Annotated in this window: 105 protein-coding genes, 2 tRNA genes and 2 pseudogenes (1 of these 109 running past the window's edge); 56 read left to right on the forward strand and 53 right to left on the reverse strand. The window is 60.4% G+C overall.

Going from position 1 to position 114,473, the window contains the following annotated elements; all coding sequences use genetic code 11:
- The 3 genes from hutU to hutC all read right to left on the reverse strand — a co-directional run.
- Window positions 1-917, reverse strand: a 917-nt coding sequence (gene hutU, locus U862_RS0113645) for a urocanate hydratase (protein WP_025110906.1), incomplete at its 3' end; no start/stop codon positions are given.
- 411 nt (window positions 918-1,328) lie between these two features.
- Window positions 1,329-1,898 carry a HutD family protein gene (locus tag U862_RS0113650; protein ID WP_025110907.1) on the reverse strand — a complete coding sequence of 190 codons (570 nt, stop codon included), beginning with the start codon at window positions 1,896-1,898 and terminating at the stop codon, window positions 1,329-1,331.
- Window positions 1,895-2,605, reverse strand: a complete 711-nt coding sequence (gene hutC, locus U862_RS0113655; protein WP_163013658.1) for a histidine utilization repressor — start codon at window positions 2,603-2,605, stop codon at window positions 1,895-1,897. Before hutC ends, U862_RS0113650 begins: the two co-directional genes overlap by 4 nt.
- A gap of 146 nt (window positions 2,606-2,751) precedes the next feature.
- Between hutC and U862_RS0113660 the strand changes: the two genes are divergently transcribed.
- On the forward strand, window positions 2,752-4,116 hold the full coding sequence (locus tag U862_RS0113660; protein WP_025110909.1) for a formimidoylglutamate deiminase: 1,365 nt from the start codon (window positions 2,752-2,754) through the stop codon (window positions 4,114-4,116).
- A gap of 120 nt (window positions 4,117-4,236) precedes the next feature.
- Here U862_RS0113660 and U862_RS0113665 read toward each other — a convergent pair whose 3' ends face one another.
- A complete protein-coding gene (locus U862_RS0113665; RefSeq protein ID WP_025110910.1) occupies window positions 4,237-4,806 on the reverse strand; it encodes a lipocalin family protein in 570 nt (189 codons plus the stop codon).
- A 31-nt stretch (window positions 4,807-4,837) separates the two neighbouring features.
- Window positions 4,838-5,092, reverse strand: a complete 255-nt coding sequence (locus U862_RS0113670) for a hypothetical protein (protein WP_025110911.1) — start codon at window positions 5,090-5,092, stop codon at window positions 4,838-4,840.
- A 294-nt stretch (window positions 5,093-5,386) separates the two neighbouring features.
- Here U862_RS0113670 and U862_RS31480 point away from each other — a divergent pair.
- Together U862_RS31480 and U862_RS31485 are read left to right on the forward strand one after the other, a co-directional pair.
- Window positions 5,387-6,409, forward strand: a pseudogene (locus tag U862_RS31480) (sensor histidine kinase); the annotation flags it as partial.
- Between the two features lie 93 nt (window positions 6,410-6,502).
- Entirely contained in the window at window positions 6,503-7,267 is a 765-nt protein-coding gene (locus U862_RS31485; RefSeq protein WP_371260421.1) for a methyl-accepting chemotaxis protein, read from the forward strand.
- Window positions 7,268-7,369: 102 nt separating this feature from the next.
- Here U862_RS31485 and U862_RS0113680 read toward each other — a convergent pair whose 3' ends face one another.
- The 5 genes from U862_RS0113680 to U862_RS0113700 all read right to left on the reverse strand — a co-directional run bounded on the left by U862_RS0113680 (window position 7,370) and on the right by U862_RS0113700 (window position 16,888).
- Complete coding sequence (locus tag U862_RS0113680; protein ID WP_025110913.1) at window positions 7,370-7,972, reverse strand: DUF924 family protein; 603 nt, start codon at window positions 7,970-7,972, stop codon at window positions 7,370-7,372.
- 3 nt (window positions 7,973-7,975) lie between these two features.
- Entirely contained in the window at window positions 7,976-8,986 is a 1,011-nt protein-coding gene (locus U862_RS0113685) for a class 1 fructose-bisphosphatase (RefSeq protein ID WP_025110914.1), read from the reverse strand.
- Window positions 8,987-9,327: 341 nt separating this feature from the next.
- Complete coding sequence (locus U862_RS0113690; RefSeq protein WP_025110915.1) at window positions 9,328-10,692, reverse strand: DUF3999 domain-containing protein; 1,365 nt, start codon at window positions 10,690-10,692, stop codon at window positions 9,328-9,330.
- Window positions 10,689-14,270: a DUF2339 domain-containing protein gene (locus U862_RS0113695; RefSeq protein WP_025110916.1), complete on the reverse strand. Its 3,582-nt coding sequence runs from the start codon at window positions 14,268-14,270 to the stop codon at window positions 10,689-10,691. The genes U862_RS0113690 and U862_RS0113695 overlap by 4 nt, the downstream gene beginning before the upstream one ends.
- A 167-nt stretch (window positions 14,271-14,437) precedes the next feature.
- Window positions 14,438-16,888 carry a glycogen/starch/alpha-glucan phosphorylase gene (locus U862_RS0113700; RefSeq protein ID WP_025110917.1) on the reverse strand — a complete coding sequence of 817 codons (2,451 nt, stop codon included), beginning with the start codon at window positions 16,886-16,888 and terminating at the stop codon, window positions 14,438-14,440.
- Window positions 16,889-17,145: 257 nt separating this feature from the next.
- Between U862_RS0113700 and U862_RS0113705 the strand changes: the two genes are divergently transcribed.
- Entirely contained in the window at window positions 17,146-17,583 is a 438-nt protein-coding gene (locus U862_RS0113705) for a YkgJ family cysteine cluster protein (RefSeq protein ID WP_025110918.1), read from the forward strand.
- Between the two features lie 228 nt (window positions 17,584-17,811).
- Here the strand turns inward: U862_RS0113705 and typA are convergent, their stop codons facing one another.
- Together typA and thiI are read right to left on the reverse strand one after the other, a co-directional pair.
- On the reverse strand, window positions 17,812-19,632 hold the full coding sequence (typA, locus tag U862_RS0113710) for a translational GTPase TypA (protein WP_003220792.1): 1,821 nt from the start codon (window positions 19,630-19,632) through the stop codon (window positions 17,812-17,814).
- A 139-nt stretch (window positions 19,633-19,771) separates the two neighbouring features.
- The gene (thiI, locus tag U862_RS0113715; RefSeq protein WP_025110919.1) at window positions 19,772-21,226 is read right to left on the reverse strand and encodes a tRNA uracil 4-sulfurtransferase ThiI; all 1,455 of its coding nucleotides are present in this window, start codon (window positions 21,224-21,226) and stop codon (window positions 19,772-19,774) included.
- A gap of 328 nt (window positions 21,227-21,554) precedes the next feature.
- On the opposite strand from thiI, the gene glnA reads away from it, so the two are divergent.
- The 6 genes from glnA (at window position 21,555) to ntrC (ending at window position 28,411) form a co-directional block, all read left to right on the forward strand.
- Entirely contained in the window at window positions 21,555-22,961 is a 1,407-nt protein-coding gene (gene glnA, locus U862_RS0113720) for a glutamate--ammonia ligase (protein ID WP_003220788.1), read from the forward strand.
- 127 nt (window positions 22,962-23,088) lie between these two features.
- Window positions 23,089-24,432: a toxin-antitoxin system YwqK family antitoxin gene (locus U862_RS0113725; protein WP_025110920.1), complete on the forward strand. Its 1,344-nt coding sequence runs from the start codon at window positions 23,089-23,091 to the stop codon at window positions 24,430-24,432.
- 103 nt (window positions 24,433-24,535) lie between these two features.
- Window positions 24,536-25,048: a DUF4124 domain-containing protein gene (locus tag U862_RS0113730; protein WP_025110921.1), complete on the forward strand. Its 513-nt coding sequence runs from the start codon at window positions 24,536-24,538 to the stop codon at window positions 25,046-25,048.
- The gene (locus tag U862_RS0113735; protein ID WP_025110922.1) at window positions 25,045-25,662 is read left to right on the forward strand and encodes a DUF4124 domain-containing protein; all 618 of its coding nucleotides are present in this window, start codon (window positions 25,045-25,047) and stop codon (window positions 25,660-25,662) included. Before U862_RS0113730 ends, U862_RS0113735 begins: the two co-directional genes overlap by 4 nt.
- A gap of 230 nt (window positions 25,663-25,892) precedes the next feature.
- The gene (glnL, locus tag U862_RS0113740; protein ID WP_007961730.1) at window positions 25,893-26,978 is read left to right on the forward strand and encodes a nitrogen regulation protein NR(II); all 1,086 of its coding nucleotides are present in this window, start codon (window positions 25,893-25,895) and stop codon (window positions 26,976-26,978) included.
- On the forward strand, window positions 26,975-28,411 hold the full coding sequence (gene ntrC / locus U862_RS0113745; protein ID WP_007961729.1) for a nitrogen regulation protein NR(I): 1,437 nt from the start codon (window positions 26,975-26,977) through the stop codon (window positions 28,409-28,411). Before glnL ends, ntrC begins: the two co-directional genes overlap by 4 nt.
- Window positions 28,412-28,972: 561 nt before the next feature.
- Here the strand turns inward: ntrC and U862_RS0113755 are convergent.
- Window positions 28,973-29,413: a hypothetical protein gene (locus U862_RS0113755; RefSeq protein WP_025110923.1), complete on the reverse strand. Its 441-nt coding sequence runs from the start codon at window positions 29,411-29,413 to the stop codon at window positions 28,973-28,975.
- On the opposite strand from U862_RS0113755, the gene U862_RS0113760 reads away from it, so the two are divergent.
- On the forward strand, window positions 29,412-29,867 hold the full coding sequence (locus tag U862_RS0113760; protein ID WP_003220777.1) for a tRNA (cytidine(34)-2'-O)-methyltransferase: 456 nt from the start codon (window positions 29,412-29,414) through the stop codon (window positions 29,865-29,867). The genes U862_RS0113755 and U862_RS0113760 overlap by 2 nt on opposite strands.
- Before the next feature lie 131 nt (window positions 29,868-29,998).
- Here U862_RS0113760 and secB read toward each other — a convergent pair whose 3' ends face one another.
- Genes secB through U862_RS0113775 form a run of 3 tightly spaced genes read right to left on the reverse strand, consistent with a single transcriptional unit; the run spans window position 29,999 to window position 31,211 of the window.
- Window positions 29,999-30,484 carry a protein-export chaperone SecB gene (gene secB / locus U862_RS0113765; protein ID WP_025110924.1) on the reverse strand — a complete coding sequence of 162 codons (486 nt, stop codon included), beginning with the start codon at window positions 30,482-30,484 and terminating at the stop codon, window positions 29,999-30,001.
- Window positions 30,485-30,541: 57 nt separating this feature from the next.
- On the reverse strand, window positions 30,542-30,796 hold the full coding sequence (grxC, locus tag U862_RS0113770; RefSeq protein WP_025110925.1) for a glutaredoxin 3: 255 nt from the start codon (window positions 30,794-30,796) through the stop codon (window positions 30,542-30,544).
- A 1-nt stretch (window position 30,797) separates the two neighbouring features.
- Window positions 30,798-31,211 carry a rhodanese-like domain-containing protein gene (locus U862_RS0113775; RefSeq protein ID WP_025110926.1) on the reverse strand — a complete coding sequence of 138 codons (414 nt, stop codon included), beginning with the start codon at window positions 31,209-31,211 and terminating at the stop codon, window positions 30,798-30,800.
- A 153-nt stretch (window positions 31,212-31,364) separates the two neighbouring features.
- Between U862_RS0113775 and gpmI the strand changes: the two genes are divergently transcribed.
- The 5 genes from gpmI (at window position 31,365) to U862_RS0113800 (ending at window position 38,043) form a co-directional block, all read left to right on the forward strand.
- A complete protein-coding gene (gene gpmI, locus U862_RS0113780) occupies window positions 31,365-32,894 on the forward strand; it encodes a 2,3-bisphosphoglycerate-independent phosphoglycerate mutase (RefSeq protein WP_025110927.1) in 1,530 nt (509 codons plus the stop codon).
- Window positions 32,895-33,138: 244 nt separating this feature from the next.
- Window positions 33,139-34,425 (forward strand): murein hydrolase activator EnvC, encoded by a 1,287-nt coding sequence (locus tag U862_RS0113785; protein ID WP_025110928.1) that lies wholly within the window; start codon window positions 33,139-33,141, stop codon window positions 34,423-34,425.
- A gap of 31 nt (window positions 34,426-34,456) precedes the next feature.
- Complete coding sequence (locus U862_RS0113790) at window positions 34,457-35,776, forward strand: S41 family peptidase (protein ID WP_025110929.1); 1,320 nt, start codon at window positions 34,457-34,459, stop codon at window positions 35,774-35,776.
- 2 nt (window positions 35,777-35,778) lie between these two features.
- Entirely contained in the window at window positions 35,779-36,555 is a 777-nt protein-coding gene (locus U862_RS0113795) for a divergent polysaccharide deacetylase family protein (RefSeq protein WP_025110930.1), read from the forward strand.
- A 117-nt stretch (window positions 36,556-36,672) separates the two neighbouring features.
- Window positions 36,673-38,043: a Vps62-related protein gene (locus U862_RS0113800; protein WP_025110931.1), complete on the forward strand. Its 1,371-nt coding sequence runs from the start codon at window positions 36,673-36,675 to the stop codon at window positions 38,041-38,043.
- Here U862_RS0113800 and U862_RS0113805 read toward each other — a convergent pair.
- The 7 genes from U862_RS0113805 to U862_RS0113835 form a co-directional block, all read right to left on the reverse strand.
- On the reverse strand, window positions 38,024-38,779 hold the full coding sequence (locus U862_RS0113805; protein ID WP_025110932.1) for an ABC transporter substrate-binding protein: 756 nt from the start codon (window positions 38,777-38,779) through the stop codon (window positions 38,024-38,026). The genes U862_RS0113800 and U862_RS0113805 overlap by 20 nt on opposite strands.
- Window positions 38,780-38,852: 73 nt before the next feature.
- Entirely contained in the window at window positions 38,853-39,623 is a 771-nt protein-coding gene (gene hisF, locus U862_RS0113810) for an imidazole glycerol phosphate synthase subunit HisF (RefSeq protein WP_007909211.1), read from the reverse strand.
- A gap of 9 nt (window positions 39,624-39,632) precedes the next feature.
- Window positions 39,633-40,370, reverse strand: a complete 738-nt coding sequence (gene hisA / locus U862_RS0113815) for a 1-(5-phosphoribosyl)-5-[(5-phosphoribosylamino)methylideneamino]imidazole-4-carboxamide isomerase (RefSeq protein WP_003220753.1) — start codon at window positions 40,368-40,370, stop codon at window positions 39,633-39,635.
- A 42-nt stretch (window positions 40,371-40,412) separates the two neighbouring features.
- Window positions 40,413-40,673, reverse strand: a complete 261-nt coding sequence (locus U862_RS0113820; RefSeq protein ID WP_025110933.1) for a DUF2164 domain-containing protein — start codon at window positions 40,671-40,673, stop codon at window positions 40,413-40,415.
- Entirely contained in the window at window positions 40,674-41,312 is a 639-nt protein-coding gene (gene hisH, locus U862_RS0113825; protein ID WP_025110934.1) for an imidazole glycerol phosphate synthase subunit HisH, read from the reverse strand.
- On the reverse strand, window positions 41,312-41,905 hold the full coding sequence (hisB, locus tag U862_RS0113830) for an imidazoleglycerol-phosphate dehydratase HisB (protein ID WP_007909204.1): 594 nt from the start codon (window positions 41,903-41,905) through the stop codon (window positions 41,312-41,314). Before hisB ends, hisH begins: the two co-directional genes overlap by 1 nt.
- 271 nt (window positions 41,906-42,176) lie before the next feature.
- Window positions 42,177-43,841, reverse strand: coding sequence for an OFA family MFS transporter (locus U862_RS0113835; protein WP_025110935.1), 1,665 nt, complete (start codon window positions 43,839-43,841; stop codon window positions 42,177-42,179).
- 223 nt (window positions 43,842-44,064) lie between these two features.
- Here U862_RS0113835 and U862_RS0113840 point away from each other — a divergent pair, with 223 nt between their 5' ends.
- The 6 genes from U862_RS0113840 (at window position 44,065) to U862_RS0113865 (ending at window position 48,905) form a co-directional block, all read left to right on the forward strand.
- A complete protein-coding gene (locus U862_RS0113840) occupies window positions 44,065-44,469 on the forward strand; it encodes an acetyl-CoA sensor PanZ family protein (protein ID WP_025110936.1) in 405 nt (134 codons plus the stop codon).
- Between the two features lie 79 nt (window positions 44,470-44,548).
- Window positions 44,549-46,774 carry an AsmA family protein gene (locus tag U862_RS0113845; protein WP_025110937.1) on the forward strand — a complete coding sequence of 742 codons (2,226 nt, stop codon included), beginning with the start codon at window positions 44,549-44,551 and terminating at the stop codon, window positions 46,772-46,774.
- Window positions 46,771-47,838: an A/G-specific adenine glycosylase gene (gene mutY / locus U862_RS0113850; RefSeq protein WP_025110938.1), complete on the forward strand. Its 1,068-nt coding sequence runs from the start codon at window positions 46,771-46,773 to the stop codon at window positions 47,836-47,838. The genes U862_RS0113845 and mutY overlap by 4 nt, the downstream gene beginning before the upstream one ends.
- Window positions 47,835-48,107 (forward strand): oxidative damage protection protein, encoded by a 273-nt coding sequence (locus U862_RS0113855; protein WP_025110939.1) that lies wholly within the window; start codon window positions 47,835-47,837, stop codon window positions 48,105-48,107. The genes mutY and U862_RS0113855 overlap by 4 nt, the downstream gene beginning before the upstream one ends.
- A gap of 103 nt (window positions 48,108-48,210) precedes the next feature.
- Window positions 48,211-48,286 (forward strand) — tRNA-Phe (locus tag U862_RS0113860).
- A 124-nt stretch (window positions 48,287-48,410) separates the two neighbouring features.
- The gene (locus U862_RS0113865; protein ID WP_256214681.1) at window positions 48,411-48,905 is read left to right on the forward strand and encodes a hypothetical protein; all 495 of its coding nucleotides are present in this window, start codon (window positions 48,411-48,413) and stop codon (window positions 48,903-48,905) included.
- 13 nt (window positions 48,906-48,918) lie between these two features.
- Here the strand turns inward: U862_RS0113865 and U862_RS0113870 are convergent, their stop codons facing one another.
- Both U862_RS0113870 and U862_RS0113875 read right to left on the reverse strand, forming a co-directional pair.
- Window positions 48,919-49,200 carry a YceK/YidQ family lipoprotein gene (locus U862_RS0113870; protein ID WP_025110941.1) on the reverse strand — a complete coding sequence of 94 codons (282 nt, stop codon included), beginning with the start codon at window positions 49,198-49,200 and terminating at the stop codon, window positions 48,919-48,921.
- An 84-nt stretch (window positions 49,201-49,284) separates the two neighbouring features.
- Complete coding sequence (locus U862_RS0113875; RefSeq protein ID WP_029977657.1) at window positions 49,285-49,725, reverse strand: hypothetical protein; 441 nt, start codon at window positions 49,723-49,725, stop codon at window positions 49,285-49,287.
- Between the two features lie 257 nt (window positions 49,726-49,982).
- Here U862_RS0113875 and U862_RS0113880 point away from each other — a divergent pair, with 257 nt between their 5' ends.
- From U862_RS0113880 to vapC, 6 genes are all read left to right on the forward strand, one after another.
- Entirely contained in the window at window positions 49,983-51,041 is a 1,059-nt protein-coding gene (locus U862_RS0113880) for a YhcG family protein (RefSeq protein ID WP_025110942.1), read from the forward strand.
- A 67-nt stretch (window positions 51,042-51,108) separates the two neighbouring features.
- Window positions 51,109-52,083, forward strand: coding sequence for an alpha/beta fold hydrolase (locus U862_RS0113885; RefSeq protein ID WP_025110943.1), 975 nt, complete (start codon window positions 51,109-51,111; stop codon window positions 52,081-52,083).
- Window positions 52,084-52,111: 28 nt separating this feature from the next.
- Window positions 52,112-52,525 (forward strand): hypothetical protein, encoded by a 414-nt coding sequence (locus U862_RS0113890; protein ID WP_025110944.1) that lies wholly within the window; start codon window positions 52,112-52,114, stop codon window positions 52,523-52,525.
- 6 nt (window positions 52,526-52,531) lie between these two features.
- Window positions 52,532-52,984 (forward strand): hypothetical protein, encoded by a 453-nt coding sequence (locus tag U862_RS0113895; protein WP_025110945.1) that lies wholly within the window; start codon window positions 52,532-52,534, stop codon window positions 52,982-52,984.
- A gap of 166 nt (window positions 52,985-53,150) precedes the next feature.
- Window positions 53,151-53,381: a type II toxin-antitoxin system VapB family antitoxin gene (gene vapB / locus U862_RS0113900; RefSeq protein WP_025110946.1), complete on the forward strand. Its 231-nt coding sequence runs from the start codon at window positions 53,151-53,153 to the stop codon at window positions 53,379-53,381.
- Window positions 53,381-53,788, forward strand: coding sequence for a tRNA(fMet)-specific endonuclease VapC (gene vapC / locus U862_RS0113905; RefSeq protein ID WP_025110947.1), 408 nt, complete (start codon window positions 53,381-53,383; stop codon window positions 53,786-53,788). The genes vapB and vapC overlap by 1 nt, the downstream gene beginning before the upstream one ends.
- A 71-nt stretch (window positions 53,789-53,859) precedes the next feature.
- Here vapC and gabP read toward each other — a convergent pair whose 3' ends face one another.
- Window positions 53,860-55,251 carry a GABA permease gene (gene gabP, locus U862_RS0113910; RefSeq protein ID WP_025110948.1) on the reverse strand — a complete coding sequence of 464 codons (1,392 nt, stop codon included), beginning with the start codon at window positions 55,249-55,251 and terminating at the stop codon, window positions 53,860-53,862.
- A gap of 552 nt (window positions 55,252-55,803) precedes the next feature.
- Here gabP and U862_RS0113915 point away from each other — a divergent pair.
- The 6 genes from U862_RS0113915 (at window position 55,804) to U862_RS0113940 (ending at window position 60,512) form a co-directional block, all read left to right on the forward strand.
- On the forward strand, window positions 55,804-56,577 hold the full coding sequence (locus U862_RS0113915) for an ABC transporter ATP-binding protein (protein WP_025110949.1): 774 nt from the start codon (window positions 55,804-55,806) through the stop codon (window positions 56,575-56,577).
- Window positions 56,578-56,590: 13 nt separating this feature from the next.
- Complete coding sequence (locus U862_RS0113920) at window positions 56,591-57,340, forward strand: ABC transporter substrate-binding protein (RefSeq protein ID WP_025110950.1); 750 nt, start codon at window positions 56,591-56,593, stop codon at window positions 57,338-57,340.
- 78 nt (window positions 57,341-57,418) lie between these two features.
- Window positions 57,419-58,114, forward strand: a complete 696-nt coding sequence (locus tag U862_RS0113925) for an ABC transporter permease (protein ID WP_025110951.1) — start codon at window positions 57,419-57,421, stop codon at window positions 58,112-58,114.
- A complete protein-coding gene (locus tag U862_RS0113930) occupies window positions 58,111-58,800 on the forward strand; it encodes an ABC transporter permease (protein ID WP_025110952.1) in 690 nt (229 codons plus the stop codon). Before U862_RS0113925 ends, U862_RS0113930 begins: the two co-directional genes overlap by 4 nt.
- Entirely contained in the window at window positions 58,781-60,016 is a 1,236-nt protein-coding gene (locus U862_RS0113935; protein WP_025110953.1) for a methyltransferase, read from the forward strand. Before U862_RS0113930 ends, U862_RS0113935 begins: the two co-directional genes overlap by 20 nt.
- A gap of 420 nt (window positions 60,017-60,436) precedes the next feature.
- Window positions 60,437-60,512: transfer RNA gene (locus tag U862_RS0113940), tRNA-Thr, on the forward strand.
- A gap of 131 nt (window positions 60,513-60,643) precedes the next feature.
- Here U862_RS0113940 and U862_RS31155 read toward each other — a convergent pair.
- From U862_RS31155 to U862_RS0113955, 3 genes and pseudogenes are all read right to left on the reverse strand, one after another.
- Window positions 60,644-60,769: pseudogene (locus U862_RS31155) on the reverse strand (transcriptional regulator); the annotation flags it as partial.
- Between the two features lie 77 nt (window positions 60,770-60,846).
- Window positions 60,847-61,527, reverse strand: a complete 681-nt coding sequence (locus tag U862_RS0113950; RefSeq protein WP_025110954.1) for an RES family NAD+ phosphorylase — start codon at window positions 61,525-61,527, stop codon at window positions 60,847-60,849.
- Entirely contained in the window at window positions 61,524-61,934 is a 411-nt protein-coding gene (locus U862_RS0113955) for an MbcA/ParS/Xre antitoxin family protein (RefSeq protein WP_007961687.1), read from the reverse strand. Before U862_RS0113955 ends, U862_RS0113950 begins: the two co-directional genes overlap by 4 nt.
- A 332-nt stretch (window positions 61,935-62,266) precedes the next feature.
- Here U862_RS0113955 and U862_RS0113960 point away from each other — a divergent pair, with 332 nt between their 5' ends.
- Window positions 62,267-63,193 (forward strand): LysR family transcriptional regulator, encoded by a 927-nt coding sequence (locus U862_RS0113960; protein WP_007961685.1) that lies wholly within the window; start codon window positions 62,267-62,269, stop codon window positions 63,191-63,193.
- Here U862_RS0113960 and U862_RS0113965 read toward each other — a convergent pair.
- From U862_RS0113965 to U862_RS0113990, 6 genes are all read right to left on the reverse strand, one after another.
- The gene (locus U862_RS0113965; protein WP_007952614.1) at window positions 63,110-63,427 is read right to left on the reverse strand and encodes an AzlD domain-containing protein; all 318 of its coding nucleotides are present in this window, start codon (window positions 63,425-63,427) and stop codon (window positions 63,110-63,112) included. The genes U862_RS0113960 and U862_RS0113965 overlap by 84 nt on opposite strands.
- The gene (locus U862_RS0113970; RefSeq protein WP_003220701.1) at window positions 63,406-64,122 is read right to left on the reverse strand and encodes an AzlC family ABC transporter permease; all 717 of its coding nucleotides are present in this window, start codon (window positions 64,120-64,122) and stop codon (window positions 63,406-63,408) included. Before U862_RS0113970 ends, U862_RS0113965 begins: the two co-directional genes overlap by 22 nt.
- Window positions 64,119-64,496 carry a GNAT family N-acetyltransferase gene (locus tag U862_RS0113975; RefSeq protein WP_003220700.1) on the reverse strand — a complete coding sequence of 126 codons (378 nt, stop codon included), beginning with the start codon at window positions 64,494-64,496 and terminating at the stop codon, window positions 64,119-64,121. Before U862_RS0113975 ends, U862_RS0113970 begins: the two co-directional genes overlap by 4 nt.
- Window positions 64,497-64,575: 79 nt before the next feature.
- On the reverse strand, window positions 64,576-65,322 hold the full coding sequence (locus U862_RS0113980) for a 2OG-Fe dioxygenase family protein (protein ID WP_003220699.1): 747 nt from the start codon (window positions 65,320-65,322) through the stop codon (window positions 64,576-64,578).
- A 230-nt stretch (window positions 65,323-65,552) separates the two neighbouring features.
- The gene (locus U862_RS0113985; protein WP_025110955.1) at window positions 65,553-66,839 is read right to left on the reverse strand and encodes an OprD family porin; all 1,287 of its coding nucleotides are present in this window, start codon (window positions 66,837-66,839) and stop codon (window positions 65,553-65,555) included.
- Between the two features lie 296 nt (window positions 66,840-67,135).
- Window positions 67,136-67,804 carry a DsbA family protein gene (locus U862_RS0113990; protein ID WP_025110956.1) on the reverse strand — a complete coding sequence of 223 codons (669 nt, stop codon included), beginning with the start codon at window positions 67,802-67,804 and terminating at the stop codon, window positions 67,136-67,138.
- A 256-nt stretch (window positions 67,805-68,060) separates the two neighbouring features.
- On the opposite strand from U862_RS0113990, the gene U862_RS0113995 reads away from it, so the two are divergent.
- Window positions 68,061-70,154 (forward strand): TonB-dependent siderophore receptor, encoded by a 2,094-nt coding sequence (locus tag U862_RS0113995; RefSeq protein ID WP_025110957.1) that lies wholly within the window; start codon window positions 68,061-68,063, stop codon window positions 70,152-70,154.
- Window positions 70,155-70,341: 187 nt separating this feature from the next.
- On the opposite strand, the gene U862_RS0114000 is transcribed toward U862_RS0113995, so the two are convergent.
- From U862_RS0114000 to U862_RS0114010, 3 genes are all read right to left on the reverse strand, one after another.
- Window positions 70,342-70,554: a hypothetical protein gene (locus U862_RS0114000; protein ID WP_025110958.1), complete on the reverse strand. Its 213-nt coding sequence runs from the start codon at window positions 70,552-70,554 to the stop codon at window positions 70,342-70,344.
- Window positions 70,555-70,799: 245 nt separating this feature from the next.
- Window positions 70,800-71,906, reverse strand: a complete 1,107-nt coding sequence (gene aguA, locus U862_RS0114005; protein ID WP_025110959.1) for an agmatine deiminase — start codon at window positions 71,904-71,906, stop codon at window positions 70,800-70,802.
- 250 nt (window positions 71,907-72,156) lie between these two features.
- Window positions 72,157-75,069, reverse strand: coding sequence for an aminotransferase (locus U862_RS0114010; protein ID WP_025110960.1), 2,913 nt, complete (start codon window positions 75,067-75,069; stop codon window positions 72,157-72,159).
- A 146-nt stretch (window positions 75,070-75,215) separates the two neighbouring features.
- Here U862_RS0114010 and rfbC point away from each other — a divergent pair, with 146 nt between their 5' ends.
- The 4 genes from rfbC to U862_RS0114030 are packed head-to-tail and all read left to right on the forward strand — an operon-like array spanning window position 75,216 to window position 79,446.
- Window positions 75,216-75,761: a dTDP-4-dehydrorhamnose 3,5-epimerase gene (gene rfbC, locus U862_RS0114015; protein ID WP_025110961.1), complete on the forward strand. Its 546-nt coding sequence runs from the start codon at window positions 75,216-75,218 to the stop codon at window positions 75,759-75,761.
- Window positions 75,762-75,803: 42 nt separating this feature from the next.
- A complete protein-coding gene (locus tag U862_RS0114020; RefSeq protein ID WP_025110962.1) occupies window positions 75,804-77,612 on the forward strand; it encodes an ATP-binding protein in 1,809 nt (602 codons plus the stop codon).
- The gene (locus tag U862_RS0114025; RefSeq protein WP_025110963.1) at window positions 77,609-78,994 is read left to right on the forward strand and encodes a sigma-54 dependent transcriptional regulator; all 1,386 of its coding nucleotides are present in this window, start codon (window positions 77,609-77,611) and stop codon (window positions 78,992-78,994) included. The genes U862_RS0114020 and U862_RS0114025 overlap by 4 nt, the downstream gene beginning before the upstream one ends.
- Complete coding sequence (locus U862_RS0114030; protein ID WP_025110964.1) at window positions 78,991-79,446, forward strand: YiiD C-terminal domain-containing protein; 456 nt, start codon at window positions 78,991-78,993, stop codon at window positions 79,444-79,446. Before U862_RS0114025 ends, U862_RS0114030 begins: the two co-directional genes overlap by 4 nt.
- Window positions 79,447-79,513: 67 nt before the next feature.
- Here the strand turns inward: U862_RS0114030 and cysQ are convergent, their stop codons facing one another.
- The gene (cysQ, locus tag U862_RS0114035; protein ID WP_025110965.1) at window positions 79,514-80,341 is read right to left on the reverse strand and encodes a 3'(2'),5'-bisphosphate nucleotidase CysQ; all 828 of its coding nucleotides are present in this window, start codon (window positions 80,339-80,341) and stop codon (window positions 79,514-79,516) included.
- An 11-nt stretch (window positions 80,342-80,352) separates the two neighbouring features.
- A complete protein-coding gene (nudE, locus tag U862_RS0114040; protein ID WP_025110966.1) occupies window positions 80,353-80,919 on the reverse strand; it encodes an ADP compounds hydrolase NudE in 567 nt (188 codons plus the stop codon).
- An 88-nt stretch (window positions 80,920-81,007) separates the two neighbouring features.
- Here nudE and yrfG point away from each other — a divergent pair, with 88 nt between their 5' ends.
- On the forward strand, window positions 81,008-81,670 hold the full coding sequence (gene yrfG / locus U862_RS0114045) for a GMP/IMP nucleotidase (protein ID WP_025110967.1): 663 nt from the start codon (window positions 81,008-81,010) through the stop codon (window positions 81,668-81,670).
- 93 nt (window positions 81,671-81,763) lie between these two features.
- On the opposite strand, the gene lysM is transcribed toward yrfG, so the two are convergent.
- Complete coding sequence (gene lysM / locus U862_RS0114050; protein WP_025110968.1) at window positions 81,764-82,204, reverse strand: peptidoglycan-binding protein LysM; 441 nt, start codon at window positions 82,202-82,204, stop codon at window positions 81,764-81,766.
- A gap of 377 nt (window positions 82,205-82,581) precedes the next feature.
- Here lysM and fdhD point away from each other — a divergent pair, with 377 nt between their 5' ends.
- From fdhD to U862_RS0114065, 3 genes are all read left to right on the forward strand, one after another.
- Complete coding sequence (fdhD, locus tag U862_RS0114055) at window positions 82,582-83,421, forward strand: formate dehydrogenase accessory sulfurtransferase FdhD (protein WP_025110969.1); 840 nt, start codon at window positions 82,582-82,584, stop codon at window positions 83,419-83,421.
- Entirely contained in the window at window positions 83,418-85,766 is a 2,349-nt protein-coding gene (locus U862_RS0114060; RefSeq protein WP_025110970.1) for an FdhF/YdeP family oxidoreductase, read from the forward strand. Before fdhD ends, U862_RS0114060 begins: the two co-directional genes overlap by 4 nt.
- A 328-nt stretch (window positions 85,767-86,094) precedes the next feature.
- A complete protein-coding gene (locus tag U862_RS0114065; RefSeq protein ID WP_025110971.1) occupies window positions 86,095-86,574 on the forward strand; it encodes a glycine zipper domain-containing protein in 480 nt (159 codons plus the stop codon).
- Between the two features lie 64 nt (window positions 86,575-86,638).
- Here U862_RS0114065 and U862_RS0114070 read toward each other — a convergent pair whose 3' ends face one another.
- From U862_RS0114070 to U862_RS0114085, 4 genes are all read right to left on the reverse strand, one after another.
- Window positions 86,639-87,070: a thioesterase family protein gene (locus tag U862_RS0114070; protein WP_025110972.1), complete on the reverse strand. Its 432-nt coding sequence runs from the start codon at window positions 87,068-87,070 to the stop codon at window positions 86,639-86,641.
- Between the two features lie 146 nt (window positions 87,071-87,216).
- Window positions 87,217-88,443, reverse strand: a complete 1,227-nt coding sequence (locus tag U862_RS0114075; RefSeq protein WP_025110973.1) for a 3-hydroxyacyl-CoA dehydrogenase — start codon at window positions 88,441-88,443, stop codon at window positions 87,217-87,219.
- Between the two features lie 214 nt (window positions 88,444-88,657).
- Window positions 88,658-90,592, reverse strand: coding sequence for an ATP-dependent DNA helicase RecQ (locus U862_RS0114080; RefSeq protein ID WP_025110974.1), 1,935 nt, complete (start codon window positions 90,590-90,592; stop codon window positions 88,658-88,660).
- Between the two features lie 181 nt (window positions 90,593-90,773).
- Entirely contained in the window at window positions 90,774-91,277 is a 504-nt protein-coding gene (locus U862_RS0114085; RefSeq protein ID WP_025110975.1) for a hypothetical protein, read from the reverse strand.
- A gap of 290 nt (window positions 91,278-91,567) precedes the next feature.
- On the opposite strand from U862_RS0114085, the gene U862_RS0114090 reads away from it, so the two are divergent.
- Together U862_RS0114090 and U862_RS0114095 are read left to right on the forward strand one after the other, a co-directional pair.
- On the forward strand, window positions 91,568-91,855 hold the full coding sequence (locus U862_RS0114090) for a hypothetical protein (RefSeq protein WP_025110976.1): 288 nt from the start codon (window positions 91,568-91,570) through the stop codon (window positions 91,853-91,855).
- A gap of 95 nt (window positions 91,856-91,950) precedes the next feature.
- Window positions 91,951-93,078, forward strand: coding sequence for a hypothetical protein (locus tag U862_RS0114095; protein WP_025110977.1), 1,128 nt, complete (start codon window positions 91,951-91,953; stop codon window positions 93,076-93,078).
- Between the two features lie 279 nt (window positions 93,079-93,357).
- Here the strand turns inward: U862_RS0114095 and U862_RS0114100 are convergent, their stop codons facing one another.
- Both U862_RS0114100 and hslO read right to left on the reverse strand, forming a co-directional pair.
- On the reverse strand, window positions 93,358-94,899 hold the full coding sequence (locus tag U862_RS0114100) for a phosphoenolpyruvate carboxykinase (protein ID WP_025110978.1): 1,542 nt from the start codon (window positions 94,897-94,899) through the stop codon (window positions 93,358-93,360).
- Between the two features lie 181 nt (window positions 94,900-95,080).
- Window positions 95,081-95,983, reverse strand: coding sequence for an Hsp33 family molecular chaperone HslO (hslO, locus tag U862_RS0114105; RefSeq protein WP_025110979.1), 903 nt, complete (start codon window positions 95,981-95,983; stop codon window positions 95,081-95,083).
- Window positions 95,984-96,087: 104 nt separating this feature from the next.
- Between hslO and U862_RS0114110 the strand changes: the two genes are divergently transcribed.
- Entirely contained in the window at window positions 96,088-96,888 is an 801-nt protein-coding gene (locus U862_RS0114110; RefSeq protein ID WP_025110980.1) for a phosphatase PAP2 family protein, read from the forward strand.
- Window positions 96,889-97,187: 299 nt separating this feature from the next.
- Here the strand turns inward: U862_RS0114110 and U862_RS0114115 are convergent, their stop codons facing one another.
- Complete coding sequence (locus U862_RS0114115; RefSeq protein WP_025110981.1) at window positions 97,188-97,595, reverse strand: RNA-binding S4 domain-containing protein; 408 nt, start codon at window positions 97,593-97,595, stop codon at window positions 97,188-97,190.
- Window positions 97,596-97,830: 235 nt separating this feature from the next.
- Here U862_RS0114115 and U862_RS0114120 point away from each other — a divergent pair, with 235 nt between their 5' ends.
- Together U862_RS0114120 and rimK are read left to right on the forward strand one after the other, a co-directional pair.
- Window positions 97,831-98,292 (forward strand): ATP-dependent zinc protease, encoded by a 462-nt coding sequence (locus U862_RS0114120; RefSeq protein ID WP_007964698.1) that lies wholly within the window; start codon window positions 97,831-97,833, stop codon window positions 98,290-98,292.
- Entirely contained in the window at window positions 98,289-99,194 is a 906-nt protein-coding gene (gene rimK, locus U862_RS0114125) for a 30S ribosomal protein S6--L-glutamate ligase (protein ID WP_007949201.1), read from the forward strand. The genes U862_RS0114120 and rimK overlap by 4 nt, the downstream gene beginning before the upstream one ends.
- Before the next feature lie 129 nt (window positions 99,195-99,323).
- Here rimK and U862_RS0114130 read toward each other — a convergent pair whose 3' ends face one another.
- Both U862_RS0114130 and ompR read right to left on the reverse strand, forming a co-directional pair.
- Window positions 99,324-100,637 (reverse strand): ATP-binding protein, encoded by a 1,314-nt coding sequence (locus tag U862_RS0114130; RefSeq protein WP_025110982.1) that lies wholly within the window; start codon window positions 100,635-100,637, stop codon window positions 99,324-99,326.
- A 114-nt stretch (window positions 100,638-100,751) separates the two neighbouring features.
- A complete protein-coding gene (ompR, locus tag U862_RS0114135) occupies window positions 100,752-101,492 on the reverse strand; it encodes a two-component system response regulator OmpR (RefSeq protein WP_007964700.1) in 741 nt (246 codons plus the stop codon).
- Window positions 101,493-101,850: 358 nt separating this feature from the next.
- Between ompR and U862_RS0114140 the strand changes: the two genes are divergently transcribed.
- The 7 genes from U862_RS0114140 (at window position 101,851) to tauD (ending at window position 110,285) form a co-directional block, all read left to right on the forward strand.
- Entirely contained in the window at window positions 101,851-104,175 is a 2,325-nt protein-coding gene (locus U862_RS0114140) for a Tex family protein (RefSeq protein WP_025110983.1), read from the forward strand.
- Window positions 104,175-104,558: a PaaI family thioesterase gene (locus U862_RS0114145; RefSeq protein WP_007917925.1), complete on the forward strand. Its 384-nt coding sequence runs from the start codon at window positions 104,175-104,177 to the stop codon at window positions 104,556-104,558. Before U862_RS0114140 ends, U862_RS0114145 begins: the two co-directional genes overlap by 1 nt.
- Window positions 104,559-104,876: 318 nt before the next feature.
- Window positions 104,877-106,460 carry a glutamate--cysteine ligase gene (gene gshA, locus U862_RS0114155; RefSeq protein ID WP_025110984.1) on the forward strand — a complete coding sequence of 528 codons (1,584 nt, stop codon included), beginning with the start codon at window positions 104,877-104,879 and terminating at the stop codon, window positions 106,458-106,460.
- 220 nt (window positions 106,461-106,680) lie between these two features.
- Window positions 106,681-107,658, forward strand: a complete 978-nt coding sequence (gene tauA, locus U862_RS0114160) for a taurine ABC transporter substrate-binding protein (RefSeq protein WP_025110985.1) — start codon at window positions 106,681-106,683, stop codon at window positions 107,656-107,658.
- Between the two features lie 16 nt (window positions 107,659-107,674).
- Window positions 107,675-108,469, forward strand: a complete 795-nt coding sequence (gene tauB, locus U862_RS0114165) for a taurine ABC transporter ATP-binding subunit (RefSeq protein WP_025110986.1) — start codon at window positions 107,675-107,677, stop codon at window positions 108,467-108,469.
- Entirely contained in the window at window positions 108,466-109,299 is an 834-nt protein-coding gene (gene tauC, locus U862_RS0114170) for a taurine ABC transporter permease TauC (RefSeq protein WP_025110987.1), read from the forward strand. Before tauB ends, tauC begins: the two co-directional genes overlap by 4 nt.
- 143 nt (window positions 109,300-109,442) lie before the next feature.
- On the forward strand, window positions 109,443-110,285 hold the full coding sequence (gene tauD, locus U862_RS0114175) for a taurine dioxygenase (protein ID WP_025110988.1): 843 nt from the start codon (window positions 109,443-109,445) through the stop codon (window positions 110,283-110,285).
- A gap of 116 nt (window positions 110,286-110,401) precedes the next feature.
- Here tauD and mgrA read toward each other — a convergent pair whose 3' ends face one another.
- The 3 genes from mgrA to U862_RS0114190 all read right to left on the reverse strand — a co-directional run.
- Window positions 110,402-111,439, reverse strand: a complete 1,038-nt coding sequence (mgrA, locus tag U862_RS0114180) for an L-glyceraldehyde 3-phosphate reductase (protein WP_025110989.1) — start codon at window positions 111,437-111,439, stop codon at window positions 110,402-110,404.
- Between the two features lie 109 nt (window positions 111,440-111,548).
- Window positions 111,549-112,868 (reverse strand): LLM class flavin-dependent oxidoreductase, encoded by a 1,320-nt coding sequence (locus U862_RS0114185; protein ID WP_025110990.1) that lies wholly within the window; start codon window positions 112,866-112,868, stop codon window positions 111,549-111,551.
- Between the two features lies 1 nt (window position 112,869).
- Window positions 112,870-114,473, reverse strand: partial view of a TonB-dependent receptor gene (locus tag U862_RS0114190; RefSeq protein WP_025110991.1) — the 3' portion only. 622 nt of this gene lie beyond the right edge of the window; the window shows 1,604 of its 2,226 coding nt (coding positions 623-2,226); its start codon lies beyond the right edge, outside the window; its stop codon occupies window positions 112,870-112,872.

Below are 114,473 nucleotides of genomic sequence, written 5' to 3' on the forward strand. Positions count from 1 at the left end.
GACTGCTTGGCGGCTTTGATTACAGCGGCGGGTTCGGTCTTGGCGCGGGCGCGGTACTCGTCCCAGGTCCAGCCCGCCGGCAGGTAACCGTTGAGTGGGTCGTGGGCGCTGGTCTGGTCGGTGACCATGTCCGGACGCACGCCGCGCTTGACCAGTTCCGGCAGAATTTCTGCGGCGTTACCCAGCAGCGCGATGGAGATCGCCTTGCCTTCTTGGGTGTATTTGGCGATGCGCGCCAGGGCGTCGTCGAGGTCTTTGGCCTGCTCGTCGACGTAGCGGCTTTTCAGGCGGAAATCGATGCTCACCTGCTGGCATTCGATGTTCAGCGAGCAGGCACCGGCCAATGTTGCAGCCAGTGGCTGGGCGCCGCCCATGCCGCCGAGGCCGGCAGTCAGCACCCACTTGCCGGTGAGGTTGTCGTTGTAGTGCTGGCGACCGGCTTCGACGAAGGTTTCATAGGTGCCCTGGACGATGCCCTGGCTGCCGATGTAGATCCAGCTGCCAGCGGTCATCTGGCCGTACATGGCCAGGCCTTTGGCGTCGAGTTCGTTGAAGTGTTCCCAACTCGCCCAGTGCGGCACCAGGTTGGAGTTGGCGATCAGCACGCGTGGGGCGTTGGCGTGGGTCTTGAACACGCCGACCGGCTTGCCGGATTGCACCAGCAGGGTCTCGTCGTCGTTCAGATGGGTCAGGCTCTCGACGATCTTGTCGTAGCACTCCCAGTTACGTGCGGCGCGACCGATACCACCGTAAACCACCAGCTCTTTCGGGTTCTCGGCCACTTCTGGGTCGAGGTTGTTCATCAGCATGCGCAGCGGCGCTTCGGTCAGCCAGCTCTTGGCGGTCAGCGTGTTGCCGCGCGATGCACGAATTTCGACGTCACGATACTTCGTAGGTTTCTGGGTATTGTCAGTCACGAAAAAGACTCCTCAGCGATCAATTCAAACCAACCCTGGCGGTGGGCAAGCGGCTTGTGCACTTCAATGCGCGACAAGCGAATCAGGGACGCTGCGGAGAACCTCTGACGACTCATACGCATACGTCTTTACTTGTACATACAAGCATATGCAATCGCGCGGCCAACTTGTTGAAGAGCGCCCCGGGATAAATTGCGGGCAGGGCTGAAGACCGCCTGACACAAGGGTTGTGGCGCTGATGAAAATTTTTGCGGGGGTGCATGAAGGATGTGAACAGCGGCTACGAAAGCGTGGTTTTGCGCCACGCTGGGGCGTTCGGTAACAAGTTGGTGCGAGAAGGGAAACAGTCAGTGTGAATGCCATTGTGGCGAGGGCGCTTGCTCCCTCGCCACAGGGTTTTGCGCATAAAAATCAGCGTGCAGTCAACTCGATCACGCAGCATGCGGCATTGGTGGAGACTTCAACCAATCCGGCATTACCGTCCAGTTGCACACAATCATGCCGACCGAGCTGTGCAGTGCTGTCGTCGACCTGCACATGCAGCAGCTCACCGACACTGAACACCAGCAGCGTCCCCGCCGAGCTGAAAAACCGTTGCTCACCCTCCAGCCACTGCAACCGTGCGCTGTAACGCTGCGGCGCATAGATCAGGTTGAAATCGCGGATCGCCCCGCCGAGCAAGGTGCAGGACACCTGGCTCTCGCCGCTGAACGCAAACGGGTCCAGAGGTAACAGCGGGCGCGTGTCATCACCGTCGACGCACAGGGTCATGCCATCGCCCTGCAACACGGTGATCACTCGCTGATACCCGGCAAAAGTCGAAAAGCCGCCGGACTCGGCGATGTCGGCAATCGACAGGCGCCAACCGAAACCATCAAGGCCGGCGCCCGCGTCACGGGTGATTTCTTCGGTGCTGCCGCCGCCGTTTTTCCACGGCATGCGTGGGTAGCCTTCGGCGCGTAAAACCTTCAACTCTTTCATTTGTGGAACCGACCTTCCAGACGATGACGGGAACCGGGATGGATCAGACGCGCAGCGGTCACCGGCTGACGCCCCGACCAGGTACGACGGCGGATCAACAGGCACGGCTCGCCTTTTTCAATCTGCAGCAACTTGCACTCGGACGGCTCGGCGAGGATCGCTTCGACCACATGCTCGCCTTCGGTCAGCGGCGCCACCTGGTTCAGATAGGCGTATGGAGTCTGCAGGGTGAAGTCCTGCTTGAGGTATTCCGGGGCGACCAGCGCGTTGACGAAACGGTCTTCGATTTGCACCGGAATGTCGTTCTCGTAATGCACGATCAGCGAGTGGAACACCTTCTGCCCTTCGCGCATGTCCAGCGCCAGTGCGCGCTCGGAACCGGCAGCCTCTTCTTCGAGGGTGATCACCTGACAGGTGTGGCGATGACCACGGGAGGCGATTTCGTCGGCGATGTTGTGCACCTCGAACAGCGCAGACTGGCTTTTTGGTTCGGCGACGAACGTACCGACGCCCTGCATGCGCACCAGCAGGCCGTCGGCGGTCATCTCGCGCAAGGCCCGGTTGATGGTCATGCGACTGAAACCGAGTTGATTGACCAGCTCGCTTTCCGACGGCACGCGATAGTGCGGCGGCCAGTTACCACTGTCGATCTGCTGGGTGATCATCTGCTTGACGCGAGCGTACAAGGGCGCCGGACTGTCGCCCATGTTCGCGGCCAACGGGGAGACTGGAGGCGGAGTCGGCACGGTTGATCCCTGTTTTCTGGATGAAGGTTGCTAGCTTGCCGGAGTTTACCGGGCAGGCAAACGTCTGTATATGTATATACAAATAACACACGATGGGGTGCTGAACCATGTCCGCCTTCTTTGCCGAACGCGCGCTGCTGCCTAACGGATGGGCCAACAATGTACGTCTTGAGGTCAGCGCCGATGGCGTGTTGACCCACATCCAGGCCGATTCCACCGCAGACGGCGCCGAACGGCTGAGCGGTCCGCTGCTGCCGGGCATGCCCAATCTGCACTCTCACGCCTTCCAGCGTGCGATGGCGGGCCTGGCGGAAGTGGCCGGCAACCCCAATGACAGTTTCTGGACCTGGCGTGACCTGATGTATCGGCTCGTCGGAAAAATCAGCCCGGAGCAGCTCGGCGTGATCGCCCGTCAGCTGTACATCGAGATGCTCAAGGCTGGATACACCTCGGTTGCCGAATTCCATTACGTGCATCACGACCACAACGGCCAGCCCTACGCTGACCCGGCTGAACTGGCGCTGCGCATCAGCCAGGCCGCGAGTGACAGCGGCATCGGTCTGACCCTGCTGCCGGTGCTCTACAGCCACTCGGGTTTTGGCGGCCAGACGCCGAATGAAGGACAGCGCCGCTTCATCAACAGCACCGAAAACTACCTGAAGCTGCAATCGCGCCTGCAACCTTTGCTGGCGCAGCAAAAGGCGCAATCGCTGGGACTGTGCTTCCACTCGTTGCGCGCGGTCACCCCGCAGCAGATCAGCGAAGTGCTCGCGGCCAGCGACAAACAGTGCCCGGTGCACATTCACATCGCCGAACAGCAGAAGGAAGTCGATGACTGCCTGAGCTGGAGCGGTCGCCGTCCGTTGCAATGGCTCTACGAAAACACCGAGGTCGATCAGCGCTGGTGCCTGGTTCACGCCACGCACGCCAACCCGGAAGAAGTCACGCTGATGGCCAGGAGTCGCGCCATCGCCGGCCTGTGCCTGACCACCGAAGCCAACCTTGGCGACGGGATTTTCCCGGCGGTGGATTTCCTCGCGCAGGGCGGGCGCATGGGTATCGGTTCCGACAGTCATGTGTCGCTCAGCGTGGTCGAGGAATTGCGCTGGCTGGAATACGGTCAGCGTCTGCGTGATCAGCGGCGCAATCGCTTGTATGGCGCGGATCAGCCGATGGTCGGGCGCACGCTGTATGACGCGGCGCTGGAGGGCGGCGCCCAGGCACTGGGGCAGCCGATTGGCGCGCTGGAAGTAGGCAAGCGCGCGGACTGGATCGTGCTCGATGGCAATGATCCGTATCTGGCGACAGCCAATGGTGACGGGATTTTGAATCGCTGGTTGTTTGCCGGTGGTGATCGCCAGGTGCGCGATGTGCTGGTCAACGGCCAGTGGGTGGTGCGCGATGGCCGGCATGCTGGCGAAGAGGACAGCGCCCGCGCCTTCACCCAGGTTCTGCGCGAACTTCTGGGCTGACCCAAAACAAAATGTGGGAGCGGGCTTGCTCGCGAAAGCGGTGTATCAGTCAACATTTTCGTTAACTGAAACACCCTTCGCGAGCAAACCTGCTCCCACATTTTTGATTTGTGGCGATGCTTAGTTCGAGGTCTTGGCCATCTGCCGATCCGACGCCCGCCAGATCAGTCGCGTGGTGTCGTAACCTTGCTGCCGGGCCTTGCTCAGCAGCTCTTCACGCACCACACCGTTGACGGTCGGCGTGCGCGACAGCAGCCACATGTACTTGCGGCTCGGGTCGCCGACGATGGCGGTCTTGTAGTCATCGCTGACGTACAACACCCAGTATTCGCCTTTCGCCACACCCGGAATCAGCCGCGAGAACCAGGTATCGAACTCGACCCACAACTTGTCGGTCTTGCCCGGCACTTGTGGATAAGCCGTGCCCTTGACCTCTTCCCATTGCCAGTCCGCAGTCAGGCAGCGATTGAGCACATCGACGTTGCCATCCGGCTTGAGCGAGTAATGCGCTTCGGATTGCGCGCAATCGCGCTGGAAGTACATCGGCAGGCGCGCCAGTTCGTACCAGGTGCCCTGGTAACGCTTGAGGTTGACGCTGTGAGCTGTCTTGGGCGCCAGCGGATCTTCACCGTGTGTGGCGCAGCCGGCCAGTACCAGGCCGGCAAAAAAGACAAACAATAACCGCTTCATTATTTTTCTCCCGTGGGCGCGTAGCCCCGGTTTACTTCAGGCCTTGGCCGGAAAACATCAACACTTTGTCACCGGCGTACTGCACGCTGATAAAGCTTTTCTGGTCGCCCCAGGTACAACTGGACATGCCGAGCGCACCCGAACAGTCGGTGGGTTTGCCGAGCAGCGTCTCAACTTCGGCCTTGGCCATGCCGGCCGAAAGCCTGGAATAGTTTTCCTGGTTGACCTTGCTGCACGCGGCCAACAGCACGCAAAAGGTCAGAAGGGCGATAGATCGCAGCGACATGAAGTAACTCCTGGAGCGGAAGGGGGATGGCATGGCGCCAACCAGAAGCTTAGAAGAGAAAACCCTTGTCTGGTTCCCCACGCGGGTGGCTATTTATTGCTCCGCTCGTCTGGCATTTACCGGCAAATCAGCGACTTTTTGCCGCTATTGAGCATTTCGTCGCATTTCACAAAAACCGCCTAATCTTTGGCGCGCCGCGGTCGAAATAAGAGCAGCGCAAAGCCCCCGAGTGTGGCAAATTGCCGCCCTTTCTCGACCAGCCCCTTCGCGGTAGTTCATTCGATGACCAGAAACATGAAATTCAGCCACAAGATCTTGTTGGCTGCCGCCCTCGTGGTGGCCGTTGCGTTCGCCTGTTTCATTTTCTTCAACGACTATCGACAACGCGAAGCCCTGAGCAGCAGCACTGAAGCTTCGATGCAGGAACTGGGCAGCCTGACCACCAGCAACATCCAGACCTGGCTGGAGAGCCGCATCCAGTTGCTGCAGTCGCTGTCACAGCAAGTCGCCGCCGACGGCAGCGCACCCGCCAGCCTGAAACGCATCATCGACCTGCCCGCCTACACCGGCAATTTCCAGCTCAGCTACTTCGGTGGAGCCGACGGCGTGATGTTCTCGGTGCCTGCCGGCAACCGCGCGCCGGACTATGACCCGCGTGCGCGCGGCTGGTACAAGGCGGCCAACAGCGCCCAGCAGACCATCGTCACCGAACCCTACATCGCCGCCTCGTCGGGCAAACTGGTGATCACCGTCGCCACCCCGGTACAGCGCCAGGGCCAGATGATTGGTGTGGCCGGTGCGGACATCGACCTGACCAGTGTCAGCGCGATTATCAACTCGCTGAACTTCGGCGGCCACGGCCACGCGTTCATTGTCAGCAGCGAGGGCAAGATCCTGATCCACCCGGACAGCAAACTGGTGCTCAAGACCCTCGCCGAGGCCTACCCGAACGGCGCGCCGAAAGTCAGCCCCGGTTTGAAAGAAGTCGAGTTCGACGGCAAGACCCAACTGGTCTCGTTCACCCGCGTCAACGGCGTGCCATCGGCTGACTGGTATGTGGCGCTGGTGCTGGATAAAGACACCGCATTCTCGATGCTCAGCGAATTCCGCACCTCGGCGCTGATCGCCATGGTGATTGCCGTAGTGATCATCATCGCCCTGCTCGGCATGCTGATCCGCGTGCTGATGCAACCGCTGCTCACCATGGGTCGCGCCATGCACGACATCGCTGAAGGTGAAGGCGATCTGACCAAACGTCTGGTGATTCACGGCCACGACGAGTTCGGCGCGCTGGGCCTGTCGTTCAACCGCTTCGTCGAGCGCATTCACACCTCGATCCGCGAGGTGTCCTCGGCCACCGGCCAGGTCAACGAAGTGGCCCTGCGCGTGGTCGCGGCCTCGAACTCGTCGATGTACAACTCCGACCAGCAGGCCAGCCGCACCAATAGCGTGGCCGCGGCGATCAACCAGCTCGGCGCCGCCGCCCAGGAAATCGCCCAGAACGCCGCCCTTGCCTCGCAACACTCAAGCGATGCGCGCAGCCTGGCAGTCGACGGTCAGCAGGTTGTGGATAAAACCATCCACGCCATGCAGCAGTTGTCGGCAAAAATCAGCGACTCCTGCGGCAACATCGAAACCCTCAACAGCAACACGGTGAACATCGGCCAGATTCTGGAAGTGATCACCAGCATCTCGCAACAGACCAACCTGCTGGCACTCAACGCCGCGATTGAAGCAGCACGTGCCGGTGAAGCCGGACGTGGTTTCGCCGTGGTCGCTGACGAAGTGCGCAACCTCGCACACCGTACCCAGGACTCGGCCCAGCAAGTGCAGAAGATGATCGAAGAACTGCAGGTCGGCGCACGACAGGCGGTAAGCATCATGACCGAGAGCCAACGCGAGAGCGAAAGCAGCGTCGGCATCGCCAACCAGGCCGGCGAGCGCCTGGGCAGCGTGACCCAGCGCATTGGCGAGATCGACGGGATGAACCAGTCGGTGGCCACCGCAACTGAAGAGCAGACTGCCGTGGTCGAGTCGATCAACGTCGATATCAACGAGATCAACACGCTGAATCAGGAAGGCGTGGAGAACCTGCAGGCGACCTTGCGCGCATGCTCGGATCTGGAGCAGCAGGCGGCGCGGTTGAAGCAGTTGGTGGGCAGTTTCAGGATTTAAGGCGCAGCCACTGACCCCTTCGCGAGCAGGCTCGCTCCCACAAGTGAAATGCATTTCAAAGTGGGAGCGAGCCTGCTCGAAGAGGGATGCCGCAATGAAAATTTAGAACCTGGAACCCGGTTCGGAAAGAAACACCAACTCCTCAGCCGTAGACTCCCGCCCCAACACCGCATTGCGATGCGGAAACCTGCCAAATCGCGCAATCACTCTCTGATGCCGCTCGGCATACTCCAGATTGTCGGCAAACACCGCCCTCTCCCCTTCCGGTTGTTCAGCCACCAGCTCGATATATCTGGACACCGCCTCGTTCTGCACCGCGAGGTTTTCGCAGTGTTCGAACACCAGATAAATGAATACGCGCTGGATCGGCTTCAATTGCCGGTCGAAGTCCGCCGCAATGCCTTGCGCGACGAGCTTCTGCGCGCGCAGATCACCGGAAAACGCTTTGGGGGAGTCGCGAAAGATCATTCGCGGCAGTTGATCGAGCAGCAGCACCACGGCCAGCCAACCTTCGGGACGTTGCGTCCACTCGGTCAATTCGCCGGCCAGGGCCTGATCGACAAAGACCCCGAAACGCTCACGCGCTTCGAGGTCTTGGCTGTCTCGCTTACCGAACCACAACTTGCCCTTGTCAGCCGATATCTCGTCGGGTGATTCGGCGTGTCCGAACCACCAGTCGAGCAACGGCTGCCAGGGCGCGTTCATGGTTTATTCCTTGTGGTAGGCCGTAGCGCGAGCGACTTCTTCTTTCGAACCAAGGAACACCGCTACGCGCTGGTGCAGGCCTTCAGGCTGAATGTCGAGGATGCGCTGGTGACCGTCGGTGGACGCGCCGCCCGCTTGTTCCACCAGGAACGACATCGGGTTGGCTTCGTACATCAGACGCAGTTTGCCCGGCTTGGAGGGCTCGCGGCTGTCACGTGGGTACATGAACAGACCGCCACGGGTCAGGATGCGGTGCACGTCGGCCACCATCGCGGCAACCCAACGCATGTTGTAGTTCTTTTTCAGCGGACCCTCTTCGCCGGCCAGCAGTTCGCTGACGTAGCGTTGTACCGGGGCTTCCCAGTGGCGCTGGTTGGACATGTTGATCGCAAATTCCTGAGTCGATTCAGGAATGGTGATGTCTTCGTGGGTCAGGACGAAGCTGCCCATTTCGCGGTCCAGGGTGAAGCCTTTGACGCCGTCACCGAGGGTCAGCACCAGCATGGTCTGTGGGCCGTAGATCGCGTAACCGGCAGCCACTTGCTGGGTGCCTGGCTGCAGGAAGGCTTTTTCGTTCAGCGGCTCGTTCTGGCTCAGGTATTCGTTCGGGCAACGCAGTACCGAGAAAATGGTGCCGACCGGGGCGTTGATGTCGATGTTCGACGAGCCGTCCAGTGGGTCGAAAACCAGCAGGTACGCGCCTTTCGGGTATTTGCCCGGGATCTGGTAGGCATTGTCCATTTCTTCGGACGCCATGCCGGCCAGGTGACCGCCCCATTCGTTGGCTTCGAGCAGGATTTCGTTCGACAGGACGTCGAGCTTCTTCTGCACTTCGCCTTGGACGTTTTCAGTGCCCATGCTGCCCAGAACACCACCCAGGGCGCCTTTGGACACGGCGTGGCTGATCTCTTTGCAGGCACGCGCCACCACTTCGATCAGGAAGCGCAGATCGGCAGGAGTGTTATTGCTGCGGGTCTGCTCAATCAAATAGCGACTCAGGGTAACGCGGGACATGGACGGCTCCGGTGGAATGGGGGGCTAAAAACCCGCGCAGTTTACAGGGAGTCTGAAAACGTAGCGAGCGATGACGCCCGGTAACGTGCATTGGGGCGCAATTGCTTCTATCAGACGTGATCAGGCCTGGAGAGTTCAGGCACCGGATTCAGCGTAGTTCGAATCGGGACGGGTGGTGCATGGCGCACTGCGTCCGGTCAGAAATTTTGTTGCCTGACCGGACACCTTCGCGAGCAAGCCCGCTCCCACAGGGGATCTCGATTGAACACAAACCTTATGCCCACTGAAGATCTCCTGTGGGAGCGGGCTTGCTCGCGAATGGCGCGCAGCGCCAGCCATTCTCAGGAGTTGGTCGGTGGCTTGCGCAACAGGCTCGCCGCCATCGCCCCGAGGAACACCACGCTCACCAACAACACCGCCCACAACCCGATTTTCTTCCAGTTGGTCTCGGCCACCGCCGTCGTGGTTGCCGGCGCAGCCTGCGTGGCAACCACTTCACCCTGCACTGTCGCCTTGCCCAGCGTTGCGAGTTTCTCCGGTTTGAAATCCGGAATCAGCGTGGTCAGCGGCAGGTTAGCCGTTTTCACACTCGGGTTGCCCAACGCCAGGCTGTAAGGCCCTTCGCCGCGCGCGAGGAAAATCACCTGCGTCGCCCGCACCGCGTATTTCAGGCCAGGTGCCTGCTCGCCCAGGCCACCGCCGCGCTCATCCACGCTCAGTTTCAGCTGCTGCACGGTTTGCCCGTACAACTGCAATTCGTTCTGCACCACGTCCTGACCATTCTGGGTCAGGCGATACAGCAAACCGTTGCTCAGGGTCTGCCACGGCAGGCTGCTCTCGCGCCGGCCTGCGAGAGTAACCGGGGCCAGGCTGTTCGGTTGCGTGAGTTCAACCTGCACCCGCTCGACGTTCAGCCCCATCGGCAACTGCCAGGTGTATTCGCCGGCCTTGGTGCTGCTGCCGGCCAGCGCTTGCGACCAGACCAACGGCAGCGGCACGTTGCGCGGATCACTGCTTTTCAGTTGTGCCGACGTCAGGGTCGGCGCCGACGTCGGCGCATCCCACAGCAGACGCAGATACCGCGCCGGTTGCCCCGGCAGCGCCACTTCGTGCTGTTCGATACGCTCATCGGAAAAGGTCAGCCGCGCAACCTGCCCTTCGCCCCACGCCTGCCAGTGCTGCAAGTCATCACTGGCCTCGATGCTGAAGCGCTGGAAGCCATCGCGCTCGCTGGTCCAGTCGAGGATCAACTGCTGCAACGGCGCCTTGATTGCACTGGCGTCGAGCAGCCAGCCACGCAGCACTTCTTCACCAGCCTCCAGTTGGCTGGACGGCTGCACTTCCACCAGCGTGCCGGTGGTGGTCGATTGCACGCGTACGTTCGGCGCGCGCTCGCTGGCGTCGGCGGCGTTGTACAGCGGGAACCACTTCACCTCATGCAACTGACCGTCGTCGCGGGTCTGCGCCGATTCGCGGGCCAGGGCGTAGGCTTGCGGTTCGCCGGCGGCGTTGAACACCCGCAGGTCGCTCAGATCGGTCTGGCGTGCCTGCAATTGCGCGCTCAATGGCAGTTCGAGGCGATACCAGGGGCCATTGCCACTCACCGCCAACGGCACCTGCGTGGCAAAGTCCGTCGGTTTTTCCTGGGCGCCGGCAGCCATCACCACGCCCAGCGCCAACCACCCCAGATTCAGCATGCGACTCAAGATGAAACTCCTTCGGTGTCCGGGACGGGCTTGTCCGCCGCCGGTCCGGCTTCGACGCGTTTGGGCGGCAGCGGCGCAAAGTAGCCCACCACCAGCAGCAACACGCCGACGCCGATAAACGAGACGATCCGGGCGAGGCCGCCACGGTTGCTCAATTCGACAAAAACCAGTTTCGCCACCACCAGCGCAATCAGCGCCGCGCCGATCAGCCACACCTCGCGCCGATGACGCAAATGCCCGCCGATCATCAGGCCCAGCGCCATCAGCGTCCAGACGATGGATAACCCGGCCTGCACCAGCATCGATTCGAGCAGCAGATCCAGCTCGAACGGAATCCCCGCCCAATGGTGCGCGGCGCGGGTCACCAGCGCGGTGCACAAGGCGAACAGCGAAACCCCGGCAACCAACTGCGTGGCGTACTCGGCGTAATCCTTGCGCAGCGCAAACTGCGTCACGGCATGGCGTGACCACACATATACCCCGAACAGGGCGAACAGCAGGCCCAATTCCAGCGGGTTGATCAACGGCACGTACGGCAGCGGTTCGGCGTTGCCGTCGCTGACGCCGTTGGCCAGCCAGAACCACGCCAGCATCAGCACCGCCAAGGGCGCTGCGGCGTACAAGCGATATTCGCGAGGGAACGCTGCCACCGGCCACGGCCAGTTGCGTGGAGCCGCCGCCAACAACAGATACAGGCTCGGCAGGATCGCCCAGCCCAGCCAGCGCCAGGCGTTGTATTGCTCGGACAACAGCAGCAGGCCGTAGCGCAACTCCAGCGCCAGCACGCCGATCAGCAGCCAGCAGCCGAGCACATGCGCCGCGCTCAAGGCCCGTGCCGGCAGCATCGGCGCCAGTCGCCGCAAGCTGAAGAAGTGCACGACAAACACCAGTGCCCACGCCAGCCAGCCGACATTCGCCGCCGGGTGATAACGCGGATGCCACGCCGCCAGCAGCACCAGGCCCGCTGCCGGAATCAGCAAGGTGCACAGCAGACCCAGCGCCGGCCATTTCAGGCGCAGCGACAGCAGTGTCCACAACGCCACGCTCAATGCGGCGACCAGCAGCAACAGCGTCGCCTGCAAGTTCAGTGGCGCAAATCGCAGCACTTCGCTGACCCACGCCAGCGCCCACCATCCGCCTCCCCACACCAGCAGCACTTCAGACAGGCGCTGCAAACCCAGCACATCGAAGGCCGAGGCATGATTGCCCCGTTGCAGGCGCCAGGCGCCGATCATGGCGGCCAGCCCCAGCACCAGCGGCGTCCAGAAGCCGCCATGGGCCAGCGGTCGCAAACCTTCGCTGGACAGCGGCCCGAGCAACTCGGGACCGGCGAGCAAAAACGCCGCGCCGCCGATCAACTGCAACAACAAGCCGAAGACAAAACTCACGCGCTGCTTGAGGTACAGGCTCAGCCAGATGATCAACAACCCGCTGGCCGCCCACACCGCGCTCGCGGTTTGCCACGGCAACACGAACAGCACCGCCAGATTGATCAGCACCAAGCCTGCCAACAGCACCACCGACAAACCACGCAGCAGACGCACATCGCCGCGCACCATTTCGTCACGCGCCGCCAGCAGCATGCCGGCGATCAGCGCCAGGCCAATCAACGACGCGCTGAGCAAGCCGCTCCAGCCGGCGCTGAACACTGCTGCCGAATCCTCGCCCGCACCCTGCAGACGCAACAGGAACAACGCACCACCGAGCAACTGCACGGCAAATGCCGTGAACAGGAACGTGCGTGATTGCAGGCGCAGGCCGGCAAACAACGTCACCAGCCCGGCCAGCGCCCAACTGATCGCCGTGGCCTGAACAAAGAAGAACAGCGGCGCCAGCAGGTACAGGAAGGTCAGGCCCAAAGCCGCCAGCACCGGAAGGCCTTGGCGCTCCCACGGCGAAGCTTGCTCCGGCGCGGCCTTGCGCAGTTGATAGAAACTGAACAGCAACGCGATGCCGAGCATCAATGCGCCCAACGGTGCGCCATCGAACAGACTGCTTTCGCCGACGCGCAACTGACTGAGAAACGCCAGTGCCGAACCCAGTTGCAGCAGCAAGGCAAACGCCCGGGCGAACGGCCGCTGCTGACGCAGGCCGAGCCAGAAAATCCCCGCGCCTTCCACCGCCCAGGCCGCTGACGTCCAGCGCGCATCGAGGCCGAGCGGGATCGCCAGGCTGGCGAAAATCACTCCCAGCGCCAGACAGGTTTCGCCCAGCAACAAGGCACGACCGCCCATCAGTAAACGGGCCAGGCCCATGTAGATCACGCCCAGCGCCAGTGCGCTGAATGCGGCGGCGAACTCCAGATGCTGCACCAGCGCAAACTGCAGACCGAAACCCACGATCGGCGGCCCGAACAGCATCGTGCCGTCGACGTAATCGCCCTTGCGTGCTGACCAGTGCAGCAGCGCCTCGCGGTCGCCGTCCGCCGGCGCGTCGGGCATGTCGAGCAACTTGCGCCGGGCGAACAGCAGGCCGATGGCCAGGTACATCAGGAAGAACAGAATCAGGAACGGCTCGGTGCTCCACAACAGCTCAGGCGCATACGAACGCAGCCCCCAGGCGAAACCGATACCGAAAGTGCCGACGAAGCCGATCAGGTTGAGCAGGCGCCAGGCCTTGAACCAGGCAATGGCGAGAATGCCGGCGTTGAGCAGCGCGAAATAGCTGAACAGCGCGACATGGTTGCCCTCCCCCGTCGAGGTCAGGATCGGCGCGGCGAAACCGCCCAATGCCGCAGCAGCGGCCAGCCCCAGCGCATCCTGAGTGATGGCAAGGATCGCCGAAAACACCGTCACGGCCACCAACAGTCCCAGCGCGGCGGATGGGTCGAGCAACGGGTGCAGGCGCATCGCCGCAAACACCGTCAGGTACAGCACCGCGATCCCGGTGCCCTGCAAAATCAGCGCATAACTGCTGTTGCGTCGACGCAGCCACCAGCCCAGCGCCAGCAGGGCCAATGCAGCGGCCGCGACACCGGCATACCGCAATTCGATCGGCACCACCATGCCTTCAGTGGCGTAGCGCAACAGGAAGGCCAGACCGAAGAACAACAGCACCACGCCGACCCGCAACACAGTATTGCCGCCGAACAGCCAGTTGCGCGCGGCGCGGATACCACGCTCGATGAGGTTCGGGCCACGGGGTTCGGCGGGTTGCGCAGGTTTTGCAGGCTCGTCGGTGATTGCGTCCAGATGCCAGACATCGGCCGGTAGCGGCTGGCTGGTTTCGCTGGCGACGGTGGAGATCGGTTCGAATTCGGGTGGCAGTTCCCAGACCAATTCCGGCGCTGCGGCAGCTTCGGCGATGTCGACGGGCTCGCTGAGCGGTTCCGCATCTGCCGGTGGCACCGCGTGAGAGGGGGAGCCTTCCAGCAGATACAGGCGCTGCGCGACGCCTTGCAAGGCCACCTTCGTCTGCTCAAGTTGGCGCTGTTGCTCCGCCGCCTGCGAGCCTAGCCGGGCGATGCGCAGCGTTTGCCCGATCGCCAGTCCGAGCAATGCACCCAGCAGCGCGGCGCTGAACGACTCATCGAGCAGCCAGCCGAGCAGCAGCCCGATCAACATGAACATCCATTGCATGGTCGATATCCCTGAGCAGCCCCGAGGCGGGGCAATCCCGGCAATTGCTTCAGTCTAGGCTCACTCCTACATTGGATTGGCGGTGATTGAGGCTGCCGGTAACCGGCGCTCAGTATATCGATCCGGCCCAACAAACGTTGGGCCTTGCGCATATTTGTTGCAGAAAATTACTCCAGTGCCTTCCAGATGTCGGTGGCGTACTCGCGAATGGTCCGGTCGGAGGAGAACCAGCCCATCCGCGCCGTGTTGAGCACTGCCGAGCGCCACCAATTGTTGGAGTCGTGCCAGTGCGCGTCGACGCGTTTTTGCGCTTCCCAGTAGGAGTCAAAGTCGGCGCAGACCAGGAAGCGGTCGTAGTCCACCAACGAATCGATCAGCCCGGTATAACGCGACGTATCGTCCGGCGAGAACACGCCGCTGCGAATCGCTTGCAGCACATCGTTCAGACGATGAGACGCGGCGATATCCGGCGCGGCGCTGAATTCGTAGTTCTGCTTGCGCGCTTCAACCTGCTGCGCGCTGAGACCGAAAATGAACATGTGTTCCGCACCGATGCGCTCACACATTTCCACGTTGGCGCCATCGAGGGTGCCAATAGTCAGCGCGCCGTTGAGGCCGAACTTCATGTTGCTGGTGCCCGAGGCTTCGAACCCGGCAGTGGAAATCTGCTCGGACAAGTCCGCCGCCGGAATGATGCTCTCGGCCAGGCTGACGTTGTAGTTGGGCAAAAACACCACTTTGAGCAGGCCGCGCACGGTCGGGTCGTTATTCACCACCCGAGCAATGTCGTTCGTCAGTTTGATGATCAGTTTGGCCTGGTGATAACTGGCAGCCGCCTTGCCGGCGAAGATCTTCACCCGGGGCACCCAGTCGACCTCAGGCTCGGCGCGAATCGCCTGATACAGCGCCACGGTGTGCATCAGGTTGAGCAACTGACGTTTGTATTCGTGGATCCGTTTGACCTGCACATCAAACATCGCAGCCGGATTGACCGCGATCCCCAGCCGCTCGTGAATCAGATAGGCCAGAGCCTTTTTGCTGTGCAGGCGCTGCTCGGCGAAGGCTTTGCGGAACGCGGGTTTCTCGGCGAACGGCTGTAGATCGAGCAAGCGCTCTTCGGGGTTGTCCAGCAGGTCCGGCCCCAGCGCATCGACCAGCATCGAGGTCAACTCAGAGTTCGCCTGATACAGCCAGCGCCGGAAGGTGATGCCGTTGGTTTTGTTGTTGATCCGCTCCGGGTAGAGCTTGTGCAGTTCGGCAAATACAGTCTTGCGCATCAGCTGCGTGTGCAGCCCGGACACGCCGTTGACGCTGTGCGAACCGAGAAACGCGAGGTTGCCCATGCGTACCCGACGACCGTTGTCCTCTTCGATCAGCGACACCGCGCGCAATACGTCGAAGTCATGAATACCCTTGGCCCGCAGCGAATCGATGTGCTGGGCGTTGATCAGATAGATGATCTGCATGTGCCGCGGCAGCATGCGCTCCATCAAGCCGACCGGCCAGGTTTCCAGCGCTTCGGGCAGCAGCGTGTGGTTGGTGTACGACAGTGTGTCGACGGTGACTTGCCACGCCGCATCCCAGGCCACGTCGTAGACATCGACCAGTTGCCGCATCAGTTCGGCGACGGCGATCGAGGGGTGGGTGTCGTTGAGCTGAATCGCCGCGTGATCGCCCAGGGTCAGCACCGAGGTGTGCATGTTGCGATGGCGGCGCAGCAAATCCTGCAGGGAGGCGGCGACGAAGAAGTATTCCTGACGCAGGCGCAGCTCCTGCCCGGCTTCGGTACTGTCGGCCGGGTAAAGCACGCGGGAAATACTTTCGGCCCGGGCCACTTCGGCGACGGCACCCAAGTGGTCACCGGCGTTGAAGCGTTCCAGGTGCAGGTCTTCCATGGCCCGCGCCCGCCAGAGGCGCAAGGTGTTCACGCTGGCCCCGCGCCAACCGACGACTGGCGTGTCGTAGGCAATTGCCCGCACGGTTTCTGCCGGCGACCAGACTTGTTTGGACTTGCCGGAAACGTCGGTGACGGTTTCGACACTGCCGCCGAAACCGATGGTGTAAACGACTTCCGGCCGCTCGAATTCCCAAGGGTTGCCGAAATCCAGCCAGTGTTCGGTTTGTTCCTGCTGCCAGCCATCGACGATGGCCTGGCGGAACAGCCCGTGTTCATAACGAATGCCGTAGCCGTGACCGGCGATGCCGAGGGTCGACATGCTTTCCATGAAGCACGCCGCCAGACGCCCGAGGCCACCGTTGCCCAGTGCCGCATCCGGCTCCAATAAGCGGATGCGCTCAAGATCGACACCCAGCTCGGTCAGCGCTTCACGGGCGACGTCGAGCAGGCCGAGGTTGCTCAGGCTGTCGTAGAGCAAGCGGCCAATGAGAAATTCCAGCGAGAGGTAATACACCCGCTTCTGGCCTTTGCGGTAGATCTGCCGGGTGTGGTCCATCCAGTGTTCGACCATGTGATCACGCGCCGCCAGGGCGATGGCCTCGAACCAGTCATGGTCGAAGGCGTGATCCGGGTCTTTGCCCACCGCGTAGGTGAGTTTGGTCAGGACGGCGTCGCGGAATGCGGCCACCTCTGCTTCGCGAACTAGTGGTTCTTGAGTCATCGATAGGACCTCGAGCGAGCGGGGAATTGTCTGAGCCTAGACGGTCTGACCGACGGTAGAGGCGCAGGTTCGGCAGTTTTTCCTGAGACGGTGAGATCGCCCGGCATTACCTTGGCGAGTGGGCTAATGAATGCAGGGGCCGTGCCGTACTGCCGGCCAGTTGAGCGACATTTGCAAAAATCTGGCGAAAGGTTGTTCAAAAATCCACCAGTCCCGGTATGATCGCGCGCCCTGATGCACACGCCTGGTAATTCCCGATGATGAAGCCCAACCTGATTGCCGCTGCCGAGATCGACCGTCTCGATACGTGGGCCAAATATTCGGCCCCGATGTGCGGTTCCTGCATGTCGAGCTGCTGCACGCTGCCGGTCGAGGTCAAGATCAAGGACCTGGTGCGCATCGGTGTGGTCGACGAGTTCGAGCTGGGCGACCCGCCGAAGAACATCGCCAAGCGCCTGCAAAAGGAAGGGCTGGTCGAGCGCTTCAACCAGAAGTCGGGGATCTTCACCTTGCAGCGCATGAGCAACAACGATTGCTACTACCTGGATCGTAAGAGCCGCCTGTGCACCATTTATGACAAGCGCCCCGACACCTGCCGCAATCACCCGAAGATCGGGCCGCGCCCGGGGTATTGCGCGTACAAGCCGAAAGAAGTCGAGCGTGTGCAGAATTTCCGGGCAATCGAGAAGTTTTGATCTGCCTTGAGATTTTCGGCGGCTGATCGGCCGCCTTCGCGAGCAGGCTCGCTCCCACAGTAGATTCTCGGTGAACACAAATCTTGTGTATGCCATCGAACTCTTGTGGGAGCGGGCTTGCTCGCGAAGAGGCCAGCACAAACACCGCACAAACCTCAGTTAAACCCCAGACAAACAAAAACGCCCCCGGTCTCGCGACCGGGGGCGTTTTTTCAAGCTCGGGCTAAATTACGCCTTGGCTTTCTTGGCAGCGCGGGTACGCTCGCTTTCGTCCAGGATCTTCTTGCGAAGACGGATGGACTTAGGCGTAACTTCGCACAGCTCGTCTTCCTGGATGTATTCCAGAGCCTGTTCCAGGGTGAAGCGAACAGGTGGGACCAGAGCGATGGTTTCGTCTTTACCCGAAGCACGCATGTTGTCGAGCTTCTTGCCTTTGGTCGGGTTTACACCCAGGTCGTTGTCGCGGCTGTTCTGACCAACGATCTGACCGTTGTAGATCTCCTGGCCGTGTTCTACGAACAGCTTGCCACGAGCCTGCAGGGTTTCCAGGGAGTAGGTCAGTGCCTTGCCGGTTTCAACCGAAACCAGAACGCCGTTCTGACGGCCGGACATGTGGCCCGACTTCACTGGAGCGTAACGATCGAAGATCGAGGTCAGGATGCCAGCACCGTTGGTCAGGGTCAGGAACTGGTTACGGAAACCGATCAGACCGCGAGCAGGGATGTTGTATTCCAGACGAACACGGCCCTTGCCATCCGGCACCATGTTGCTCAGGTCGCCTTTACGCAGACCCATCTCTTCCATGACCTTGCCCTGCGATTCTTCAGGGATGTCGATGGTCACGTTTTCGAACGGTTCCTGCTTCACGCCGTCAACTTCACGGATGATCACTTCAGGACGGCCCAGGGCCAGCTCGAAGCCTTCGCGACGCATGGTTTCGATCAGTACCGAGAGGTGCAGCTCACCGCGGCCGGAGACCTTGAACTTGTCAGCCGAGTCGCCTTCTTCAACGCGCAGTGCAACGTTGTACAGCAGCTCTTTGTCCAGACGATCCTTGATGTTACGGGAGGTCACGAACTTGCCTTCTTTACCGCAGAATGGCGAGTCGTTTACCTGGAAGGTCATGGAAACGGTTGGCTCGTCAACGGTCAGAGGCTTCATCGCCTCGACGGTGTTGATGTCGCACAGGGTGTCGGAGATGAACAGCTCGTCGAAACCGCTGATGCAGACGATGTCGCCGGCCGCTGCCTCTTCAACGTCGATGCGGTGCAGACCGTGGTGACCCATCAGCTTCAGGATACGACCGTTGCGGCGCTTGCCGTCGGCGCTGATAGCGACAACCGGGGTGTTCGGCTTGACGCGACCACGAGCGATACGGCCAACACCGATAACACCCAGGAAGCTGTTGTAGTCCAGTGCGGAGATCTGCATCTGGAACGGACCGTCACGGTCAACGGCCGGAGGCGGAACGTGGTCGACTACCGCTTGGTACAGCGGGGTCATGTCTTCAGCCATGGCGGTGTGATCCAGACCGGCAATGCCGTTCAGGGCCGAGGCGTAAACAACCTGGAAGTCCAGTTGTTCTTCGGTTGCACCGAGGTTGTCGAACAGGTCGAAGATCTGGTCCAGAACCCAGTCCGGACGCGCGCCTGGACGGTCAACCTTGTTGATGACCACGATTGGACGCAGGCCGGCTTCGAAAGCCTTCTTGGTCACGAAACGGGTTTGCGGCATAGGGCCGTCTTGAGCGTCAACCAGCAGCAGAACGGAGTCAACCATCGACATTACGCGTTCAACTTCGCCGCCGAAGTCGGCGTGGCCCGGGGTGTCCACGATGTTGATGTGGTAGCCGTTCCAGTTGATGGCGGTGTTTTTCGCCAGAATGGTAATACCGCGCTCTTTTTCCTGGTCGTTGGAGTCCATCACGCGCTCGTCGTTGAGCTCGTTGCGCTCCAGAGTGCCGGATTGACGCAGGAGTTTGTCTACCAGGGTGGTCTTACCATGGTCAACGTGGGCAATGATGGCGATGTTACGTAGATTTTCGATCACTTGTGTATCTCGATCAGAGGATTCGGTTTGCTGACAAGTCTTGGCAGCGATTAACAGTAGTGTCCGGCATGGCCGTTACAGCTTGACGGCGGTGTCGGGGGGCCGGTGACGCAGGCCACAGGCAAACAGCCCCGGGCACTTAGCTCGGTCGATAAACGCGCACATTGGCATGCCCCTCACTGAGCAAATGGTGAGCATGCAGGCGACTCATCACGCCTTTGTCGCAATACAGCAGGTACTGGCGAGTCGGATCCAGCTCCTTGAAACGAGCGTTCACTGCGTAGAACGGCATCGTCTGTACTTCTATGCCGGCAAGCTCCAGCGGGTCATCCTCGGCCGCATCCGGGTGACGGATGTCGATGACGATCTGACCGGCCAGTGCTTCGCCGACTTCTTCGATCTGCAAATCCTGGCCCAATTCGTCGATCACCCGATCGATCGGCACCAGTTTGGCGTTTTCGAGCGCACGCTCGAGGACCGCCATGTCGAATTCTTTCTCTTCGTGCTCAACGCGGTAGCGTTTGGCGGCAGTCTTCGGATTGACCGAAATGACCCCGCAGTATTCCGGCATGTGCCGGGCGAAATCGGCGGTGCCGATCTCGTTGGCCGTGTCGATGATGTCCTGCTTGTGCGCGACGATCAGCGGGCGCAGGACCAGCTTGTCGGTCACGCAGTCGATCACCGACAGGTTCGGCAAGGTCTGGCTCGACACCTGGGAGATCGCCTCGCCGGTCACCAGTGCATCGATGTGCAGGCGGTCGGCAATGGCGGAGGACGCGCGCAACATCATACGCTTCAATACGACGCCCATATGACTGTTATCGACTTTGCCGAGAATTTCGCCCAACACTTCTTCGAACGGAACACTGACAAATAGCACGCGTTGCGAGCTGCCGTACTTCTTCCAGATGAAATGCGCGACTTCCATCACGCCCAATTCATGGGCACGACCGCCCAGATTGAAGAAGCAGAAATGCGCCATCAGGCCACGGCGCATGATCTGGTAGGCCGCAACCGTCGAGTCAAAGCCGCCGGACATCAGTACCAGCGTCTGCTCCAGGGCGCCGAGCGGGTAACCGCCGATGCCGTTGTGCTGGCTGTGGATGACAAACAACCGTTGGTCGCGAACTTCAATGCGAACTTCGATTTCCGGTGCCTTGAGGTCGATTCCGGCCGCCCCGCACTCACGACGCAGCTTGCTGCCGACGTATTTTTCAACGTCCATCGAGCTGAACGGGTGTTTGCCTGCACGCTTGCAGCGCACCGAGAAAATCTTCCCGGCCAGCTCATCGCCGTAGTGCTGTTTGCACTTCTCGGTGATGTCGTCGAAGTCACCCAGCGGGTACTCGTCGATCTGCAGAAAATGCGCAACGCCCGGGGTGCAGACCAGGCGCTCGCCCATCTCTTTCAAGGCTTTGGGGTCGGTAACGCGGGTTTCCAGCTCGAGATTGTCCCACACACCGTTCACCACCACGGCCGGGTCCAGATCGCGGAGCACGGCGCGGATGTTCTTGGCCAACTGGCGGATGAAACGCATCCGGACAGGGCGGCTTTTGATGGTGATCTCGGGGAAGACTTTTACGATTAGTTTCATGAAAACAGCGCGCGCAGGGCCAGCCGAAAAAGGGGGGCGCGGATTATAGCGGAAATTGCTCAAGGTTTAACCAGTTAATATGCAGAAGGTTTGTCATGCACCAAAACGGGTCATTTTCAGATTTGCACGCTACATTAAGGGGCGAGATTTTCCCCTTTATTGCGCTTTGCCCCGCTGCAAGCGTGAATTTGGGGCAAAAAACCCATGGTGGGGCACTGGCATGCAATTTGCTCCCTTGTGAGGCAGGTTGCCTTGGCAGAGTATCTGCGCCGGCATCACCCATATTAAGGGCATCCACTACCAAGCCCTAAGCCACCCGGAGGACACTATGTCGAAGTCGGTTCAACTCATCAAAGATCATGACGTCAAGTGGATTGATCTGCGCTTCACGGACACCAAAGGCACTCAGCACCACGTGACCATGCCGGCTCGCGATGCGCTGGAAGACGACTTCTTCGAAGTCGGCAAGATGTTCGACGGTTCCTCCATCGCTGGCTGGAAGGGCATCGAAGCCTCCGACATGATCCTGCTGCCGGACGACGATACCGCCGTGCTCGATCCGTTCACCGAAGACGCGACCCTGATCCTGGTCTGCGACATCATCGAACCGTCGACCATGCAAGGTTACGATCGCGACCCGCGCGCCATCGCTCACCGCGCCGAGGAATACCTGAAGACCACCGGTATCGGTGACACCGTCTTCGCCGGTCCAGAACCAGAATTCTTCATCTTCGACGAAGTGAAGTTCAAGTCGGACATCTCCGGCTCGATGTTCAAGATCTACTCCGAACAAGGCTCGTGGATGTCCGACCAGGACATCGAAGGCGGCAACAAAGGCCACCGTCCTGGTATCAAAGGCGGCTACTTCCCGGTTCCGCCGTTCGACCACGATCACGAAATCCGTACTGCCATGTGCAACGCACTGGAAGAGATGGGCCAGACCGTTGAAGTTCACCACCACGAAGTGGCGACTGCCGGTCAGAACGAAATTGGTGTCAAGTTCAACACCCTGGTGAAGAAAGCTGACGAAGTTCAGACTCTGAAATACGTTGTACACAACGTTGCCGACGCTTACGGCCGCACTGCGACCTTCATGCCGAAGCCACTGTACGGCGACAACGGCTCGGGCATGCACGTGCACATGTCCATCGCCAAAGACGGCAAGAACACCTTCGCGGGCGAAGGCTATGCCGGCCTGTCCGAAACCGCCCTGTACTTCATCGGCGGTATCATCAAGCACGGTAAGGCCCTGAACGGCTTCACCAACCCGGCCACCAACTCCTACAAGCGTCTGGTGCCAGGTTTCGAAGCGCCGGTAATGCTGGCCTACTCGGCTCGCAACCGTTCCGCCTCGATCCGTATTCCTTACGTCAACAGCCCACGCGGCCGTCGTATCGAAGCACGCTTCCCGGATCCGGCTGCCAACCCGTACCTGGCTTTCGCAGCACTGCTGATGGCCGGCCTGGACGGTATCCAGAACAAGATCCACCCAGGCGATGCCGCTGACAAAAACCTGTACGACCTGCCGCCTGAAGAGGCGAAAGAGATCCCACAAGTTTGCGGCAGCCTGAAAGAAGCCCTGGAAGAGCTGGACAAGGGCCGTGCGTTCCTGACCAAGGGCGGCGTATTCTCCGACGACTTCATCGACGCTTACATCGCGCTGAAATCCGAAGAAGAAATCAAGGTTCGTACTTTCGTACACCCACTGGAATATGAGCTGTACTACAGCTGCTGATCCGGTAGCGCTGCGGCACGCGGCGTGACAAAAAGAGGCCTCCTTCGGGAGGCCTTTTTTGTGCGCGCTCATCCATGGATAATCCGCCGCCTCAGCGCCCGTCCGGCGCCTTGACGAAGGGATTCGCATGAAGTGGTTATGGGCTCTGGCCCTGATGGCCGGCCTCGCCAGCCAGACTGTTAACGCAGCCGAGTTCTATGAAAACAAACCGCTGGCTCATCCGCTGATTCAGGGATTGCAGGAGAGTTCTGCCACTCTGGCATTTATCAAAGAAGCCAGCGGTGTGAAGGGTTACTACTGCGCTTGCAACACGCCCGAGGCAAACCCGCAACTGCTGGATGACTTCGGCCAGGCTTCGATCGAATCGGTATTTCTCATGTCACTCGACAGCGAGGATCCGACCCGCTTCGTGCTGTTCCGGCAAAACGATCGCTACAAGATCTACGCCTACAAATACGACGCCTACGATCACCTCTACAGCCGTGTCACGCGCCTGCAGCCGGCGCTCGATCGCATCACCGAAGGCCAGAAACGCCTTGATGCACTGACCATCAAGAAGGCCCTGAGCCAAATCACACCGCTCAACTACCGCCTTTACTATGAAGAGTCCGGCGTGTCGGAGTTCGACCAGCTCGATTTCAGCCAAGGCAATCTGGTGAGCTATTACGGCCAGTACTACGATCCACTGAGCAACCCAACGCCAGAGGACGAACCGTATTTTTTCAAGAAGACCTATCAGGAAAAAGACGGACGCTTTCTCACCGTTACCTTCTGGCGCTGGCTCGACGCCACGCTCGTCGAAGGTAACCGCACGCTGTACAACTATCGGGTCAGACGTATCGCCTGGGAAACCGAACCGGCGAAATTCACTGGCGGGGAAGATGGCCAGTCGGTGTCTTATGATGCTGAATCGATCTCAGCCCAAGGGGCCTACAAACAGGGCGTGCGTATCGGTCCGTGGTCTACTTCCAAAGACGAGAAATATTCTGAGTCCGGTCATTTCGCAGACGGTAAACGGGAGGGGCAATGGAGCCTTTACCAGGACGGGCAAACGCTGGACGGCGAATACCACAGTGATTTGCGCGAGGGCCGCTGGCAGCTTTCCAACTACGACGAGATGGAGTGGGTCGCCACGGGATTCCAGACCTATGCCCATGGACAACTCAACGGCCAGAGCGAACTGACCATCGCCGGCGTTACCGAGCGCGGCAGTTATGTCGACGACAAGCGCCAAGGCCTGTGGATAACCAAAACAGGTACCGGCAACTACACCGACGACCTGCAAAACGGCCCATGGACACTCAAGGCCGAGAACGGCCATACCCAGACCGTAAACTTCGTCGCAGGCAAGAAGGACGGCGAGCTGCGCGATACCGACGCCAATGGCATTTTGACCTACATCGAGCATTACAAGGCTGGCGTCCTGTCCGGCGTGCGTGAGAGCCTGCTTGAGTCGGGCGCTTCACGATAAAGATCCGGGGAGCGGTTTGTGTGAGCGGATGTTGTCCCGTTTGGGCTTACCGCCGCCCTTGGCCTATGCTGCAAGCCAATCTCATTGTTGATCGGTCGAGTCCATGGGTCGTGGTCTTCTATTTCTCCTGCTGGTGATTGCCCTGCCCGCCGCTGCGCAGATCTACAAGTACACCGACGCCAACGGCAACACGGTCTACAGCGATCATTCGCCGGACGGTGTGCAGGCGCAGCCAGTGGAGCTGCCGCCGCTCAACAGCGTCGAGCCACAGGCACCGAGCACTCCAGCGCCCTCTGGCACGGACAATCGCCAGCCTGCACGCAGTCCCTATGAGATTCTCGAGCTCACCGGCCTGCCCACCGAAGAAGCCCTGCGCGCCAACAACGGCACCTTCACCGTCACCGTGCTGATCAAACCGCGCCTGCAGGCGCCGCAGCAATTAAGGCTGGTATTGGACGACGCGCCTTACGGCCAGCCGAGCAATGTGCCGATCCTGCAACTGGTGAATGTCGATCGCGGCGAGCATCGACTGGCAGTACAGGTGATCGACGGCGAAGCGATCATTCAGCAGAGTCCGACGGTGGTGTTCACCGTGCAGCGGGTGCACAAACCATGAGGATCCTCTGGCTGATCCTGTGCCTGTTCGCCCTGCCCGTTTACGCCGAGGTCTTCACCTATGTCGACGCGCAGGGCAATCGCGTCTACACCGACCAGCCGCGCGGCAACGCCAAGCGCGTACCCATCGCGACCAGCAATCGCATGTCGGCCAACCCGACCGCCGCTGAGCCGATCCGCGCTGTAGAAAAAACCCAGGAACAACCGCTGTTTCACTACGACATGCTGCGCCTTTTGATCCCCGAACCCGACGCGACCATCCGCAGCAGCGCCGGTGAATTGATCGTCAGCGTCACCAGCGAACCAGGCCTGCAACACGGCCATCGCTATCGCCTGCTACTGGATGGACAGGCCACTGGCGAGCCGAGCCTGAGCCCGGTATTCCCGCTGAGCAACATCGACCGGGGCAGCCACAACCTGTCGGTGGAAATCGTTGATGAGCAGGGTCGCACCGTCGAACGCACCGCCAACCAGCCGTTCCACATGCTGCGCATCTCGCTGGCACAGAAGCGCCAGGTCAAACCCTGCGTCAGCGAGGACTACGGCGTGCGCCCGGAATGTCCGCTGAAAGACAAACCGCCAGAGCCGAAAAACCCCTTCCTGCGTTTCTTCTAACGCCGTTCAGCTTTGCGCACTATATTGGTGCAACAGACTGCACCGTACCCACATTCCAACCCATTTTGGTTCGAAAGTACCCGCCAGCCCTGGCAGGACGCCACGCAAACGAGCGTCAAACGCCTGTTTCAGGGGTTGAGCGCTTCTTTTCGGAGCCTTGGTTTGGTTTTTGCATTTTCCTCGCATCAGCGCTTAGTTCTCGCGCACGCCTTGCTCCAAAAGGGGTCCAGATGACCATAAGCGACGCAATCCACCGTTTGCTGCTCGACAACCTGACCACCGCCACCATCCTGCTCGACGCCGAACTGCGCCTTGAGTACATGAACCCGGCGGCCGAGATGCTGCTGGCCATCAGCGGTCAGCGCAGCCATGGGCAGTTCATCAGTGAGCTGTTCACCGAATCCACCGAGGCGCTCAACTCGCTGCGCCAGGCGGTCGAACAGGCGCACCCGTTCACCAAGCGCGAAGCGATGCTCACCGCCCTCACCGGCCAGACCCTGACCGTGGACTACGCGGTGACGCCGATCCTCAGCAACGGCGCGACCATGCTCCTGCTGGAGGTGCACCCGCGTGATCGCCTGCTGCGAATCACCAAGGAGGAGGCGCAGCTGTCCAAGCAGGAAACCAGCAAGATGCTGGTGCGCGGCCTCGCCCACGAGATCAAGAACCCTTTGGGCGGCATCCGTGGCGCCGCGCAATTACTGGCCCGCGAGCTGCCGGAAGACAGTCTGCGCGACTACACCAACGTGATCATTGAAGAGGCCGACCGCCTGCGCAATCTGGTCGACCGCATGCTCGGTTCGAACAAACTGCCTTCGCTGGCCCTGTGCAACGTCCACGAAGTGCTCGAACGTGTCTGCCAACTGGTCGAAGCGGAAAGTCAGGGCTGCATCACCTTGGTGCGCGATTACGACCCGAGCATTCCTGACGTATTGATCGACCGCGAACAAATGATTCAGGCCGTGCTGAACATCGTGCGTAACGCGATGCAGGCGATCAGCAGCCAGAACGAGCTGCGCCTGGGCCGCATCAGCCTGCGCACCCGGACCATGCGCCAGTTCACCATCGGCCACGTCCGCCATCGCCTGGTGACCAAGATCGAAATCATCGACAACGGCCCCGGGATCCCGGCGGAACTACAGGAAACCATCTTTTTTCCCATGGTCAGCGGCCGCCCGGACGGTACCGGGCTGGGCCTGGCCATCACCCAGAACATCATCAGCCAGCACCAGGGCCTGATCGAGTGTGACAGCCACCCCGGCCACACCACGTTCTCGATCTTTCTGCCACTGGAACAAGGAGCCACATCGACATGAGCCGTAGTGAAACCGTGTGGATCGTCGATGACGACCGTTCTATCCGTTGGGTTCTGGAAAAAGCCTTGCAGCAGGAAGGCATGACCACCCAGAGCTTCGACAGCGCCGATGGCGTGATGAGTCGTCTGGCCCGTCAGCAGCCTGATGTGATCATTTCCGATATCCGCATGCCAGGCGCCAGTGGCCTCGACCTGCTGGCGCGCATTCGCGAGCAGCACCCACGGTTGCCAGTGATCATCATGACCGCTCACTCCGACCTGGACAGCGCGGTGGCCTCGTATCAGGGCGGTGCCTTCGAATACCTGCCCAAGCCTTTCGACGTCGACGAGGCGGTATCGCTGGTCAAGCGCGCCAATCAGCACGCACAGGAACAGCAAGGCCTGGAAGTGGTGCCGGCACTGACCCGCACCCCGGAGATCATCGGCGAAGCGCCGGCGATGCAGGAAGTGTTTCGCGCTATCGGCCGCTTGAGCCACTCCAACATCACTGTGCTGATCAACGGCGAGTCCGGTACCGGTAAAGAGCTGGTGGCCCACGCCCTGCACCGCCACAGCCCGCGCGCGGCCTCGCCGTTCATTGCGCTGAACATGGCGGCGATTCCCAAGGACCTGATGGAATCCGAGCTGTTCGGCCACGAGAAAGGCGCGTTCACCGGCGCCGCCAACCTGCGGCGCGGACGTTTCGAACAGGCTGACGGCGGCACACTGTTCCTCGATGAAATCGGCGACATGCCGGCGGATACGCAAACCCGGTTGCTGCGGGTACTGGCCGACGGCGAGTTCTACCGGGTTGGCGGGCACGTGCCGGTCAAGGTCGACGTGCGAATCATCGCCGCGACCCACCAGAATCTGGAAACCCTGGTGCACGCCGGGAAATTCCGTGAGGACTTGTTCCACCGCCTCAACGTGATCCGCATCCACATCCCGCGCCTGTCGGACCGGCGTGAAGACATTCCGACCCTGGCCAAGCATTTCCTCAGCCGCGCCGCGCAAGAGCTGGCGGTGGAGCCGAAGCTGCTCAAGAGCGAGACCGAGGAATACCTGAAGAACCTGCCATGGCCGGGCAACGTGCGGCAGCTGGAGAACACTTGCCGCTGGATCACCGTAATGGCCTCCGGACGCGAGGTGCACATCAGTGACCTGCCACCGGAACTGCTGAGCCTGCCACAGGACTCGGCGCCAGTGACCAACTGGGAGCAGGCCCTGCGCCAGTGGGCTGACCAGGCCTTGGCGCGCGGTCAGTCGAGTTTGCTCGACAGCGCGGTGCCGGCGTTTGAGCGGATCATGATCGAGACGGCCCTGAAACATACGGCCGGACGCCGGCGTGATGCGGCGGTGTTGCTGGGTTGGGGGCGCAACACCCTGACGCGCAAGATCAAGGAACTGGGGATGAAGGTCGATGGCGGGGATGATGATGAGGGGGATGAGGGCTAAACAGCCTATAGGTCTGCGGTGAGACACAAATGACGTGAACACCAAAGATCCAGTGTGGGAGCGGGCTTGCTCGCGAAAGCGGCGTGTCATAGCACGGAATGATGACTGACACGACGCCTTCGCGAGCAAGCCCGCTCTCACAGTTAGCTCTCTGTGCACCACCTTAATGCACTTTGAACCGCAACCGAGCACAACCTACAGTTCTGATCACAAGAAAAAAACGCTGAAAAACCTCAGCATCAAAAACACGAAAGCCCCGGATAACGGGGCTTTCGTGTTTCTGATCAAATTTTTTGTTTCACCAGATAAAAACCTGGCACGCCCCCTGCAGTAGTTCTTACAGGTGATTCGATTCACCACCCGTTTCGGGGACCTTGGTACAGGCAGGCCGGGGATTCCCCTCTTTACACCGGGCGCTCGACACAACGCGATGCGCCCACCCTTTTGGGATCCTTGGTACAGGCAGGCCGGGGGTTCCCTCTTTACACCGGACCGACGCTGCAAAGCGAAGTCCACCCCGTTTTGGGAACCCTGGTACAGGCAGGCCGGGGATTCCCGCTTTTATTGCTCGCGGAGATGGATCTCCAGCCGCCAGCGGTCATCGACCTTGCTGGCGGCCCAGTCACCCTGCAGCGGCCGCGCCGCCAGCACCGTCAGCAACAACCCGCCATCACTCACTCGCGTCCGCCAGTTCACGTCCTTGCCGTTGAGCTTGAGCTGGCCCTTTTGCGCGCGGCCTTCAGCCTGGAACAGCAGCGCCACGGTGCCGTCGATGATCTCACCGTGCAGCTTCGGTTCGTTGTTGAACCAGACCACCAGGCCGTCTTGCGTCACTTCGACCTGCTGCAGCACGCTCGGATCCGGCGTGGTCAGGCGACCGATCATCAACCCGATCATCAAACCGACTATCGCCAGCGAACCGATCACCCGCGGGAATAGTTTCGAACGCGGGTCCGCTTGCGGCGTAGAATGCGCGTCATCTTTACCTTCGGAGCCGTGCATGTTTCACGTCATCCTTTTTCAACCAGAAATTCCGCCGAACACCGGCAACGTTATCAGGCTGTGCGCCAACAGTGGCTGCCACCTGCATTTGATCGAACCACTGGGTTTCGAGATGGACGACAAGCGCTTGCGCCGGGCCGGTCTCGACTACCACGAATATGCCACGCTGCAACGCCATGCCGATCTCGCCAGTTGCCTGGAAAGCCTGGGCAACCCACGCTTATTCGCCTTTACCACCAAGGGCTCGCGGCCGTTTCACGATGCCGCGTTCGTCCCTGGCGATGCGTTCATCTTCGGCCCGGAAAGCCGTGGCCTGCCGCCGGAGGTACTGGACGCCCTGCCGGCAGAACAGCGCCTGCGCTTGCCGATGCGTGAAGGCTGCCGCAGCCTGAACCTGTCCAACACCGTGGCGGTGGCCGTGTACGAAGCGTGGCGGCAGAACGACTTCAAATAACGCCGCATAACAAATGTGGGAGCGGGCTTGCTCGCGAAGGCGGCGTATCAGATGACATTGATGTCGCCTGACACACCGCCTTCGCGAGCAAGCCCGCTCCCACATTGGACTTGCGTCAACGCTCAGATCATTTATTGAACGGTCGGCGTCTCGCCAGCAGCCTGCATGCGCTGCAGCTCTTGCGCGTACAGGGCGTCGAAGTTCACCGGTGCCAGCATCAGGGCCGGGAACGAACCACGGGTCACCAGGCTGTCCAGGGTTTCGCGAGCGTACGGGAACAGGATGTTCGGGCAGAACGCCCCCAGAGTGTGGCTCATCGAAGCCGCGTCCAGGTTCTTGATCAGGAAGATACCGGCCTGTTGCACTTCAGCGATGAAGGCCACTTCGTCGCCGTTTTTCACGGTAACGGACAGGGTCAGCACGACTTCGTAGAAATCGCCTTCCAGTTCTTTCTGGCGTGTGTTCAGATCCAGACCGACGGTCGGGTCCCACTGCTGGCGGAAGATCGCCGGGCTTTTCGGGGCTTCGAAGGACAGGTCGCGAACGTAGATGCGCTGCAAGGAGAATTGCGGTGCGGTTTCTTCTTCGCTGGCTGCAGTGTTCTGTTGGTCAGTCATCTCAGATCCTTTCTGATCTTGGGTCTTTTAGGGATTGCTGTACGTGGGTGCAGCCGTTCAGGCCTTGAGCAGCGCGTCGAGCTTGCCGGCGCGCTCCAGGGCATACAAATCATCACAACCGCCAATGTGCTGGCTGCCGATCCAGATCTGCGGCACGGACGTGCGCCCGGCTTTCTGGGTCATTTCGGCGCGCACCTGCGGCTTGCCATCGACCTTGATCTCTTTGAAGGCCACGCCTTTGTTCTCGAGCAGGTATTTGGCTCGCGAGCAGTAAGGGCAGTAATCGCTGGAGTAGACGATAACTTCGCTCATATCACTTCACCAGTGGCAGGTTGTCGCCTTTCCAGCTGGAGATCCCGCCGGACAGCTTGGCGGCGGTGAAGCCGGATTTCATCAGTTCGCGGGCGTGGGTGCCGGCGGTCTGGCCCAGGGCATCGACCAGAATGATGGTCTTGGCCTTGTGCTTTTCCAGTTCGCCGATGCGCGCAGCCAGTTTGTCCTGGGGAATGTTCACCGCGCCAACGATGTGGCCGGCAGCGAAATCCTTCGTTGGACGGATGTCCACCACCACGCCTGCTTCTTTGTTGACCAGTGCGGTCAGCTCGCCGGTGCTCAGGCTTTTACCGCCGCCCTGCATCGTGTGGGCAAGCAACAGAGCCAGCAGTACGACGAAGATACCGACAAGAATGTAGTGGTTAGTGGCAAATTCAATCAGGTGAGCAACCATCGAAGGAGGTTCCAGGGCGTTAAAATGTCGGCCAGTATACACAGCAGCCATGGTGGGCCAAACCCCGTCCGGCGGTGACGCCGCAGGAACTTCGCATTAAACTGCCACTCCCTTTTCCATCGCCCTCTTCTTTATTAGCCACGAGTGGATTCCATGACTACCACGCCTAAACCTTTGGTCCTGATGATTCTCGACGGCTTCGGTCACAGTGACAGCCACGAATCCAATGCCGTGTATGCGGCGAACAAGCCCGTACTCGATCGCCTGTGGGCCAGCGTGCCGAACGGCTTGATCTCGGGCAGCGGCATGGACGTCGGCCTGCCGGACGGCCAGATGGGCAACTCCGAAGTCGGCCACATGAACCTTGGCGCCGGTCGCGTGGTGTATCAGGACTTCACTCGCGTGACCAAAGCGATCCGCGACGGCGAGTTCTTCGAGAACCCGACCATATGCGCCGCTGTGGATAAAGCCGTGGCTGCCGGCAAAGCGGTACATTTCATGGGCCTGCTGTCGGATGGCGGCGTGCACAGCCACCAGGATCACCTGATCGCCATGGCCGAACTGGCGTTCAAGCGCGGCGCCGAAAAAATCTACCTGCACGCCTTCCTTGACGGCCGCGACACCCCGCCGAAAAGCGCCACTTCGTCGATCGAACTGCTCGACGCGACCTTCCAGGCACTCGGCAAGGGCCGCATCGCCAGCATCGTCGGCCGCTACTACGCGATGGACCGTGACAACCGCTGGGACCGCGTATCCCAGGCCTACAACCTGATCGTCGACGGCAACGCCGAGTTCAACGCCGCGACTGCGCAGGAAGGCCTCGACGCCGCCTACGCCCGTGGCGAGAGCGACGAATTCGTCAAAGCCACCACCATCGGCGAGCCGGTCAAGGTTGAAGACGGCGACGCCGTGGTGTTCATGAACTTCCGCGCCGACCGCGCCCGCGAGCTGACCCGCGCGTTCGTCGAAGACGGTTTCAAGGAGTTCGAGCGTGCGCGCCAGCCAAAACTGGCCGGTTTCGTCATGCTGACCCAATACGCCGCCAGCATCCCGGCGCCATCGGCCTTCGCCGCCGGCAGCCTGGAAAACGTGCTCGGCGACTACCTGGCGAAGAACGGCAAGACTCAGCTGCGCATTGCTGAAACCGAGAAGTACGCCCACGTGACCTTCTTCTTCTCCGGCGGCCGTGAAGAACCGTTCCCGGGCGAAGAGCGCATCCTGATCCCATCGCCAAAAGTCGCCACCTACGACCTGCAACCGGAAATGAGCGCACCGCAAGTCACCGACCGCATCGTCGATGCCATCGAAAACCAGCGCTACGACGTGATCGTGGTCAACTACGCCAACGGCGACATGGTCGGCCACAGCGGCGTGTTCGACGCTGCGGTGAAGGCCGTGGAATGCCTGGACACCTGCGTCGGGCGCATCGTCGAGGCCCTGGAAAAGGTCGGCGGCGAAGCGCTCATCACCGCTGACCACGGCAACGTCGAGCAAATGTCCGACGCCTCCACCGGCCAGGCTCACACCGCGCACACCACCGAGCCGGTGCCGTTCATTTATGTCGGCAAGCGTGACCTCAAGGTCCGTGAAGGCGGCGTACTGGCGGACGTGGCTCCGACCATGCTGATGCTGCTGGGCCTGGAAAAACCGGCAGAAATGACTGGCACCTCGATTCTGGTGTAACCCCCGAATCGCCAAATCACCGCAAAACCCTGTGGGAGCGGGCGTGCTCGCGAAGGCGGAGTATCAGCAACGTTGATGTTGACTGACCCCCCGCATTCGCGAGCAAGCCCGCTCCCACATTGGTTTTGCGCTATTTTTATTACCGAATCTGCTCCAGTTATCACACAAGCCCAATTGGGCGTTTTTTTTGCAGCGTCGGGCGGGCATACTAGGCCCGTCCCTTACCCTGGTGCCGCCCGCCTCTATGCTCCGCGTCCTGATCGCCCTCGCTCTGACCTGCCTGCTCCAACCGGCCTTCGCTGACGAGCGCGCGCAAACCCAACAGCAGTTGGATGCCACGCGTCAGGACATTGCCGAGCTGAAAAAGCTGCTGGGCAAGCTGCAGGAAGAAAAGTCCGGCGTGCAGAAAGAGCTCAAGGGCACTGAAACCGAGATGGGCAAGCTCGAGAAGCAGGTCGATGCCCTGCAAAAAGAGCTGAAGAAAAGCGAATCCGAGCTACAGCGGCTCGATGCAGAGAAAAAAAAACTCCAGAGCGCGCGCACTGAACAACAGCGACTGATCGCCATCCAGGCCCGCGCGGCCTACCAGAACGGCCGTCAGGAATACCTCAAGCTGCTGCTCAACCAGCAGAATCCCGAGAAATTCGCCCGCACCCTCACCTATTACGATTACCTGAGCCAGGCCCGCCTGGAGCAGTTGAAGAACTTCAACGAGACCCTGCGCCAACTGGCCAATGTCGAAAAAGACATCGCCATGCAGCAAGCACAATTGCTGGTGCAGAAAAGCAGCCTCGACACCCAGCGCGACGAGTTGGAAAAAGTCCGCAAGGAGCGCCAGCAGGTCCTCGCCAAGCTCAACGATGACGTGAAAGCCCGCGACCAGAAACTGGCCGCCCGCGAGCAGGATCAGGCAGACCTGTCTAAAGTCCTTAAAACCATTGAAGAAACCCTGGCCCGCCAGGCCCGTGAGGCAGAAGAAGCGCGGCAGAAAGCGCTGATCGCCCAGCAGGAAGCGGAAAAAAAGCGCTTGCGTGAGGCGCAGGCTGATACCAGCGACGCCCCACGAAAACCGGTCAAGTCAACGCCAGGCGCGCTGGTGTCCAGCAGCGGCGAGACCTTTGGTGGCCCTTTTGCTGCAACCCGGGGAAAACTTCCGTGGCCGGTTGATGGTCGACTGCTGGCACGCTTCGGCGAAAGCCGTGGCGACGATGCCCGCACCAAGTGGGATGGCGTGATGATCAGCGCCGCCGCCGGCAGCCAGGTGCATGCCGTACACGGCGGGCGTGTGGTGTTCGCCGACTGGTTGCGCGGTGCCGGGCTGCTGGTGATCCTCGATCACGGCAATGGTTATCTGAGTCTTTACGGTCACAACCAGACGCTGCTCAAGTCGGCCGGTGACGTAGTAAAAGCCGGTGAGTCGATTTCCACTGTGGGTAACAGTGGCGGTCAGGACACACCAGCGCTGTATTTCGCAATTCGTCAGCAGGGTCACCCGAGTGATCCGGCGCAATGGTGTCACGCGCAAGGATAAGCGCGTCGCCTAATTCAGGAGTTCGTTCGACATGCTGCATTTGTCCCGCCTTACCTCGCTGGCCCTGACGATCGCCCTGGTGATCGGCGCGCCTCTGGCGTTCGCTGCTCAACCGGCCCCGGCTGTCGCTCCGGCAGGCACTGCCGCGACCGCCAAGGCACCGCTGCCGCTGGAAGAGTTGCGCACCTTTGCCGAGGTGATGGATCGGATCAAGGCCGCCTATGTCGAGCCGGTGGACGACAAGACCCTGCTGGAAAACGCAATCAAGGGCATGCTCAGCAACCTCGACCCGCACTCTGCGTACCTGGGCCCTGAAGACTTCACCGAGCTGCAGGAAAGCACCAGCGGCGAATTCGGCGGCCTGGGCATTGAAGTCGGTTCCGAAGACGGCTTCATCAAAGTCGTGTCGCCGATCGACGACACGCCTGCATCGAAGGCGGGCATCCAGGCCGGTGACTTCATCGTCAAGATCAACGGCCAACCGACTCGTGGCCAGACCATGACCGAAGCCGTGGACAAGATGCGCGGCAAGATCGGCCAGAAAATCACCCTGACCCTGGTCCGTGACGGCGGAACGCCGTTCGACGTGACCCTGGCTCGCGCCGTGATTCAAGTGAAGAGCGTCAAGGCACAGCTGCTGGAATCGGGCTATGGCTACATCCGCATCACCCAGTTCCAGGTCAAGACCGGCGAAGAAGTCTCCAAGGCCCTGGCCAAGCTGCGCAAGGACAACGGCAAGAAACTCAACGGCATCATTCTCGACCTGCGCAACAACCCGGGCGGGGTGCTGCAAGCGGCGGTGGAAGTGGTCGACCACTTCATCAAGAAAGGCCTGATCGTCTACACCAAAGGCCGGATCGCCAACTCCGAGCTGCGCTTCTCTGCCACCGGCAAGGACGAAAGCGAAGCGGTGCCGATGGTCGTGCTGATCAACGGTGGCAGCGCCTCGGCTTCGGAAATCGTCGCCGGCGCCCTGCAGGATCAGAAACGCGCCGTGGTCATGGGCACCACCAGTTTCGGCAAAGGCTCGGTGCAAACCGTGCTGCCGCTGAACAACGACCGCGCGCTGAAGATCACCACGGCGCTGTATTTCACGCCCAATGGCCGCTCGATCCAGGCCCAGGGCATCGTCCCGGACATCGAAGTGCGCAAGGCCAAGATCACCAACGAGGCGGACGGCGACTACTTCAAGGAAGCCGATCTGCAAGGTCACCTCGGCAACGGCAACGGCGGCGCGGACAAGCCGTCCGGTTCCGGCGCCAAGGCCAAGGCCATGCCGCAGGATGACGATTACCAACTGGCCCAGGCCCTGAGCCTGCTCAAAGGCCTGAGCATCACCTCCGGCCGTTGAGGATGCCTTTGCGTTGGCTCTTCGTCCTGCTGTGCTGTCTGGCGGGTGCTGCTCATGCAGAACCCGCCGGCTCAACGCCGCACAAAGCCTACCTGACACTGATCATCGATGACCTGGGGCAGAACCTGCCCCGGGATCGCCGCGTGCTGGCCCTGCCCGGCCCGGTGACGACGGCGATCATGCCCGACACCCCGCACGCCACCGAATTCGCCCGCGAGGCTCATCGTGCCGGCAAGATCGTAATCCTGCACATGCCCATGGACCCGGCCACTGGCCCGTACGCCTGGCACCCCGACCTGCCCCTCGATGAGCTGGAAAAACGCCTCGATGCGGCGTTCAAAAGAGTCCCCTACACCGCCGGCATCAATAACCACATGGGCAGCCGCATGACCGCGCAACCGGTGGCGATGGCCTGGCTGATGGGCGAGTTGCAGCGCCGTCACAAATTCTTCGTCGACAGCCGCACCAGCGCACAAACCGTCGCCGCGCAGCAGGCCCAGAAGATCGATCTGGCGAGCGTCTCGCGGGACGTCTTCCTCGATGACGAGCGCACTGAAGCGGCAATCTACACCCAGTTGCAGACGGCAATCAGCCTGGCGCGCAAGCAAGGTTCGGCAGTGATGATAGGCCACCCGTACCCGCAGACGCTGGCCGTGCTGGAGCGCGAACTGCCGAAGCTCAAGGCTCAGGGTATCGAGTGGATCGACATCAAGCAGATGATCAGCGTGCGCAGCAATCGCGCCATGGCTGGCCATGGAAAAGACGGTGTATATCGGTAATACCGTGTCACGACATTGATTACATAGTTACCGCCAGAAGCCTGACACACATCCGGATAGTAAGACCTGCAACGGGTCGCGACTCCCATGAGTCACCTTTCACTATCAGGACTGACGATGACTATTCACGACAACGCCGCTAGCCCGACCGGGCAAATGCAGGCCATCAAGCATGATAATTTGCTGATCAACTTCACCACGGAATTTCACCGGATCTGGGACAGCGCCGGCTCACGGGCGAAACCCGCTGCCTTCTGGCGCCCGACCCCAGCACCGGATGTGTTGCCGGGCTATTTTCCGTTGGGCGATGTGATCGCTGCCGGATTCGACAACATCAATCACGCCGGCGCTGTGGCTGTCGTGGTTTGCGAGGCGGAGATCGCCAGCTCGGATCCCGCCAAGGGCAAGGCATTGAGTCGACCCGACGACTTCGAGTTGATCTGGAAAGACACAGGCACAAAATCCAGAAAGGACGGGGCTATCTGGAGGCCCATTGCTCCGGAGGGCTACGTGGCTTTGGGTTCTGTCTGCTCCAATGATCACGAAAAACCTTCACTTAACGCCGTTCGCTGCGTCCGCGCCGACCTGGTCATTGCCTCGAACGTCAATGAGCTGATCTGGAACGACAGGGGCAGTGGCGCAAAACAAAGTGTCAGCGTTTGGAGCATCGCGCCTCCGGTGGCTGCGCCCGGTGAAATTCACCTTGCACCCGGTATCGCGATAAGTGAAAACGGCTACGCCAGGCCCGAGAATTCTCCAGCCTATTCATTACGCATGCCGATCCCGCTGGAGATGAACGCCCGCCCAGTGGCGCCAACATTGAGCGGCCCCATACCACCGAGCGAACCGGGCGCGTCCACCCATACCGCCAAACTGCCTTGGTTCACCATAAAAGACCCGTTGCTCACGCCTCTCGAACAACTGCGCTCATCGCCCTTTTATCTTCTGCAAAGAACTGACCGGTATCTGCTTGTCGGCCATCAACATAATCCAGCGTCAGCGAGCAGGACGTTCAGGTGGACGGCGCCACGCGTACAGGCTCCTGCCAGCCTCTTGATTTTCGCTAGAGCGACTTCGGTAGCGTTTGAAGGTCAATGGAAATCCAGCATGCCAACGGCGATGGCATTCTCGGCGCAGCTTGAAGTTGTTTTTACTCAGAGCAAATCCCACTCAAACGAGTGGTTCAATTCCACTCCCATGGAGATCATCGCGTTCGCGCCGAAAAACAGAACGGTGGCGGTCTACCTGATTCAATGTGATTACAGTCTGCTGCGTGCAGATGGCACAACAGTCACCAGCGGTCTCAGCTATACCGATGGCACCAGTCTGCATATCAGTGAGCACACGCCCGAGGAGCCTCAGGTCCTCGCCCCTTCGCTGCAGGCGATGGCAGCGCCACTCACCACGATCGCCAATGAAACGGATGAGCCAGTCACCGCTGCACAACCTGAGCTACAGATAGCAACCGTTACAGATAGCGCGACATGATGTCGTCGACAACGCCGTCCTTGCGCATCTGATCCAGCGCCGCCTGCAACTTGGCGACCACAGCGTCCGGCACGTCTTTGTTCAGTGCCAGAAACAGTTCGGCGCTGTTGAAGCGCAACACGGTCTTGAGACCGGTGACTCCATCCTGCCGCGCCAGATAACGCCCGGCAGGATCGCCAGTGGCCCACAGGTCGATCTGGCCGTTGACCAGTTTTTTCGCGTTGTCCTGATCACGCAGAACAACCAGCGGCTTCAAACCTTGCTTGGCCAGCGTCTCGGCAATCGCATCGCCCTTATAGGCGCCGATCTTGTATTTGCGTGCATCGTTGAGGGTTTCGAGAGTGATCTTGCTGTCGGCCCTGGCCAACATGATCCAGTCGTCGGGACCGATCGGGCCGACCCATTTGAATAGATTCTCGCGATCCGGCAGGCGCGCCATCACGAATGCGCCGTAGCCGGGGTTTTCCAGCGCCAGCTTGTAGACCCGCTCCCATGGGAAACGCAATGTCAGGCTGTAGGTGAGCCCCGCACGCTTGAACATCTCGCGCACGATGTCGGTGGCGATGCCATTGATGTTCTCACCCTTGGCGAAGTTCTTGCCGTCTTTCGCCATGTTGTAGGGCGGGAAGTTTTCGGTGAGGAGCACCAGATCGGTGTCGGGACTGTTTTCGGCCCGCGCTGTGTTGAGCAACAGCAAAGAAGCACTGGCGAGAACAAGAAGCAGGCGTTTGATCATGTCGGGCTACCGGAATCCATGGCGTGCCCAAGAGTGCCTTGGGTACGCCATGCTGTCCACTGGCCTGTACGGATTAGCGCATCACGATGCCGCGTTTGGCCATATACGCTTTCGCTTCCTGCACGGTGTATTCGCCGAAGTGAAAAATACTTGCGGCGAGCACTGCGCTGGCGTGACCTTCGAGGATGCCGTCAGCCAAGTGCTGCAGGTTGCCGACACCGCCAGAAGCGATTACCGGAATGCCCAGCGCATCGCTGATGGCGCGGGTCACACCTAGGTCGAAGCCGTTCTTCATGCCGTCCTGATCCATGCTGGTCAGCAGAATCTCACCGGCTCCCAGGCCTTCCATCTTCTTCGCCCACTCGACCGCATCAAGACCGGTCGGCTTGCGTCCGCCGTGGGTGAAGATTTCCCAACGCGGAGTTTCGCCCGGGCCGGAAACCTTCTTCGCGTCGATAGCGACGACGATGCACTGCGAGCCGAAATGCTGCGCGGCTTCGCCGACAAACTCAGGGTTGAACACTGCGGCGGTGTTGATCGACACCTTGTCCGCACCGGCATTGAGCAGGTTGCGGATGTCCTGCACGGTCCGCACGCCACCGCCGACGGTCAGCGGGATGAACACCTGGCTGGCCATGCGCTCGACGGTATGCAGCGTGGTGTCGCGGCCATCGACGCTGGCAGTGATGTCGAGAAAGGTAATCTCGTCGGCACCCTGCTCGTCATAACGACGGGCGATTTCCACCGGGTCACCGGCGTCGCGGATGTTCTCGAACTTCACACCTTTGACGACCCGGCCGTTGTCCACGTCCAGGCAAGGGATGATGCGTTTGGCCAGCGCCATGGTCAGTCCTCAGCCTTGGTACGAGTCGCAGAAAGCTTGCGCTTCGGCGACGTCGAGAGTGCCTTCGTAGATCGCCCGGCCGGTGATTGCGCCGATGATGCCCGGCGCCTTGGCGTCGAGCAGCGACTTGATGTCACCCAGGTTGTGAATGCCGCCGGACGCGATCACCGGGATCTTCGTGGCAGCGGCCAGGGCTGCGGTGAACGGTACGTTGCAGCCCTGCATCATGCCGTCTTTGGCGATGTCGGTATAAACGATCGAGGACACGCCGTCGGCCTCGAACTGCTTGGCCAGATCAATGACTTGCACGGTGCTGATTTCAGCCCAGCCATCGGTGGCGACAAAACCGTCCTTGGCATCCAGACCGACGATGATCTTGCCCGGGAACGCGCGGCAGGCTTCAGCGACGAAGGCCGGATCTTTAACGGCTTTGGTGCCGATGATCACGTAGCTGACGCCCGCCTTGACGTAGTGTTCGATGGTTTCCAGCGAGCGAATGCCGCCGCCGATCTGGATCGGCAGAGTCGGGTAGCGCTTGGCGATGGCGGTGACCACTTCGCCGTTGACCGGCTGACCTTCGAAAGCGCCGTTCAGATCGACCAGATGCAGACGGCGGCAACCGCCCTCCACCCACTTGGCAGCCATGCTCACCGGGTCATCGGAGAACACTGTGGAATCTTCCATGCGGCCCTGGCGCAGACGTACGCAGGCACCGTCTTTGAGATCGATAGCGGGAATAATCAGCATCTGGCAAACCTTCAAATTTGAATGTTCAGCTTGGCTCGGAAATCAGTTTTTCTCGAGCGCCCACAGGTCGCTTTCGATGCTTTCAAACCGCTCTTTGAGGTGGGTCTGCACATCGAAAATCGCCCTGTTGTAATAGTGCGGAGCAATTTCGCGGGTAAACAGCTCAAGAATTTCCGCCGCCTCGAACGAACCCAGGTCCAGTTCGAAACGGTCTTCCATGAACCGCTGAATCTTGCGATTGGCCTCGTTCTCCTGTTCGGGAGTGAGGGTCAGGATCGGCGGTTTGGACTTCTTGACAGCCATTTACCAGCGACCGTCCCACGCGGCGAAGTTCTGCAGCAATTGCAGGCCATGGGTATGGCTCTTCTCCGGGTGGAACTGCACGGCGAAACGCGAGCCATCGGCCAGCGCCGCAGCGAAGTCGACGCCGTAATGACCGCCACCCACCACCTGCCGCGCGTTGGCAGCCGCGATGTAGTAGCTGTGCACAAAGTAGAAACGCGCCATGTCCGGAATGTCATGCCACAGCGGGTGGCTGACCTTCTGCTTCACTTCGTTCCAACCCATGTGCGGGACTTTCAGGTGCTCGCCGTCTTCGTGCAGATCTTTGCCGAAGAACTTCACCGCCCCCGGGAACAGGCCGATGCAATCGACGCCATCGTTCTCTTCACTGGTGTCGAGCAAGGCTTGCATGCCGACACAGATGCCGAGGAACGGACGATCCTGACTGACTTCACGCACCAGCGAATCGAAACCGAGGCGACGGATCTCCGCCATGCAGTCGCGAATTGCGCCAACACCGGGGAATACCACGCGATCGGCTTCGCGGATCACGTCTGCATCGCTGGTGATCAGCACCTTGCCGGCACCGACGTGCTCCAGAGCCTTGGCCACCGAGTGCAGGTTGCCCATGCCGTAGTCGATAACTGCAACCGTCTGCATTACAGAACGCCTTTGGTCGATGGCATTTGCCCGGCCATGCGCTCATCCAGCTCGACGGCCATGCGCAGGGCGCGGCCGAAAGCCTTGAACACGGTTTCGATCTGGTGGTGCGTGTTGGTGCCACGCAGGTTGTCGATGTGCAGGCTGACCAGTGCGTGGTTGACGAAGCCCTGGAAGAATTCCTGGAACAGGTCAACGTCGAAGCCGCCAACGGTAGCGCGGGTGTAAGGCACGTGCATCTGCAGGCCTGGGCGGCCGGAGAAGTCGATGACCACGCGCGACAGCGCTTCATCGAGCGGCACGTAGGCATGGCCGTAGCGACGGATGCCTTTCTTGTCGCCGATGGCTTTGGCGAAGGCCTGGCCGAGGGTGATACCAACGTCTTCCACGGTATGGTGGTCGTCGATATGCAGATCGCCCTTGCATTCAATATCCAGGTCGATCAACCCGTGACGGGCGATCTGATCCAGCATGTGCTCAAGAAAAGGTACACCGATATCGAATCGGGCCTTTCCGGTGCCATCAAGGTTGATCGAGGCTTTGATCTGGGTTTCCAGAGTGTCGCGCTCGACAGACGCCTTACGTTCGGCCATCACCAGCTCCGCAAAATCATTGGGCGAAAAAGGCAGCCATTATAGGCACGCGGGGCCGAAACAGAAACACGAGACGCAATATGCCTGACGGACAGAAGCCCCGGCTGTCGCGGGTAGACATGTCCATACAAGCCATTACAGGCACCCCAAAAAAAAATGTGGGAGCGAGCCAGCTCGCGAAAACGGTGGGTCAGCCAACATTGATGTCGACTGACACTCCGTATTCGCGAGCAAGCCCGCTCCCACAGGGGTACTGCGTTTTACCGTTTACTTAGTGAAACAGTACCGCCGTCTTCTGCAGGGTCACCCACACACCCCACGCCAACGGAATCCCCACCACCAGCCACGCGGCGATCGCCAGCGGCTTGCTGCCCGGTGCGGCTTTCCACTCCAGAACCGTGCTGGCGTCGGCACCTTTGTCGTGGCCTAGCGCCTGCTCTGCAGCCAGTTCGGCGTCAGTCATGAAGTACTTGTCGTCCACCGGACGCACCAGCAGGTTGCACAGGAAACCCAGCACCAGCAGGCCGGCGAGGATGTACAGGGTGATGTCGTAAGCGGCCGCGCGCTCAACGCCGATGCTCAGTTGATACTCACGCAGGTAGTTCACCAGCACCGGACCGAGCACGCCGGCCGCCGCCCAGGCAGTCAGCAGGCGACCGTGGATCGCACCGACCATTTGCGTACCGAACAGGTCGGCCAGGTACGCCGGAACAGTCGCAAAACCACCGCCGTACATCGACAGGATGATGCAGAACGCCGCCACGAACAGCGCAACGTTGCCCAGATGGCCCATGTTCGGGATCAACGCGTACAGGGCAAAACCAAGGGCGAAGAACACGAAGTAAGTGTTTTTGCGACCCAGGTAGTCCGAGAACGAAGCCCAGAAGAACCGGCCACCAATGTTGAACAGGCTCAGCAGACCGGTGAAGCCGGCCGCGATGGCAGCAATCGAAGCCAGTTGCCCGGCGTCCAGTTGACCGAACGGCACGTCAACGCCCAGCAGCTTGCCGCCGAACACTTCCTGCAGCAGTGGCGAGGCCATGCCCAGAATGCCGATACCGGCGGACACGTTCAGGCACAGCACCAGCCACACCAGACGGAATTGCGGGGTTTTCCACGCCACATTCACGTGCACGTGACGGTGGGTGATCATCGAGTTCGAGGCTTTTTTCGCCGGCGCGGTCCAGCCTTCAGGCTTCCAGCCGGTTGGCGGAACGCGGTAGGACAACGCGCCACCGATCATGAACACGAAGTAAATCGCAGCCATCACCAGAAAGCTCTGCCACACGCCGACGCTGGTTGGCGAAGCGAAGTGGCCCATCAGCGCTGCAGCCAGTGGTGCACCGACCATCGCGCCGCCACCAAAGCCCATGATCGCCATGCCTGTGGCCATGCCGCGTTTGTCCGGGAACCACTTGATAAGGGTCGATACCGGCGAAATGTAGCCCAGACCCAGACCGATACCCCCGATCACCCCGGAGCCAATCCACATCAGCCAGATCTGGTGGGTATAGATGCCCAGCGCCGAGATCAGCAGACCGCCGCACCAGCACAGTGCCGACACAACGCCAGCCTTGCGCGGGCCTGCGTGTTCCAGCCAGCCACCCCAGATGGCTGCCGAGCAGCCGAGGAAGATGAAGAACAGGGTGTAGATCCAGCCGAGCATCGAGATCGGCCAGTCGCATTGCGACGAAAATACTTGTGCGATGAAGCTCATGTCCGGTGCGCAAGCCACTGGAGCAGTAACGCCCAGCGCCTTGGACAGCGGCAACCAGAACACCGAGAAGCCGTAGGCCATGCCGATGCATAGGTGAATGGCCAGCGCGGCCGGTGGAACCAGCCAGCGGTTGAAACCGGGCTTGGCGATAATGCGCTCCTTGGACAGGAACGCAGGCTGGTCGGCTTGCAGGCCGCCCGCCGTGATGCTCGTGCTCATTGTGTATCCCCCAATTATTAGTATGGTTCGCCAGCCACTGTTCACCCTCGGCCTTAATGCACGCAGGCATGACCGTTTTTTAAGGTGAAGCTCCTTGAGGCGCGACGTTACGTCGCAGAAGGACGGACGAACCGGCGAAGGTTACCATTTGCACGTGACAGAAAAACCAAACTGATATCACCTTTTTCGTGTCATCTGATCTCCTCCCTCTCAGGAAAAAGCCATGCCGATCGTTGTCCAAGCGCTGAACGATGCCAGCTATCAGGATCAACAGGACTTGCAGAAAATCTATCGTGACGCCCCGCAATGGCTGTTCGCACCGTATTGCGGGGACGCCCGGCTGATCGAAAGCAGCCTGGCTGACGGGTCTTTGATTGCAGGACGTTTCAATGATCGCCTGCTCGGTGCGGCGCGTCTGACAAGGCATGACACTGTTTGGTACTTGTCCCATTTATGTGTGAGAAAAGTTACCCGACGCCGTGGGGTGGCCGAGCGGCTGGTGAACCAAGCGCAAAAAATGGCGTCGCAAGCGGGTGCACAACTGCGCTTGCTAGCCCCTGCCGGACACCTTGAGGCGCAGGCGCTGGCCGCCAAACTGCAAGTGCCGCTAGAAGTAATCGCTACATGACTGCGCCCCGAATCGGGCGGATGCAGCGCTATACTCCCCGGCTAAATTACGAATTCGACTAAATTACAAGGACTCGCCCATGAAAGCGTTCGGCAAAATCCTGGGTCTGGTACTTCTCGGGCTGTTGCTGATCATTGTGGCGGCGGGCTTCGCCCTGACCCACCTCTTTGATCCCAACGACTACAAAGACGAGATCCGCCAGATAGCCCGCGACAAGGCCCACATCGAGCTGACGCTCAATGGCGATATCGGCTGGAGCCTGTTCCCGTGGCTCGGCCTGGAACTGCATGAGGCCAGCGTCGCCACCCTGATCAATCCGGCCGAACCGTATGCCGATCTGCAGATGCTCGGTCTGTCCGTGCGCGTGCTGCCGCTGTTGCGCCGCGAAGTGCAGATGAGCGACGTGCGTGTCGAAGGCTTGAACCTGCGCCTGAAACGCGACAAGAACGGCCACGGCAACTGGGAAGACATCGGCAAACTGCCACCTCCCGCCACGCCTGCCGGCAGCCCGGCGCCAGCCAGCGCTCCCGCTGCTGAGGCCGCCGCCCAGCCGGAAAAACCGCCGCAGCCAATCCGGCTCGACATCGACAGCCTGACCGTCAACAACGCCCGCGTTGAATACAACGACGAGCTGACCGGCAAGCAGTACAGCGCCGAAAGCATCCAGCTAAGCACCGGCGCGGTACACGATTCGACCAATATTCCGCTGAAAGCCACGGCGTTCCTCAGCACCAACCAGCCGGTGCTGCGGGTGCGTACCGAGCTCAACGGCGAGCTGCGCATCGAGCGCGCCCTGCAACGCTACAAGTTCGAAGACATGAAACTGTCCGGCGAACTGACTGGCGATCCGCTGCAAGGCAAGACCATGACCTTCTCTGCGCAAGGCCAGGTACTGCTGGACAAAGCCGCGAACGTCGCCGAATGGACCGGGATCAAGATTTCTGCCAACCAGTTGCGCGCCCTGGGCGAGCTGAAAGCCAACAATCTCGACAAGACCCCGCAGATCACTGGCGGCCTCTCGATCGCCCAGTTCGATCTGGCGAAATTCGTCGACAGCATCGGCCAGACGCTGCCGGCGATGGCGCCCGGCAGCCTGAGCAAGGTCGAACTGGTCAGCCGCGTGGCCGCCACGCCGACCAGCATCGCCCTCGACAACATCAACCTGAAACTCGACGACAGCAGCTTCAGCGGGCGCATTGCCGTTGAAGACTTCGCCAAACAGTCGCTGCGGGCGACCCTCAAGGCTGACACCTTCGACGTCGACCGTTACCTGCCGCCGAAATCGGACAAGGCCAAAAATGCCACACAGGTGCGTCAGGCCGAAGTCGCCAGTACCGAAGCCGATGCCATGGCCGGTGCCGGCTCCACACCGCTGCCGGACAAACCGAGCAAAAGCGCCTGGAGCACCGAGCGTCTATTGCCGGTCGAGCGCCTGGCCAAACTTGATGTCGACGCCGACCTGAGCTTCGGCCAACTGACCCTCGACAAGCTGCCGATCCAGAACGCCGCACTCAAGGCCAACGGCCAGGGCGGCCTGTTGACGCTGGAGAACCTGCGCGGCGGCCTGTACAACGGCGACTTCGAAGCCAAGGGCACCCTCGACGTGCGCCCGAGCGCGCCAGTGCTGAATCTGCAGACCCGGATCAACCGCGTGCCGGTCGAGAAAATCCTCGAAAGCCAGGGCAAGAACCCGCCGGCCAAAGGTCTGGTTACCCTGACCAGCAGCATCACCGGCAGCGGCAACAGCCAACAGGCGCTGATCGAAACCCTCAACGGCAACGCCAGTTTCGTGATCAACAACGGCGTGCTGCTCAACGCCAACCTTGAACAGCAACTGTGCAAAGGCATCGCCACCCTCAACCGCAAAACCCTCAGCGGCGAGCCGCGAGGCAAGGACACGCCATTTCAGGAGCTCAAGGGCAACCTGACCTTGCGCAACGGCGTCGCCAGCAACCCGGACCTGAAAGTGCGCATCCCGGGCATGACCGTAAACGGTGACGGCGACATCGACCTGCGGGTGCTGGGCATGGATTACCGCGTCGGCATCATCGTCGAAGGCGACACTAGCGCCATGCCGGACCCGGCCTGTCAGGTCGGCGAGAAATTCGTCGGCATCGAATGGCCGCTGCGCTGCCGTGGCCCACTGGAACTGGGCGCCAAGGCCTGCCGCGTGGACAACGAACGCCTGGGTCAGGTCGCGACCAAAATGGCCGGCGACAAGCTCAGTGAAAAGATCGACGAGAAATTGGGCGACAAAGTCAGCCCGGAACTGAAAAACGCATTGAAGGGGCTGTTCAAGCGATGAGAGCGGAGCAGTTTTCCACGGCGGTGCTGGAATGGTTCGACCGCCACGGCCGCCACGATTTGCCTTGGCAGCAAGACATCAATCCGTATCGGGTGTGGGTCTCGGAGATCATGTTGCAGCAGACCCAAGTCAGCACCGTGCTCAATTACTTCGACCGCTTCATGGCCGCGCTGCCGACGGTTCAAGCGCTGGCCGAGGCACCGGAGGACGAAGTGCTGCACCTGTGGACCGGGCTGGGCTACTACACCCGCGCGCGCAATCTGCAGAAGACCGCGAAGATCGTCGTCAGCCAGTACGGCGGCGAATTTCCGCGTGACGTCGAAAAGCTTACGGATCTGCCGGGTATCGGCCTGTCCACCGCCGGGGCTATCGCCAGCATCAGCATGGGCCTGCGCGCGCCGATCCTCGACGGCAACGTAAAACGCGTTCTGGCGCGATTCACTGCGCAAGAGGGGTATCCGGGCGAGCCTAAGGTCGCAAAGCAACTGTGGGCCAACGCAGAGCGTTTCACGCCGCACGATCGGGTCAACGCCTACACCCAGGCGATGATGGACCTCGGCGCCACGCTGTGCACCCGCAGCAAACCGAGCTGTCTGCTGTGCCCGTTGGAAAAGGGCTGCGAAGCACACATGCTCGGCCTGGAGACGCGCTACCCGATCCCCAAGCCGCGCAAAGCCATCCCGCAGAAACGCACACTGATGCCGATGCTGGCCAATGGCGAAGGCGCGATTCTGCTTTATCGCCGCCCTTCCAGCGGCCTGTGGGGCGGTTTGTGGAGCCTGCCGGAACTCGAAGACCTCGACGACCTGCAACACCTCGCCGATCAGCACTCGCTGACGATGGGCGAACAGCAGGCGCTGCCGAGCCTTGTCCACACGTTCAGCCATTTCCAGCTGTCCATCGAACCCTGGCTGGTTCAGGTACAGGAGGCCGTCCATCACGTGGCCGAGGCCGACTGGCTCTGGTATAACCTCGCCACCCCGCCGCGCCTGGGCCTTGCTGCCCCGGTCAAAACCTTGCTCGAACGCGCGGCCGCCGTCTTGAATGCAGGAGAGTCGTCATGACCCGCACCGTAATGTGCCGTAAGTACAAAGAACAATTGCCAGGACTGGAACGCCCTCCGTACCCGGGTGCCAAAGGTCAGGACATTTTCGACCACGTCTCCGCCAAGGCCTGGGCTGATTGGCAGAAACACCAGACCCTGCTGATCAACGAAAAGCGTCTGAACATGATGAACGCCGAAGATCGCAAATTTCTTCAGGGCGAAATGGACAAGTACTTCTCCGGCGAGGAATACGCTCAAGCCGAAGGCTACGTTCCGCCTGCAGAGTAAACCCCGCAAATCGGGGGTCGGATCGTAAGCGACGGAATTAATTTAAGAAATTTTAAAAAAGTCGTTGACGTAAATCCGAAAAACCCTTTTAATGCGCCCCGTTGCCCAGATAGCTCAGTCGGTAGAGCAGGGGATTGAAAATCCCCGTGTCGGCGGTTCGATTCCGTCTCTGGGCACCAAATACCGAAAACCCTGAATCGCAAGATTCAGGGTTTTTTTATGCCTGCGATTTGATGACGGCTCAATCAGTCCTTTTGCGCAGCCCGGAAAAAACCCGCGAGCCCTTCACAGGCGTCGCGGGTTTTGTCGTTTCAGGCGATCGGCAAGGCATCGACCCGCTCAACGCAAATCTGTCATTGCTCATTGAGTTTTCAACCTCGACGGGTTTCGGCGAATGGCGATCCGCGCTACTTTGGCCGCACCTTAAGGAAGAGGGTCATCCACTCGATGAACCAGAAAAGAACCCGCGTGCCCCTGCCCCATCCGCCGCCCTATCGCCAGAGCCGGGTAGCGTTCTGGCTGACGGTACTCGTCGGCGTGCTGATCGCCTTCGTCATCGGCGCATCGATCTATCTGATCATCCACAGTTTGATCAGCGGCTCCATCACCACATGGAACCGATCAGGCCCGCGCCATACCTACACCCTCGCGCTACAACCCCGAATGTATTGGTTCGAGATCGTGTCGCAGTGCATCGGCACCGTATTCCTGGTGGCCATCAGCTGGATCGGATTATGGATTTACCGAATGGCGCACGAGCCAACCGACAAGCCGAAGGCCAAACGCACACGGCAATAAGTGAAGACTCCCTTCAGAGGGTGTTGACGTAATCCACCGGCAGCAAGACCGTGTCGAGCGCAGCGTCTACCGGCAGGGAGACGACGGTAATCAGCGGACAAACGATCATCATGTAACAGATGACCGCGGACGGCATGCCGTCTCCCCCTCTCACGCCGAGCAAGTGCAAGTTGCCATCGACGCCTTTGTAATACGGCTCTTCAGAAGCACCGTTCATGCGCCCCATCATCGTTCCACAACCGGCCAACAACAAAGCCAGGCTCACCGCTGAGCCAACGCGCAAAATCCCTTTCAAACCCGCACTTCCTTCGCCACCAAACACAAGGCGCGGGATTGTACCCGCGCCCTTGCTTTACGACTGCATCAATCGCCAGTCACTTCAACTCCAGTGAAACACCAGATTGCGCGCCGTGCCGCTGCCGACGTCAGTCACATCGCGCCGCTCCTGACCATTGAGCGTGGCTCGCACGATGTACTTGCCTGGTGGCAATTGCACATACACCAGCGGCCCCGCCTGATTGAGCGTCAGCACAGGTTGCCCCGAGGCTTTTTCAATCGTCACGTCGACGTTGGCGGCGTACTCGTTTTGCATGCCGACCGAATAGGTCATGTGCAGGTTGTAGCCGGAGGTTTGCTGGATGGCTTTTGACTCGTCCAGGCCGATCCCGCCGGACAGGTAGTTGATGCCGTTTTGCTGTTGTTGCTGGACTTGCACGCCGGCACTGTCGACCGGTTCCAGGTTGGCGGCCTGCGACATGACAGGCAACAGCAGCCAACCGACAGCGGCGAACGGCAGCATGAATGAACGAATGTTTTTCATGATGGCGACTCCCGGGTTCAGAGAACCCAATCGTTACCCTTTTTTAGATTTGGCCCCGCGAGGCTTGTTTTAGATTGATTGGAACTTGGCGCGTGTACGAAATGGACTACAGATCATTGCTCGCAACCACGCCTTTTGTCGGCAACGTCCTGCAATACCCATCCCGTCTTCCTGCTGCCTTCACAGGCTCGCCCGACATCGCCGGCCGGCGACGCTTGGCATGCTTTGCATCTGTTTCCAATCATGCGGAAGACTCGATGAGCCAGGTAAAACCGACTGACGCGCAAGACCCGAACATCGATTCATTGCTGGGGGAATTGGGCGAACTGATTCGTCAGGCGCGGCAAAAAGTGCTGCGTGCGGTTGATACGATTCAAGTGCAGACCTGTTGGCAGATCGGCCGGCATATTGTCGAGTTCGAGCAGCAAGGCGCCCAGCGTGCGGGGTATGGCAAGCAGCTGCTGGCCTTGTTGGCGAAGGATTTGACGGCGCAGTTCGGGAAGGGGTTTGATGAAACCAATCTTCGGAAGATGCGCCTGTTTTATCAGTTGTTCCCAATTCGAGACGCACTGCGTCTCGAATTGAGCTGGACTCACTATCGCAGGCTGCTGCGGGTCGAAAGCGCAAAAGCGCGCCAGTGGTACGTGGAAGAAACCGCCAATCTGAACTGGTCCAGCCGCGCCCTTGATCGCCAGATCAATACGCTCTACTACGAGCGACTGCTGATGAGTCGAGACAAAGCCGATGTGATCGAAGAAGCCAGCACCCACATTGCAGCCATGAAACCCCATCCCCGGGAATTCATTCGCGACCCCGTCATACTCGAATTTCTTGGGCTACCGTCGGCCGGCAAGGTCAGGGAAAGCCGTCTTGAGCAGGCCCGCATCGACCATCTGCAGGGCTTTCTCCTGGAACTGGGTAAAGGCTTTTCCTTTGTCGCTCGGCAACAACGCATCAGTACCGATGGCGACGATCTTTACATCGATCTGGTGTTCTACAACTACTTGCTCAAATGCTTCGTGATCATTGATCTCAAACGCGGACGGCTCAGCGCCGGCGACGTCGGGCAAATGGACATGTACGTGCGCATGTACGACGAACTCAAGCGCAGTGAGGGCGACAAGCCGACCGTCGGGATCATTCTGTGTGCCGAGAGCAACGACTCGGTCGCGCGTTACTCGATGCTCAAGGGCAATGAGCAACTGTTTGCCAGCAGTTACAAGACGATACTGCCGAGTGAGGAAGAACTGCGCGCCGAACTCAATCGGGAACAGGCCTTGATCGAAGAACGCCTGCGCCTTCAATCCTCGGAATAGCAACTGCGGATTGTTCCCGGATGGCGCTAAGACTATTGTTGGCAGCTCCTCGAAAAGGTCGAAAGCGATGAGCTGTCAGGATGCGCCAGCAACGCAAGACACGCAGTCAAAGTCGCCGGCTTTGACTGATAAACACGGCGAGGCTTTCAAGGAAGTCGCCGCCGATAGCTTTGTGCTCGGCGGTTTCATCTGGCGGCACACCCTGCCCGATGCACAACGCCCGGTGGTCATCATCAACGCTGCCACCTCGGTACGCTGCCGACATTACTCGCGCTTCGCCGATTATCTGTTCACCAACGGTTTCGACGTGATCACCTATGACTACCGGGGTATCGGCGAATCCCGCCCGGCAACCCTGAAAGGCCTCGAGGCCTCATGGACCGATTGGGGTGCGCTGGATTTCGAGGCGATGCTAAAACGCGCACAACGGGAATTCCCCGGCCAGCCCATCGACGTGGTCGGTCACAGCTTCGGCGGCTGCGCAGCTGGGCTTGGCGAGTCGGGACAGGTCATTCGTCGGCTGGTGACGGTCGGCGCGCAGTTCGCTTACTGGCGCGACTATGCGTCGGAACAGCGCTGGCGCATGTTCGGCAAATGGCATTTGCTGATGCCGCTGCTGACGCGCTTCTGTGGCTATTTCCCCGGCAAGCGCCTCGGCTGGCTGGAGGACACGCCCGCCGGCGTCGTACGCGACTGGAGCACGCCTACAGCGCGATATGAGCAACGCCCGAGCGGCCGCAGACTGCTGAAGGCTTCCGGGCGACTGCCCTTCGCCAACGTCCGCGCCAAGACCCTGGCGATCAGCATCAGCGACGACCCCTACGGCACCGTCGCAGCCATCGAACGCCTGCTCGGCTACTTCAGCCATGCGCACAAAACCCACCTGCGCATCGAGCCGCAGGACATTGGCGAACAACAAGTCGGACATTTCGCCTTTTTTCGCAGCGCATACCAAGCCACACTATGGCCCATCGCTCTGACCTGGCTGCAAACCGGCGAGCTGGCCCCCGACTCACCCGGGCGGACAGTACCGCGCAGCTGAGCCCTTTCCACGCACGACGGAACACACCATGGCCTCCGCCAACAAGCAGCAAAAACGCGCCGCCCGGGCCAAGACCAAGGCCAAGCAGAACCGCACCAAACGCGCCGAGGCGCCGGTCGAACTGGATCCGAACGATGACCGCATCGATTTCGAGTCGGTGGACCTGACCGAATTGTTCAAGAAAATGATCGACGCCGAGAAGATCAGCCAGCAAGCGCTGTGCACCGCGTTCCTCGAAGACCCGTTGCTCGAGTTGGTCTACGAGCAAGAGGGCGAAGAAGGTGCGATGGACTTCATCCTCGCCGCACTGATCGAGTATCGCCAGTGGTCGAAAGAGACCGACGAAGCCGGCGCGCTGGCCTGGATCGAATCCCCGGCCTTCCAGGCCGACTATGTGGCGGCGTCCGACGCGATCGCCGCACAAACCCAACAGAAGAACTGAGTTCCCATGGCATCCCTGAACAAGCAACAGAAACGCGCCAAACGCGCCAAGGCCAAAGCCAAGCAGATCCGCATGGTCGGCCGTAAGCCGCTGGACCAGGACGATGATCTCGGGCATCTGGCCGAGCCGATCCCTGAATACACCCTGGCAATGTTCAGCAAAATGCGCGACGCCGAAGCCGTCAGCCGCAACGACATGCTGCTGACGTTGCTGCGTGAGCTGGCGTTCATCATCGTTGACCATCCTGAGCTGCTGGACATGGAAAACGCCGAAAACGAAGGCATGGCCGCCACCCACCTGGCCGCCGACATGCTGATCGACTACCGCATGTGGGCCGACGGCATGGACATCGAAACCGCACAGGCCTGGCTGAGCGAGCCGCAGTTCATCACCGACTTCGGGGTTGCGCTGGATACTTACGGCAAGTCGATGGATACGCAGGAAGAAAAGAGCGAATAAACCCCGCTCCGAAACAAAAACGGCCGCTCGTCATCACTGACAGCGGCCGTTTTTTTATTTGGGCGATTCGAAAGCCCTCCGTCCGAGAGCAATGTATATCCCATTGACATATCCCAACCGCAACCTATTCTTGCTTCATTGCAGACGCAGACATTGGAGGCCGAATATGGAACAAACCACAATTTTCATGAGCAATAGAAGCCAGGCCGTTCGACTGCCCAAGGCAGTCGCAATGCCCAGCGATGTCAAACGCGTTGAAGTGATCGCCATCGGCAGAACACGCGTCATCACACCTGCCGGAGAAAGCTGGGATAGCTGGTTCGATGGCGATAACGTTTCCGCTGATTTCATGGTTGACCGTGAGCAACCCAATGATCAGGAGCGTGAGTCGTTCTGATGATCAAATACATGCTGGATACCAACGTCTGTATTTTCACCATCAAGAACAAACCACAAATTGTCCGAGAAGCGTTCAACCGACATTCCGGACAATTGTGCATCAGCGCTATCACGCTCATGGAGCTTATCTACGGCGCTGAAAAGTCGGCGGCCCCCGAAAAGAATCTTTCGGTTGTCGAAGGATTCGTTGCTCGACTGGAAGTCTTGGCTTTTGACAATGACGCAGCAGCGCAGGCCGGAATGATTCGATCTGAGCTGGCTAGAGCAGGAACACCTATTGGCCCCTATGACCAAATGATCGCCGGTCACGCGCGCTCACAAGGCCTTATTGTGGTGACGAACAATGTACGGGAATTTGAACGTGTTTCCGGATTGCGCACAGAAGATTGGGTGCACCCTGAATAATCCACCGTTCCCAAACAAAAACGGCCGCTCGTCATCACTGACAGCGGCCGTTTTGCATTACGCGCTACGGGTCAGTTGAGCACCACCGCACCACGTTTTTCCAGCTTGCGACGGCGTGCTACCAGCAGGCCGGCAGCGACCACCAACAGGCTCAGCAGGCCGGTCGCGAGGATTTCCACGCGGTGGGCTTCCTGGAACAGCATGATGGTCAGGGCCGCGACGATGAAGATGATCACCGCGTAGGTCAGGCCCGGGAACAGCCACATGCTGAAGACGATTTTCTCGCCGCGGGCCATGCGCTGTTTGCGCATGCGCAGTTGCGAGAACGCGATCACCAGGTACACCAGCAGCGCGATGGCGCCGGAGCTGGCCAGCAGGAACTCGAACACCGCAGCCGGCGCCACGTAGTTGGCAAAGGTGCAGAGGAACGCCGCGCCAGTGGACAGCATCACCGCCCAGTAAGGCGTGCCGCTTTTGTTGGTGCGGGTCGACATGGCTGGCGCGTCACCGCGCTTGCCCAGGGAGAACAGCATACGCGACGAGGTGTACAGCGCCGAGTTCAGGCAGCTGGTCACCGCGACCAGTACCACGATGTCGACGATCATTTTCGCGTTCGGAATGCCCATGCGCTCAAGCACGGTCTGATAGGAACCGAGGTTGGCCAGGGTCGGATCGTTCCACGGCACCAAGGCCACGACGATGAAGATCGAGACGAGATAGAACAGGCCGATCCGCCAGATAACAGAGTTGGTGGCCTTGGAGATTTGCTTGCCCGGGTTCTTCGATTCCGCGGCTGCGATGGTCACGATTTCGGTGCCCATGAACGAGAACATGGTGGTCAGGATCGCGCCCAGTACTGCGCCCATGCCGTTTGGCAGGAAGCCGCCGGAGTCGAACAGGTGCGAAACGCCGCTGACCTGGCTGTTTGGCAGGAAGCCGAAGATGGCCGCCAGACCGAGGATGATGAAGCCGATGATCGCCAGCACTTTGATCAGGGCAAACCAGAATTCGAATTCACCGTAGTTTTTCACGCTGAACAGGTTGGTCACGGTGAGCAGCAGGGTAATGATCAACGCAAACGCCCAAATGCCTACACTCGGGAACCATGCGTGCAAGATGGTCGCGGCGGCGTTGGCCTCCAGCGGGATCACCAGGACCCAGAACCACCAGTAGAGCCAGCCGATGGTGAAACCGGCCCAATGCCCGATGGCACGGTCGGCGTAAGTCGAGAACGAGCCGGTGTCGGGCGAGGCCACAGCCATCTCACCGAGCATGCGCATCACCAGCACCACCAGGGTACCGGCGGCGGCGTAGGCCAACAGCACGGCAGGGCCGGCGGCAGCGATAGCGTGGCCGGAGCCAACGAACAGACCGGCGCCGATCACACCGGCGATCGACAACATGGTCACATGACGCGGTTTGAGCCCCTGTTCGAGGCCATTGGAGCTTGGGGTACTGCTCATCGAAACTACCTTTGCAAGGAAAGCGATTGCGTCCGTCCCGTCTGGCTTTCCTTCTCGTAAAAAGAAACCAACGGGGCGTTCCGGATTCTGCACGCAATAAATGCGCCAAAATGTTTCAAACTCTTCTGGCCCGCGGCTTTGAACGCGACCGGACAGTCATCGCAAGTCCTTAAAATTAATGGCAATTTGCCAGAGCGTTACCCTGCGACTCACTTTTCAAACGAACGAGCGCACCAGAAACACACTGAAAAAGTGTGGGATGCACAATAAAAGGGCAATTCAGGAACGTTCGGCCGGATAGCGCTTCCAACACCCCGCCAAAGCTGGCAACATCGCGCCTTTTTTTACGCGACGCCCACGGGTTTGCACGATCAAACACCCGTTCGGTTGTTGATGGGGCGACAGTCTGCTGTGCCGATGCGACAACCTGCCACACGCCATCCGCTTACCGCCCGTAGCGCTGTTGGCTGCCATTGAAACGCTATGCTAGCTTGGCCGCCTCGCCAGGAAGGCCAGCCAACAGCAGGAGCGCAACATATATGAGGAACGCACATGGCTGAGGCCACGCCCGCGCTTGAAATCCGCAACTTGCACAAACGCTACGGACAGCTTGAGGTGCTCAAAGGCATCTCGCTGACCGCCCGCGACGGCGATGTGATCTCGATCCTCGGTTCCTCCGGTTCCGGCAAGTCCACGTTCCTGCGTTGCATCAACCTGTTGGAAAATCCGCACCAGGGCCAGATCCTGGTGGCCGGTGAAGAGCTCAAGCTCAAGGCCGCCAAGAATGGCGAACTGGTTGCCGCCGACGGCAAACAGATCAACCGCCTGCGCTCCGAGATTGGTTTTGTGTTTCAAAACTTTAATCTGTGGCCGCACATGAGCGTGCTCGACAACATCATCGAAGCTCCGCGTCGGGTGCTAGGCCAGAGCAAGGCTGAAGCCATCGAAGTGGCCGAAGCGCTGCTGGCCAAGGTCGGCATCGCCGACAAACGCCACGCCTACCCGGCGCAATTGTCCGGTGGCCAGCAACAACGCGCGGCCATCGCCCGCACCCTGGCGATGCAACCGAAGGTGATTCTGTTCGACGAGCCCACCTCCGCCCTTGACCCGGAAATGGTTCAGGAAGTACTTAGTGTCATCCGCGCATTGGCCGAAGAAGGCCGCACCATGCTGTTGGTGACTCACGAAATGGGCTTTGCCCGTCAGGTCTCCAGCGAAGTGGTGTTCCTCCACCAGGGGTTGGTGGAAGAGCAAGGATCGCCTCAGCAGGTGTTCGAAAACCCGCTTTCGGCGCGCTGCAAACAATTCATGTCCAGCAACCGCTAACGGAGCAACATGCATGCAGAATTTCAAGAAGGTCTTCCTGGCTGCCGCCGTCACCCTCGCATTCAGCGCCGGTGCCATGGCCGAGACCCTGAAGATGGGCATCGAAGCGGCGTACCCGCCGTTCAATAACAAAGACGCGAGCGGCAACGTGGTCGGCTTCGACAAAGACATCGGCGACGCCCTGTGCGCCAAGATGAAAGTCGAGTGCACCGTCGTCACATCCGACTGGGACGGCATCATCCCTGCGCTGAACGCCAAGAAGTTCGACTTCCTGGTGTCTTCGCTGTCGATCACCGAAGAGCGCAAGGGCGCGGTGGACTTCACCGACCCGTACTACTCGAACAAGCTGCAGTTCATTGCGCCGAAAAACGTCGACTTCAAAACCGACAAGGATTCGCTCAAAGGCAAAACCATCGGTACGCAGCGTGCGACGCTGGCCGGTACCTGGCTGGAAGACACCTACGGTGATGACATCAAGGTCAGCCTCTACGACACCCAGGAAAACGCCTACCTGGACCTGACTTCCGGTCGTGTCGACGCCATCCTCGCCGACAAGTACGCCAACTATGACTGGCTGAAAAGCGACGCCGGCAAGAACTACGAGTTCAAAGGCGACCCGGTCGTGGAAAGCGACAAGATCGGCATCGCTGTACGTAAAGGCGATCCGCTGCGCGAGAAGCTGAACGCCGCACTGAAGGAAATCGTCGCCGACGGTACCTACAAGAAGATCAACGACAAGTACTTCCCGTTCAGCATCTATTGATCCTGACCTGTGGGACTGGCGCCGTGACTCAACGGCGTCGGCTCCCGACTTTGCCTGCCGCAATTTGAACAGAAATCCATGATTATCGACCTCTACGGATTCGGCCCGGCCCTCGCCGCCGGCGCGCTGATGACCGTCAAACTGGCTCTCACCGCCCTGTGTCTTGGACTGGTGCTCGGTCTGCTCGGCGCCTTGGCCAAGACTTCCCCGTACAAGCCGCTGCAATGGCTTGGCGGCACTTATTCGACCTTGGTGCGTGGCGTCCCGGAATTGCTCTGGGTGCTGTTGATCTACTTCGGTACAGTCAACCTGATGCGCAGCCTTGGTGAGTTTTTCGGCAATCCCGATCTGCAACTCAGTGCCTTCGCCGCCGGCGTCATTGCGCTGGGCCTGTGCTTTGGCGCCTATGCCACGGAAGTGTTCCGCGGCGCGATTCTCGCCATTCCCAAGGGCCACCGTGAAGCCGGCGTGGCGCTGGGCCTGTCGAAATGGCGGATCTTCACCAGGCTGATCATGCCGCAGATGTGGCGCATTGCCCTGCCGGGCCTGGGCAATCTGTTCATGATCCTGATGAAAGACACCGCGTTGGTGTCGGTGATCGGCCTGGAAGAAATCATGCGTCACGCGCAGATCGGCGTGACCGTCTCGAAGCAACCGTTCACCTTCTATCTGGTGGCCGCAGTCATGTACCTGGGCCTCACAGTGCTGGCGATGACCGGCATGCACTTCCTGGAAAAACGCGCCGCTCGCGGCTTTGCGAGGAGCGCTTCATGAATTGGGAAGTGATCATCAAGTGGCTGCCGAAACTGGCGCAGGGCGCGACCCTGACCCTGGAGCTGGTAGCCATTGCAGTGATTGCCGGCCTGCTGCTGGCAATTCCCCTGGGCATCGCCCGCTCTTCGAAGCTGTGGTACGTGCGCGCTTTGCCCTACGCCTACATCTTCTTTTTCCGTGGCACGCCGTTACTGGTGCAACTGTTCCTCGTCTACTACGGCCTGGCGCAGTTCGACGCGGTCCGTAACAGCGCGATGTGGCCGTACCTGCGCGATCCGTTCTGGTGTACTACTGCGACCATGACCCTGCACACCGCGGCTTACATCGCCGAGATCCTGCGCGGCGCGATCCAGGCGATTCCACCCGGGGAAATCGAAGCGGCGCGGGCCCTGGGCATGTCCAAACCCAAGGCGATGTTCTACATCATGCTGCCGCGTGCGGCGCGCATCGGTCTGCCGGCCTACAGCAACGAAGTGATCCTGATGCTCAAGGCCAGTGCGCTGGCGAGCACCGTGACCCTGCTGGAACTGACCGGAATGGCCCGCACGATCATCGCCCGCACCTACCTGCCGGTGGAAATCTTCTTCGCCGCCGGCGTGTTCTATCTGCTGATGTCCTACGTGCTGGTGCGCGGCTTCAAGCTGCTGGAGCGCTGGTTGCGCGTCGATGCCTGCCAAGGGCGTTGATCCTTCCTACGTGCTGACGGGCGAGGACCTACTCGCCCGCTTCACCGCGCAGGATGCTTTTTTGATCGAGCATCAGGCGCTGTGGAAACCTCGTCCGTTCACCCATCTTTCGCTTCCGTGGGAAACCGCCTACCCCGAATTGGCTTCGTGGCTACGCGGACGATCGCTGGAAGATGCAGAGCGGGTGCATAACCATCCTGCCGATCTCCTCGATGCGCCGGAGCCGTTCGCTTCATTGGCGGCGTTGTCGGCTGCGCTGAGCGCGGTCGGTGAGTTGCCGGGGCATGCGCTTGAAACAGCAAGCCATCGCTTGAACGTCGATGTGCCGGGGCGCAAGTGGCAGCAGATCGAGGCGTTCGCCAGTCGTTTGTCTTTCGCCTCGCAGCCAACGCATTGGCTGGACTGGTGTTCTGGCAAGGGGCATTTGGGTCGGCGTCTTTTGGGTGCGGGACAACAACTGACTTGTGTCGAATACGATCCGGCGCTGGTTGCCAGCGGTCAGGCGCTGAGTCAGCGGCATCATCTGCACGCTCTGCATGTCGAGCAGGATGTACTGGCATCAAACGCCGCAACCGTGTTGAGCGCTCAACACACTCCCGTCGCCCTGCACGCCTGCGGTGACCTGCATGTGCGTCTGATGCAATTGGCGAGCGCAGCCGGATGTGAGCGAATGGCCATCGCCCCGTGCTGCTACAACCGGATCAATCGCAACGAGTACCGGGCATTGTCCTGCGCGGGCTTGCGATCCGCCCTACAGCTGTCACTCGAAGATCTTGCACTGCCCATGAGTGAAACCGTCACCGCCGGTGCAAGAGTCCGACGTCAGCGCGACACCTCCATGGCCCGTCGTCTGGCCTTCGACCTGCTGCAGCGACAAGTGCGCGGAGTAGACGAATACCTGCCCACCCCGCCCCTGCCCAGCGCCTGGCTGGAAAAACCCTTCGCTGATTACTGTCGCGATCTGGCCGCATTGAAGGAGTTATCCACACTCGGCACGCCCGATTGGCAGGCGTTGGAAGTCGCTGGTTGGCAGCGCTTGGCCGAAGTTCGCAACCTGGAATTGCTGCGCGGACTGTTCCGACGACCGCTGGAGCTTTGGCTGAATCTGGATCGGGCACTTTTCCTCGTAGAGCAGGGATATGTCGTACGCCTCGGCACCTTCTGCGACACCCCACTGACCCCACGTAATTTTCTGCTGCTGGCCGAACGGAGTTAAATCCTTTCCAGCCTGTGGATAACTCTGTTGATGGTTTTCCCGTGGATCCAATATCCATCGCCGTTACGCGACCGCAACAGCATTGGTCATTTTTTGTTCACATAGATAAAAAACCTGTAAAACAGGGCGTTGCGAGCAAAATGAGAACATGTCCACAAAATCCCCCGCAACACCGCCGTTGCGCCCACCCGTTGTGCATAAGCTTCCAATCAAAAGGGCATAAACGGGTGAAATGGGTGCTTGAGCAGTGCAAAAATACTGCCCTCACGCTCAGGCTGGATTGGCCGCCAGGAAGCCCGGTTTTGCAGCTGAAAACCCGACGACACAGCCCAAGCCACGCCTGATCCAGCGCCTGCGTAAAAATAGTCTGAATTCAGGGGTTTACAGAACCAACCCAATCGCTATAATCGTCGCCCACACGCCGGTATAGCTCAGTTGGTAGAGCAACTGACTTGTAATCAGTAGGTCCCGGGTTCGACTCCTGGTGCCGGCACCATACAAAACAAAGCCCCTGCAGAAATGCAGGGGCTTTGTTGTTTTTGGAACGTCCACATGACGTCCACATGACGTCCACATTGGCTTTAACGGCCGGATAATCAAAAATAGTCGTTAATCTGAATGGCTCGTCAGCGAGGCACTTGTGTCTGCCGGTGCAGAGCAAAGCACTTCCGTAACACGTGCAGCCTGCCCGGCCTTCATCTGACGTACAGAGTCCAGCAAGCCCTTCTGGAATTGCTCCAGCTCATTGGCCATCGCTGATTTTCATCCTTCAGTTGCTTAAGAACGGCTGCGCAGGTTGTCGAATAATGACACGTATGCCGCCTCGCTTTTCACACCTGACTAATCTCAAACACAAACGAAATCCTGCACTGGCTCGCACTCCACACATAACGCAGATGCTTGCCCTGCTTCGGAATCGACACCGCCGGCGGCCGGAACGCGGCGACACATTCATGGCCCGGGAGGCGCACGCTGTTGTAGAGCAGCCCCCAGGATTCAGACTCGCGCAGTTGTCGGGCAAACGCCTGAGACGGGCCATAGGCGCCCGGATCGGGCTGATGCAAGTCGGGAAAGTCGTGACGAACATCGTGCAGCGGCTTAACCACGCGATTGACGTAAGTCCGCATGGTCAGCTCAAGATCCGCTTCGTGGGTGGCCGCGAGGAAACGTTCCTGGTGATAGCAGGTTTCGGCGATGGCGGCGGCCTGGCTGCTGGCGGCGTAGTAGACGCCGAAGGTGCCGTCGGTGAAGCGGCTGCTTTTGCCGACGTGGGTAAATGCCGCCATCACCGGGGTGGAACCGGGGCCGGAGAGTCGGTCTTCGGGGCGCACGCGGGCGAGGACGCCGGCCTGTTCGATCAGGCGATCGTTGGTCAGCGCTTCCAGCGCGTAGGCGATTTCCAGGTCTTCGGGGTCGAGCACGTCTTCGAACAGCGCAATCGGCGGGAAGCTGCTGTTGACGATCCGATAGGCTTTCGGCCATTGCGGCTCGGCCAGCGGCGGAGCCTTCACCCGCGCACCCCGTCTAGGTAACGGCGAACGTCAGCGATGTCGACCACCCTCCCGGCAAGCATGTAATCCAGCGCCGTTCGGCCATTGAATGGCGCAGCCGTGTTGGGGCTGCTGACCCACGTGTAGGCGCGCTCGCGGCTGTTGCTGAAGATGATGCTCAACGCCTTGTGAATGCCCATCAGGTACGAGATGCGCTCTAGCGTGTCGTGCGGCAGGCGAATGTTCGGCGGCAGGTGTTTGTACTTGTAGAACGTGGTGTTGCCGACGCCACCCAGCAAAGTGCGTTGCTGCTCGGCGTTGCAGCCCCAGCGCTCCATGAGGTTGAAGAAAAACTTCAGCGCGACGCGCCCGGCTTCGGGGACGTCGAGTTGTTCACGCGGGGTGAGGGCTGGGGATGAGGTAGGCACGGCCGCCTCCATTGCTGAGTGAATGCTTTCAAGCCTAGTACAGATACGGATTTTTGTTATCTATTAATCCGTAAGTGAATCAATTCCTTTCTTTGATAAGGTCCCGGGAAAAGCCACGAATTGTTATTCCAAGTCAGCATTTTTTGACCTTCATCACCCCCACGTCATCAAAAATCCCGATCCTGTGTCAGCTTCCAGCCATCGGCAGGGACATCAATTCGCTACTAAACCCGCGACAACTATGCTCAGGTGCTGGAATATACCCGGCATATGACGCCGGATCGGCAGTCTCGTAAACAACAATACCCAGCCCACTTCAGAGGGCATTACCCATGGATAGCAGAACCTTACGCAACCTCATGCGCATCGTGCAGACCGGCTCCTTGTCGGCCGCAGCCGAGCATTCGTGCCTGACTGTGCAGGCCCTGGCCGCGCAGTTGAACAAGGTCGAAGAGCAGTTCGGTTTCCGCTTGTTTCGTCGTTCCAACAAAGGGCTGACGCTGACGCCGCAAGGCACTGAGCTGACGCCCTACATGGACAAAGTGCTGATTGCCACGCGACAGATGGAAGAAAAGGTCGAGGCGCTCAAGGTGCCTGGCCAGCGCACATTGAAGGTCGCGTTGAACAACACGTTGTCGTCTGACTTCAACCGACGAATGATCGGACGCCTGATCGAGGTGTTTCCCGATTACCAGATGGAATTCAGCTACGCCGAGTCGATGGAAAACCTAAGCAAGCTGAAGAACGAAGACTTTGACCTCGCGGTGCTGATTGGCCCGCAGCGTCCGGGTTTGCCGAGCATCGTCCTGCCGGATGTGCAGGTGCAGGTGGTCGGTGCCCATTGCGGGCAGGAAAACGATCCGCTGACGTTGCTGGGCAACAAGTTTCAGGTGCGTCCTGCGGAAGATTGTCCGTATTCCCACAGCTTTCTGCGTTTTCTCGACGCGGGTCTGGGCAATCACGAGAACGGTCAGCGCATGGTCTATTCCTGCAGCGAAACCCTGACGCTGTCGTTGATCACGCAAATGGACGCGGTCGGCATGGTTTCTCGCGAGGCCGCGCAAAAGAACGGCCTGACGATTTTCCCCGGTTTCGAGGATTTCCTCGAAGTGCGGCTCGCGGTGAACAACCCGAATCTTTCAGGCCAGGCCTTGAACGACGTGGTCGATCTGCCGCTACATGAACGAGCCGAGCGCAATGTACGCAGCCGTCCCAACCGCCACACTGAGAAAGAGGTTTTTGCTGAAATACGCACATAACAGCGTCGGAATGGCTGCATAAAATTCCGGGCGATCGAGCTGTATGTGCTGATCCTTGATCAACAAGGGTGTCAGGCTGATCGCAGCGACGATCGCCACCGGCAGGTATTCCAGCGCCCGCGCAACGAACGGCGGCCAGTGCTCGGTGTTGACCTGCAGCGGCAGCGCGCGTGGCAGGAAGGTCACGGCCATCATCAGCGCGACCACCAGGATCAGGAACGTTTGGTCAGGCATACACCCACTCCGCAGCCCACAAACGTGGCGATGAATACGTTGAACGGCGAGGTGCCGACCAGGCTCAGCGCGCCCATGCAGGCCACAGCGGCCGCTGCGGCGATGAGTTTGTTACGGGTGTTGCACAGCGACACCAGCACGTAGAGCATCATCGCGGTCAGTGCGTAGTCGAGCTGGTATTTGATCAGGTGCGACGCGTATTGCGCACAAACAGCGCCCAGCAATCCGCCCAGCACCCAGGAGGTGTGGCAGAACAGGTTGAAGCCGATCAGGTAACGGATATTGACCGGCGCGCCGGTACCCAATTTCACGCTGTGAAACGCGAAGGATTCGTCGGTCAGCCCACCAGCGTAGGCCCAGCGCTCCATGCGGCTGAGCCCCAGTGCGCGCAGGGCCTTGGCCATGTACACCGACATCAGCATGTGCCGCGCATTGATCAGGAAGGTGGTCAGCACGATGGTGGTCAGCGAAGCGCCGCTGGAGATCAGCGCCAGCGCGGCGAATTGCGAAGCGCCGGCGTAGACGAACAAGCACATCGCCACCGGCAGCCACATCGGCAGCCCGGCATTGACGGCCATCAGCCCGAACACGAAGGACACCGTGAAATAACCGGCCACCACCGGGCTGGCTTCGGCAAACGTGCGCGATGGCTGATGGGCAGCCATCAGCGGCGCACTGCCGGACGTTTCATTCATAGATCCCTCTCAAATGTCCGCTCGCCATGGGGTTCGCAAAAACCCTGGGCAGTCCAGAATCGCTTGCCCGCGAGGTTAGCATCGTCGACGAACAGAAACATCCGTAATACACCGACCCGTTTCATGTCAGACGACGCCGCTTCCACCAGCCGCTGGCCGACGCCCTGACTGCGATAGCGTGGGCTGACGGCGAGATGGTTGATAGTGCCGCGACTGCCGAGCATGCCGCCGAGCACCGCGCCGACGATTTCGCCTTCCACGTCGAAGGCCAGATAGGCCGTGGTGGTCTTCTGGATCAATACACCGCGCAGGCATTTGGCGTCCTGCCACTCGCAGAACGACACTTCGTCGAACTGGCGGAAGAAACGTTCCATGCGCTGCGCATCCTTGGCGGTGGCGCGTCGCAGCACCACCGGCGTCGAGCATTCGACGCCATCGATTGGGGTGATCTGATTAGCGAACAATGTCGAAAGCGGTCCCGGGCCGCGAGAAGGAAATCGCCAGAATCTGCCGGTACGCCATGGCATGCGTGTGGGTGTTGCGCGCCGGGGTCACGTAGTGGCGCATGTCGCGGTCAAGGAAGTACGTGGTATCGAGGATTTCCTTGTAAGTGGTCGACGCCAGTTGATGCTCGTGCACATCGTACAAACGGCTTTCCGCCCCCTCGACATTGTTGCGCCCCCAGAAGTGCACACCGCTGAACGGATAGCCGTCGCAGTGAATCCCTTCAGGAGTGATTTCCAGTTGCTTGCCGGGTTTGATCTCGATGCGGATCTGATGGATCTGGCACTGCCAGATTTCATCGTGCAGTTCTTCCGGCAACACGCTTTTGTACACTTCGAAATCGGTGTCGATCAGGCTGCGCATCACCGGTGAAGTGATCACTTCATCGGAGAAGTCCTGGAAGTGCCGCACAACACCGCCCACGTAGGCGTTGTTCTCTTTCGACTGCACGTACGCGCGATGCTCGAGTTGCTTGAGTTCACGGGTTTTCGGGTTGTACTCAAAGTCGCTGTAACGACGGTAACGCATGCCGGCTTCGGCCTGACCGTAGTAACTGTCTGGCTCCATGTTTTCCCAACTTTTGGTCAGTCTGACGAAGTCGGCAAAATGACCGTAGAGATTGAAGTCACCACCCTGGACGTTGACATATTTGTCGCGCCGTAGCGATTCGCCCACTTCTCTGTTCAAAACGATCATTACCAAATTCTCCGCTGCATTGAGCGGCCTAATCTATTAGGTGGAGAATTTGCGTCCATGAGAAAGAATTTCAGGCATTTAAAGCCCTGCTTGAAACGGCGTTTGAAGTGCTCTTAAAACAACTTTTACATGACAAAAACACGGGTTTTTTACGGTTTTTACCGAAAAGGCCTCGAAAAAAAACCCCGAACACGTCGGGGTTTTCTCATGCTTCTATACCTGAACGATCATCAGAAGATGTTGATCGGGTAGTCCACGAACACACGCAGTTCGTTGCCGCTGACGTTGTACTCGCTGGATTTCTGCGAAACGCGCAGGATCGAGCTACGCAGTTTCACGCTCAGGTCTTTGGCCGGGCCACTTTGCACGACGTATTTGACCTGGTTGAAAATTTCGCGCTCGGTGCCGCCTTCGCTGGTGGAGGTGGTGATGTTGTCGCCACGCACGTAAGCGAAGTTGTAGCTCAGACCCGGTACGCCAAACGCGCCGAAGTCCAGGCCGTAGCCCAACTGCCAGCTGCGCTCGTCTTCAGCGTTGAAGTCCGACCAGTAGGAGTTGGCCAGGTAGATGGTGTTGCCACCGTCACCGACACGACCTTGCTCTTTCTGATAGCCACCGTAGGCGTAGCCCAGGTTGCTGTCGCCGGTGGAACGCTGATGCGCCACGGTGAACGAGTGCGGGCCGGTGGCGAAAGTCGCTGCCAGGCTCCAGATCTTGTTGTCGTCACCGGTAGCGCCGCTCTGGCGAACGTAGGAGTCGTCCAGCTTGGTGCGATAGCCGTTGAAGTCCAGGGTCAGCGACTGATCCTTGTCGATCGGGAACACGTAGTTGGCGTTCACATATTGCTTCTTCAGCACATCCTCAACGTCGGAGGCGTACAGCGCAGCCTTGAACTGTTCGGTGAACTGGTAGCTACCGCCCAACACGTTGATCGACTTCAGACCACCGCTGTCACGGCCTTCTGCGCTCTTGCGCGATTCGGCGGTGAAACGACCGGCGTTCAGCTCAAGGCCTTTGATCTCTTTGGAAGTGATCAAGGTCCCGGTGTAGCTTTCCGGCAGCAGACGCGAGTTGTCGTAGTTCAGCACCGGCAGGGCCGGCATCTGGTCACCGTAGGTCAGCACGGTGTTGGACAGACGGAATTTGACCGCTGCGCCGCCCTTGGACAGGTCGTTGGCGGGCTTGCCACTGTCGCCACGCTTGAAGAAATCGATACCGCCGGCGCCGCTGCGATCTTCGCTGCGCTCCAGGTTCAGGGCATACAGGCCGAAAGCATCCACACCCACACCAACGGTGCCTTGGGTGAAGCCGGACGAGAACGTACCGATGGCGGCTTGGCCCCACTCGGATTTGTCTTTGTTGCCGTCTTTGTAATCACGATTGATGTAGGCATTGCGCAGCAGCACTTTAAGGCTGCTGTCTTCTACAAAACCCTTCGATTCGGCCTGGCCGTCAGCCATGGCCTGTGTGGCACTCAACATCCCCAGTGCGATCAGACTGATACGCTTGTTCAACATTTTGTTTTCCTTATTACGGGTTGAAACGCGCTGTGTCGAACGGCTGAAACGGCGCTAATGCACTCTTTTTTCACCCCGAAACAAAAAGACCCGCCCACGACAAGGTCATGGCGGGCCTGCTTATTATTCTTGAGTCATGGCGGTTGGCCACAGGCGTTGGGCCGAATCGTAGCCGCGCCCTCAATAATGTGTCAATTTCAAGAATCGTCTTTAAATAGGTAAAAATCGTCTAAGAATCGTAAATTTTGCGATAGCCCATTGCTCGGAAATGCGCTTAACCAGTGAATCCAGCGCGATTATGCGCAGCCGTCGAGACCACATTGCGCGGGGGATTGAGCCACTTCATCAGCCACAATCGCTTGCCCCAACCAGTCAGCGAAGGCCTGCGGTTTACCCAGCCAAGGGCTGATGTCGATCAACGTGAATTGCCCGTCCTGTTCCAGCGCCAACGTCGGAAAGCCCTGCCCACCGAGTTGGGCCAGCAACGCGCGGCTGGCTTTTACATGCGCCTGGGTATCAACGTTTTTAAACGGTGCCACGAAAGCTTCTTGCGCGTAATCCATCTGAGCCGCGATTTCGAACAGCACAGCCTCATCGGCAATCCGTTGCCCTTCGACGTAATGCGCGGTCTGCAAACGCCCGAGCATCTGCAGGCCACGGCCGTCGATAGCCTCTGCAGCCATCACCGCCGCGATGGGTGGCGTCGAGTCGAAAACCGCCGAGTGATCACGCAGCAGCCCTTCAAAATACGCCTCGCCAAAGGGCTGCCCGGTGTACTCGGCAATGCGCCGATCGTGAGGCATGACGTAATTGCGCAGTTGCGGTGAGACCTGCTGGCGGTTCGCACCGCTCATCATCCCGCCCGCATGAGCCACGACCGGCAGCACCTGTTGCGCCGCTTGCACCAACGGTTTGGCGCCGTAGCACCAGCCACACAATGGGTCATAGATGTAGTGAAGGATCATGGGAGAACTCCGGCAGAAAAGTGGGAAAAGTCGATGCCGGCAGACTATTCCTTCACGCGTGGGCGAAAAACGCCGGAATGGCTTTCAGACTGTTTCGCGAATCGGTCGAATGGACCGAACGGTCAGGTTGTATCCAGATCGACATAAATTGAAACAATCTGTCAGGGGAACTTCTCAGGAATAAATTACGGAAGTAAATGCAAAGCATTACCATTCGCGCGTTTGAATTCCCCTACCCTTTCGGATGTGCTTTTCAATGCCTGCCCCGTTCCGCCTCACGCCTGTCACCCTTGGATTGTCTGCCTTTCTGTCCAGCGGTTTTGCTTATTCCGCCACCGAGTTACCCGCCACCGCGATCAGCGCTGAAGAACAAGCCGAAGATCCACGCGTCAAGATCAGCAACACTGCCACCCGCACCTCGACACCGGTGCGTTATGTGCCGCAAGCGATCGACTCGATCAAGACCGCGAACGTCGCCAACTACGGCACCAATGACATCGGCGACGCCTTGAGCGGCATTCCCAACGTCAGCAGCAGCGCCGACACCCGCTTCGACAGCCTGCGCATTCGTGGCTTCGATGCCAGCAACGACTTCTATCTGGACGGCATTCGCGACGACAGCCAATACAAGCGCGACCTGCACAATATCGAGCGGGTCGAAGTGCTCAAAGGCCCGGCGGCGGTGCTCTATGGCCGTGGCAGTCAGGGCGGGATCGTCAACCGCGTGAGCAAAATGCCCGAGTTCGGCCGGCGCTCGACCATCGAAGCCCAAGGCGGCAGCGAAGACTTGCGTAGCCTTTACGCCGACCTCAGCACCGACCCCAGCGAAAACCTCAGCCTGCGCCTGAACATGGGCAATATGGATGAAAACAGCTTCCGCGACGGCGTCAGTGGCAACCGCCAGTTGTTCGCGCCGTCGATGAGCTGGCAACTGACCCCGGACCTGAACTGGCTGGTGCAATACGAATACAGCCGCTACAACCGCACACCGGATCGCGGCATTCCGGGGGTCAACGGCCGCCCGGCCGACGTCGGACGCGACACCACGTACGGCAACGATCACGATTTCATCGACGACAAGGCGCAGTCCCTGCGTTCGAAACTCACCTACGAGATCAACGATAACTGGCAACTGCGCCAGACCCTCGGCGTGTTCAAGCTCGACAGCGATTTCGACAACACCTACCTGACCAACTTCGATCCCAAAACCAACAAGGTTGTCCGTCAGCACTGGCAGCAGGATCTGACCACCCGCAACGTCTACAACAACATCGAGCTGGAAGGCGGTTTCGACACGTTTGGTCTGGAGCATCGCCTGTTGACCGGCATCGAGATTGGTAGCCAGCGCCGCGATCCGAAGCTGTACAACGCTGCAACCGGCAAGACCCCGAGCGCGCAGCCAGTGCCGTCACTTGACCTGTTCAACCCCAACCGCGAGCTGCGCCACACCGGCAGCATGCAGGTATTCAGTGACAGCCACACCGAAGTCGAAAGCCGCGCGGTCTACGTGCAGGACCAATTACGCCTGAATGATCAATGGCAGTTGCTGGCCGGCCTGCGCTACGACACGTTCGATATCGAGTCGACCAACAAGCTCAAGAACATTGCCGAAGATCGCGACAGCCACAGCACCAGCCCGCGCTTGGGGGTTGTCTGGACGCCACTGCAGAATCATTCGTTTTATGCTTCATGGTCCAAGACCTTCTCGCCCGCGGGCGGCGGTTTGATCGGCATCACGCCAGGCGCTGCCGGCAATACCAACGACTTGAGCCCCGAGCTGACCAAACAGAAAGAAATCGGCGTGAAAAGCGACTGGCTCGATGATCGCCTGAGCACCACGCTGGCGGTCTATGACCTGGAACTCTACAACCGCCGCACCAGCGATCCGAATGATCCGACCCTGACGGTCATGACCGGTCTGCAACGTTCGCGCGGCATCGAACTGACCGCAACCGGCAAGCTCGTCGGCAACTGGTACATGCGCGGTGGCGTCGGCGTACAGGACACGACCATCGAGAAAGACAACAACGGTCTCGAAGGCAAGCGCGTCAACAACGTGGCCAAGCACAACGGCAGTCTGTTCCTGACCTGGAAACCGGAGATGGGCTGGTACGGCGAAACCGGCCTGACCCTGGTCGGCCAGCGTTATGCCGACAACGACAACACCACGGTGCTGCCGGGCTACGGCCGCTGGGACGCGCTGGCAGGCTACCGCTTCAAGGATTGGGATCTGCGCGCAGCACTGAACAACATCACCGACCGTGAGTACTACGCCTCGGCGACCAGCAAGAATCAGATTCAGCCAGGTGCACCGCGCAGCGTAGTGATGACTGGCACCTACAGTTTCTGATCAGCACAAAACCTGTGGGCGGGGGCTTGCTCCCGAAGGCGTCGAGTCAGGCAACATCATCGTCACTGACTTATCGCATTCGGGAGCAAGCCCCCTCCCACAGGTGCAATGTTCGCAGTGGTTTTGTTCTGTGCAAAAAAAAGCGCCGCCATCCCGGCAGCGCTTTTACCAATCCCTGTTGTTCTTCTTATCCTTCCATCACAGCCCATAATGCTTCCAGTTCGGCCTCGCTGAACAGGCCAGCGGGGTAGCGCTCGATCATCATCCGGCGCGGATCAGGTTCCCTGATCTGACGCGTTCCGTTGGATTTCAAAAAGTGCGCGACAATCTGGAGCGATTTGCCGTTTACGGCCATGGGATGCAACGTCCGCTCGCTGACTACGTTCACTTCGGCGTTCATTTCAGCGCTCTCTCCCCGTTCGTGAGCGGCTAAGTTATCCAAGGTTTATGACAGAACTGTTGAAGTTCCTCCCTCTCCCTAGTGCCCTTTGTCCGATACAAGAGCTATGCCAAGGTTTCCGATTTGTCGACAAGCGGATACAAAAAAGCCCGCGGTCCAACAGGGCCGCGGGCTTCTTTACATGGATAGCGAGCTAATCGTCGCATCGCCGATTTATGAGTCAACTCAAGCTGTTACGTCTCAACTCATTCTTTGTGCGGCGCTGGTTGCTGTTGGGTAAGGCAGTGGATATTGCCGCCGCCCAGTAACAGTTCACGGCCCGGCACCATCACCACTTCGTGCTGCGGGAACAGCTTCTGCAGGATGTCCCGGGCCGGGGCATCCATAGGATCGTCGAAGCTTGGCGCGATGATGCCGCCGTTGACGATCAGGAAGTTCACGTAGGAACCGGCCAGGCGCACGGAAGGATTGCGCTCCTGCGTACCGTCGACCGGATCGACACCGGCACACTCTTCTTCAGTGGCGTACAGCGGCCCCGGAATCGGCATCTTGTGCACCGTGAACGGGCGACCCTTGGCGTCGGTGCTGCCTTGCAGCACTTTCATCGCAGCCTGGCAGCGTGGGTAGTTCGGATCCTGCGGATCGTCGGTCCACGCCAGCAGCACTTCGCCCGGGCGCACGTAGCAGCAGAAGTTATCCACATGACCGTCGGTTTCGTCGTTGAACAAGCCATCCGGCAGCCAGATGATTTTATCCACCGACAGATTGTCGCGAAGCACCGCTTCAATCTCTTCGCGGCCCAGGTGCGGGTTGCGATTGTGGTTGAGCAAGCACTCTTCGGTGGTAATCAGCGTGCCTTCGCCGTCAACGTGAATCGAGCCGCCTTCGAGCACGAAACCTTCAGTGCGATAACGCGGGCTGCGTTCGATTTCGAGAATCTTGCCGCCGACCTGCGAGTCACGGTTCCACGGCGAGTACAGTCCGCCTTCAAAACCACCCCAGGAGTTGAAATCCCAGTTCACACCGCGCACTTCGCCGCTGTTGTTGATGACGAACGTCGGGCCGGTATCACGCACCCAGGCATCATCGCTGGACATCTCGACCACGCGGATATTCGGCACATCGAGGCGCGCACGGGCGTTTTCGTACTGGCCGGCCGACACGGCAACGGTCACCGGTTCGAAACGCGCGATAGCCTTGGCCACTGCGACATGCGCAGCTTGCGCCGGCTTGCCGCCCAGGCGCCAGTTGTCCGGGCGCTCGGGCCAGATCATCCAGGTCTGGGTCTGCGGCGCCCACTCGGCCGGCATGTAGAAGCCATCGTCACGCGGGGTACTTTTCAAAGTGGTCATCGGGATTTGAACTCCAGGGCACCGTCGAGGGTTTTCAAAGCAATGGCGACTTTATAACCGATAAATATCGTATTTTAAATGCTTGAACACGCAGAAAGACTAAAAAACTCATACTAATCCCGATACAAATCGAATTAACACTTAATTCCTGTGGGAGCGGGCTTGCTCGTGAAGGCGGCATAGCAGTCGATATCACTTTTGAATGAAAAATCGCATTCGCGAGCAAGCCCGCGCCCACAAAAAGCAGCGTTTACAGGCCCTCTTCGAGCACCCGATCCAGCATGTCGACAAAGAAGTCCACGCTGCGGCGCGACGTGACCATCGGCGGTTTGATCTTGAGAATGTTCAGGTCGTCCCCGGTCGGCTGCATGAAAATCCCCAGTTCGCGCAGGCGATCACACAACAGGCTGGTCTCTGCAGTGGCCGGCTCCAGGGTCTCGCGATTGCGGATCAACTCCACGCCCAGATAGAAGCCGGAACCATGCACCGCGCCCACCAGCGGATGTTTATCGATCAACGCTTGCAGACGCGCCTTGAAGTGACCGCCGACCACTTGCGCGTTTTCCCAGAGCTTCTCTTCTTCCATCACATCCAGGACCGCCATGCCGATCTGGCAGCTCACCGGACTGCCACCGGCGGACGAGAAGAAGTAGCCTTCGGCCTCCAGCGCCTCGGCGATTTCCCGGCGCGTGATCACCGCGCCGAGCGGCTGACCGTTGCCCATGCCCTTGGCCATCGTGATGATATCCGGCACCACGCCCTGCTCTTCGAAGCCCCAGAAAAAGTGGCCCATACGCCCGTAACCGACCTGGACTTCATCGGCAATGCACACCCCGCCTTGTGCACGCACCAACGCATAGACCTGTTTCAGATACGTCGGCGGCAGAGAAATACCACCGGCATTGCCGTACACCGGTTCGCAGATGAACCCGGCCAATTGGCGCTCTTGCGCCGCAATATGTGCCAGCCGTGTTTCGACGCTGCGCACATAATCCGGCGCAGAATCAAGACCGCGAAATTCACCGCGATAGATATTCGGCGCGGTCACCGGATGCACCCAGTCAGGACGACTTTCCAGCGCTCGCGGGTTGTCGGCAACCGACGTCGACACCGCATCGGCGCCGACCGTCCAGCCGTGGTAAGCCTCCAGCACGCTGAGCATGTCGCGCCCGCCGCTGTAGGCCCACGCCAGACGGATCGCCAAGTCGTTGGCCTCGCTGCCACTGTTGACCAGAAATACTCGGTCCATGCCTTCCGGCGCCAGTTTCAGCAAGCGCTCGGAGAACTCCGCTACCGCTGCATAGTTGAACCGCGAGTTGGTGTTGAGCAGCGACCACTGCCGTGCCGCCACCTGTGCCATGCGCGGATGACCGTGACCGAGTACTGCGACGTTGTTGAGCATGTCGAGGTAGGAGCGGCCCTGCATGTCGATCAGGTGATTGCGCCAGCCGCGTTCGATACGCGGCGGATCGACGTAGTAGTGTTTTTGCGTGCGGGCGAAGCTGGCGTCACGCCGTTCCAGCAAGGTTTTGGCGTCCAGCTCCGGCTCGGCATCGCAGGCCAGGCCCAGCAGCGCCGCTGGCGAGGGGCACAACGCCTGCCACGCAGCCGCGCGCGCCGGACTGCAGAACAAAGGCGCATCCAGCGCGGCTACACGGCTCAACTGCACCTTCAACGGCCCACCGACCAAACCCAGCACCTGACCTTTGACCAGCGCCGCGCCGCTGTGCAGCGAGGCGTTCACGCCCCACAAGCGCACGCTGAGCTGTGGCCCATCGAGTTGCAGCACACCGTCCGCCGCGTGATGCAGAACACCGGCAAACGGCGCTTCCACCGCCGAGCCTTGCGGCACACGCAATTCAACGTGCAACGGGAAGGTGTCCGGTTCGACCGCACTGTCCACTCGCGTCTGCGACAAGCGGTATTGCCCGTAACGACTCGCCGCCAGGCCATGCGCGGCGGCAGCTTCCGTCAGCAGCCGCTGATCGATGCCGTCCTGCTCCCAGTTGCCCGCCTCGAAATGCGGGCTGAGCACGCCCAGGTCGATCAACGCGAACTCACGTCCGACCAGCTCTGGCAACAGCGGCGCAAAACCTTCACTGCCGATGGCCGGCAGACGCTGGCCGACTGACGTGAGGATCGCCGCTTCCATCAACGCCAGTGGCACCGAAGTGGCCACGTGGAAGATCTCCCACTCGTGGCCGAGGTTGTCGCGGCTGTAGGTGTTGCCCGGATCGATGCTGACTTGCTGCTCGCCACTGAGTACCAGCACCGCCGCCCGCGCCACGATCAACGGCCACAGTGCCTGCAACTCTTCATGTTGCAGCGGATTGACCGCGTGATAAGCCTGCACCGCCGGCAGAATCACGAACGGATCACCGCCGGCATGGTGCAGCAGCGCCGCGCACGTCACCGACAGATCGGTGATGCGCCAGGTGCGCACCAGATCACCGAAATCGATCACCCCCTGCAACTGCCAGTGGCGTCGCGCATCCCGTTGCCAGACGGCGTTATCGTCAGTGATGTCCATGTGAATCGCCTGCACCGGCAGCTTGTCCAGCAATGGCTGCAAGCGGCGCTCGGCCTGTTCGGCGGCGTCAGCGATCAATGCGCGCTGGCGCTCGTCCTGAATCACCGGCAGCAGATGGTTGATCAGCGCACTGGCGTGGCGTGCATCCCACTGCAGGGTGCGCTCAAGACCCGGATGGTCGAAGCCGGCCAGCGCCAGATCCATCTCGCCACACAGTTGACCGAAACCGGCCACCACCTCGTGACCCAGATACTCAAGATGGGTCAGCGGCTGGCCTTCGATGTAGTCCAGCAACCGCACGTGTACCGGCTCACCGTTGGCCTGCAGCGACAGCAGGTCGTCGCCGTTATGGGCCGGGATCACCTTGGGTACGTGCACCGACGAGTGTTCGGTGAGGTATTTGAGGCCCGCATGCTGGGCCTGCAGTTCCACCAGCGCGTAATCGCCGCGGCAGATTTTCAGGACAAAGCGCCCACGCTCACTGTCGACCCGATAATTGAGATCCTGCTGACTGCCCAGCGCCTGCAACGTGCCACTGAGTCCGTAATGCTCCGCCAACCACTGCCGGGCCAACGCCTCGCAGACCTGTGGACTGGGCAAGCTGGCGCGATGAATCAACGTGGCGAGCGGCATGAAACGACCCCTGAAATTTTATTAGGCGTCTATATCGCCATTGCTGCAGAGGATGCGCAACCCCCGATCACGGTTATTCAAGCACTCGCATCCGCCAGCGCTTTGCGCAAGAATGTCGGCCATTCATACCTATCTGGAAAAATCTCATGAATGTAATCACCACCGATCTGCCCGGTGTTCTGATCATCGAACCCAAGGTATTTGGTGACGAGCGCGGCTTCTTCTACGAGAGCTTCAACGCCAAGGCATTCCAGGATGCAACCGGTCTGGACACTCAATTCGTCCAGGACAACCATTCGCGCTCGCAAAAAGGCGTGTTGCGCGGCCTGCATTACCAACTGCAGAACACCCAGGGCAAACTGGTCCGGGTAACCGCAGGTGAAGTGCTGGATGTGGCCGTGGATATCCGCCGCAGCTCGCCGCACTTCGGCAAATGGGTTGCCGTGCGCCTCTCCGCCGAAAACCACCGTCAACTGTGGGTCCCGGAAGGTTTCGCCCATGGTTTCGTGGTGCTGAGCGAGTTCGCCGAATTCCTCTACAAGACCACCAACTACTACGATCCATCGTCCGAGCGCAGCATTCGCTGGGACGATCCCGCTTTGGGCATTGACTGGCAACTGGACGAAGCGCCGAAGCTGTCGGCCAAGGACCAGGCTGGCGCACTGCTCAAGGACGCTGACGTCTTCGCCTGAGCCTAGGCATAATGCGCCTGTTCACTCAGGCGCATCCGGCTCATGAAACCTACTCTTCCCCGCAGACCCCGCTGGCGCAGCCTCGCCCTGCTGGCCCTGTGCCTGGCGCCGTTGCTGTGGCCGCTGGAACATCTGGCCGAGCGCTATTACCGCAGTGAACTGGCCGGGCAAAACCGCCAGACCCTCGACCTCTACGTCGCCAACCTGCTGGGCACCCTGCATCGCTATGAAGTGTTGCCGCAGATTCTCGGCGATCTGCCGGCCCTGCGCGCCGTACTCGGCGCACCCGACGACGGCGTCACCCAAGGCAATGCCAACCGTCTGCTGAAAAACATCGCCGCGCAGACCGGTGCCGAAGTCATGTACCTGATGGACACCAGCGGCCAGACCCTTGCGGCGTCGAACTGGGATAAACATGACAGCTTCGTCGGGCGCAACTTCGCCTTCCGTCCGTACTTCAGCGAAGCCATGGCCGGACGCCTGGGACGCTTCTTCGGCCTCGGTACCACCTCGGCCAAGCGCGGTTACTTCTTCGCCGCAGCGGTGCGCAACGGCGAAAAAATCATCGGCGTGCTGGTGATCAAAGTCGACCTCGACCACACCGAAAGCCTGTGGGGCAAAACCCCGGAACAACTGCTGGTGACCGACCACAACGGCGTGGTCATTCTCACCTCGCGCCCGGAATGGCGCTTCCGTTCGACCCGCACCCTGAGCGACACCGAGCGTTCGGCAATCACCGCCATCCAGCCCTATCCAACCCGCGAGCCGCGCCCGCTGAACCTCAGCCCCAACGCCTGGCTGACGCAGACCGTGAACATCGCCGAAACCGGCTGGAGCGTCAGCATTCTCGCCCCCCGCACGTTGATCGACCGTCCGGTGCGCACCGTTGTGGCGATTGGCGGCGCCACGCTGTTGGTCGTGATGCTGTTGCTCGGATTGATGATGCAGCGCCGTCGGCATTACCTGGAGCGTATCGCGTTCGAAGCCAAGGCCCGTCGCGAACTGGAAGGCCGGGTCGCCGAGCGGACCAGCGATCTGGAAGGCCTCAACCGCCGCCTCAAGCAGGAAGTGCTGGAGCGCGAACAGGCCCAGCAGGAACTGGTGCGCGCCCAGGACGATCTGGTCCAGGCCGGCAAACTGTCGGCGCTGGGCACCATGTCGGCGAGCATCAGCCACGAACTCAATCAGCCACTGGCGGCGATTCGCAGCTACGCCGAAAACGCCGAAGTGCTGCTCGATCATCAACGCACCGACGACGCCCGTGGCAACCTCAAACTGATCAGCGAACTGACCGGGCGCATGGCCTCGATCATCGCCCACTTGCGCGCTTTCGCCCGCCGCGACCGCCATGCCCCGGAAAGCGTCGCCCTGCAACCGGCGCTGGACGATGCGCTGGCGTTGTTGGCCAAGCGGCGGCGGAGCATGGAGGTCGAACTGATCCGCGACCTGCCCGCCGCCACCCTGTGGGTCGAAGCCGGAGAAACCCGTCTGCGCCAGGTGCTCGGCAACCTGCTGGCCAACGCCCTTGATGCGCTGACCGAAAAAGGCCCGCCGCGCAAACTCTGGCTGAGTGCCGAATCCACCGCCGAAGGCGTCAATCTGTACATTCGCGACAACGGCCCGGGGTTCTGCATGGAAGCCCTTGGCCGCGCGAGCGAGCCCTTCTACACCACCAAGACCCGCACCCAGGGCCTTGGGCTGGGGCTGGCCATCTGTGAAACCCTGATGCGCGCCTTCGGTGGTGAACTGTCGTTCGCCAACCACAAGCAAGGCGGCGCCTTGATCACCCTGCGGCTGCGCGCTGGCGCACCTGGGGTCAGCCTGCAACCGTCCGAGGATCGAAGTGCATGACCATCGACAATCGCATTCAGGTGGTGTTGATCGACGACGATCCGCACCTGCGTCAGGCCCTCGGCCAGACCCTGGACCTGGCCGGCCTGAAAATCCTCCCGCTGTCCGAGGCCAAAGGCCTGGCCGGGCAACTGGAGCGTGACTGGCCCGGTGTGGTGGTCAGCGACATCCGCATGCCGGGCATGGACGGTCTGGAGCTGTTGAGCGAACTGCACGCGCAGGATCCCGAACTGCCAGTGCTGCTGATCACCGGTCACGGTGATGTGCCGCTGGCGGTGCAAGCGATGCGTGCCGGCGCCTACGACTTTCTGGAAAAACCGTTCGCCAGCGATGCGCTGCTCGACAGCGTGCGCCGCGCCCTGGCCCTGCGCCGGCTGGTGCTGGACAATCGCAGCCTGCGTCTGGCCCTCAGCGATCGCAACGAATTGAGCGCACGACTGGTCGGCCATTCGGCGCCGATGTTCCGCCTGCGCGAGCAGATCGGGGCGTTGGCCGCGACCAAGGCTGACGTGTTGATCCTCGGTGAAACCGGCGCCGGCAAAGAAGTCGTGGCCCGTGCGCTGCACGATTTGTCGAGCCGGCGCAACGGCCCGTTCGTGGCGATCAACGCCGGGGCACTGGCTGAATCGGTGGTCGAAAGCGAGCTGTTCGGACATGAGCCAGGCGCCTTCACCGGTGCGCAGAAACGCCGGATCGGCAAGTTCGAATTCGCCAACGGCGGCACGCTGTTTCTCGACGAAATCGAAAGCATGAGCATGGACGTGCAGGTAAAACTGCTGCGCATGCTGCAAGAGCGCGTCGTCGAACGGCTGGGCGGCAATCAACTGATCCCGCTGGACATCCGCGTCATCGCCGCGACCAAGGAAGACCTGCGTCAGGCCGCCGACCAGGGCCGCTTCCGCGCCGACTTGTACTACCGATTGAACGTTGCGCCGCTGCGCATTCCGCCGCTGCGCGAACGCGGCGAAGACGCGCTGGTGCTGTTCCAGCATTACGCCGATGAAGCCAGCGCCCGGCATGGCTTGCCGCCTCATGAACTGCAACCGGCACAGCGCGCCCTGTTACTGCGCCACACCTGGCCGGGCAACGTGCGCGAACTGCAGAACGCTGCCGAGCGTTTCGCCCTCGGTCTGGAACTGGCGCTGGATAACAGTGGCACCGAGGGCAGCGGCACCAGCGTTGAAGTCATCAGCGGTGGCCTGAGCGAGCAAGTGGAAAATTTCGAGAAATCATTGATCGCCGCCGAGTTGGCGCGTTCCCACAGTTCGGTACGCAGCCTCGCCGAAGCCCTGGGCATACCGCGCAAGACCCTGCACGACAAGCTGCGCAAGCACGGCTTGAACTTTGCCGACAGTGGCGCCCAGGGAGACGAAGCCGAATGAACCGCGACACTCGCTATCTGGAGTCCGTGCTGCATCACGACATTCCGCTGACCCACGAGATGGGCCTCAAGGTACTCGACTGGCGTGAGCATCAACTGAGCCTCCACTTGCCGCTGGAGCCGAACGTCAATCACAAGAGCACCATGTTCGGCGGCAGTCTCTACTGCGGCGCGGTGCTGGCGGGTTGGGGCTGGCTGCATTTGCGCCTCAAGGAAGCAGGCATCACAGACGGGCACATTGTGATCCAGGAAGGGCAGATCAGCTATCCACTGCCCGTGACCGGCGACGCCACGGCCATTTGCCCGGCACCGGAGGCGGCAGTGTGGAAGAAGTTTCTGGCGATGTATCAGCGCTACGGGCGGGCGCGATTGACGCTCCATACGCGGATCGTCAATGCCGGGAGTGATGAAGATGCGGTGACATTCAGCGGGCAGTACGTTCTGCACCGCTGACGGTCAACAGCCCCCAACCCTCTCCCTTGGAGAGGGTTGGGGTGAGGGGAACCGAGCGCCAGCCTGCTTAACCTCGGGCCAGCTCCAACAGTCTTGCGCGCCACGCCGCCTTCGCTGGCAACGCCAGAAAGAACTCATTGCGCAACGACTCACGCGGCGGATAACAGAACGCTTCGCCCCGCAGATCCACCACTTCACCACCCGCACCCTCCAGCACGCCCTGGGCGGCCGCAGTGTCCCATTGCGAAGTCGGTGCCAGTCGCGGATAACAATCGGCGGCACCTTCAGCCAACAGGCAGAACTTCAGCGAGCTGCCAATGTTCGCCAATTGCAGTTCGCCCAGGCTGGCACCGAGACCCGCGAGCAGACGCTCCTGCTCCGGGCTGGAATGCCGACGGCTGGCGACCACGGTGAACGCTTCACCCGGCGCAAGCACATCACGCACCTGAATCGCGACCGGCGTTGCGCCCTTGTCGCCGCGCCAGGCGCCGAGTCCGGCACCGCCCACATAGAACCGGCCATTGGTTGGCATCGACACCACACCAAACACCACCCGACCGTTTTCGATCAGCGCGATGTTGACGGTGAATTCTTCACTGCCGCTGATGAACTCCTTGGTGCCATCCAGCGGATCTACCAGCCACCAGCGCTGCCACCCGGCACGCACGCTCTGCGGGATGTCGGCGTCTTCCTCGGAAAGAATCGGGATGCTGGAATCCAGCGCGGTAAGTCCGGCCACGATCACATGGTGCGCGGCGATATCCGCCGCCGTCACCGGTGAATCATCGGACTTCGCGGTGACTTCAACACCGGCGCGCCAAAACGGCAGGATCGCCTCGCCAGCCTTCAATGCCAGCTCAATCACCGGCGCCATCAACGGATGGGGAAAATTCATCGACGTCTCTCTCATGCCTGAAAGAACCCGCGTTGCGTCAGCAGATCACGGGCCAGATACAGTGCCGCCAAGGCACGACCTTCAGTAAATTGCGGATTTTGCGCCAGCGCCGAAAGATCGCGCAGGTTGACCTTGTCGACCCGCATCGGCTCGGGCTCGTCGCCCTCCAGACGTTCTTCATACAGGTCGGTGGCCAGCACCACCTGGATTTTCTGGCTCATGTAACCGGGCGACAGCGACAGCTCGGTCAGATGCTCCAGTTGGCGGGCGCCAAAACCGGCCTCTTCCTTGAGCTCGCGCTCGGCCGCTGCCAGCACATCCTCACCCGGCTCGATCAAGCCTTTGGGCAGGGACAGCTCGTATTCATCAGTGCCGCCGCAGTATTCCTCGACCAGCACTGCGTGATCGCTGTCGAGCATCGCCACGATCATCACCGCGCCATAACCCGCGCCTTTGCCGACCAGCCGCTCGTAGGTGCGCTCCACGCCGTTGGAAAAACGCAGCTTCAGTTCTTCGACGCAAAACAGGCGACTGGTGGCGACGATCTCGCGGGCGAGTACAGTGGGTTTCTGGCGCATGCAAAGCTCCTTGGCGTGAACGCGCTACTATAACGCGGCTTTCCCGATTGTTAGTGTCGGATATCTTTCTACCGCTCGAGACGTTGCCATGCCTTCTTTACCCTGGTCTGACATCGATACCGTCCTGCTGGACATGGACGGTACGCTGCTGGACCTGCACTTCGACAACCATTTCTGGCTGGAACACCTGCCCCAACGCTACGCCGAGCTGCACGGTGTCAGTCGGGCCATGGCCGACATGGAGTTGCAGCCACTGTTCGAGCGCCATGCCGGTCAGTTGCAGTGGTATTGCCTGGATTTCTGGAGCACCGAGCTGAAACTCTCGGTGCGTGAACTGAAACTGGAAACCGCGCACCTGATCGCGCTGCGTCCTGATGCCGACACGTTTCTGCAAGCGATCAAACAGGCAGGCAAACGGGTGATCATGATCACCAACGCGCACCGTGACTCGCTGTCGCTGAAACTGGAGCGGATCGAACTGGCGCCGTACTTCGAGCGGTTGATCAGCTCCCATGATTACGGTTTCCCCAAGGAGAATCCGCAGTTCTGGGATGCCTTGCAGGCAGATATCGATTTTGATCCGGCACGCAGCCTGTTCATCGACGACACGTTGCCGATCCTGCGCAGTGCGCGGCATTTCGGTGTGGGGCATCTGCTGGCGGTCAAAGAGCCGGACAGCCGCAAAGGGCCGAAGGACACTGCCGAGTTTGCGGCGGTCGAGGATTATCGGGAGTTGATTATCGGGCTCTGAGACCGGGTTGGCCCCTTTGCGAGCACGCTCGATCCCACATTGAAATGCCGTCCGATGTGGGAGCGAGCCTGCTCGCGATAGCGAACTTGAGGATTACTTCGGAATACGAAGCTTCTGCCCTGGATAAATCTTGTCCGCATCCTCAAGCATCGGTTTGTTGGCTTCGAAAATCTTGTTGTACAGGTTGGCATTGCCATAAACCCGCAGCGAGATAGCACTAAGAGTGTCCCCGGGCTTAACTTCAACAAATTCGGCAGCCACCACCACCGGACCGGTCACCGTGATCTGGTCGTCCACACTGCCAACACCGGCAATATTACCCACCGCCAGCAGAATCTTTTCCTTCTCCTCCTGACTCGCGACTTCACCGGTAACCGTGACCTTGTCGCCGTCCACAGTCGCCTGAACATTCGGATTGCCCAACCCGACCTTGCTGATATGTTCCTTCAACTGCTCGCTGGCATTGGCGTTGCCCGGGGTCAGCAGGTCGATCAATTTTTCGCCGGCTTCTTTCACAAAGCTGAAAATACTCATAGCGCACACTCCTTGATTTGGGTTCCAGACGCCCAAGCCTAGACCACGCCAAACAAACGCGGTTCCTGACCGACCAATGACCCACCTGCCTGCGGGGCCTGCCCCACAGCAGCTGTTGCCGCGGATCAATTGTTACAAGCTGTGCACGGCGCTCCGGAAAAACTCATCTATCCCCGGCGCCTGCAACCGACCGAGAACGCCCAGAGCCTCGCGCCACCAGGCCTGATCCTGCGTCGTCGCGCCCCTATTCGGTGGTGGCCGCAGCGGGTATCGACAGCCGCTTGATCGACGGCATCTATCAATAGATCGACAGTAGCGATTAGACGCGACAAGTTGCCGCGCCTAGTCTTAGCGTTGATCAATCCGTCGGTGATGCCATGAACGCCAAGCGCCCAGCCTGCGCGGCGCCTGCACTCGAAACGCCCGCGCCCGCCGCCAGCCAGACTTACAGCTACAGTGACCTGCCCCTCGTGGAATCGGCCAGCACCGCGCTCGCCGAGGAAGTCGCGCTGGCGATTGCCTACAACGGCATCAGCCAGGCGGTGATGCTGGTGACCCCGACGGATCTGGAAGACTTCATTGTCGGCTTCAGTCTCGGCAGTGGCATCATCGAAGACGCCACTGACATTTATGACCTGCAACTGACCGGCGCGGGCTCGGCGCAATACGCGCAAGTGACCATCGCCAATCGCGCGTTCTGGAACCTCAAGCAACAGCGTCGGCAACTGGCCGGCACCAGTGGTTGCGGGCTGTGCGGCGTCGAGGCGGTGGAGCAGGCATTGCCCGACCTCAAGGTGTTGCCCGGCGCACCGTTGCCGCCTGCGGCATGGCTCGATGGCCTGCGCCAGCGCATCGGCGCGTTCCAGCCACTCGGTCAGCACTGCGGCGCCGTACACGCGGCGGTGTTCATGAACGCCAGCGGTGAATTGCTGCTGGGCCGCGAAGACATCGGCCGGCACAACGCCCTCGACAAGCTGATCGGCGGCCTGATCCGCCAGAAGATATCCACAGACGGCGGCGTGGCGATTGTCACCAGTCGTTGCAGCCTCGAATTGATCCAGAAAGTCCTGCGCGCCGGCATCCAGACCCTGGTCAGCCTGTCCGCACCCACGGGCCTTGCCGTGCAATGGGCCCGTCGCCACAACCTCAATCTCATCCACCTGCCGCAGAAGAATGCGCCGCGGGTCTACAGCCCAGCGATGGAGAATCAAGCGTGAGCCAACATCATCAAGCCGACCAGAAACCCGTCCCGCGCTACAAACCCTACAAGGGTGCCGCCGGTGGCTGGGGTGCCCTGATCAGTGTGGCCCAGGCCTGGTTGACCAGCGATAACGCGCTGAAGAACCTGCGCATGATGCTCAAGACCAACCAGAACGGCGGCTTCGACTGCCCGGGCTGCGCGTGGGGCGATTCGCCGGAAAGCGGCATGGTCAAGTTCTGCGAGAACGGCGCCAAAGCGGTGAACTGGGAAGCGACCAAGCGTCGGGTGGACAGCAAGTTCTTCGCCAAACACAGCGTGACCTCGCTGCTGGAGCAGAGCGACTACTGGCTCGAATACCAGGGCCGTCTGACCGAGCCGATGGTCTACGACGCTCAGACTGACCGCTACAAACCCATCGCCTGGGACGACGCCTTTGCTCTGATCGGCAAGCACCTGCAAGCGCTGTCGAGCCCGGATCAGGCCGAGTTCTACACCTCGGGCCGGGCCAGCAACGAAGCGGCGTACCTGTATCAACTGTTTGTGCGCGCCTACGGCACCAACAACTTCCCCGACTGCTCGAACATGTGCCACGAGGCCAGCGGTGTGGCGTTGGCGCAGAGCGTTGGCGTCGGCAAGGGCACCGTGACCTTCGATGACTTCGAACACGCTGACGCGATTTTCGTCTGGGGCCAGAACCCCGGCACCAACCATCCACGGATGCTTGAACCACTGCGTGAAGCGGTGAAACGCGGCGCGCAAGTGGTGTGCGTCAACCCGCTGAAGGAACGTGGCCTGGAACGTTTCCAGCACCCGCAGCACCCGATCGAAATGCTCACCAACGGTGACAAGCCGACCAACACTGCGTATTTCCGGCCAGCGCTGGGCGGCGACATGGCGCTGCTGCGCGGCATGGCCAAATTCCTTCTGCAATGGGAGCGCGATGCGCAGAAGGCTGGCGCCCCGGCGGTGTTTGATCACGATTTCCTCAATGCCCACAGCGCCAACGTGCTGGAGTATCTGGGCGTGGTCGACGATACGCCGTGGGAGCAGATCGTTGCGCAATCCGGCCTGACCCTGGTCGAGATCGAACAAGCGGCGCGCATGTACGCCAAGGGCAAGAACGTGATCATGTGCTGGGCGATGGGCATCACCCAGCATCGCCATTCGGTACCGACCATCCAGGAAATCGCCAACCTGATGCTGCTGCGCGGCAACATCGGCAAGCCCGGCGCTGGCCTGTGCCCGGTACGCGGCCACAGTAACGTGCAGGGCGACCGCACCATGGGCATCAACGAGCGTCCGCCGGTGGCGTTCCTCGATTCCCTCGAACGCCGCTTCCAGTTCAAGGTGCCACGTGACAACGGTCACAACGTGGTCGAAGCGATCCACGCCATGGCCGAGGGCCGCGCCAAGGTCTTCATCGGTCTGGGTGGCAACTTCGCCCAGGCCACGCCAGACAGCCCGCGTACCTTCGCCGCGCTGAGCAACTGCGACCTGACCGTGCAGATCAGCACCAAGCTCAACCGCAGCCATCTGGCCCACGGCAAAGACGCCTTGATCCTGCCGTGCCTGGGTCGCACCGACATCGATATCCAGACCGAAGGCCCGCAAGCGGTTACCGTGGAAGACTCCTTCAGCATGGTTCACGCCTCCAACGGCCAGTTGCAGCCGCTGTCGAACCAGATGCGCTCGGAACCGGCGATCATCGCCGGCATTGCCGCCGCCACGCTGGGCAGCAAACCGGTGGACTGGAACTGGCTGGTGGCCGATTACGGGCGTATTCGCGACCTGATCGCCGATACCATTCCAGGCTTCAGGGACTTTAACGAGAAGGTCAAGAACCCGGGCGGGTTCTACCTCGGCAACAGTGCCGGCGCGCGCAAGTGGAACACCCCGTCGGGCCGGGCCAATTTCCGCGCGAACATGCTGCCCAAAGACCTGGTGCACGAGCGCACCCGCGCCACCGGGCAACTGCCGGACCTGATCCTGCAATCGATGCGCTCCCACGACCAGTACAACACCACGATCTATGGCCTTGACGACCGTTACCGTGGGGTAAAAGGCCAGCGCGATGTGCTGTTCGCCAACGAGGCTGACATCATTCGCCTGGGCTTCCGACCAGGGCAGAAGGCCGACATCGTGTCGCTGTGGGACGATGGTCGCGAGCGTCGGGTGAAGGGCTTCACCTTGCTGGCGTTTGATATTCCAGCGGGGCAGGCGGCGGCGTATTACCCGGAAGTGAATCCGCTGGTGCCGCTCGAAAGCACAGGGGATGGCAGCCATACGCCGACGTCGAAGTTCATTGCGATCCGTCTTGAGGCGGCGAGTGAGACTGGGCTGATCATGGCCAAATCCGCGTAATGCGGTCTCTGGACTGAACCCTTCGCGAGCAAGCCCGCTCCCGCATTAGAATGCAATTCAAATGTGGGAGCGGGCTTGCTCGCGAAAGCGGCAGCTCATTCAACAGAATTCTTTGTACTGTGCACCTTTCAAACGCCCACAAAAAAGGCCGCTTTTTCACAAAAGCGGCCTGTCCGAAGTAGCTAAAGACCGGCAAAAAAAGCCTAAGTTCCGCAGAAAAAACAGCAACTTGCAAAATTGTATACACGTCGTGTTATTCGTCGGATTTCGATTGTCAGCCTTGTTACACAGCCTCAGGATCGCGCCGTCATCCCTTTGAGGCTCCTCTATGAAGTTCTCCTCGATTCTCTTGTTGTCCCTTGGCCTGGTCAGTGGCTTCGCTTCTGCCGGAGGCACCACCGAAGCAGGTGTGGGCGGCGCATTGGGCGGGGTTCTTGGCTCGGTCGTCGGTCAGTCGTTAGGCGGCAGTACAGGTTCAACCATTGGCGCCGCCCTGGGCGGCGCGGGTGGTAGCGCGGTGGGTGCCAACAAACACAGCCGTGGCGAAGCAGCCATTGGCGGTGCGTTGGGCGCAGCCGGCGGTAACGTGGTCGGCCGCAGCATGGGCGGCACCACCGGCAGCCTGATCGGCGCCGCAGCAGGTGGCGGCGCCGGTGGCGCGCTGGGTAACTACATGGGCAACCAGAGCAATGACGAGGGTCGTCATTACGATCGCGGTCGTGACGACCGTCGCTACTACCGCGACGAACATCGTGGTCGCGGCCACGCCTACGGCCACCGCAAGCATCACCGCTACTACCGCGACTAACGCGTCTGGTTAAGCGGAAAACAAAAAATCGCAGCCCGAGGGCTGCGATTTTTTTTGTTCTGGTTCAAATCACCAGACGCTCCAACGCTTCACGCAACCTGCCTGGAATCGGCACCGGCTGGTTGGTCGCCCGATCCACGAAGACATGGACAAAACACCCCGCTGCACACGCCTCGCTTTCACCGACCTTGAACACCGCCAATTCGTATTGCACCGAACTGTTGCCCAGCTTGCCGACCCGCAGACCGATCTCGATCAGGTCCGGAAAAGCAATCGAGGCAAAGTAGTCACAAGCCGAACTGACCACGAACCCCACCACCTCACCGTCATGAATATCCAGCCCGCCGACCTGGATCAGGTAGGTATTCACGGCCGTGTCGAAGAAGCTGTAATAGGTGACGTTATTCACATGCCCGTAGGCATCGTTGTCGTGCCAGCGTGTGGTGATGGGCTGGAAGTGCGGGTAGTCGGTGCGTTGGGGCATCGAGTTGGACATCGATCAGCAATCCCTGAAATTAATGGGTCAGTCTAATGTAAAACCGCCTCGCTCCCTTCGCGAGCAGGCTCGCTCCCACATTGGAATGCGTTCTCCCTTGCTCCGGGCGGCGTTCCGACGAAGGCGTCCTCACAGCCCTCCATCCCTCAGAGCTCGGCAAAACCCTTCCCCTGCGCCGCCAGCTCGCCAATCAACCGCGCCGGCTGCCACTGATCGCCCTGACGCGTCTGCAGCGCCAGCAGCCGCTGATGAATATCCGCCAGCCCCTGCTGATCCGCCCAGGCCATCGGCCCGCCCTTGTCGGCCGGGAAGCCGTAGCCGTTCAGATACACCAGATCAATGTCATGGGCTGACCCTGCAATGCCTTCCTGAAGAATCCTGGCGCCCTCGTTGACCAACGCCAGCAAACAACGCTCCAGAATTTCCTCCGGGCCGATCTCGCGGCGCTGAAAACCCAGACTTTCGCTGACCCGCAGCACCAGCGCATCGACCTCAGGATCCTGCTCGGCCTGCCGACTGCCCGGCTCATAGTGGTAATAACCGTTGCCGGATTTCTGCCCGAAGCGGCCCATCTCGCACAAGCGGTTATCGACCTGGACCTGCGGCGCATCCTGGCCCTTGCCGGCCAGTTCGCGAGCGCGCCATTCCAGGTCGATACCCACCACGTCATACATGCGGAACGGTCCCATGGCGAAGCCGAATCCCTGCAGTGCCGCGTCCACCTGCTGTGGATAAGCGCCTTCGAGGAGCATCTTGCGCGCCTCCAGCACATACGGATGCAACATCCGATTGCCGATAAATCCGTGGCAATTGCCCGACACCACACTGACCTTGCCCATGCGCTTGCCTAAAGCCAGTGCGGCTGCCAATACCGCCGGTGACGTCTGCGCACCGCGGACGATTTCCAGCAGTTTCATGATGTGCGCAGGGCTGAAGAAATGCAGGCCGAGCACCTGATGCGGACGCTTTGTCGCCGCGGCAATCGCATCGATATCCAGCGCCGACGTGTTGCTCGCCAACAACGCTGCTGGCTTGAGCAGGCCATCCAGCTCGCGAAAGATCTTCTGCTTGAGTTCGAGGTTCTCGTACACCGCCTCGATCACCAGATCGACATTACGGATCGTCGGGTAATCCGCGGCAGCGCTGATCCGGGCGAAACGTGCGTCCGCCTCAGCCTGGTCAATTCGGCCCTGCCGCACGTTGTGTGCATAAGAGTCCGCTACCGCGCCCAGCGCCTGCTCAAGCATCTGCGGATTGTTATCGACCCACTGCACGGCGATACCGGCATTGGCCAGGCACATCACAATGCCGCGGCCCATGGTGCCCGCGCCGATCACGGCGGCCTGCTGAATATCGAAGGATGTCTGGCTCATGTTGTTCTCTTGTTGGCGATCCGAAGACAGCCTTCACCATAGTCAGGCACCGGGTGTTTTTGAAGTCTATTACCGTGATGAGCGACATTCAGCGCATGGATGCAGCATTCCCATGTGGGAGCGAGCCTGCTCGCGAACAGGCCAGCACATTCAAATCAAGTGTTGGCTGACCTTGCGCCTTCGCGAGCAGGCTCGCTCCCACAAGATTATGCGTTCATTCGGGCAAATGACTGTCAGCCCAGCGGCGGACTTCGGCGTACGGATACTCCTCCAACGCCGCATATCCGGAAATCGTTCGCGCCTTGAGCCTGGTGAATAGCGGCACACTGATCCCGCACAGAAACCGCGTCAGCCGCTCCGCCGTCGGCACACTGCCAGTGTGCTGTTCGTGCCTGTGGATAAAATCACCGCACAGCGCCACAAAGTTTTTATCCACAAGCGCCGGCAGTTCCGGTGGTGGTGGTAGCCGCGCAACATCCCCATGACACACCGAACAGTGCCCGCAATGCTCGGGCGCGTTGTGGTCACCGAAATATTCGGCCAGGCGATATCCCAGGCAACGCTCGGTGGCAAACAGCTCGAGCATCGCGTGAATCCGGGCGATCTCAGCCTGCTCATGCCGGGTGAAATATCCGTGCAATTCACCGCTCAGAACAGCGCTGTCGAAATCGCTGTGCAACACGTTGTAGACCTCGGTCATCTGCTTGCTCTCAAGCTCGACCCAGCCCTTCTCCTGGAAGTAGTCCAGCGCCGTCACCACCCGATTGCGCTCCGCCGAATACTGGGTGTACATCGCGTCGAAATTCACCGTGGCCCAGGTGCGTGCGCGACTGGAGGTCTGAATGATCGCCGCGACAAAATCCCTGCGTTCACCCTCGAAACGTTCCAGCAGCGCTTCCGGTTCCAGCAGGTACTTGAAACGGTACTCGGCGTAATACGCATAGCGCGGCGCGATCAGGCCATGCAGCTCCAGCTGCACCAGCAGCGTCTTCAGCGGCAGCGAGCGAATGTTGCTCTGATCGGCCAGCGGCCCGAGCAGAAACTCCCACTGCCCTTCGGGCGCCGCAGCCTGCAATTCCTCCAGCACACAAAGAATCCCCTCGCGCTCCGGGGTGTCGCCGTAGACGAAGTTTTCCAGCACGTTGAGGCTGTCGCGATTGGCCAGCACCAGACAGTCCGAGGGCTGCCCGTCACGTCCGGCACGACCGATCTCCTGACTGTAGTTCTCGATGGATTTGGGCAGGTCAAAATGCACCACATTGCGGATGTCGCTCTTGTCGATACCCATGCCGAACGCAATGGTCGCGACGATGCAATTGGACTGTCCGGCCATGAAGCGCTTCTGTATGCCCTCGCGCTGATCGTGTGGTAATCCGGCGTGATAGGCCTCGGCCTGAATGCCGTTTCGCCCAAGATGCTCGGCAATGTGCTCGGCGGTTTTCTGCAGGGTGACGTAGACGATGCTCGGCTGTCCCGCACGCTCGCTCATCCACTCCACCAGACGCCGACGCTTGTCCTGACCGCGCACCGGTTCGACCAGCAGATTGAGGTTGGGCCGGTAAAAACCGGTGGTCACCACATCTGCTTCAGCGATGGCGAATTTGGCCTGCATGTCGGCAATCACTTGCGGTGTTGCCGTGGCTGTCAACAGAAGGGTTTGCGGGATATTGAACTGGCGCTGGTAGTCCGGCAGTTTCAGGTAGTCGGGGCGGAAGTTGTGACCCCATTCGGAGATGCAATGCGCCTCGTCGACCACCAGCAGCGAGATCGGCACCTGCTGCAAAAAGTTGCGGAAACGCTCATTCTTCAGGCGCTCCACCGAGATCATCAGAATCTTCAATTCACCCGAGCGGGCGCGGGCCATCACATCATTGGCGTCATCGCGGCTTTGTGCCGAATCGATGCTGCCGGCACTGATACCGTGACGCTTGAGGAACGCCAGTTGGTCCTGCATCAACGCCAACAGCGGCGAGACCACCAGGGTCAGGTGCGGCAGCAACAGCGCTGGAACCTGATAACAAAGCGACTTGCCGGAACCGGTGGGGAAAATCGCCGCTGCCGAGCGCCCGGCCAGCACGGCGCTGATCGCCGCCTCCTGTCCAGGTCGAAACTGTGGATAACCGAAAACCTGTTCCAGGGTGTTGTGCATGCGCTGTCACTCCGTTGACCGCTGTGATGCCAACAGCCTAGCGGGCGGTCGCAGCGAGTCTAGAAAAGGCCGGGGTCAATTCAATACGGGATGATACAGCGAATGGTGCAATCCACTCGGTGCCCTGTGGCAGCGAGCCTGCTCACGAAGAGGCCTTCAGACCAACACAAGAACACACCACTCAGGGCCGCAGAACCGCCACCCGCAGTTGCTCGTTGAGCACCTGCTCGTGCACACCCTGGCTCTTGCTCGCCCACAAGGCATGGGCCGGACTGATGTCACCGGTGAAGGCCGCCGCCAACTGCCGCAACTCCGCAACACTGCGCACGCGAGGACAGAACGGTTGCCCGTCACAGTCCTGGCTGGCGTTACGATAGGTACTCAACAAACGATCCCACAGACCTTCACGCACCTGCCTGATCGACTTGAGCTGCACATGAGGCACACCCAGCCGCTGCTCGAGTCCCGCCTCGTCCAGCGCTTCACTGGCCAGCAAGGCCTTGCCGAACATCAACACCTCGGCACGTGAGGCAGTATCGATACCGGGCTGGCTCGAGAGCGCATCGGGCCAGCCGGTGCGTTCAAGGTCGGCGAATATCCATCCACTGCCCACATCAGACGCCAGGGTCGACCGGCAACCACTGACCCACAGCAACAAAATCAAGGCCATTCGTAGCCACTGCATACTCAATTCCCTTTAAGCGCGTATCGGACATTTGGAAACGCCCTACAGATTCTGGCGCGCACCATACAGAGGTTTCCCAAGAAACGCCTGCGAATCCCGTGGGAAATTTCTGCGCTAAGGGTTTCACCGTGAAAAAACTGCGAAACCTTGTAGGGCAGATGCCTGATGCCCGGTAAAACCCCTACGAACTCTGTCCATCGTGGCGCTCTTGTGACGACTTGCCTGGCACTTCTATAGTGGCCAGCGCGGCTGAAACCACTGGAGCGACTTCGTACAGGACACGTCTCACCATGAACATGCACGACCCGCAGGCCCCTCGTTATCACCCCCTCAAAAGCAACTACAGCGATCATCCGGTGCTGACCATCGATACTCAGGCCAGCCATGGCGATCTGCTCGACGCCGCCCATCAGCGTCTGCGCGCCGCCAGCGACTTGCTGGAGACTCTTTACTGTTTGTGTTTCAAACAAGCCGACGTCAAAGATATCCCCAACATTGTCAATGCACTGTATCTATTGACCCAAGACGGCTGCGAACTTCTTGACGTAGCAAGACTGCAACTAACAAACCCCGCATAAAAAGCACAACCACAAATAAAGCAACAACTAAACACTTCAAACCGACAACATTAAAAACTAGCCTGCTTGCTCTTACATCAATAAAGAGCAACCTCATGACGACATTAACTATTTTCTTTTGCGGCACCGGCTCCACCAAGTTCGATACCAGCAACGCCAACTATTGGGATGGTGAACTGGTGTCCACCCTCGCCTCGCACCATACCGGCCGTGAATTTGCCGAATGGATCGTGGTCGATGGCCCCGGCACCAGCAACCTGCAGGCCGACGAGCTGTTCACCAAGTCCGCCGACTATGGCATGAGCGGCACGCTGTTCGGCAAAGGCTGGGAAGAAAACGTACTGCACGCGATGAACATCATCAAAGGCAAGTGCGACTGGCAACGCAAGCAACTGACTGAAGCAGAATACAACCGACTCAAAGCCGCCGGCATTCCCATTGAAGATGTAAAAGCCGAGGGTTCCTGGTTCTGGCGCAACTACAACTACGGCGAACGCAGCGTGACCCAACAGAAGTTGCAGGAGCAGATCATTAAAACCTTCCGCAAGGACGGTATTATTCCGACCAAAGTCAACTTGGTCGGCTGGAGCCGCGGCGGTATCAGCTGCCATATGTTGGCCAACGCCATGTTCAACGACAGTGCGCTAAAGAGCATACCTGTGAATATTTTCGCCATTGATCCGGTACCCGGTATCGGCAACTTCCAGGAACATCGAGTCAAACTCAACACCAACGTCAAAGAGTACATCGGCTTCTACGCCCGCGATGAACGCTCGAAAGGCTTCAGCTGCGTCATCCCGCAAACCGCCACCGGCACCCGGACTCACATCTTCCCGATCCCCGGTCGCCACGCCACCCTGGTCGGCAACGCCTCCGCCGATGGCGTCACCGGCCCGAAAATGCTCGCCGAGCCCGGCCAGTTCGTGCGCCACTTCGCCGAAACCTGCCTCAAGCGCTGGGGCACTTCGCTGACCAAAACCCTGAACCTGACCGATGCCTCCCTGAAGCAATGCGCCGACGCCATGGTCAAGGACGCGGCGAAATACAAGGCCATGGAAAAGTCCTCCTACACCTGGTTCACCGAACTGGATCAAGGTGAGCGCTACGTATCGCTGGGTAGCAAAGGCGTGCCGTTCTCGTCGGTGAAGGGCGCGATCTATGCACCGGATACCGGGCTGACCACCAGCGTGCTGGATCTGGCGGCGTATCGGCATATTCGTTGAAGACGGTGGGTGTTGATCGGCGTAACGCGAAAAAACCTACAGCAATTGCCTATCGGCTGTTCGTCCCGTTCCTACAAGTACAGACAACTTGTCGCCTATGACCACCCGCTAACTGACGCTGCTAATAAGCGGCTCGGGCCTGGTCACCCAATGGGACATAAACGCGTCCGTTGTATGCTGCCGGCAATTCAAATGCCTGCACGCTTAATGGTGGCTGTGTCTGGACGCCCACAAAAAAGCCGCCCCTAGGGGCGGCTTTTTCATTGCTGCAAACAGATCTTACAACTTCGGACCCGCAGCCTTGATCGCGTCGCTCACTTCGAACTTCTTGAAGTTCTCGATGAACAGACCGGCCAATGCCTTGGCAGCCTCGTCGTACGCAGCCTTGTCAGCCCAGGTGTTGCGTGGGTTGAGCAGGTTGGTTTCAACGCCCGGTACGGCCAGTGGCACGTCGAGGTTGATGGTGTCCAGGTGCTCGGTGGCGGCACCGATCAGCGCGCCGCTCTGGATCGCTGCGATCACGGCGCGGGTGGTCGGGATGTTGAAGCGTTTGCCAACGCCGTAGCCACCGCCGGTCCAGCCGGTGTTGACCAGGTAGACCTTGGAGCCGAAGCCGCGGATGCGCTTGATCAGCAGCTCTGCGTATTCGCCAGCCGGACGCGGGAAGAACGGCGCGCCGAAGCAGGTGGAGAAGGTCGACTTGATGCCGCTGCCCGAACCCATTTCAGTCGAGCCCACCAGCGCGGTGTAGCCGGACAGGAAGTGGTAGGCCGCTTGTTCTTCGTTGAGGATCGACACTGGCGGCAGTACACCGGTCAGGTCGCACGTCAGGAAGATCACTGCGTTTGGCTCGCCGCCCAGGTTCTTCTCGGAACGCTTGGCAACGTGCTCCAGCGGGTAGGCCGCGCGGCTGTTCTGGGTCAGGCTGACATCGGCGTAGTCGGCGTGCTTGGCGTCGTCGATGACCACGTTTTCCAGCACTGCGCCGTGCTTGATGGCTTTCCAGATGACCGGCTCGTTCTTCTCGGACAGGTCGATGCACTTGGCATAGCAACCGCCTTCGATGTTGAACACCACGCCTTCGCCCCAACCGTGTTCGTCGTCACCGATCAGGTAACGGCTTTCATCGGCCGACAGAGTGGTTTTACCGGTACCCGACAGACCGAAGAACAGGGTCACGTCGCCTTCTTCGCCGATGTTGGCAGCGCAGTGCATAGGCAGCACGTCAGCGGCCGGCAGCAGGAAGTTCTGCACGGAGAACATGGCTTTCTTCATTTCACCGGCGTAACGCATGCCAGCGATCAGCACTTTCTTCTGGGCAAAGTTGAGGATCACGCAACCATCGGAGTTGGTGCCGTCACGCTCAGGCACGCACTCGAAGTTGGCAACGTTGAGCACTTGCCACTCTTCACGACCAGCCGGGTTGTACTGGGCCGGGTTGATGAACAGGCAACGACCGAACAGGTTCTGCCAGGCAGTCTGGGTGGTCATTTTCACGGCCAGGTAGTGATCTTCAGCCGCGCCTACATGCACGTGGGAAACAAAGTGCTCTTGCGCGTTGTTGAACGCCTCGACACGAGCCCACAGCGCGTCGAACTTGTCGGCCGGGAACTTGCGGTTGATCGGGCCCCAGGCGATAGCGGCCTGGGTGGAAGGCTCTTCAACGATGAAACGGTCGACTGGCGAACGGCCGGTGCGATGACCGGTGCGGACTACCAGAGCGCCGGTATCGGCAAGCTCGCCTTCACCGCGGTTCAAGGCTTCTTTTACCAGATCATCAACACTCAGATCGGTGTACACGGCGTTATTGGCTTGCGTCATGAGGTTCCCCGTCGGCCAGTGGCCGAGTGTGCTCCAAACGTTTTGTAGTAGAAAGTCGTGCACTACTACCGCGAAAAAAGTGGGCCGGATTATGCCAGAAAAGCCCAAAAAGAGTAGGGTCCTCCCGTCGTAACGGCGATATTCCGTCGTTGAGCAGTGAATTTACCTGCGCTGAACCGTTTTAGTGCCGGGTATCTGACGGCGTGTCGACACCCGCGCCAGCGAACAATTGAGCGATATCGGCTGCATCGAACAGGTAGCGTTCGTTGCAGAACTGGCAATCGATCTCGATTTTGCCACCCTGTTCGGCCACCAGCGCCTGCGCGTCTTCCAGACCCAGGCTGACCAGCGCATTGCCCGAGCGTTCCCGCGAGCAACTGCAACGAAAGCGCAGGTTCTGCACATCGAACAGGCGCACTTGCTCTTCATGGTAGAGGCGGTGCAACACGGTTTCGTTGTCCAGGCTCAACAACTCGTCGGCGGTCAGCGTGCTGCCGAGCGCGGTGATGTGCTGCCAACTGGCGGCGCGTTCTTCTTCGTCCTTCAGGCGATCGGCCGGCAGCTGTTGCAGCAGCAGACCACGGGCACGTCGACCATCGGCGTAGAGCCAGAAACGCGTGCCGACCTGTTGCGACATGACGAAGTAGTTGGTGAAGCACTCGGACAGGTTTTCGCCATCAAGGTCGACGATGCCCTGATAGCGCTGGCCGACAGTCGGGTCGACGGTCAGGGCCAGCACGCCGTTCGGCATCAGGTCGGCGAGGGTTGCATCGGCTGCGATCTGATCCGCGTGATAACGCGCCAGGCCACGGATTTCACGTTCGCTCGAGCACTCGATCATCAGCATCGGGATCGGGCCTTCGGAGCGCGCCTGCAGAATCAGCAAGCCGTCGAATTTCAGGGTGCCCACCAGCAACGAGGCCGCCGCCATCAGTTCGCCCAGCAATTGCGCGACCGGCTCCGGGTACGGGTGCTTGGCGAGGACTTCGGCGTAGCTGCGTTCCAGCGCAACCAGTTCGCCGCGAGTGTCGCTGTCATCGAAGATGAAGCGTTGGGTGTAGTCGGTATCCGGGAGATCGGTCATAGGTCTGGGTATCTGAATTGATGACAAAATGGTTACAAAAGATGAAAATCCCGCGCTTCTCCGCACCCATTTGGTGCGAAATGTTCAGCCACGGGAGGCATTTTATGAACAATCCGGGTTTGTTCCAATCAAGGTGGAACCTCGGCCGGCTGGTTCTGTGTAACGTAGTGCCATTGGCGCTACTGGCTTTCTGGTTATGGCCTACGGGTCAGATGCTGTGTGTGATTTTCGACGAGTGGCTATTCCGCTCACTCAATGCACCGCTGGCCAGCAACCCCATATGGCTCCACATCTGGGCAATTGCAAGTCTGCGTCCCTTCGACATCGTCGTCGGGTTGATCCTGCTGACGCTGCTGATCAAGGGCGACTGGGTGTTCAAGGCGATTGACGTACGCCGCGCGTTCTTCGGTTTTTTCTCGATTCTGCTGCTGATGGTGATCATCCGCGCATTGTTTTCCAAATTCGCCGACTACATGGACTGGCAGCACAGCAGCCCGTCGATGGTACTTGAAGGCGCGGTGCACCTCAGCGACTACTTCCCGCACCTGGAAAAGGCCTGGGAGCTGAAGGATCGTTCGAGCCAGAGTTTCCCCGGTGACCATGCTTCGGTGCTGTTGATCTGGGCGCTGTTCATGGGCGTGTTCAGTCGCACAGTCGGTCAGTTCCTCGCCGTCTGGGGCCTGGCGTTGCTGTTCATGCTGCCGCGTCTTGTGGCCGGCGCGCATTGGGGCCAGGACGACTACATCGGCGGCATGCTGCTGGCGGTGTGGGCGCTGGGCTGGGGTTATTACACGCCGTTTGCTTATCACGCGGCGAATTTCTGGCTGAAAGTGACCGCTCCGATCTTTGCGCTACTGGGCAAGTTGCCGATGGTTTCGCGGATGAGTGTGGTGCGTAGCGCCTGACATCGCGTTGACTCAGGCGAGTGCTTCGCACTCGATTCGCGAGCAAGCCCGCTCCCACCCTTGACCGTTTTCCTGCTGAAGGAACCGGCTCCACTGTGGGAGCGGGCTTGCTCGCGAAGAGGCCGGCCTTGACAACGCAGAAACGTCGCCCTCACGCCTCGTTACTGCTGCCACGAAACTTGAACAGATCCCGCCGCGGCTCCCACCATTGACCGTTTTCCTACTGAAAGAACCGGATCCACTGTGGGAGCGGGCTTGCTCGCGAAGAGGCCGGCCTTGACAACGCAGAAACGTCGCCCTCACGCCTCGTTACTGCTGCCACGAAACTTGAACAGATCCCGTCGCTGCTTCTTGCTCGGCTTGCCGTCGGTGCTCACGCCCAACGCCCCGGCCTTGCGCATCGCTGCGGCCGCTTCACGTTTGGCAACACTGGCCTCGGTCTCGGTATACAGCGCCTGCGCCTCGGGTGCGCCGCGACGCACGATCGACAAGGCTTCAACCTTCACCGTGCGCGCTTCAAACCCGGTGCGAATCTCGAACTCATCACCAATGCGTGGCTCTTTGCCAGGCTTGCAGCGCTCCCCACGGCAATGCACCTTGCCACTCTCGATGGCTGCTTTGGCCAAGGCCCGGGTTTTATAGAAACGCGCCGCCCACAACCACTTGTCGAGACGGACCTTGTCGTCCTCTTCGCTTTTTTGTGCCATGGAATTTCCTCATTCTGAAATATTGGTGAACTGTACTACCGTTTCTGTCGTGCCATGAATTGCACCATCCCGGATTACAATGCGCACCACCCGACACCTGCTTGAGGCGTCGGCGATCCGGGCTGTAGATATCTGTCGCCTTTTAACCCTTATTCTGCGTGAATACCGCGAATCCGGCCCCGTGCGGGCTGAGCGGTTGCCACGGTTGAGCACTTTTTTGAAGACATTTGACCATTTGACCGTTGTTGGTCTGCGCGAGTGGGTGGCGCTCCCTGATCTGGGAGTCGCGGGCCTGCGGGCGAAAATCGACACCGGCGCGAGCACCTCCAGCCTGCACGCCACCGACATCGAGCCGTTCGAGCGCGACGGCGAGAAGTGGGTGCGCTTCACCGCGCACCTGGGCACGGTGGTGCAGTTGCGTCACCGGCGCTGCGAAGCACCGCTGGTCACGCGCAAGACCATTAAAAGCTCCAACGGCCAGGCTCAGGTGCGCTACGTGATCAGCACCACCCTGGCCCTCGGTGATCGGGTGTGGGCGGTCGAGTTCACCCTCGCCTGCCGCAAGTCCATGCGTTATCGCCTGTTGCTCGGTTCCAAAGCCCTGATCGATGGCCAGCTGGTGGTCAATCCGGGCATCAAATATGTACAAGACAAGCCGGTGTTCCCGGTATCTACCTCCTCCACAGGTGTTGCATGAAGATCGCTGTGCTGTCGCGGAATCCGCGTCTGTATTCCACCCGTCGCCTGGTCGAAGCCGGCACCGAACGCGGGCATGAAATGGTAGTGATCGACACCTTGCGCGCCTACATGAACATCGCCAGCCACAAACCGCAGATCCACTATCGCGGCAAGCCACTGGAAGGCTTCGATGCGGTGATTCCGAGGATCGGCGCGTCGGTGACGTTCTATGGTTGCGCGGTGTTGCGCCAGTTCGAAATGATGGGGGTGTTTCCGCTCAACGAATCGGTGGCCATCGCCCGTTCGCGAGACAAACTGCGTTCGCTGCAACTGTTGTCGCGTCGCGGCATCGGTCTGCCGGTAACCGGGTTCGCCCACTCACCGGACGACATTCCCGACCTGATCGACATGGTCAACGGCGCGCCGCTGGTGATCAAGGTACTGGAAGGTACCCAGGGCATCGGCGTCGTACTGTGCGAAACCGCAACGGCGGCGGAGTCGGTGATCGAGGCGTTCATGGGCCTGAAGCAGAACATCATGGTCCAGGAATACATCAAGGAAGCTGGCGGTGCGGATATCCGTTGCTTCGTGGTCGGCGACAAGGTGATCGCGGCGATGAAGCGTCAGGCCAAACCGGGTGAGTTCCGCTCCAACCTGCATCGCGGCGGCAGCGCCAGCCTGATCAAGATCACCCCGGAAGAACGCATGACGGCATTGCGTGCGGCCAAGGTCATGGGCCTGGCGGTGGCAGGTGTGGATATCCTGCGTTCCAATCACGGGCCGCTGGTAATGGAAGTTAACTCGTCGCCGGGACTGGAAGGGATCGAGACCACCACCGGCAAGAACGTGGCGGGGATCATCATCGAGCACCTGGAGAAGAATGGCGGGCCGAACATGACCCGGACCAAAGGCAAGGGCTAATCCGTTAGAGATGTGGCGCCAGGGAGGCCGCCTTCGCGAGCAAGCCCGCTCCCACAGGGGAATGCATTCCAACTGTGGGAGCGGGCTTGCTCGCGATGGGGCCATCAGCCTCAGCGAAAATTTCAGCTGTTAAACCGCATCTCGCGGAAGCATCAACCCAAGCGGCAACCGTACCCGCGCTTCCAATCCGCCGCCGGAGCGGTTGCGCAGTTCAACATTGCCGCCATGCATAGAAGCAATCCGCTTCACGATCGCCAACCCTAAACCTGTGCCCTTGCCGCCCCGCGCACGATCACCACGGGTAAACGGGTTGAAGATCGCCTCAAGCTCCGATGGATCGATCCCCGCGCCACGGTCCATCACACTCAGCACCACATAGGGCGCGCTGGTGTCACCGGACACATAGGCCGCAACCTCGACCCCGCTGCCGGCATGATTTAAGGCGTTGCCGATCAGGTTGTTCAGCAACCGCTTCATCGACACCCGACGCAGTGGAAATGGCTGGATCGGTTCCAGACGCAGGTGCACTTTCTCTTCGTTCTGGTTGTACGGCGCTGCCACCTCACGCACCAGATCGCTCAGGTCCACCTCTTCCACCGACTCGTCGCGACCGTCACGAATGAACGCGAGGAACTGGTCGAGAATCGCGTCCATGTCTTCAATGTCGCGCACCATGTCATCGGTCAGGTCATTGCGATCGCCCATCAGCTCCAGCGACAGGCGCAAGCGGGTCAGCGGCGTACGCAAGTCATGGGACACCCCCGCCAGCATCAGCTCGCGCTCGCGACCGGCCTGTTCGACGTCTTCAGCCATCTGGTTGAAGGCGCGATAGACCTCGGTCATCTCGCTCGGTGTGTCGCTGATCGGCAGGCGCACGCTGCGGCCTTGGCCGAGTTGCCGCGCGGCATACACCAAGCGTTTCAACGGCTGGTTGAGCTGACTGACGAAAATCCACGCCGAGGCGGTAGACAGCAAGCCGATGGCGAGGAACCAGCCGAGCACGTTCCAGATTTTCTGGCCCCGCAGCGGATGCGGGTACAGCGGTACTTTCAGCCAGCCATCACCGAGGCTCGGCGCACGCACCCACAGCGCCGGCGGCGAGTGCATGCGCAAACGCACTTCAGTATCGGCCCCCAGCTCCGCCTGCATCTGCCGCTGATAGATTTCACTGTACGGCCAGTGCTGCTCGCCTTCCGGCACACCGGCGCCGACCACCCGGATCAGGGTTGCAGCATCGGCGATCTTCGCGCGGTTTTCTTCATCGGCAGCCCAATAGGCGCGCAGCGTCAGGGCGACGCCGTGGCTGTATTGGCGATCCACCAGCACGTCCTCGTTCATCAACAGATAAACCAGGGTCAGCGCCTTGGAAAACAGCACGACGATTAGCACCAGCCAAAGGGTGCGGGAGAAAAAACTTTGGGGGAACCAGACGGGGGTTTTCATCGATAACCGTTAAACACTTGCAGGAGCGAGCCATGCTCGCATATTGCGGATTGCGAGTCTGCGTAGAGGGTCGATCAACCCGACCTGCGCAGACCCGCTCCTACAAATCGCCGATCACTTGGTAGCGGCGCCATCCGGTACGAACACGTAGCCCACGCCCCAGACAGTCTGGATGTAGCGCGGTTTCGACGGATCGGGTTCGATCATCCGGCGCAGACGGGAAATCTGCACGTCGATGGAACGCTCCAACGCATCCCACTCGCGGCCACGGGCCAGGTTCATCAGTTTGTCGCGGGTCAGCGGCTGACGCGCATTCATCACCAAGGCCTTGAGTACCGCAAACTCACCGGTGGTGAGCATGTGCACTTCGTCGCCTCGCTTCAGTTCGCGGGTCGCCAGCGACAGCACGTAGTCACCGAAGGTGACGTTTTCGTCTTCGCTGCCCGGCGCACCCGGCACCGGAGCGGCCTGGCGACGCAGAACAGCCTTGACCCGGGCCATCAACTCGTCCGGGTTGAACGGCTTGGCCAGGTAGTCATCGGCGCCCAGTTCCAGGCCCTTGATGCGGCTCATCTCATCGCCCTTGGCGGTGAGCATGATGATCGGGATCTGGTTGTTTGCGGCCCGCAGGCGACGGCACGCGGTCAGACCGTCTTCGCCCGGCAACATCAGGTCGAGGACGACCAGGTTGAACACTTCACGCGACAGCAGACGGTCCATTTGCTCGGTGTTCGGTACGGCACGGGCGCGGTAGCCCTTGCTGACGAAAAAACGTTCCAGCAGGCTGCTCAGCCCCGGATCGTCGTCAACAATAAGAATTTTTTCGCCTTCAGCATTGTTTGCAGTGCTGCTCATTGGATGCTCCTTTTAGCTCGGCGCGCATTATGGCGTAGCTGCCGTTATACGCACCGTGTGCATTGTTAGCAGATTTTTCCTTCACTGCCAGAAAACCGGGGTTTATGCCTACAGACTGCTACACCCCCGAATGACAGAACGCTGGTTATAATGCGCGGCGTTTTGTGCCAGGCAACGTCTGAATCGTTACCGCAGGTGGCCGCGATTTTTTCCGGAGCTGCGCAGTAATTGTTCGATTTCACGGGTCAATGGGGTGCCTTTTGACCCAGGCAGCGGCAATTTTCTAGCCGCTCAACCAGACTCCGGGCCTTTATTTCCGTGCCTGCGAGCCTGCTTTCACAATATGTCAGGTGGTTTTATGGACAGCATCAACAGCCGCATCGCCGAGGAACTCGGCGTACGCCCGCAACAGGTCGAAGCGGCCGTCGCGCTACTCGATGAAGGCTCTACCGTTCCCTTCATCGCCCGTTACCGGAAAGAAGTCACCGGCAGCCTTGATGACACCCAGCTGCGTCATCTGGAAGAGCGTCTGCGCTACCTGCGAGAACTCGACGAACGGCGCATCAGCATCCTCGCCAGCATTGAGGAGCAAGGCAAACTCACTCCGGCCCTTGAGCGCGACATCAAGCTCGCCGACACCAAGACCCGCCTCGAAGACTTGTACCTGCCGTACAAGCAGAAGCGCCGCACCAAGGGCCAGATCGCCCTGGAAGCTGGCCTCGGCGAACTGGCCGACGGTCTGTTCAATGACCCGAACCTGGCTCCTGAAGCCGAAGCCGCACGCTTCGTCGACGCCGAAAAAGGCGTGGCCGATGTGAAAGCTGCGCTCGAAGGCGCCAAGTACATCCTGATGGAACGTTTCGCCGAAGACGCCAGCCTGCTGGAAAAACTGCGTAACTACCTCAAGCAGGAAGCGACCATCAGTGCCCGCGTGATCGCCGGCAAGGAAGAAGAAGGCGCCAAGTTCCGCGACTACTTCGAACACGACGAACCGCTGAAAAGCATGCCGTCGCACCGCGCGCTCGCCATTTTCCGTGGCCGCAACGAAGGTATCCTCAGCTCCGCGCTGAAAGTCGGCGACGAACTGCCAGGTACCATGCACCCGTGCGAGGGCATGATCGGCCAGCAATTCGGCATCCAGAACCAGAACCGCCCGGCCGACAAATGGCTCGGCGAAGTGGTGCGCTGGACCTGGAAGGTCAAGCTCTACACCCACCTGGAAACCGACCTGCTCGGCGAACTGCGCGACGGCGCCGAAACCGAGGCGATCAACGTCTTTGCCCACAACCTGCACGACCTGCTGCTGGCCGCTCCGGCCGGCCCGCGCGCGACCCTGGGCCTCGACCCGGGCTTGCGTACCGGCTGCAAGGTCGCCGTGGTCGATTCCACCGGCAAACTGCTGGATCACGCCACGGTTTACCCGCACGTGCCACACAACAAGTGGGATCAGACCATCGCCATCCTGGCCGCCCTGTGCGCCAAGCACTCGGTTGACCTGATCGCCATCGGCAACGGCACCGCCAGCCGCGAAACCGACAAACTGGCGATCGAACTGATCAAAAAATATCCAGCGATGAAGATGACCAAGGTCATGGTTTCCGAGGCCGGTGCATCGGTGTACTCGGCATCCGAACTGGCGGCCAAGGAATTCCCGGACCTGGACGTGTCGATCCGTGGCGCGGTGTCCATTGCTCGTCGCCTGCAGGATCCACTGGCTGAACTGGTGAAAATCGATCCGAAATCTATCGGTGTCGGTCAGTACCAGCACGACGTCTCGCAGCTGAAACTGGCGCGTGGCCTGGATGCGGTGGTCGAGGACTGCGTGAACGCCGTCGGCGTCGATGTGAACACCGCATCCGTGGCGCTGTTGGCGCGGATCTCCGGCCTCAACGCAACGCTGGCGCAAAACATCGTCGCTCACCGCGACGAACACGGCGCGTTCAAAACCCGTGCAGCACTGAAGAAAGTCGCGCGTCTGGGCGAGAAAACCTTCGAACAGGCTGCAGGCTTCCTGCGTGTGATGAACGGCGACAACCCGCTGGATTCCTCGGCCGTTCACCCGGAAGCCTATCCGCTGGTGCAACGCATTGCCGCTGAAACCGACCGCGACATTCGCTCGTTGATCGGCGATGCCGGGTTCCTCAAACGTCTGGATCCGAAGAAATTCACCGACGAGACCTTCGGCCTGCCAACCGTCACCGACATCATCCAGGAACTGGAAAAACCGGGCCGCGACCCGCGTCCGGAGTTCAAGACCGCCGAGTTCCAGGAAGGCGTCGAAGACCTCAAAGACCTGCAACTGGGGATGATCCTCGAAGGTGTCGTCACCAACGTGACCGCGTTCGGCGCATTCGTCGACATCGGCGTGCATCAGGACGGTCTGGTGCACATCTCGGCGCTGTCGGAGAAGTTCATCAAGGACCCGCGCGAAGCCGTGAAAGCCGGTGACGTGGTGAAAGTGAAGGTCATGGAAGTCGACATCCCGCGCAAACGCGTCGGCCTGTCGATGCGCATGGGCGACACCCCGGGCGAGAAGATCGACGGTGCCCGTGGCTCGCGTCCGGGCTCGGCCCAGCGCCAGCCATCGAACAACACGCCACGCAAGGAAACCGCAACCGCAGCGCCGGTGAACAATGCGATGGCCTCGCTGTTCGCCAACGCCAAGCAGTTGAAGAAACGCTGATGGAGATTCCGGCCGGGCTCGTCGAGAGCGCGTTTTTCAAGCTGTTGGGTTGCCGCCTGCACAGCCTGGAAACCGGGGTGGCGCAAGTCGCCCTGGTGCTGGAACCGGAACTGCGCAACCGCGGCGGCAAATTGCACGGTGGCGCGCTGTTCAGTCTGGTCGACATCGCCATGGGGCTGGCCTGTTCCAGCACCCACGGCTTCGATCAGCAGAGCGCGACCATCGAGTGCAAGATCAACTACATCCGCGCCGTTTCCGACGGCGAGGTGCTGTGCACGGCGCGGGTGATCCACCCGGGCCGCCGCACGCTGGTGGTCGAAGCCGACGTGATGCAGGGCGACAAACTGGTCGCAAAAGCGCAAGGCACGTTCGCTGTCCTGTAGCTTGTCGTCATCAATTTGAGTTAATTTCGGCGCTGTGATCGCAGCGTCGAGCTTTTCTGTGGGAGCGGGCTTGCTCGCGAAGAGGGAGTGTCAGGCAGCATCAGGTCGCCTGACACGACGCCTTCGCGAGCAAGCCCGCTCCCACAGGAACGGCATGATCTTCGCGTGCATCTGCCAGATTCAGGGATTGAAGTCGGCGGTTCGAAAGGGGCTTCGTGAGCCCAAAAAACCAGGCGAAAACGCCAGTTTCAACTTCACCCTTGTAGACCGTCCTGCCCACCCCCATATTGGGGCGACTGACGCGTGAAGGAATCCAAATTGAGCGAACTTCTCAACCGCCGCCTGGCTCTGCTCGGCGAGCGCGCCAACCTCTCTCTGCTCGAACAGTGCCTCCACGGTATCGAACGTGAATGCCTGCGCGTGACCAGCGAAGGTCGTCTGGCGCAAACGCCGCACCCCGAAGCCTTGGGTTCCGCGCTGACCAACGAACAGATCACCACTGACTATTCCGAGTCGCTGCTGGAGTTCATCACGCCCGCCCTGCCCGACCCGGCTGACACCCTGGCGAGCCTGGACAAGATTCATCGCTTTGCCTACAGCAAGCTCGGCGACGAGTACCTGTGGAGTCCATCGATGCCGTGCCCGTTGCCGGCCGAGGAAGACATCCCGATCGCCTATTACGGCACCTCCAACATCGGTCAGCTCAAGTACGTCTACCGCAAGGGCCTGGCCCTGCGGTACGGCAAGACCATGCAGTGCATCGCCGGGATTCACTACAACTTTTCCCTGCCGGAAAAGCTCTGGCCGCTGCTGCGCGAAGCCGAGGGTTTCGTCGGCACCGACCGCGACTTCCAGTCGTCGTCCTACATCGCGCTGATCCGTAATTTCCGTCGCTACAGCTGGCTGCTGATGTACCTGTTCGGTGCATCGCCGGCGCTGGACGCCGGCTTCCTGCGCGGCCGTTCGCACCAGTTGGAACAGCTCGATCCGGACACCCTGTACCTGCCGTACGCCACCAGCCTGCGCATGAGCGACCTCGGTTATCAGAGCAATGCCCAGGCCGGTCTGACCCCGTGCTACAACGATCTGGCGAGCTACACCGACAGTCTGCGCAAAGCCGTGGCCACGCCGTACGCGCCGTACGTTGAAGTCGGCACGCACAAGGATGGCGAGTGGGTGCAGCTCAACACCAACATCCTGCAAATCGAAAACGAGTACTACTCCAACATCCGCCCGAAACGCGTGACCTACACCGGCGAGCGGCCGATCCAGGCCCTGGTCGCCCGTGGCATCCAGTACGTCGAAGTGCGCTGCCTGGACATCAACCCGTTCCTGCCAATGGGGATCGACGTCACCGAGTCGCGCTTCCTCGACGCGTTCCTGCTGTACTGCGCGCTGAACGACAGCCCGTTGCTGACCAACACTTCGTGCGGCAATGCCACCTCGAACTTCCTCAGCGTGGTCAAGGAAGGTCGCCGGCCGGGCCTGCAATTGCAGCGTGATGGTCAGCCGGTCGAGATGAAAGCCTGGGCGGCAGAACTGCTGGAGCAAATTGCGCCACTGGCAGCACTGCTGGATCAGAGCCATGGCGGCGATGCGCACAGCAAGGCGCTGGATGCACAACTGGCCAAGGTCAGCGACCCGTCCCTGACGCCATCCGCGCAGGTGCTGGCGGCGATGGCTGAGCATAAGGAAAGCTTTGCGCAGTTCTCGTTGCGTCAGAGCCAGGCGCATGCCGAGTTCTTCCGCAGCGAGCCGTTGGCAGCTGAGGAACAGGCGAAGTTTGAAGAACTGGCGCGGTCTTCGCTGGCGCAACAGGCTGAGCTGGAGCAGAACGAGGTTGGCGATTTCGATGTGTTTGTCGGGTCGTATCAGGCGAGTATTCTGGCGATCAGCAACTGACATCAGAAGGTTCTTCGAACCTTTTCGCGAGCAGGCTCGCTCCCACATTGGATTGCAATCTCCTGTGGGAGCGAGCCTGCTCGCGAATGACCGCACAGCGGCTAGGCTTAGATTTTTCCGCTCATAAGCTAAGTCTAAAAAGTTATTTATTTTTAGTTTCTTAGATCATTTAGTCTCCTGTCACGCCGATCGTCGGTCGCCTGATTTGGAGCACGCCCCCATGAAACTGAATTTCCCGCTTCGCCTGTTGGCCGTGGCCTCTCTGGCTGCTGCGAGCTTTCTGGCCCAGGCCGCCGACCTCACCGTCGCCTACCAAACCACCGTTGACCCGGCGAAAGTCGCACAGGCCGACGGCGCTTACGAAAAAGCCACCAAGGCCGACATCAGCTGGCGCAAGTTCGACAACGGCGCCGACATCATTGCCGCCATCGCCTCCGGTGACGTGCAGATCGGTTACCTGGGTTCGAGCCCGCTGACCGCCGCGATCACCCGCAAGGTTCCGGTGGAAACCTTCCTCATCGCTACCCAGATCGGCGCCGCCGAAGCACTGGTCGCTCGCGACGGTTCCGGGATCAACACTGCGCAGGATCTGGTCGGCAAGAAAATCGCCGTGCCGTTCGTGTCTACCGGTCATTACAGCCTGCTCGCGGCGCTGAAGCACTGGAACATCGACCCGTCGAAAGTCACCGTGCTCAACCTCGCGCCCCCAGCGATCATCGCCGCTTGGAAACGCGGTGACATCGACGCCACTTACGTGTGGGATCCGGCACTCGGCGTGGCCAAGGAGAACGGCAAGGTGCTGATCACCTCCGGCGAGCTGGCCAAGTTCGGTGCACCGACTTTCGATGCGTGGATCGTGCGCAAGGACTTCGCCGAGAAGCACCCGGACATCGTCACCGCGTTCGCCAAGGTCACCCTCGACGCCTACGCCGATTACCGCAAAGACCCGAAAGCCTGGCTCGCCGACCAATCCAACGTCGACAAACTGGTGAAACTCTCAGGCGCCAAGGCCAGCGACATTCCTTTGCTGCTGCAAGGCAACGTCTACCCGCTGGCGGCTGATCAAGTGATCACCCTCGGCGCGCCGACCACCAAGGCCATCACCGACACCGCCGCGTTCCTCAAGGAGCAAGGCAAGGTCGAAGCCGTACTGCCGGACTACGCGCCGTACGTCAGCGCCAAATACATCACCAACTGATCGGGAGTTAACCGCGATGGCCTTGCTACAGCTGGAGCGCATCAGCGCACAGTATCCCGGCAGCCCTGCACCGGTGCTGGCGGACATTTCCCTGACCCTCGGGCCTCAGCAGTTGCTGGTAGCCCTCGGCCCGTCCGGCAGTGGCAAGACTTCGCTGTTGAACCTGATTGCCGGCTTCGTCGAACCCAGCGCCGGGCGCATCACCCTCGACGGCGTGCCGGTCAAAGGCCCGAGCGCCGAACGTGGCGTGGTGTTCCAGGACGATGCTTTGTTGCCATGGCAGGACGTATTGGCCAACGTGGCGTTTGGTCTGGAACTGGCCGGTGTCGCCAAGGAGAAACGCGAGAGGATCGCCCGCGAAATGCTTGCGCTGGTCGATCTTTCCGGCTTTGAAAGCCGCCGTATCTGGCAGCTCTCCGGCGGCCAGAAACAGCGCGTTGGCCTGGCCCGCGCCCTCGCTGCCGACCCGCGCGTGCTGCTGATGGACGAACCCTTCGGCGCCCTCGACGCGTTCACCCGCGAACAGATGCAGGAGCTGTTGCTGCAAGTCTGGCAGCGCACCGCCAAGCCGGTTTTCCTGATTACCCATGACATTGAAGAAGCGGTGTTCCTCGCCACTGACCTGATTTTGCTCGCGCCGAATCCGGGGCAGATCGTCGAGCGTCTGCACCTGGATTTCGGTCAGCGTTACGCCGCCGGCGAGTCCGCCCGCGCAATCAAATCCGACCCGCGATTTATCGAAACCCGCGAGCACGTGCTGAGCAAAGTGTTCTCGCAACGCAGCGCCGTTCAGCGGCAGGAGCGCGCATGAGCAGTTACGACGTTTCCGCCCCGGCGGTAAAAACCCCATCGGTGGTGATTCCTGTGCGCCGCAGCCTCAGCACGCGCTGGATCAGCCTGCTGACCTTGCTCGCTTTGCTGGTGATCTGGTGGGCCGTAACAGCCACCGGCCTGATCGAACCCCTGTTCCTGCCACCGCCGTCCGCCGTGCTGCAAAAAGGCTGGTTGCTGGCGACCACGGGCTATATGGATTCGACCCTGTGGCAGCACTTGGGCGCGAGCTTGAGCCGCATTGGTCTGGGCCTTGGTTTTGCGATTCTGACGGCGGTGCCGGTGGGTATCGCCATCGGCGCCAACCGTATCGCCCGTGGCGTGCTCGATCCGCTGATCGAGTTCTATCGGCCGATTCCGCCCCTGGCCTATCTGCCGCTGATCGTGATCTGGTGCGGCATCGGCGAGTTGTCGAAAGTGCTGCTGATCTACCTGGCGATTTTCGCGCCGATTGCCATTGCTACCGCCACCGGCGTTCGCACCGTAGATCCGGCCAAACTGCGCGCCGCGCAGTCGTTGGGCGCCACTCGCGCCCAACTGATCCGCCATGTGATTTTGCCCAGCGCCCTGCCGGACATTCTCACCGGTGTGCGCATTGGTCTGGGTGTTGGCTGGTCGACATTGGTCGCCGCTGAACTGATCGCTGCCACCAGCGGTTTGGGCTTCATGGTGCAGTCGGCCGCGCAGTTCCTCGTCACCGATGTGGTGGTGCTGGGGATTCTGGTGATTGCCCTGATCGCCTTTGCCATGGAAATGGGCCTGCGCGCCCTGCAGCGCAAACTGGTGCCGTGGCACGGCCAGGCGCACTGACAAATTTGATGTGAACACACCTGTGGGAGCGAGCCTGCTCGCGAAAGCGTCGGAGCAGTCACTGCACTGTCGCCTGACACGCAGCATTCGCGAGCAGGCTCGCTCCCACAAAAGCATCACACCCCGAATTCTAGAGAACCATCATGAGCAGCCTGACTATCACCCCCTTAAGCTCGGCCCTCGGCGCACAGATCAGTGGCGTCGATATCAGCCAGCCGCTGAACCTGGAACAGCGCGACGCCATCGAGCAGGCACTGCTCAAGTATCAAGTGCTGTTCTTCCGCAACCAGCCGATCGAGCCGCCACAACAGGCGCGTTTTGCGGCGTACTTCGGCGACCTGCACATTCACCCGATCTACCCCAATGTGCCGGAGCAGCCTGAAGTGCTGATCCTCGACACCGCTGTCACCGACGTGCGCGACAACGCAATCTGGCACACCGACGTGACCTTCCTGCCGACCCCGGCGATGGGCGCGGTACTCAGCGCCAAGCTGCTGCCGGAGTTTGGCGGCGACACCTTGTGGGCCAGCGGGATTGCTGCGTATGAGGCCCTGTCGGCGCCTGTGAAAGCCTTGCTCGAAGGGCTGACAGCAACCCATGATTTCACCCGTTCGTTTCCGCTGGAACGCTACGGCAACACGCCCGATGCACTGGCGCAATGGGAAGAGGCACGGCGCAAGAATCCGCCGCTGTCGCATCCGGTGATCCGCACCCACCCGGTGAGCGGACGCCGCTCGTTGTTCGTCAACGAAGGCTTCACGTCGAAGATCAACGAGCTGTCGGAAACCGAAAGCGAAGCGATGCTGAAGTTTCTGTTCGCCCACGCGACGCGACCGGAATTCACCATTCGCTGGCGCTGGCAGAAGGACGACATTGCGTTCTGGGACAACCGCGTGACGCAGCATTACGCGGTGGATGATTACCGGCCGGCGCGGCGGGTGATGCAGCGGGCTACGGTGTTGGGGGATGTGCCTTTCTTTCGCTGAGTATCGAGATCTTCAGTAACTGAAGCGGCCCCTTCGCGAGCAGGCTCGCTCCCACATTGAAACGCGTTTCCCTGTGGAAGCGAGCCTGCTCGCGAAAGCTTTTTGCAGCTTGAACGTTACTCCGCCGTCGAAGGCTTCTCCCACAGATTGATCCCGCCCTCTTGGGCAAACCGGTCAATCTCCGCCAACTCTTCAGCACTGAAGTTCAGGTTCTTCAACGCCCCGACGTTCTCGACAATCTGCTCCGGCCGGCTCGCGCCGATCAGCGCCGAGGTCACCCGTGGATCACGCAGGGTCCAGGCCAATGCCAGTTGCGCCAGGCTCTGGCCGCGACGCTTGGCAATCTCGTTCAACGCGCGAACGTGCGCAATGTTCGCTTCGGACAAGTGCGAAGCCTGCAGCGAACCGCCACCCGGACGATTGACCCGCGCATCCGCCGGTACGCCGTTGAGGTACTTGTCGGTCAGCAGACCTTGCGCCAACGGGGTGAACGCAATCACGCCAGTGCCGAGCTCATCGGTGGTGTCGAGCAGGTCCTTTTCCACCCAGCGGTTGAGCAGGTTGTACGCCGGCTGATGAATCAGCAGCGGCACTTTCCACTCTTTGAGCAGCGCAGCGATCTCGCGGGTTTTCACCCCGGAATACGACGAGATACCGATGTACAACGCCTTGCCCTGCTGCACCGCAGTGGCGAGGGCGCTGGCGGTTTCTTCCAGCGGGGTGTCCGGGTCGAAGCGGTGCGAATAAAAGATATCCACATAGTCCAGGCCCAGGCGCTGCAGGCTCTGATCGAGGCTGGCCAACACGTATTTGCGCGAGCCGCCGCCCTGGCCATAAGGGCCGGGCCACATGTCCCAGCCGGCCTTGCTGGAGATGATCAGCTCATCGCGGTACTGCTTGAAGTCTTCACGCAGCAGGCGACCGAAATTGATCTCGGCGCTGCCGTACGGCGGGCCGTAGTTGTTGGCGAGGTCGAAGTGGTTGATGCCCAGGTCGAACGCGGTACGCAGCAAGGCGCGCTGGGTGTCGATCGGCGTGCTGTCGCCAAAGTTGTGCCACAGGCCCAGCGACAGCGCGGGTAACACCAGACCACTGCGGCCGACGCGGCGGTAAGGGATGGAGTCGTAGCGGTTTTCGGCAGCGGTGTAAGTCATCGAATCCTCTCTTGTCTGTCTTCAATGGGTGTCGACTTCTTCGCGAGCAGGCTCGCTCCCACATTTGGAATGCACGCCCATGTGGGAGCGAGCCTGCTCGCGAAGGGTGTTACACAAATCTGTTGCCAGGCCGGGCGAGACCCAGGTTCTCGCGCAATGTCCGACCCTCATACTCGGTTCTGAACAGCCCACGCCGCTGCAGTTCCGGGACCACGCCATGGGCGAAGTCTTCGAGCCCACCGGGCAGGTGCGGCACCAGCACGTTGAAGCCATCCGCCGCACCCTGTTCGAACCATTCCTGCAAGCGGTCAGCGATCTGCACCGGGGTCCCGATCAGGCTGTAATGCCCACGCCCGCCGGCAATCTTGCGCCCCAACTCGGCGAGCGAAAGACTCTCCCGTCCCGCCAGTTCAGTCAGCAATTTCTGCCGGCTCTGCTGGCCGCTGTCGGTCAGCGGCAACTCGGGCAACGGTCCGTCCAGCGGGTACTTCGACAAATCGAAGTTGCCCAGCATACGCCCAAGCAAGGCGACGCCAACCTCCGGTTCGACCAATTGCTGAAACGTTTCACATTTTTCCTGCGCTGCGGCCTCCGTCTGCCCGACGACGACAAACACCCCTGGCATGATTTTCAGCGAATCGGCACTGCGCCCGTATTTCGGCAGGCGGCCCTTGAGGTCGGCGTAAAACGCCTGAGCACTGGCCAGCGAGGTTTGCGCGGTGAACACCACTTCAGCGGTCTGCGCTGCCAATTCCCGCCCGGTTTCGGAAGAACCCGCCTGCACGACCACCGGTTGCCCCTGCGGTGAGCGCGCCACGTTCAGCGGGCCTTTCACCCGAAAGTGCTCACCGACGTGATCCAGCACATGCAGCTTCGACGGGTCGTAATACGCGCCGCTGGCCTTGTCACGCACGAAGGCATCGTCCTCCCAACTGTCCCAAAGCCCGGTAACCACCTGATGAAACTCACGGGCGCGGCGGTAGCGGTCGGCGTGGCCGATGTGCTCCTCGCGACCAAAATTCAGCGCTTCGGCGGCGTTGTCCGAGGTCACCAGATTCCACCCGGCGCGCCCACCGGACAGGTGATCGAGCGAGGCGAATTTGCGCGCTACGTGGTAAGGCTCGTTGTAGCTGGTGGTCGCCGTGGCGATCAGGCCGATGTGTTCGGTGACCGCGCTCAACGCCGAGAGCAAGGTCAGTGGTTCGAAGTGATCGGAGCGCGCCATGCGGCTGGCGATGTCCTGGGTCGGCGCGGCCACACTATCGGCGATGAACAGCGTGTCGAATTTTGCTGCCTCGACAATCTGCGCCAGACGCTTGTAGTGGGCGAAATCCAGACCGGCATTGGCTGGCACCTGCGGGTGACGCCACGCGGCGACGTGGTGCCCGGTGGCCATGAGAAACGCGCCCAGTTTCAATTGTCTGCTCATCTCAGAAATCCTTGCGCAGTTGCACGCCAAAGTAGCGCTCGTCATCCCGTGGCACGGCGCGGTAGATGTAGTTGCCGCCACTGGCCAGCAATGGCGAATAGGACTTGTCCGCGAGGTTCTTGCCCAGCAGTGCCACGCGCCAGCCGTTGGTGTAATCGGCGAGAGCGACGCTGGCGTTCCAGATGCCGTAGGCGCCTTGCTTGGTGTCGGCGTTCTGGCTGATGTCGTACTGCACTTCGCTTTGCCAGCTGTAGTCGGTGCCGAGTTCGATATCCAGACCGTTGTCCAACGGAATGCTGTAGTCGGCGCGCACGTAGCTTTTCCAGTCCGGGCTGAACGGCAGCGGCTTGCCATTGACGTTGCACGACGCCGCAGCGCCCGCCGGGCAACTGAATTGATCGATGCGTGCGCGGGTGTAGGCCAGCGCCCCGGAGAACTTCAGTTGCCGGGTCGCCTGCAAGGCGTAATCGAGTTCGACGCCTTCGGTGCTGACGCTGCCGGCGTTGATCAGGCGCGTCACCACTTGCCCGGCGACGGTGTCGAAAAAGTTCGCCTGATAGTTGTCGTAGTCGCTGTGGAACACCGCGAGGTTGGTGGTCAGCCGGTTGTTCCAGCTCGTGGCCTTGATCCCCGCTTCCCAGGTGTTGGAGGTTTCCGGTTTGAGCGCCTCGGTGTCACGCGGCTGCATGTTGAAGAACACGTTGTAGGCCGGGCCTTTGTAGCCGCGCGAGTAGGTCAGATAGGTGGTGACTGCATCGCTGAGGTCGTACTGCACACCGAGGCGGCCGGACCAGCCGTCCTCGTCCACCGAGCCGGAGCTGCTGGTCGCCGGTTGAATGCCGCTGACCGTGGTCGCCGACGTCGAGACGCGGCGGTGATCGTATTCCAGATCATCGTGGGTATAGCGCAGGCCGGCGATACCACGAAAGTCCGAGGTGAAGTTCAGCGTGGCTTCGCCGAACGCGGCGTAGCTGTCGCTGGTGGTGCTGTAATCGGCGACGCCACGGTCGGTGCGCGTGGTGGTGGTCAAGGTGCGCTGATAGGTCTCGTCGTCCTTGCCGTGCATGTAGAACAGGCCGCCGACGTACTCGAGGAATTCGCCTTTCGGCGAGGCCAGACGCAGCTCCTGCGAATACTGGTCGAAGGCCAGATCGCCCTTGTCGGCGGTGCCGGGGAACGCAGCAGTGATCGTGCTCAGCCGATCGCCGTCCTGATACTGCGTGTTGTCCCAGCCGCGCCACGCCGTGATCGACGTCAGGGTGTAATCGCCCAATTGCCAGTCGAGCTGGCCGGACAGACCTTTGTTGGTGTCCTCGACGTGAGTGCGGGTGTCGGTGTTGATGTCGCGGTTATGGCTGCTGGCGTAAACCGGGCTCAGCGCGTTGGCGAAGGCCGGCGTCAACGACTTGCTGACCACGCCGTTGGGGCCGTCGTCGTGGGACTGCATGTAGTCGGCGATCAGGGTGAAGGTGACGTCATCGTTCGGGGTGAATTCGAGTTTGCCGCGCACGCCGCGGTGGTTGTAACCGTTGACCTCCTGGCCGTTGTGTTTGTTGTCGACATTGCCGTCGTAAGTACCGAACAAGGTGCTGATCGAACCCTTGA

The organism is Pseudomonas sp. H1h (assembly GCF_000633255.1).
GTDB lineage: Bacteria > Pseudomonadota > Gammaproteobacteria > Pseudomonadales > Pseudomonadaceae > Aquipseudomonas.

Excerpts from the sequence above, each read along its gene's own strand:
- U862_RS0113650 (WP_025110907.1), bottom strand. The coding sequence starts at position 1,898 with ATGAAAGAGTTGAAGGTTTTACGCGCCGAAGGCTACCCACGCATGCCG.
- hutC (WP_163013658.1), bottom strand. The coding sequence starts at position 2,605 with ATGGGCGACAGTCCGGCGCCCTTGTACGCTCGCGTCAAGCAGATGATC.
- U862_RS0113660 (WP_025110909.1), top strand. The coding sequence starts at position 2,752 with ATGTCCGCCTTCTTTGCCGAACGCGCGCTGCTGCCTAACGGATGGGCC.
- U862_RS0113665 (WP_025110910.1), bottom strand. The coding sequence starts at position 4,806 with ATGAAGCGGTTATTGTTTGTCTTTTTTGCCGGCCTGGTACTGGCCGGC.
- U862_RS0113670 (WP_025110911.1), bottom strand. The coding sequence starts at position 5,092 with ATGTCGCTGCGATCTATCGCCCTTCTGACCTTTTGCGTGCTGTTGGCC.
- U862_RS31485 (WP_371260421.1), top strand. The coding sequence starts at position 6,503 with ATGTACAACTCCGACCAGCAGGCCAGCCGCACCAATAGCGTGGCCGCG.
- U862_RS0113680 (WP_025110913.1), bottom strand. The coding sequence starts at position 7,972 with ATGAACGCGCCCTGGCAGCCGTTGCTCGACTGGTGGTTCGGACACGCC.
- U862_RS0113685 (WP_025110914.1), bottom strand. The coding sequence starts at position 8,986 with ATGTCCCGCGTTACCCTGAGTCGCTATTTGATTGAGCAGACCCGCAGC.
- U862_RS0113695 (WP_025110916.1), bottom strand. The coding sequence starts at position 14,270 with ATGCAATGGATGTTCATGTTGATCGGGCTGCTGCTCGGCTGGCTGCTC.
- U862_RS0113700 (WP_025110917.1), bottom strand. The coding sequence starts at position 16,888 with ATGACTCAAGAACCACTAGTTCGCGAAGCAGAGGTGGCCGCATTCCGC.
- U862_RS0113705 (WP_025110918.1), top strand. The coding sequence starts at position 17,146 with ATGATGAAGCCCAACCTGATTGCCGCTGCCGAGATCGACCGTCTCGAT.
- thiI (WP_025110919.1), bottom strand. The coding sequence starts at position 21,226 with ATGAAACTAATCGTAAAAGTCTTCCCCGAGATCACCATCAAAAGCCGC.
- glnA (WP_003220788.1), top strand. The coding sequence starts at position 21,555 with ATGTCGAAGTCGGTTCAACTCATCAAAGATCATGACGTCAAGTGGATT.
- U862_RS0113725 (WP_025110920.1), top strand. The coding sequence starts at position 23,089 with ATGAAGTGGTTATGGGCTCTGGCCCTGATGGCCGGCCTCGCCAGCCAG.
- U862_RS0113730 (WP_025110921.1), top strand. The coding sequence starts at position 24,536 with ATGGGTCGTGGTCTTCTATTTCTCCTGCTGGTGATTGCCCTGCCCGCC.
- U862_RS0113735 (WP_025110922.1), top strand. The coding sequence starts at position 25,045 with ATGAGGATCCTCTGGCTGATCCTGTGCCTGTTCGCCCTGCCCGTTTAC.
- glnL (WP_007961730.1), top strand. The coding sequence starts at position 25,893 with ATGACCATAAGCGACGCAATCCACCGTTTGCTGCTCGACAACCTGACC.
- ntrC (WP_007961729.1), top strand. The coding sequence starts at position 26,975 with ATGAGCCGTAGTGAAACCGTGTGGATCGTCGATGACGACCGTTCTATC.
- U862_RS0113760 (WP_003220777.1), top strand. The coding sequence starts at position 29,412 with ATGTTTCACGTCATCCTTTTTCAACCAGAAATTCCGCCGAACACCGGC.
- U862_RS0113755 (WP_025110923.1), bottom strand. The coding sequence starts at position 29,413 with ATGCACGGCTCCGAAGGTAAAGATGACGCGCATTCTACGCCGCAAGCG.
- secB (WP_025110924.1), bottom strand. The coding sequence starts at position 30,484 with ATGACTGACCAACAGAACACTGCAGCCAGCGAAGAAGAAACCGCACCG.
- grxC (WP_025110925.1), bottom strand. The coding sequence starts at position 30,796 with ATGAGCGAAGTTATCGTCTACTCCAGCGATTACTGCCCTTACTGCTCG.
- U862_RS0113775 (WP_025110926.1), bottom strand. The coding sequence starts at position 31,211 with ATGGTTGCTCACCTGATTGAATTTGCCACTAACCACTACATTCTTGTC.
- gpmI (WP_025110927.1), top strand. The coding sequence starts at position 31,365 with ATGACTACCACGCCTAAACCTTTGGTCCTGATGATTCTCGACGGCTTC.
- U862_RS0113785 (WP_025110928.1), top strand. The coding sequence starts at position 33,139 with ATGCTCCGCGTCCTGATCGCCCTCGCTCTGACCTGCCTGCTCCAACCG.
- U862_RS0113790 (WP_025110929.1), top strand. The coding sequence starts at position 34,457 with ATGCTGCATTTGTCCCGCCTTACCTCGCTGGCCCTGACGATCGCCCTG.
- U862_RS0113795 (WP_025110930.1), top strand. The coding sequence starts at position 35,779 with ATGCCTTTGCGTTGGCTCTTCGTCCTGCTGTGCTGTCTGGCGGGTGCT.
- U862_RS0113800 (WP_025110931.1), top strand. The coding sequence starts at position 36,673 with ATGACTATTCACGACAACGCCGCTAGCCCGACCGGGCAAATGCAGGCC.
- U862_RS0113805 (WP_025110932.1), bottom strand. The coding sequence starts at position 38,779 with ATGATCAAACGCCTGCTTCTTGTTCTCGCCAGTGCTTCTTTGCTGTTG.
- hisF (WP_007909211.1), bottom strand. The coding sequence starts at position 39,623 with ATGGCGCTGGCCAAACGCATCATCCCTTGCCTGGACGTGGACAACGGC.
- hisA (WP_003220753.1), bottom strand. The coding sequence starts at position 40,370 with ATGCTGATTATTCCCGCTATCGATCTCAAAGACGGTGCCTGCGTACGT.
- U862_RS0113820 (WP_025110933.1), bottom strand. The coding sequence starts at position 40,673 with ATGGCTGTCAAGAAGTCCAAACCGCCGATCCTGACCCTCACTCCCGAA.
- hisH (WP_025110934.1), bottom strand. The coding sequence starts at position 41,312 with ATGCAGACGGTTGCAGTTATCGACTACGGCATGGGCAACCTGCACTCG.
- hisB (WP_007909204.1), bottom strand. The coding sequence starts at position 41,905 with ATGGCCGAACGTAAGGCGTCTGTCGAGCGCGACACTCTGGAAACCCAG.
- U862_RS0113835 (WP_025110935.1), bottom strand. The coding sequence starts at position 43,841 with ATGAGCACGAGCATCACGGCGGGCGGCCTGCAAGCCGACCAGCCTGCG.
- U862_RS0113840 (WP_025110936.1), top strand. The coding sequence starts at position 44,065 with ATGCCGATCGTTGTCCAAGCGCTGAACGATGCCAGCTATCAGGATCAA.
- U862_RS0113845 (WP_025110937.1), top strand. The coding sequence starts at position 44,549 with ATGAAAGCGTTCGGCAAAATCCTGGGTCTGGTACTTCTCGGGCTGTTG.
- mutY (WP_025110938.1), top strand. The coding sequence starts at position 46,771 with ATGAGAGCGGAGCAGTTTTCCACGGCGGTGCTGGAATGGTTCGACCGC.
- U862_RS0113855 (WP_025110939.1), top strand. The coding sequence starts at position 47,835 with ATGACCCGCACCGTAATGTGCCGTAAGTACAAAGAACAATTGCCAGGA.
- U862_RS0113875 (WP_029977657.1), bottom strand. The coding sequence starts at position 49,725 with ATGAAAAACATTCGTTCATTCATGCTGCCGTTCGCCGCTGTCGGTTGG.
- U862_RS0113880 (WP_025110942.1), top strand. The coding sequence starts at position 49,983 with ATGAGCCAGGTAAAACCGACTGACGCGCAAGACCCGAACATCGATTCA.
- U862_RS0113885 (WP_025110943.1), top strand. The coding sequence starts at position 51,109 with ATGAGCTGTCAGGATGCGCCAGCAACGCAAGACACGCAGTCAAAGTCG.
- U862_RS0113890 (WP_025110944.1), top strand. The coding sequence starts at position 52,112 with ATGGCCTCCGCCAACAAGCAGCAAAAACGCGCCGCCCGGGCCAAGACC.
- U862_RS0113895 (WP_025110945.1), top strand. The coding sequence starts at position 52,532 with ATGGCATCCCTGAACAAGCAACAGAAACGCGCCAAACGCGCCAAGGCC.
- vapB (WP_025110946.1), top strand. The coding sequence starts at position 53,151 with ATGGAACAAACCACAATTTTCATGAGCAATAGAAGCCAGGCCGTTCGA.
- vapC (WP_025110947.1), top strand. The coding sequence starts at position 53,381 with ATGATCAAATACATGCTGGATACCAACGTCTGTATTTTCACCATCAAG.
- gabP (WP_025110948.1), bottom strand. The coding sequence starts at position 55,251 with ATGAGCAGTACCCCAAGCTCCAATGGCCTCGAACAGGGGCTCAAACCG.
- U862_RS0113915 (WP_025110949.1), top strand. The coding sequence starts at position 55,804 with ATGGCTGAGGCCACGCCCGCGCTTGAAATCCGCAACTTGCACAAACGC.
- U862_RS0113920 (WP_025110950.1), top strand. The coding sequence starts at position 56,591 with ATGCAGAATTTCAAGAAGGTCTTCCTGGCTGCCGCCGTCACCCTCGCA.
- U862_RS0113925 (WP_025110951.1), top strand. The coding sequence starts at position 57,419 with ATGATTATCGACCTCTACGGATTCGGCCCGGCCCTCGCCGCCGGCGCG.
- U862_RS0113930 (WP_025110952.1), top strand. The coding sequence starts at position 58,111 with ATGAATTGGGAAGTGATCATCAAGTGGCTGCCGAAACTGGCGCAGGGC.
- U862_RS0113935 (WP_025110953.1), top strand. The coding sequence starts at position 58,781 with ATGCCTGCCAAGGGCGTTGATCCTTCCTACGTGCTGACGGGCGAGGAC.
- U862_RS0113960 (WP_007961685.1), top strand. The coding sequence starts at position 62,267 with ATGGATAGCAGAACCTTACGCAACCTCATGCGCATCGTGCAGACCGGC.
- U862_RS0113965 (WP_007952614.1), bottom strand. The coding sequence starts at position 63,427 with ATGCCTGACCAAACGTTCCTGATCCTGGTGGTCGCGCTGATGATGGCC.
- U862_RS0113970 (WP_003220701.1), bottom strand. The coding sequence starts at position 64,122 with ATGAATGAAACGTCCGGCAGTGCGCCGCTGATGGCTGCCCATCAGCCA.
- U862_RS0113975 (WP_003220700.1), bottom strand. The coding sequence starts at position 64,496 with ATGGAACGTTTCTTCCGCCAGTTCGACGAAGTGTCGTTCTGCGAGTGG.
- U862_RS0113980 (WP_003220699.1), bottom strand. The coding sequence starts at position 65,322 with ATGATCGTTTTGAACAGAGAAGTGGGCGAATCGCTACGGCGCGACAAA.
- U862_RS0113985 (WP_025110955.1), bottom strand. The coding sequence starts at position 66,839 with ATGTTGAACAAGCGTATCAGTCTGATCGCACTGGGGATGTTGAGTGCC.
- U862_RS0113990 (WP_025110956.1), bottom strand. The coding sequence starts at position 67,804 with ATGATCCTTCACTACATCTATGACCCATTGTGTGGCTGGTGCTACGGC.
- U862_RS0113995 (WP_025110957.1), top strand. The coding sequence starts at position 68,061 with ATGCCTGCCCCGTTCCGCCTCACGCCTGTCACCCTTGGATTGTCTGCC.
- U862_RS0114000 (WP_025110958.1), bottom strand. The coding sequence starts at position 70,554 with ATGAACGCCGAAGTGAACGTAGTCAGCGAGCGGACGTTGCATCCCATG.
- aguA (WP_025110959.1), bottom strand. The coding sequence starts at position 71,906 with ATGACCACTTTGAAAAGTACCCCGCGTGACGATGGCTTCTACATGCCG.
- U862_RS0114010 (WP_025110960.1), bottom strand. The coding sequence starts at position 75,069 with ATGCCGCTCGCCACGTTGATTCATCGCGCCAGCTTGCCCAGTCCACAG.
- rfbC (WP_025110961.1), top strand. The coding sequence starts at position 75,216 with ATGAATGTAATCACCACCGATCTGCCCGGTGTTCTGATCATCGAACCC.
- U862_RS0114020 (WP_025110962.1), top strand. The coding sequence starts at position 75,804 with ATGAAACCTACTCTTCCCCGCAGACCCCGCTGGCGCAGCCTCGCCCTG.
- U862_RS0114025 (WP_025110963.1), top strand. The coding sequence starts at position 77,609 with ATGACCATCGACAATCGCATTCAGGTGGTGTTGATCGACGACGATCCG.
- U862_RS0114030 (WP_025110964.1), top strand. The coding sequence starts at position 78,991 with ATGAACCGCGACACTCGCTATCTGGAGTCCGTGCTGCATCACGACATT.
- cysQ (WP_025110965.1), bottom strand. The coding sequence starts at position 80,341 with ATGAATTTTCCCCATCCGTTGATGGCGCCGGTGATTGAGCTGGCATTG.
- nudE (WP_025110966.1), bottom strand. The coding sequence starts at position 80,919 with ATGCGCCAGAAACCCACTGTACTCGCCCGCGAGATCGTCGCCACCAGT.
- yrfG (WP_025110967.1), top strand. The coding sequence starts at position 81,008 with ATGCCTTCTTTACCCTGGTCTGACATCGATACCGTCCTGCTGGACATG.
- lysM (WP_025110968.1), bottom strand. The coding sequence starts at position 82,204 with ATGAGTATTTTCAGCTTTGTGAAAGAAGCCGGCGAAAAATTGATCGAC.
- fdhD (WP_025110969.1), top strand. The coding sequence starts at position 82,582 with ATGAACGCCAAGCGCCCAGCCTGCGCGGCGCCTGCACTCGAAACGCCC.
- U862_RS0114065 (WP_025110971.1), top strand. The coding sequence starts at position 86,095 with ATGAAGTTCTCCTCGATTCTCTTGTTGTCCCTTGGCCTGGTCAGTGGC.
- U862_RS0114070 (WP_025110972.1), bottom strand. The coding sequence starts at position 87,070 with ATGTCCAACTCGATGCCCCAACGCACCGACTACCCGCACTTCCAGCCC.
- U862_RS0114075 (WP_025110973.1), bottom strand. The coding sequence starts at position 88,443 with ATGAGCCAGACATCCTTCGATATTCAGCAGGCCGCCGTGATCGGCGCG.
- U862_RS0114080 (WP_025110974.1), bottom strand. The coding sequence starts at position 90,592 with ATGCACAACACCCTGGAACAGGTTTTCGGTTATCCACAGTTTCGACCT.
- U862_RS0114085 (WP_025110975.1), bottom strand. The coding sequence starts at position 91,277 with ATGCAGTGGCTACGAATGGCCTTGATTTTGTTGCTGTGGGTCAGTGGT.
- U862_RS0114090 (WP_025110976.1), top strand. The coding sequence starts at position 91,568 with ATGAACATGCACGACCCGCAGGCCCCTCGTTATCACCCCCTCAAAAGC.
- U862_RS0114095 (WP_025110977.1), top strand. The coding sequence starts at position 91,951 with ATGACGACATTAACTATTTTCTTTTGCGGCACCGGCTCCACCAAGTTC.
- U862_RS0114100 (WP_025110978.1), bottom strand. The coding sequence starts at position 94,899 with ATGACGCAAGCCAATAACGCCGTGTACACCGATCTGAGTGTTGATGAT.
- hslO (WP_025110979.1), bottom strand. The coding sequence starts at position 95,983 with ATGACCGATCTCCCGGATACCGACTACACCCAACGCTTCATCTTCGAT.
- U862_RS0114110 (WP_025110980.1), top strand. The coding sequence starts at position 96,088 with ATGAACAATCCGGGTTTGTTCCAATCAAGGTGGAACCTCGGCCGGCTG.
- U862_RS0114115 (WP_025110981.1), bottom strand. The coding sequence starts at position 97,595 with ATGGCACAAAAAAGCGAAGAGGACGACAAGGTCCGTCTCGACAAGTGG.
- rimK (WP_007949201.1), top strand. The coding sequence starts at position 98,289 with ATGAAGATCGCTGTGCTGTCGCGGAATCCGCGTCTGTATTCCACCCGT.
- U862_RS0114130 (WP_025110982.1), bottom strand. The coding sequence starts at position 100,637 with ATGAAAACCCCCGTCTGGTTCCCCCAAAGTTTTTTCTCCCGCACCCTT.
- ompR (WP_007964700.1), bottom strand. The coding sequence starts at position 101,492 with ATGAGCAGCACTGCAAACAATGCTGAAGGCGAAAAAATTCTTATTGTT.
- U862_RS0114140 (WP_025110983.1), top strand. The coding sequence starts at position 101,851 with ATGGACAGCATCAACAGCCGCATCGCCGAGGAACTCGGCGTACGCCCG.
- U862_RS0114145 (WP_007917925.1), top strand. The coding sequence starts at position 104,175 with ATGGAGATTCCGGCCGGGCTCGTCGAGAGCGCGTTTTTCAAGCTGTTG.
- tauA (WP_025110985.1), top strand. The coding sequence starts at position 106,681 with ATGAAACTGAATTTCCCGCTTCGCCTGTTGGCCGTGGCCTCTCTGGCT.
- tauB (WP_025110986.1), top strand. The coding sequence starts at position 107,675 with ATGGCCTTGCTACAGCTGGAGCGCATCAGCGCACAGTATCCCGGCAGC.
- tauC (WP_025110987.1), top strand. The coding sequence starts at position 108,466 with ATGAGCAGTTACGACGTTTCCGCCCCGGCGGTAAAAACCCCATCGGTG.
- tauD (WP_025110988.1), top strand. The coding sequence starts at position 109,443 with ATGAGCAGCCTGACTATCACCCCCTTAAGCTCGGCCCTCGGCGCACAG.
- mgrA (WP_025110989.1), bottom strand. The coding sequence starts at position 111,439 with ATGACTTACACCGCTGCCGAAAACCGCTACGACTCCATCCCTTACCGC.
- U862_RS0114185 (WP_025110990.1), bottom strand. The coding sequence starts at position 112,868 with ATGAGCAGACAATTGAAACTGGGCGCGTTTCTCATGGCCACCGGGCAC.